The organism is Labrys methylaminiphilus subsp. lupini, assembly GCF_051161885.1.
Lineage (GTDB): Bacteria > Pseudomonadota > Alphaproteobacteria > Rhizobiales > Labraceae > Labrys.
In genome coordinates, this window is sequence record NZ_JBMDIH010000001.1 from 1,629,792 (window position 1) to 1,743,989 (window position 114,198).

Annotated in this window: 100 protein-coding genes (2 of these 100 running past the window's edge); 56 read left to right on the plus strand and 44 right to left on the minus strand. The window is 62.5% G+C overall.

What is annotated here, in order from left to right; genetic code table 11:
• Both ACN6KF_RS07740 and ACN6KF_RS07745 read left to right on the plus strand, forming a co-directional pair.
• A protein-coding gene (locus ACN6KF_RS07740; RefSeq protein WP_434956287.1) for a 5'-nucleotidase, lipoprotein e(P4) family crosses the window boundary here: on the plus strand, window positions 1–697 show its 3' portion. 158 nt of this gene lie to the left of the window's left edge; only the last 697 of its 855 coding nucleotides appear in the window; its start codon lies beyond the left edge, outside the window; the stop codon is at window positions 695–697.
• Window positions 687–1,091 carry a thiol-disulfide oxidoreductase DCC family protein gene (locus tag ACN6KF_RS07745; RefSeq protein WP_434956288.1) on the plus strand — a complete coding sequence of 135 codons (405 nt, stop codon included), beginning with the start codon at window positions 687–689 and terminating at the stop codon, window positions 1,089–1,091. Before ACN6KF_RS07740 ends, ACN6KF_RS07745 begins: the two co-directional genes overlap by 11 nt.
• Window positions 1,092–1,103: 12 nt before the next feature.
• Here the strand turns inward: ACN6KF_RS07745 and ACN6KF_RS07750 are convergent, their stop codons facing one another.
• The 4 genes from ACN6KF_RS07750 to plsY form a co-directional block, all read right to left on the minus strand.
• Complete coding sequence (locus ACN6KF_RS07750) at window positions 1,104–1,862, minus strand: DUF2259 domain-containing protein (protein ID WP_434956289.1); 759 nt, start codon at window positions 1,860–1,862, stop codon at window positions 1,104–1,106.
• Between the two features lie 100 nt (window positions 1,863–1,962).
• Entirely contained in the window at window positions 1,963–4,665 is a 2,703-nt protein-coding gene (topA, locus tag ACN6KF_RS07755) for a type I DNA topoisomerase (RefSeq protein ID WP_434956290.1), read from the minus strand.
• 309 nt (window positions 4,666–4,974) lie between these two features.
• Entirely contained in the window at window positions 4,975–6,132 is a 1,158-nt protein-coding gene (gene dprA / locus ACN6KF_RS07760; RefSeq protein ID WP_434956291.1) for a DNA-processing protein DprA, read from the minus strand.
• On the minus strand, window positions 6,129–6,734 hold the full coding sequence (gene plsY / locus ACN6KF_RS07765; RefSeq protein WP_434956292.1) for a glycerol-3-phosphate 1-O-acyltransferase PlsY: 606 nt from the start codon (window positions 6,732–6,734) through the stop codon (window positions 6,129–6,131). Before plsY ends, dprA begins: the two co-directional genes overlap by 4 nt.
• A 253-nt stretch (window positions 6,735–6,987) precedes the next feature.
• Between plsY and ACN6KF_RS07770 the strand changes: the two genes are divergently transcribed.
• Entirely contained in the window at window positions 6,988–7,425 is a 438-nt protein-coding gene (locus ACN6KF_RS07770) for a hypothetical protein (RefSeq protein ID WP_434956293.1), read from the plus strand.
• A gap of 94 nt (window positions 7,426–7,519) precedes the next feature.
• Here ACN6KF_RS07770 and ACN6KF_RS07775 read toward each other — a convergent pair whose 3' ends face one another.
• Together ACN6KF_RS07775 and ACN6KF_RS07780 are read right to left on the minus strand one after the other, a co-directional pair.
• Complete coding sequence (locus ACN6KF_RS07775; RefSeq protein ID WP_434956294.1) at window positions 7,520–8,833, minus strand: dihydroorotase; 1,314 nt, start codon at window positions 8,831–8,833, stop codon at window positions 7,520–7,522.
• 13 nt (window positions 8,834–8,846) lie between these two features.
• Window positions 8,847–9,794 (minus strand): aspartate carbamoyltransferase catalytic subunit, encoded by a 948-nt coding sequence (locus ACN6KF_RS07780; protein WP_434956295.1) that lies wholly within the window; start codon window positions 9,792–9,794, stop codon window positions 8,847–8,849.
• A 414-nt stretch (window positions 9,795–10,208) separates the two neighbouring features.
• On the opposite strand from ACN6KF_RS07780, the gene ACN6KF_RS07785 reads away from it, so the two are divergent.
• The 3 genes from ACN6KF_RS07785 to ACN6KF_RS07795 all read left to right on the plus strand — a co-directional run bounded on the left by ACN6KF_RS07785 (window position 10,209) and on the right by ACN6KF_RS07795 (window position 14,288).
• Window positions 10,209–11,738 (plus strand): ABC-F family ATP-binding cassette domain-containing protein, encoded by a 1,530-nt coding sequence (locus tag ACN6KF_RS07785; protein WP_434956296.1) that lies wholly within the window; start codon window positions 10,209–10,211, stop codon window positions 11,736–11,738.
• Between the two features lie 158 nt (window positions 11,739–11,896).
• Window positions 11,897–13,192, plus strand: coding sequence for an MFS transporter (gene tcuC, locus ACN6KF_RS07790; protein WP_434956297.1), 1,296 nt, complete (start codon window positions 11,897–11,899; stop codon window positions 13,190–13,192).
• 118 nt (window positions 13,193–13,310) lie between these two features.
• Complete coding sequence (locus tag ACN6KF_RS07795) at window positions 13,311–14,288, plus strand: Ldh family oxidoreductase (protein WP_434956298.1); 978 nt, start codon at window positions 13,311–13,313, stop codon at window positions 14,286–14,288.
• 113 nt (window positions 14,289–14,401) lie between these two features.
• Here ACN6KF_RS07795 and ruvX read toward each other — a convergent pair whose 3' ends face one another.
• Window positions 14,402–14,821: a Holliday junction resolvase RuvX gene (gene ruvX / locus ACN6KF_RS07800; RefSeq protein WP_434959632.1), complete on the minus strand. Its 420-nt coding sequence runs from the start codon at window positions 14,819–14,821 to the stop codon at window positions 14,402–14,404.
• A gap of 189 nt (window positions 14,822–15,010) precedes the next feature.
• Between ruvX and ACN6KF_RS07805 the strand changes: the two genes are divergently transcribed.
• The gene (locus tag ACN6KF_RS07805; RefSeq protein WP_434956299.1) at window positions 15,011–15,712 is read left to right on the plus strand and encodes a metal-dependent hydrolase; all 702 of its coding nucleotides are present in this window, start codon (window positions 15,011–15,013) and stop codon (window positions 15,710–15,712) included.
• Window positions 15,713–15,788: 76 nt separating this feature from the next.
• On the opposite strand, the gene ACN6KF_RS07810 is transcribed toward ACN6KF_RS07805, so the two are convergent.
• Together ACN6KF_RS07810 and ACN6KF_RS07815 are read right to left on the minus strand one after the other, a co-directional pair.
• Window positions 15,789–16,784 (minus strand): tetratricopeptide repeat protein, encoded by a 996-nt coding sequence (locus ACN6KF_RS07810; protein ID WP_434956300.1) that lies wholly within the window; start codon window positions 16,782–16,784, stop codon window positions 15,789–15,791.
• A 54-nt stretch (window positions 16,785–16,838) separates the two neighbouring features.
• Entirely contained in the window at window positions 16,839–18,551 is a 1,713-nt protein-coding gene (locus tag ACN6KF_RS07815; protein ID WP_434956301.1) for a caspase family protein, read from the minus strand.
• 194 nt (window positions 18,552–18,745) lie between these two features.
• Here ACN6KF_RS07815 and gatC point away from each other — a divergent pair, with 194 nt between their 5' ends.
• From gatC to gatB, 4 genes are all read left to right on the plus strand, one after another.
• A complete protein-coding gene (gene gatC, locus ACN6KF_RS07820; RefSeq protein WP_149250944.1) occupies window positions 18,746–19,033 on the plus strand; it encodes an Asp-tRNA(Asn)/Glu-tRNA(Gln) amidotransferase subunit GatC in 288 nt (95 codons plus the stop codon).
• 88 nt (window positions 19,034–19,121) lie between these two features.
• Window positions 19,122–20,660, plus strand: coding sequence for an amidase (locus ACN6KF_RS07825; RefSeq protein ID WP_434956302.1), 1,539 nt, complete (start codon window positions 19,122–19,124; stop codon window positions 20,658–20,660).
• Between the two features lie 2 nt (window positions 20,661–20,662).
• Complete coding sequence (locus ACN6KF_RS07830) at window positions 20,663–20,989, plus strand: chorismate mutase (protein ID WP_434956303.1); 327 nt, start codon at window positions 20,663–20,665, stop codon at window positions 20,987–20,989.
• Between the two features lie 48 nt (window positions 20,990–21,037).
• Complete coding sequence (gene gatB / locus ACN6KF_RS07835) at window positions 21,038–22,504, plus strand: Asp-tRNA(Asn)/Glu-tRNA(Gln) amidotransferase subunit GatB (RefSeq protein ID WP_434956304.1); 1,467 nt, start codon at window positions 21,038–21,040, stop codon at window positions 22,502–22,504.
• A gap of 74 nt (window positions 22,505–22,578) precedes the next feature.
• On the opposite strand, the gene ACN6KF_RS07840 is transcribed toward gatB, so the two are convergent.
• Window positions 22,579–23,607 (minus strand): cupin domain-containing protein, encoded by a 1,029-nt coding sequence (locus tag ACN6KF_RS07840; RefSeq protein ID WP_434956305.1) that lies wholly within the window; start codon window positions 23,605–23,607, stop codon window positions 22,579–22,581.
• A 91-nt stretch (window positions 23,608–23,698) separates the two neighbouring features.
• Window positions 23,699–24,076, minus strand: coding sequence for a DUF2147 domain-containing protein (locus ACN6KF_RS07845; RefSeq protein WP_434956306.1), 378 nt, complete (start codon window positions 24,074–24,076; stop codon window positions 23,699–23,701).
• A gap of 227 nt (window positions 24,077–24,303) precedes the next feature.
• On the opposite strand from ACN6KF_RS07845, the gene dusB reads away from it, so the two are divergent.
• Genes dusB through ntrC form a run of 3 tightly spaced genes read left to right on the plus strand, consistent with a single transcriptional unit; the run spans window position 24,304 to window position 27,892 of the window.
• Window positions 24,304–25,344 carry a tRNA dihydrouridine synthase DusB gene (dusB, locus tag ACN6KF_RS07850; RefSeq protein ID WP_434956307.1) on the plus strand — a complete coding sequence of 347 codons (1,041 nt, stop codon included), beginning with the start codon at window positions 24,304–24,306 and terminating at the stop codon, window positions 25,342–25,344.
• On the plus strand, window positions 25,341–26,441 hold the full coding sequence (locus tag ACN6KF_RS07855) for a two-component system sensor histidine kinase NtrB (RefSeq protein ID WP_434956308.1): 1,101 nt from the start codon (window positions 25,341–25,343) through the stop codon (window positions 26,439–26,441). The genes dusB and ACN6KF_RS07855 overlap by 4 nt, the downstream gene beginning before the upstream one ends.
• Before the next feature lie 11 nt (window positions 26,442–26,452).
• On the plus strand, window positions 26,453–27,892 hold the full coding sequence (gene ntrC, locus ACN6KF_RS07860) for a nitrogen regulation protein NR(I) (protein WP_434956309.1): 1,440 nt from the start codon (window positions 26,453–26,455) through the stop codon (window positions 27,890–27,892).
• Between the two features lie 15 nt (window positions 27,893–27,907).
• Here the strand turns inward: ntrC and ACN6KF_RS07865 are convergent, their stop codons facing one another.
• The gene (locus tag ACN6KF_RS07865) at window positions 27,908–29,620 is read right to left on the minus strand and encodes a phospholipase D-like domain-containing protein (protein ID WP_434956310.1); all 1,713 of its coding nucleotides are present in this window, start codon (window positions 29,618–29,620) and stop codon (window positions 27,908–27,910) included.
• Between the two features lie 156 nt (window positions 29,621–29,776).
• Here ACN6KF_RS07865 and ACN6KF_RS07870 point away from each other — a divergent pair, with 156 nt between their 5' ends.
• The 4 genes from ACN6KF_RS07870 (at window position 29,777) to ACN6KF_RS07885 (ending at window position 37,302) form a co-directional block, all read left to right on the plus strand.
• Complete coding sequence (locus ACN6KF_RS07870; RefSeq protein ID WP_434956311.1) at window positions 29,777–30,838, plus strand: DUF2252 family protein; 1,062 nt, start codon at window positions 29,777–29,779, stop codon at window positions 30,836–30,838.
• 129 nt (window positions 30,839–30,967) lie between these two features.
• Window positions 30,968–33,292, plus strand: a complete 2,325-nt coding sequence (locus ACN6KF_RS07875) for a sensor histidine kinase NtrY-like (RefSeq protein WP_434956312.1) — start codon at window positions 30,968–30,970, stop codon at window positions 33,290–33,292.
• Window positions 33,293–33,561: 269 nt separating this feature from the next.
• Window positions 33,562–34,932 carry a nitrogen assimilation response regulator NtrX gene (gene ntrX / locus ACN6KF_RS07880; RefSeq protein WP_434956313.1) on the plus strand — a complete coding sequence of 457 codons (1,371 nt, stop codon included), beginning with the start codon at window positions 33,562–33,564 and terminating at the stop codon, window positions 34,930–34,932.
• Between the two features lie 507 nt (window positions 34,933–35,439).
• On the plus strand, window positions 35,440–37,302 hold the full coding sequence (locus ACN6KF_RS07885; RefSeq protein ID WP_434956314.1) for a B12-binding domain-containing radical SAM protein: 1,863 nt from the start codon (window positions 35,440–35,442) through the stop codon (window positions 37,300–37,302).
• 198 nt (window positions 37,303–37,500) lie between these two features.
• Here the strand turns inward: ACN6KF_RS07885 and mdoH are convergent, their stop codons facing one another.
• Both mdoH and ACN6KF_RS07895 read right to left on the minus strand, forming a co-directional pair.
• The gene (mdoH, locus tag ACN6KF_RS07890; protein WP_434956315.1) at window positions 37,501–39,702 is read right to left on the minus strand and encodes a glucans biosynthesis glucosyltransferase MdoH; all 2,202 of its coding nucleotides are present in this window, start codon (window positions 39,700–39,702) and stop codon (window positions 37,501–37,503) included.
• Window positions 39,678–41,207 carry an OpgD/OpgG family glucan biosynthesis protein gene (locus ACN6KF_RS07895; protein WP_434956316.1) on the minus strand — a complete coding sequence of 510 codons (1,530 nt, stop codon included), beginning with the start codon at window positions 41,205–41,207 and terminating at the stop codon, window positions 39,678–39,680. Before ACN6KF_RS07895 ends, mdoH begins: the two co-directional genes overlap by 25 nt.
• Window positions 41,208–41,722: 515 nt before the next feature.
• On the opposite strand from ACN6KF_RS07895, the gene ACN6KF_RS07900 reads away from it, so the two are divergent.
• Window positions 41,723–44,494, plus strand: coding sequence for a valine--tRNA ligase (locus ACN6KF_RS07900; protein WP_434956317.1), 2,772 nt, complete (start codon window positions 41,723–41,725; stop codon window positions 44,492–44,494).
• A 61-nt stretch (window positions 44,495–44,555) separates the two neighbouring features.
• Here ACN6KF_RS07900 and ACN6KF_RS07905 read toward each other — a convergent pair whose 3' ends face one another.
• The 3 genes from ACN6KF_RS07905 to ACN6KF_RS07915 are packed head-to-tail and all read right to left on the minus strand — an operon-like array spanning window position 44,556 to window position 46,963.
• Complete coding sequence (locus ACN6KF_RS07905; RefSeq protein WP_434956318.1) at window positions 44,556–45,353, minus strand: amino acid ABC transporter ATP-binding protein; 798 nt, start codon at window positions 45,351–45,353, stop codon at window positions 44,556–44,558.
• Complete coding sequence (locus ACN6KF_RS07910) at window positions 45,350–46,117, minus strand: amino acid ABC transporter permease (RefSeq protein WP_434956319.1); 768 nt, start codon at window positions 46,115–46,117, stop codon at window positions 45,350–45,352. The genes ACN6KF_RS07905 and ACN6KF_RS07910 overlap by 4 nt, the downstream gene beginning before the upstream one ends.
• Window positions 46,118–46,126: 9 nt before the next feature.
• Complete coding sequence (locus tag ACN6KF_RS07915; protein ID WP_434956320.1) at window positions 46,127–46,963, minus strand: ABC transporter substrate-binding protein; 837 nt, start codon at window positions 46,961–46,963, stop codon at window positions 46,127–46,129.
• 164 nt (window positions 46,964–47,127) lie between these two features.
• Here ACN6KF_RS07915 and ACN6KF_RS07920 point away from each other — a divergent pair, with 164 nt between their 5' ends.
• From ACN6KF_RS07920 to ACN6KF_RS07930, 3 genes are all read left to right on the plus strand, one after another.
• Window positions 47,128–47,871, plus strand: a complete 744-nt coding sequence (locus ACN6KF_RS07920; protein WP_434956321.1) for a FadR/GntR family transcriptional regulator — start codon at window positions 47,128–47,130, stop codon at window positions 47,869–47,871.
• Window positions 47,868–49,454, plus strand: a complete 1,587-nt coding sequence (gene ggt / locus ACN6KF_RS07925; RefSeq protein WP_434956322.1) for a gamma-glutamyltransferase — start codon at window positions 47,868–47,870, stop codon at window positions 49,452–49,454. The genes ACN6KF_RS07920 and ggt overlap by 4 nt, the downstream gene beginning before the upstream one ends.
• A gap of 76 nt (window positions 49,455–49,530) precedes the next feature.
• On the plus strand, window positions 49,531–50,142 hold the full coding sequence (locus ACN6KF_RS07930) for a dihydrofolate reductase family protein (RefSeq protein WP_434956323.1): 612 nt from the start codon (window positions 49,531–49,533) through the stop codon (window positions 50,140–50,142).
• A 146-nt stretch (window positions 50,143–50,288) separates the two neighbouring features.
• On the opposite strand, the gene ACN6KF_RS07935 is transcribed toward ACN6KF_RS07930, so the two are convergent.
• Window positions 50,289–50,996, minus strand: a complete 708-nt coding sequence (locus ACN6KF_RS07935; protein ID WP_434956324.1) for an HAD family hydrolase — start codon at window positions 50,994–50,996, stop codon at window positions 50,289–50,291.
• 147 nt (window positions 50,997–51,143) lie between these two features.
• Here ACN6KF_RS07935 and betC point away from each other — a divergent pair, with 147 nt between their 5' ends.
• Together betC and ACN6KF_RS07945 are read left to right on the plus strand one after the other, a co-directional pair.
• Window positions 51,144–52,664 (plus strand): choline-sulfatase, encoded by a 1,521-nt coding sequence (gene betC / locus ACN6KF_RS07940; RefSeq protein WP_434956325.1) that lies wholly within the window; start codon window positions 51,144–51,146, stop codon window positions 52,662–52,664.
• 373 nt (window positions 52,665–53,037) lie between these two features.
• On the plus strand, window positions 53,038–53,937 hold the full coding sequence (locus tag ACN6KF_RS07945; RefSeq protein ID WP_434956326.1) for a tetratricopeptide repeat protein: 900 nt from the start codon (window positions 53,038–53,040) through the stop codon (window positions 53,935–53,937).
• Between the two features lie 170 nt (window positions 53,938–54,107).
• Here the strand turns inward: ACN6KF_RS07945 and ACN6KF_RS07950 are convergent, their stop codons facing one another.
• Complete coding sequence (locus tag ACN6KF_RS07950) at window positions 54,108–56,285, minus strand: CHASE2 domain-containing protein (RefSeq protein WP_434956327.1); 2,178 nt, start codon at window positions 56,283–56,285, stop codon at window positions 54,108–54,110.
• A 270-nt stretch (window positions 56,286–56,555) separates the two neighbouring features.
• Here ACN6KF_RS07950 and ACN6KF_RS07955 point away from each other — a divergent pair, with 270 nt between their 5' ends.
• Window positions 56,556–57,299 (plus strand): FecR family protein, encoded by a 744-nt coding sequence (locus ACN6KF_RS07955; protein WP_434956328.1) that lies wholly within the window; start codon window positions 56,556–56,558, stop codon window positions 57,297–57,299.
• A gap of 38 nt (window positions 57,300–57,337) precedes the next feature.
• On the opposite strand, the gene xth is transcribed toward ACN6KF_RS07955, so the two are convergent.
• On the minus strand, window positions 57,338–58,120 hold the full coding sequence (xth, locus tag ACN6KF_RS07960; RefSeq protein ID WP_434959633.1) for an exodeoxyribonuclease III: 783 nt from the start codon (window positions 58,118–58,120) through the stop codon (window positions 57,338–57,340).
• Window positions 58,121–58,124: 4 nt separating this feature from the next.
• On the minus strand, window positions 58,125–58,454 hold the full coding sequence (erpA, locus tag ACN6KF_RS07965; protein WP_434956329.1) for an iron-sulfur cluster insertion protein ErpA: 330 nt from the start codon (window positions 58,452–58,454) through the stop codon (window positions 58,125–58,127).
• Between the two features lie 661 nt (window positions 58,455–59,115).
• Between erpA and ACN6KF_RS07970 the strand changes: the two genes are divergently transcribed.
• The 14 genes from ACN6KF_RS07970 to ACN6KF_RS08035 all read left to right on the plus strand — a co-directional run bounded on the left by ACN6KF_RS07970 (window position 59,116) and on the right by ACN6KF_RS08035 (window position 74,559).
• Window positions 59,116–60,336, plus strand: a complete 1,221-nt coding sequence (locus tag ACN6KF_RS07970; protein ID WP_434956330.1) for a deoxyguanosinetriphosphate triphosphohydrolase — start codon at window positions 59,116–59,118, stop codon at window positions 60,334–60,336.
• A 7-nt stretch (window positions 60,337–60,343) separates the two neighbouring features.
• The gene (locus tag ACN6KF_RS07975; protein ID WP_434956331.1) at window positions 60,344–61,471 is read left to right on the plus strand and encodes a DALR anticodon-binding domain-containing protein; all 1,128 of its coding nucleotides are present in this window, start codon (window positions 60,344–60,346) and stop codon (window positions 61,469–61,471) included.
• A 65-nt stretch (window positions 61,472–61,536) separates the two neighbouring features.
• Entirely contained in the window at window positions 61,537–63,225 is a 1,689-nt protein-coding gene (locus tag ACN6KF_RS07980; RefSeq protein ID WP_434956332.1) for an SPOR domain-containing protein, read from the plus strand.
• Between the two features lie 243 nt (window positions 63,226–63,468).
• Entirely contained in the window at window positions 63,469–64,491 is a 1,023-nt protein-coding gene (gene nagZ / locus ACN6KF_RS07985) for a beta-N-acetylhexosaminidase (RefSeq protein ID WP_434956333.1), read from the plus strand.
• Window positions 64,492–65,289: a segregation and condensation protein A gene (locus tag ACN6KF_RS07990; RefSeq protein WP_434956334.1), complete on the plus strand. Its 798-nt coding sequence runs from the start codon at window positions 64,492–64,494 to the stop codon at window positions 65,287–65,289.
• A gap of 286 nt (window positions 65,290–65,575) precedes the next feature.
• Window positions 65,576–66,208: an SMC-Scp complex subunit ScpB gene (gene scpB / locus ACN6KF_RS07995; protein ID WP_434959634.1), complete on the plus strand. Its 633-nt coding sequence runs from the start codon at window positions 65,576–65,578 to the stop codon at window positions 66,206–66,208.
• Window positions 66,209–66,331: 123 nt separating this feature from the next.
• The gene (locus tag ACN6KF_RS08000) at window positions 66,332–66,562 is read left to right on the plus strand and encodes a twin-arginine translocase TatA/TatE family subunit (RefSeq protein WP_434956335.1); all 231 of its coding nucleotides are present in this window, start codon (window positions 66,332–66,334) and stop codon (window positions 66,560–66,562) included.
• 100 nt (window positions 66,563–66,662) lie between these two features.
• Window positions 66,663–67,109 carry a Sec-independent protein translocase protein TatB gene (tatB, locus tag ACN6KF_RS08005; protein ID WP_434956336.1) on the plus strand — a complete coding sequence of 149 codons (447 nt, stop codon included), beginning with the start codon at window positions 66,663–66,665 and terminating at the stop codon, window positions 67,107–67,109.
• A 1-nt stretch (window position 67,110) separates the two neighbouring features.
• Entirely contained in the window at window positions 67,111–67,893 is a 783-nt protein-coding gene (gene tatC / locus ACN6KF_RS08010) for a twin-arginine translocase subunit TatC (RefSeq protein WP_434956337.1), read from the plus strand.
• A 38-nt stretch (window positions 67,894–67,931) separates the two neighbouring features.
• The gene (serS, locus tag ACN6KF_RS08015) at window positions 67,932–69,215 is read left to right on the plus strand and encodes a serine--tRNA ligase (RefSeq protein ID WP_434956338.1); all 1,284 of its coding nucleotides are present in this window, start codon (window positions 67,932–67,934) and stop codon (window positions 69,213–69,215) included.
• A 248-nt stretch (window positions 69,216–69,463) separates the two neighbouring features.
• Window positions 69,464–70,246: a 5'/3'-nucleotidase SurE gene (gene surE / locus ACN6KF_RS08020; RefSeq protein ID WP_434956339.1), complete on the plus strand. Its 783-nt coding sequence runs from the start codon at window positions 69,464–69,466 to the stop codon at window positions 70,244–70,246.
• Entirely contained in the window at window positions 70,243–70,929 is a 687-nt protein-coding gene (locus ACN6KF_RS08025) for a protein-L-isoaspartate(D-aspartate) O-methyltransferase (RefSeq protein ID WP_434956340.1), read from the plus strand. Before surE ends, ACN6KF_RS08025 begins: the two co-directional genes overlap by 4 nt.
• 292 nt (window positions 70,930–71,221) lie before the next feature.
• The gene (locus tag ACN6KF_RS08030) at window positions 71,222–72,442 is read left to right on the plus strand and encodes a cytochrome P450 (protein ID WP_434956341.1); all 1,221 of its coding nucleotides are present in this window, start codon (window positions 71,222–71,224) and stop codon (window positions 72,440–72,442) included.
• Between the two features lie 317 nt (window positions 72,443–72,759).
• Complete coding sequence (locus tag ACN6KF_RS08035) at window positions 72,760–74,559, plus strand: peptidoglycan DD-metalloendopeptidase family protein (protein WP_434956342.1); 1,800 nt, start codon at window positions 72,760–72,762, stop codon at window positions 74,557–74,559.
• A 93-nt stretch (window positions 74,560–74,652) separates the two neighbouring features.
• Here ACN6KF_RS08035 and ACN6KF_RS08040 read toward each other — a convergent pair whose 3' ends face one another.
• Window positions 74,653–75,519, minus strand: a complete 867-nt coding sequence (locus ACN6KF_RS08040; protein WP_434956343.1) for an ATP-binding protein — start codon at window positions 75,517–75,519, stop codon at window positions 74,653–74,655.
• A 384-nt stretch (window positions 75,520–75,903) separates the two neighbouring features.
• Between ACN6KF_RS08040 and yajC the strand changes: the two genes are divergently transcribed.
• The 5 genes from yajC (at window position 75,904) to ACN6KF_RS08065 (ending at window position 80,233) form a co-directional block, all read left to right on the plus strand.
• Window positions 75,904–76,254, plus strand: a complete 351-nt coding sequence (gene yajC / locus ACN6KF_RS08045) for a preprotein translocase subunit YajC (protein WP_434956344.1) — start codon at window positions 75,904–75,906, stop codon at window positions 76,252–76,254.
• A 133-nt stretch (window positions 76,255–76,387) separates the two neighbouring features.
• Window positions 76,388–77,986 carry a protein translocase subunit SecD gene (gene secD / locus ACN6KF_RS08050; protein ID WP_434956345.1) on the plus strand — a complete coding sequence of 533 codons (1,599 nt, stop codon included), beginning with the start codon at window positions 76,388–76,390 and terminating at the stop codon, window positions 77,984–77,986.
• A gap of 21 nt (window positions 77,987–78,007) precedes the next feature.
• A complete protein-coding gene (gene secF, locus ACN6KF_RS08055) occupies window positions 78,008–78,949 on the plus strand; it encodes a protein translocase subunit SecF (protein WP_434956346.1) in 942 nt (313 codons plus the stop codon).
• 5 nt (window positions 78,950–78,954) lie between these two features.
• Window positions 78,955–79,335, plus strand: a complete 381-nt coding sequence (locus ACN6KF_RS08060; protein WP_434956347.1) for an Mth938-like domain-containing protein — start codon at window positions 78,955–78,957, stop codon at window positions 79,333–79,335.
• Window positions 79,336–79,345: 10 nt separating this feature from the next.
• The gene (locus ACN6KF_RS08065; RefSeq protein ID WP_434956348.1) at window positions 79,346–80,233 is read left to right on the plus strand and encodes a phytoene/squalene synthase family protein; all 888 of its coding nucleotides are present in this window, start codon (window positions 79,346–79,348) and stop codon (window positions 80,231–80,233) included.
• Window positions 80,234–80,361: 128 nt separating this feature from the next.
• Here the strand turns inward: ACN6KF_RS08065 and ACN6KF_RS08070 are convergent, their stop codons facing one another.
• The 3 genes from ACN6KF_RS08070 to ACN6KF_RS08080 all read right to left on the minus strand — a co-directional run bounded on the left by ACN6KF_RS08070 (window position 80,362) and on the right by ACN6KF_RS08080 (window position 82,962).
• Entirely contained in the window at window positions 80,362–80,823 is a 462-nt protein-coding gene (locus tag ACN6KF_RS08070; RefSeq protein WP_434956349.1) for a tetratricopeptide repeat protein, read from the minus strand.
• A gap of 199 nt (window positions 80,824–81,022) precedes the next feature.
• A complete protein-coding gene (gene trmFO, locus ACN6KF_RS08075) occupies window positions 81,023–82,435 on the minus strand; it encodes a methylenetetrahydrofolate--tRNA-(uracil(54)-C(5))-methyltransferase (FADH(2)-oxidizing) TrmFO (protein WP_434956350.1) in 1,413 nt (470 codons plus the stop codon).
• Between the two features lie 371 nt (window positions 82,436–82,806).
• Window positions 82,807–82,962, minus strand: coding sequence for a YjiS-like domain-containing protein (locus tag ACN6KF_RS08080; protein ID WP_434956351.1), 156 nt, complete (start codon window positions 82,960–82,962; stop codon window positions 82,807–82,809).
• A 646-nt stretch (window positions 82,963–83,608) separates the two neighbouring features.
• Between ACN6KF_RS08080 and ACN6KF_RS08085 the strand changes: the two genes are divergently transcribed.
• Window positions 83,609–84,598: a hypothetical protein gene (locus tag ACN6KF_RS08085; protein ID WP_434956352.1), complete on the plus strand. Its 990-nt coding sequence runs from the start codon at window positions 83,609–83,611 to the stop codon at window positions 84,596–84,598.
• 18 nt (window positions 84,599–84,616) lie between these two features.
• Here the strand turns inward: ACN6KF_RS08085 and ACN6KF_RS08090 are convergent, their stop codons facing one another.
• Both ACN6KF_RS08090 and uvrA read right to left on the minus strand, forming a co-directional pair.
• Window positions 84,617–85,417: an extracellular solute-binding protein gene (locus ACN6KF_RS08090; RefSeq protein WP_434956353.1), complete on the minus strand. Its 801-nt coding sequence runs from the start codon at window positions 85,415–85,417 to the stop codon at window positions 84,617–84,619.
• Between the two features lie 220 nt (window positions 85,418–85,637).
• Window positions 85,638–88,562 carry an excinuclease ABC subunit UvrA gene (uvrA, locus tag ACN6KF_RS08095; protein ID WP_434956354.1) on the minus strand — a complete coding sequence of 975 codons (2,925 nt, stop codon included), beginning with the start codon at window positions 88,560–88,562 and terminating at the stop codon, window positions 85,638–85,640.
• 126 nt (window positions 88,563–88,688) lie between these two features.
• On the opposite strand from uvrA, the gene arfB reads away from it, so the two are divergent.
• Window positions 88,689–89,132 (plus strand): alternative ribosome rescue aminoacyl-tRNA hydrolase ArfB, encoded by a 444-nt coding sequence (gene arfB / locus ACN6KF_RS08100; RefSeq protein ID WP_434956355.1) that lies wholly within the window; start codon window positions 88,689–88,691, stop codon window positions 89,130–89,132.
• 84 nt (window positions 89,133–89,216) lie between these two features.
• On the opposite strand, the gene ACN6KF_RS08105 is transcribed toward arfB, so the two are convergent.
• A complete protein-coding gene (locus tag ACN6KF_RS08105; protein ID WP_434956356.1) occupies window positions 89,217–89,873 on the minus strand; it encodes an HAD family hydrolase in 657 nt (218 codons plus the stop codon).
• A 133-nt stretch (window positions 89,874–90,006) separates the two neighbouring features.
• On the opposite strand from ACN6KF_RS08105, the gene ACN6KF_RS08110 reads away from it, so the two are divergent.
• Together ACN6KF_RS08110 and ACN6KF_RS08115 are read left to right on the plus strand one after the other, a co-directional pair.
• Window positions 90,007–90,537, plus strand: a complete 531-nt coding sequence (locus ACN6KF_RS08110) for a regulatory protein RecX (RefSeq protein WP_434956357.1) — start codon at window positions 90,007–90,009, stop codon at window positions 90,535–90,537.
• Window positions 90,538–90,602: 65 nt separating this feature from the next.
• Window positions 90,603–91,082 carry a DUF2938 domain-containing protein gene (locus tag ACN6KF_RS08115; protein WP_434956358.1) on the plus strand — a complete coding sequence of 160 codons (480 nt, stop codon included), beginning with the start codon at window positions 90,603–90,605 and terminating at the stop codon, window positions 91,080–91,082.
• A gap of 4 nt (window positions 91,083–91,086) precedes the next feature.
• Here the strand turns inward: ACN6KF_RS08115 and ACN6KF_RS08120 are convergent, their stop codons facing one another.
• Complete coding sequence (locus ACN6KF_RS08120) at window positions 91,087–91,578, minus strand: MEKHLA domain-containing protein (protein WP_434959635.1); 492 nt, start codon at window positions 91,576–91,578, stop codon at window positions 91,087–91,089.
• A 208-nt stretch (window positions 91,579–91,786) separates the two neighbouring features.
• Between ACN6KF_RS08120 and ACN6KF_RS08125 the strand changes: the two genes are divergently transcribed.
• The 5 genes from ACN6KF_RS08125 (at window position 91,787) to ACN6KF_RS08145 (ending at window position 96,593) form a co-directional block, all read left to right on the plus strand.
• Window positions 91,787–92,674, plus strand: coding sequence for a dihydrodipicolinate synthase family protein (locus tag ACN6KF_RS08125; protein ID WP_434956359.1), 888 nt, complete (start codon window positions 91,787–91,789; stop codon window positions 92,672–92,674).
• Window positions 92,675–92,751: 77 nt separating this feature from the next.
• The gene (locus tag ACN6KF_RS08130; RefSeq protein WP_434956360.1) at window positions 92,752–93,411 is read left to right on the plus strand and encodes a GntR family transcriptional regulator; all 660 of its coding nucleotides are present in this window, start codon (window positions 92,752–92,754) and stop codon (window positions 93,409–93,411) included.
• Between the two features lie 56 nt (window positions 93,412–93,467).
• A complete protein-coding gene (locus ACN6KF_RS08135) occupies window positions 93,468–94,802 on the plus strand; it encodes an ABC transporter substrate-binding protein (protein ID WP_434956361.1) in 1,335 nt (444 codons plus the stop codon).
• Window positions 94,803–94,837: 35 nt separating this feature from the next.
• Window positions 94,838–95,734 (plus strand): carbohydrate ABC transporter permease, encoded by an 897-nt coding sequence (locus tag ACN6KF_RS08140; protein WP_434959636.1) that lies wholly within the window; start codon window positions 94,838–94,840, stop codon window positions 95,732–95,734.
• Between the two features lie 40 nt (window positions 95,735–95,774).
• Complete coding sequence (locus tag ACN6KF_RS08145) at window positions 95,775–96,593, plus strand: carbohydrate ABC transporter permease (protein ID WP_434956362.1); 819 nt, start codon at window positions 95,775–95,777, stop codon at window positions 96,591–96,593.
• 79 nt (window positions 96,594–96,672) lie between these two features.
• Here ACN6KF_RS08145 and ACN6KF_RS08150 read toward each other — a convergent pair whose 3' ends face one another.
• From ACN6KF_RS08150 to ACN6KF_RS08205, 12 genes are all read right to left on the minus strand, one after another.
• Entirely contained in the window at window positions 96,673–98,316 is a 1,644-nt protein-coding gene (locus tag ACN6KF_RS08150) for a Hint domain-containing protein (RefSeq protein WP_434956363.1), read from the minus strand.
• A gap of 183 nt (window positions 98,317–98,499) precedes the next feature.
• Entirely contained in the window at window positions 98,500–98,973 is a 474-nt protein-coding gene (gene lysM / locus ACN6KF_RS08155) for a peptidoglycan-binding protein LysM (RefSeq protein ID WP_434956364.1), read from the minus strand.
• Between the two features lie 274 nt (window positions 98,974–99,247).
• Entirely contained in the window at window positions 99,248–99,997 is a 750-nt protein-coding gene (locus ACN6KF_RS08160) for a cyclase family protein (protein ID WP_434956365.1), read from the minus strand.
• 1 nt (window position 99,998) lies between these two features.
• Window positions 99,999–101,177: an ABC transporter substrate-binding protein gene (locus ACN6KF_RS08165; protein WP_434956366.1), complete on the minus strand. Its 1,179-nt coding sequence runs from the start codon at window positions 101,175–101,177 to the stop codon at window positions 99,999–100,001.
• Window positions 101,178–101,181: 4 nt separating this feature from the next.
• A complete protein-coding gene (locus tag ACN6KF_RS08170) occupies window positions 101,182–102,222 on the minus strand; it encodes a branched-chain amino acid ABC transporter permease (RefSeq protein ID WP_434956367.1) in 1,041 nt (346 codons plus the stop codon).
• A complete protein-coding gene (locus tag ACN6KF_RS08175; protein ID WP_434956368.1) occupies window positions 102,219–103,121 on the minus strand; it encodes a branched-chain amino acid ABC transporter permease in 903 nt (300 codons plus the stop codon). The genes ACN6KF_RS08170 and ACN6KF_RS08175 overlap by 4 nt, the downstream gene beginning before the upstream one ends.
• Window positions 103,118–103,855, minus strand: a complete 738-nt coding sequence (locus tag ACN6KF_RS08180; protein WP_434956369.1) for an ABC transporter ATP-binding protein — start codon at window positions 103,853–103,855, stop codon at window positions 103,118–103,120. The genes ACN6KF_RS08175 and ACN6KF_RS08180 overlap by 4 nt, the downstream gene beginning before the upstream one ends.
• A complete protein-coding gene (locus tag ACN6KF_RS08185; RefSeq protein ID WP_434956370.1) occupies window positions 103,848–104,624 on the minus strand; it encodes an ABC transporter ATP-binding protein in 777 nt (258 codons plus the stop codon). The genes ACN6KF_RS08180 and ACN6KF_RS08185 overlap by 8 nt, the downstream gene beginning before the upstream one ends.
• Window positions 104,617–105,243: a cysteine hydrolase family protein gene (locus tag ACN6KF_RS08190; RefSeq protein WP_434956371.1), complete on the minus strand. Its 627-nt coding sequence runs from the start codon at window positions 105,241–105,243 to the stop codon at window positions 104,617–104,619. The genes ACN6KF_RS08185 and ACN6KF_RS08190 overlap by 8 nt, the downstream gene beginning before the upstream one ends.
• Entirely contained in the window at window positions 105,240–106,049 is an 810-nt protein-coding gene (locus ACN6KF_RS08195) for an N-formylglutamate amidohydrolase (RefSeq protein ID WP_434956372.1), read from the minus strand. Before ACN6KF_RS08195 ends, ACN6KF_RS08190 begins: the two co-directional genes overlap by 4 nt.
• Complete coding sequence (locus ACN6KF_RS08200; RefSeq protein WP_434956373.1) at window positions 106,049–107,368, minus strand: type I glutamate--ammonia ligase; 1,320 nt, start codon at window positions 107,366–107,368, stop codon at window positions 106,049–106,051. The genes ACN6KF_RS08195 and ACN6KF_RS08200 overlap by 1 nt, the downstream gene beginning before the upstream one ends.
• A gap of 113 nt (window positions 107,369–107,481) precedes the next feature.
• Window positions 107,482–108,348, minus strand: a complete 867-nt coding sequence (locus ACN6KF_RS08205) for a MurR/RpiR family transcriptional regulator (RefSeq protein ID WP_434956374.1) — start codon at window positions 108,346–108,348, stop codon at window positions 107,482–107,484.
• A 129-nt stretch (window positions 108,349–108,477) separates the two neighbouring features.
• On the opposite strand from ACN6KF_RS08205, the gene ACN6KF_RS08210 reads away from it, so the two are divergent.
• Window positions 108,478–109,167: a cysteine hydrolase family protein gene (locus tag ACN6KF_RS08210; protein ID WP_434956375.1), complete on the plus strand. Its 690-nt coding sequence runs from the start codon at window positions 108,478–108,480 to the stop codon at window positions 109,165–109,167.
• Window positions 109,168–109,213: 46 nt separating this feature from the next.
• On the opposite strand, the gene ACN6KF_RS08215 is transcribed toward ACN6KF_RS08210, so the two are convergent.
• From ACN6KF_RS08215 to ACN6KF_RS08225, 3 genes are all read right to left on the minus strand, one after another.
• Window positions 109,214–110,491 (minus strand): S41 family peptidase, encoded by a 1,278-nt coding sequence (locus ACN6KF_RS08215; RefSeq protein ID WP_434956376.1) that lies wholly within the window; start codon window positions 110,489–110,491, stop codon window positions 109,214–109,216.
• A 539-nt stretch (window positions 110,492–111,030) separates the two neighbouring features.
• Window positions 111,031–111,753, minus strand: a complete 723-nt coding sequence (locus ACN6KF_RS08220; protein ID WP_434956377.1) for a tellurite resistance TerB family protein — start codon at window positions 111,751–111,753, stop codon at window positions 111,031–111,033.
• Window positions 111,754–111,995: 242 nt separating this feature from the next.
• Window positions 111,996–112,508: an Lrp/AsnC family transcriptional regulator gene (locus ACN6KF_RS08225; RefSeq protein ID WP_434956378.1), complete on the minus strand. Its 513-nt coding sequence runs from the start codon at window positions 112,506–112,508 to the stop codon at window positions 111,996–111,998.
• Window positions 112,509–112,608: 100 nt separating this feature from the next.
• Between ACN6KF_RS08225 and ACN6KF_RS08230 the strand changes: the two genes are divergently transcribed.
• Complete coding sequence (locus tag ACN6KF_RS08230; RefSeq protein ID WP_434956379.1) at window positions 112,609–113,817, plus strand: diaminopropionate ammonia-lyase; 1,209 nt, start codon at window positions 112,609–112,611, stop codon at window positions 113,815–113,817.
• Window positions 113,814–114,198 carry the 5' portion of a Zn-dependent hydrolase gene (locus tag ACN6KF_RS08235; protein WP_434956380.1) on the plus strand. It continues 857 nt past the right edge of the window, so the window shows 385 of its 1,242 coding nt (coding positions 1–385); the start codon lies at window positions 113,814–113,816; its stop codon lies beyond the right edge, outside the window. Before ACN6KF_RS08230 ends, ACN6KF_RS08235 begins: the two co-directional genes overlap by 4 nt.

A 114,198-nucleotide genomic window follows, 5' to 3' on the forward strand; every position in this document is an offset into this window, starting at 1 on the left:
GGCGTTCGCACTGGCCAGAATCAGGCTCGATCAGGCCTTGGCCGATACCTCCTGGACGGCGGCGCCCGCCGAGCAGACCGGCGACTTCAAGAGTTTTCCGCCGGCCATCGTCCTCGATGTAGACGACACGCTGCTAAACACCTCCAATTATCAGGCCTGGAACGTCAAGGCGGGAACGCGCTTCACGCCGGAGACCTGGACAAAATATGTCAAGGCGCAGGTTGATACCCCCATTCCCGGGGCGGTTGAATTCACCCAGTATGCCGCCTCGAAAGGCGTGAAGGTCTTCTATGTCACCAACCGAACCAAGGAGGAGGAAGAGCCGACGGTGCAGTTGATGACAAAGCTCGGCTTTCCGAATGGCGGCAATGTCGACACCTTCCTCAGTGCCAAGGAACAGCCGGACTGGAAGTCGGCCAAGGGCACCAGACGGGCGGTGATCGCCAAGGATTATCGCATCGTGCTGCTGGTCGGCGACAATCTCGGGGATTTTACCGATGCCTACAAGGGAACGCCGGAGGAGCGCGAGAAGGTTTTCGCAGACAGTGCCGCCCGTTGGGGGCACGATTGGATCGTCATTGCCAACCCGACCTATGGCTCTTTCGAATCTGCCCCCTACAAGAGCAATTACGAGCTTTCCGCCGACGAGCAACGCAAGCTCAAGATCGAGGCGCTGAAGAGTTGGGATGGTCAGTGAGATTGCAAAAGCCAGCGGCGCTCGTCCCCTGACGATCTGGTACAATACCAGATGTCCGGTCTGCGATGCCGGCATCCGCCATCAGCGCAGCCGTCTCCTGCAAGCGGTCAAGGCTGGCCGTATCGAGTTTCTGGACATCAATCTGGAGCCTGATGCCCTGGCGCATTTCGGGGCGGGCCTTGACGACATCAGGCGCCGCCTGCATGCAACCAACGAGGACGGCCGCCTGCTGGTGGGAGCCGATGTCGTCCTGGAAATCTGGCGGCGCACGCCGGGGCAAGCCTGGATCGCCAAATTGCTCGGAGCGCCCGGCGTCATCGTACTGACGCGCTTCGCCTATGATCGCTTCGCCGACCTGTTGTTCGCTTGGAACAAGCGAAGAGGGCGATGGTAACGGCTCGCTGCGTCACGGCAGAGGGACGGGGATGGCGAGATAGCGCCGGTCGGGCTCTTCCCAACTGCGAGGCCAATAGCTCACCAGCGCCACCAGTCTCGGCTTGGCATCGGCCGGCTTGAAGACAAAGAGCGCATTCAGGCCGTTGGACTGCGAGCAACCGCGCTCGTAGCCGGACGCTTCGTCGATATAGACGATTTCGTTGTCCCTATTGTTTTCGGGCAGAGTGCGCACCAGCGAAAAGCTTTTGAGCTCTTCGCGCCCCTGCGCCGAGCAAGTCGTATCCGTGATCGTACGCGGCAGGACATCGACCGTGACGTCCCCACCGGGAACCGCATCCTCGATGCTGAGATTCGTCACTTCGGCGGCCATGGTGGCATAGGCCTGATCGGGTGTCGGCGCATCGAAAAGCCGTGCGCCCTCGTGCACGACCTGCCTGGTCGGCTTCTCGCCGATGCCGAGCTTGGCCAACAGCGGTTGGGCCTTTTTGCGCGCCTCGGTGCGGGGGGCCTCCTCGGGCCCCTCCTTGTCATGGCTCACTGCAAGAGGCGAGCCTGCGACAGCTTTGCCGGTATCGAGATCGATGATGTGGATGGTGCTGTAGGGATGGATGGAGGCATCGAGCGTGCCATATTCCTCGAAGGCGAAATAACGTCCATCCTTGGAAAAGCCGATGATATCGGGCACGGCGGCATCGCCGGCGAAGGCGGATGCGAGCGCGAGGGCGTTGAGAAGAGCGCCGCCGACCAGCCCCGCAACGCGACGAATCATGACACCCACCTCCAGCCTACACGCAAGGGGCAGGCTAGAGGCCTTCATGATCACAAGGAAGTCCCGGCGGGAACAGAGGCTCCGGCCGGAAGTCCAAATATCAATCGGTGTCGAAGGGAACCTCGTCGGAATCGACGATCGCCTTGGTTGCCTTCTTCTTGGCAGCCGGCTTCTTCGCAGCCGTCGTCTTCGCAGCCGTCGTCTTGGCGGCCGTCGTCTTGGCGGCCGCAGCCTTCTTCGCCGGTGTCTTTTTGGCAGCCGGAGCTTTGCCGGTCGTCGGGGCCTTGCCGGCTTTGGCGGCAATGAGTTCGATGGCCTGTTCGAGCGTCACCGCATCCGCTTCCATGCCCTTGGGCAGGGTGGCGTTGACCTTGCCATTGGTGACATAGGCGCCATAGCGTCCCGGCTTGACCTCGACGCTGCCGCCGCCGGGATAGTCGCCGAGGGGACGGCCTGCCGGCGCACCGGCGCCGAAACGGCGGCCAGAACCTCCGCTTTCCTTGGTGAGGATCAGAGCAATGGCCCGGTTGGCGCCGATTGCCAATACGTCATCATCCTTGTCGAGATTGGCGTAGGTCTTCTCGTGCTGGACATAGGGACCATAGCGGCCGATGCCCACCAGGATCGGTTTGCCGCTCTCGGGATGGACTGCGACCTCTTTTGGCAAAGAGAGCAATGCCAGTGCTCGTTCGAGGTCGACATTGGCTGCGCTCATGCCGCGAGGCAGGCTCGAACGCTTGGGCTTGTCGCCTTCGCCGAGCTGGACATAGGGGCCGAAACGCCCATCGCGAAGGGTGACGTCGAGACCGCTCTCGGGATCTGCGCCGAGCTTCCTGGTGCCGGCTTCGCCACCGCCCTCGGCCTCGCCATTCTGGTCGGCGCCAGCCGATAACTGGCGCGTATAGCGGCATTCGGGATAGTTGGAGCAGCCGATGAACGATCCGTATTTGCCGAGCTTGAGCGAGAGCGTGCCGGTGCCGCACACCGTGCACTGGCGCGGACTGGAGCCATCGCCCCGGTCGGGGAAGATATGCGGTCCGAGCAGGTCGTTGAGTGCGTCGAGAACCTGGGTGGTACGCAATTCCTTGGTGCCGTCGATGGCGGCGGAGAAATCGCGCCAGAAATCGCGCAGGACTTCCTTCCAGTCGAGCTCGTGGTTGGAGATGCGGTCGAGCTTCTCCTCCAGGGCCGCGGTGAAGTCATATTCGACATAACGGGCAAAGAAGCTCTCGAGGAAGGCGGTGACGAGACGACCCTTGTCCTCGGCCTTCAGGCGCTTCTTGTCGATCGAGACATATTCGCGGTCGCGCAGGGTGGCGAGCGTGGCCGCATAGGTGGAAGGACGGCCGATGCCGAGCTCCTCCATGCGCTTGATCAGCGTGGCCTCGCTGTAGCGTGGCGGCGGTTCGGTGAAATGCTGGGTAGCGGCGATCGATTTCTTGTCGAGCGCTTCGCCGGCCGACATGGTGGGAAGGCGCTTGCCGTCCTCGTCGTCCCCATCATCGTCCCGGTCTTCATTGTAGAGCGTCAGGAAGCCGTCGAACTTCACGACCTGGCCGGTCGCTCGCAGGTCGAGCTTGCGCCCGCCCGCCTCGACCAGGATGTCGACCGTGGTGCGCTCGAGCTCCGCCGAAGCCATCTGGCTGGCAACCGTGCGCTTCCAGATCAGTTCGTAGAGCCGGGCCTGTTCGTTATCCAGGAAGCGGGTGACGTCCTTGGGCGTGCGGAAGGGATCGGTCGGCCGGATCGCCTCATGGGCTTCCTGAGCGTTCTTCGCCTTGGTGACATAACGGCGCGGCGTCTCCGGCAGGTAGCCGGGCGCATAGCTCTTGCCGATCATGCTGCGCACGGCGGTGATGGCCTCCGGCGCCATATCGACGCCGTCGGTACGCATATAGGTGATCAGGCCGACCTGCTCGCCATTGAGGTTGATGCCCTCATAGAGGCGTTGGGCGATCTGCATGGTGCGATTGGGCGACAGGCCGAGTTTGCGGCTGGCCTCCTGCTGCAGCGTGGAGGTGGTGAAGGGCGGAAAGGGATTGCGCCGGGCAGGCTTGGCCTCGACACTGGCTACGACATAGCGGCCCTGGTCGAGAGCCGCGCGGAAGGCGAGAGCCTCCTTTTCGGTGCCGACATCAAGGCGCTGGATCTTCTGGCCGTCCGCGCCGACGAGGCGTGCTTCGAACAGATCGCCGCGTGGTGTGGCGAGGGTCGCGATCAAAGACCAATATTCGCGGGCGACAAAGCGCTCGATCTCGAGTTCCCGGTCGCAGACCAGACGCAAGGCGACCGATTGAACACGACCGGCGGAGCGGGCGCCCGGCAGCTTGCGCCAAAGTACCGGCGACAGGCGGAAGCCGACGAGATAGTCGAGCGCTCGTCGTGCCAGATAGGCGTCGACCAGGCCCTCGTCGATTTCGCGCGGCGCCTTCATCGCCTTCAGGACTGCGTCCTTGGTGATGGCGTTGAAGGTCACGCGTTCGACCGGAATATCCTTGATGGCACGCTTCTGGCGCAGGATCTCCAGGACATGCCAGGAGATCGCCTCGCCCTCGCGATCAGGGTCGGTTGCAAGAATGAGCTTGTCGCTCTCCTTCACCGCCTTGGCGATATCCGACAGGCGCTTGCTGGCCTTGGCGTCATTCTCCCACACCATGGCGAAATCGGCGTCGGGCTCCACCGAACCGTCCTTGGCCGGCAGGTCGCGCACGTGACCATAGGAGGCGATCACCTGGTAGTTGGAACCGAGATATTTGTTGATCGTCTGTGCTTTGGCAGGCGACTCAACGATGACGACAGGCATGGGCGGGCCGTTCAATACGCGGAAAACGAAATGTCCCCACCATGGCCGCGACTCATTGAAGATCGGCCGGGTAGGGCATGAAAACAAGCTTGCCACCTGCTTCCCGAGCCCAGGCCTGCATCTCGCAAACCTGTGCCTCGGAGCAGTCGACTAGCTGCCAAATAAGGGCAAATCCGAAAATTGCAAACTGGCGCATTTGTCGGATCGGGCGATGTCGTGACCCCAGGCCCTATCGTAGGACATGAGTTGCAATCGGGTCCTACGATAGGGCCGAATGCGGCGGCAAGATGGGCAAAAGGTAGCCTTAAGTCAATTCGGCCGACCGGCGTACAACAGCGAGACCATGCCGTTGCCATGCCGCTCGATTCGCCCGGAGAGATCGAGTTCGAGCAAGGCTAGCTGTACGCGCCGGGCATCGAGGCCGGAGGCGCGCACCAACTCGTCCATCGCCACGGGCGAAGGCCCGAGCACGGCGATCAGGCGGTCCTGGTCGGGATCACCCGTCGACGCGGAAGGAGGGGCGGGGGCGGTTTCCGGCTCCCTGGTCTCGAATTCGAAGCGGGGCTGAACGGGCCGTGGCGGTGGTGCGGGGCGCTCGACCAACGGCGTCAGAGCTTCCAGCACGTCGCCGGCATGCCGGACCAGGATAGCTCCCTCGCGCAGCAATTTGTTGCTGCCGTCATTGCGCGGATCGAGCGGCGACCCGGGTGCGGCCATCAGTTCGCGGCCTTGCTCCAAAGCAAGGCGGGCTGTGATGAGGGAGCCGGAGCGTGCAGCGGCTTCGATGATGACCACACCGAGCGAGAGGCCCGACACGATGCGGTTGCGTTTGGGGAAATCGCGTGCCGTTGCCACCCACTCGAACGGCATCTCGGAAATGACGCAGCCTGTGGCAGTGATATCCTTTGCGAGTTGTTCGTGCTGTGACGGGTAGATATGGCCGAGACCACCCCCGACCACGGCGACGGTGCCGTTGCTCACGGTGGCGCTATGCGCGGCTTCATCGATACCCCGCGCCAAGCCGGAGACCACGGTGAAACCGGCATTGGCGAGTTCGCTCGCCATGACAGCCGCGAATCGGCGCCCAAGCGCAGAGGCATTGCGGGCACCCACGATGGCGACCATCGGCCGGGACAAGGGAGCGAGCGATCCCCAGACGGCGAGGAGAGGCGGGGCCGATTCAATGGCGGCCAGAGAGAGGGGGTAGTCGGCTTCGCCCACGGCCACGAAGCGGGCACTAAGAGCGGCCATGGCCTGCAATTCTCGCCGAAGGCCGGCCTCGGAGGGCAGCTTGAGGGCACGGCCGCTGCGCCTGGCGATCTCGGGCAGAGCCTCGATCACGGCTCTGGCGGAACCGTGGCTTTCCAGCAAGCCCTTGAAGCTGATGGGGCCAATGCCGTCGCAGCGGATCAGGCGCAGCCAATCCAGCTTTTCTTCATCCGAGAGGGCAGAACCTGGCGACGTCACGCCTTCTTTCCAATGCGGCTCTCCGTACCATTGAGGAGACGGCCGATATTGGTGCGATGCATCACCCACAGGACCACGGTGAGGATGGCAAAGAGCAGGGCTTCACGCTGATAGCCCATGAGCAGGAGCCCGATCGGGCTCAGCAGGCTGGCCGTCAGGGCCGAGGCCGACGAATAGCGGGTAATGAAGGCAACCGAGACCCAGACCAGCGCGAAAAAGATGGCGATAGGCCAGGCGAAGGCGGCCAGCAGGCCGAGATAGGTGGCGACGCCCTTGCCGCCCTTGAATTTCAGCCAGATCGGGAAGAGGTGACCGACAAAAGCGGCGAGTCCGGCGAAGACTGCGGCCCCATCTCCCCAGAAGTGGCGCGCGAGCAGCACGGCGGCCGTGCCCTTGAGGGCGTCGAGGATCAGGGTGGCAGCCGCCAGATCCTTGCGGCCGGTGCGCAGGACATTCGTGGTGCCGATATTGCCAGAGCCGATGGCGCGGATATCCCCCAGTCCGGCCAGGCGAGTGAGAACCAGGCCGAAAGGAATCGACCCGAGCAGGTAGCCGAGCAGCAGCGCCGCCAGCGTCGTCGTCAGGGTCAGGTCGGCAAACATCGGCAGCTCGCTTTAGGAAGAAAAAGTGCGTGCCGCACACTATCGTCACTCGCCGAGGGCCGGCCACGAAAATCTTTGCCTTGAGACGGAGCGGAGCATCGACGATGGAGTTTTCCTCAACCTTTGTTGGGTCGACCGGTTGCGATGACCCGGGAGCGCGCTAAGGCTTTCCCGATGTGCTGAGCTGGTTCAATGCTGTAGGACGCATGGGCGCACCGCATTTGTGGGAGCCGGCCGACTGAAGGAGATTTGGATGCGTGTCATCGTGGCTTCGGCTTTGTTTCTTGGTCTGGCCGGCGCGGCCCTCGCGCAGCAGCCGACCTACAACGAACAGGTCGAAAAGGAGTTTCCTGCCCTGGACCGGCTGGTGAAGGCGCAGCCCTACAAGGGAGCCTACGGTGCCCTGTTGAAGGAATTGTCGCCCGTTCCCGACTATTTGTCCGACGTGCTCAGGCGCAAGGGCGACTATATGACTTTCGGCTCCAAGCAGGTGAGCATCGACGGTTCGCCCTACCGCGTCGCCATGGTCTGCCCGACCAACGTGACCTGTGCCGAATATGGCAGCGTCTTCCTGTTCACGGCCGATGGCCGTCAGGCCTGGGCCGAGATCCGCGACGGCGACAAGCCGGTCTATCTGGGTGGCCCCAGCGCGGGACAGAAACAGGCCCTGGATAAGGCATTCGACGAATAGAACGATCCGCGCCTGGAAATGGAATGCTTTGACGATGGGAGAGAGCGGACGGGGAGGTCCGGCTCCCGGGACTCCGTATCCTTGAGGCAGGCCTTCAGCCCCGCTCGAACACCTGGCGGCCGGCAACGAAGGTGCGGGAAACCAGGCCGCTGAGGCGCGCGCCGTCAAAGGGCGAGTTCTTGCAGCGAGACCGTAGCTTGGCGGCGTCGAGCACAAAGGGCACGTCAGGATCGAAGACGATGACGTCCGCGCTTGCACCCTTGGCCAGCGTGCCGCCAGGCAGGCGCAGGATTTGCGCCGGTCGCGTCGAAAGAGCCCGCAAGAGGCCGATCAGGTCCAGCGAGCCGTCATGCACCAGTCGCAGGCCGGCCGAGAGCATGGTTTCCAGGCCGATGGCGCCGTCGGCCGCCTCGGCGAAAGGCTGGCGCTTGGTCTCGACGTCCTGGGGATTGTGATCGGAGACGATCGCATCGACCAGCCCATCCTTGACCGCCTGGACCAGGGCCATGCGGTCGTCCTCATGCCGCAGCGGCGGCGATACCTTGCAGAAGGTACGGAAACCGTCGATGTCGTTCTCGTTGAGGGTGACGTGGTTGATCGAGGTGGAGGCGGTGACGTCGAGCCCGTCCTGCCTGGCCCGGCGCAGCACCTCGATCGAGGCGCGGCAGGTGACGGTTGCGGCGTGATAACGCCCACCGGTCAGGGCGACCAGGCGCATGTCCCGTTCCAGCAGGATGGCTTCCGCTTCGGCGGGAATGCCTGGCAGGCCGAGCCGGCTGGCAAATTCGCCCTCGTTCATCACGCCGTCACCGGCCAGATCGCTATCCTGGGTATGATGGATAATGAGAGCGTCGAAATCGCGCGCATAGGTCAGTGTCCGACGCATCACCCGGGCATTCATCACGCTGTGGGCGCCATCGGTGAAGGCGACGGCACCCGCTTCGCCGAGCAGGCCGATCTCGGTCATCTCCTGGCCGGCAAGGCCCTTGGTCAGCGCCGCCATGGCATGGACATGCACGATGGCGGTATCGCGGGCGCGGCGCAGTACAAAATCGACCACGGCGGGATCGTCGATCGGCGGATGGGTTTCCGGCGTGCAGACGATGGTGGTGACGCCACCGGCAGCCGCCGCCTGAGAGGCGGTGGCGAGGGTTTCGCGGTGCTCGGCGCCCGGCTCGCCCGTCACGGCCCGCATGTCGACCAGGCCGGGAGCGACGACCTGGCCATCGCAATCGATGATGGCGGTGTCCGAGCCCACGGTGCCGGAGGTGAGATGGCTCCCGATATCGGCGATGACGCCGTCGCGAATCAGTAGGCCGCCACGCTGCTGCGATCCGGCGGCGGGATCGGTCAGCAGTGCATTGACCAGAAGGGCATTGGCCGGGGCCAGAGGGCGAGCGTTATCCAACTTCCAGTTCCCCTCAGACATTCGGCAGGTTGCGGGCAAGAGCCTCGAGCACGGCCATGCGGACGGCGACGCCCGCCTCGACTTGCTCGCGGATGAGCGACTGGGCGCCGTCGGCGACGGCGGTATCGATCTCCACCCCGCGATTCATCGGGCCGGGATGCATCACCAGGGCATCCGGCTTGGCAAAGCCGAGCTTTTCCTCGTCCAGGCCGAAATAGCGGAAATATTCCTTGGTCGAGGGGATGAAAGCGCCTGCCATGCGCTCGCGCTGGAGGCGCAGCATCATCACGATGTCGGCGTCGCGGAGACCTTCCCGAATGTCCTTGAAGATCTCGACACCGAAGCGATCGATGCCGGCGGGGAGCAAGGTGGTGGGCGCGATCAGGCGGACGCGGGCCCCCAGCGTGCCGAGCAGCAGGATATTGGAGCGGGCAACGCGTGAATGCAGGATGTCGCCGCAGATGGCCACCGTCAGCCCGGCGATGCGCCCCTTGTTGCGGCGGATGGTGAGGGCATCCAGCAAAGCCTGGGTCGGGTGCTCGTGGGCGCCGTCGCCGGCGTTTACCACGGCGCAATCGACCTTGCGGGCCAGGAGATGTACGGCGCCGGCCTGGTTGTGCCTGACCACGATCACGTCTGGCCGCATGGCGTTGAGGGTGATGGCGGTATCGATCAGCGTCTCGCCCTTCTTCACCGAGGACGAGCCGACCGACATGTTCATCACATCGGCGCCGAGCCGCTTGCCCGCCAACTCGAAGGAGGACTGGGTGCGAGTCGAGGGCTCGAAGAACAGATTGATCTGGGTGCGCCCGCGCAGGGCGGACGATTTCTTCTCGACCTGCCTGTTGAAGGCGATGTGCTCGTCGGCTTCGTCGAGTAGGCTGAGGATATCGCTCTCCGTCAGGCCTTCTATGCCGAGGAGGTGGCGGTGCGGATAAGTCGCTTGAGCTGGCTTTGTCATCAAAGCCGACTTCATAGGCCGCACTAGTGACGGCAGCAAGGCCGGAGATAGGCCTTGCGTGTTTTTCCACCTGAGACTTTTGGGTGAGGGCTTCCAGGGAGAGTGCGGACATGACTTGCCTATCCCTCGGACCAATGCTATCGGCGAGGTGATACTCGAACCGGGAAAGGAGGGCTGCGCGTGATTATTCGTTGCGATCATCATCGCCAGCGTGGCCCAGTTCAGGCCCTGCAGATGCGTTTGCAGGGCTGACCAGAGGTCGTATCTCCCCCTTGCTGGTCTGCCCTTCGTGGCCCGCGCAGAACGAGAACATGCTCGTGATTGCGCATCGTCAAACGCCGTTCCTTCGCCTGCATTCCTTGATGGCTGCGTGCCCGGGATGCCGCGATCGCCGGTCCGGACCAGAGAATTCCCATGAGCCTGACTACCCTGCGCAACCTCGGCGTGACGCTGAGCACACCGCTTTTCTCGCAACTCAACCTCACGATCAATGCCGGCGATCGTATCGGCTTGGTGGCGGCCAATGGCCGTGGCAAATCCACCCTCCTGCGCTGCATCGCCGGCACGATGGATCCGGGGGAGGGGGATATCGTCAAGTCGCGCGGGCTGACGATCGGCCACGTCGAGCAGCATGTACCGACAGCCTTGCTCGACATGCCCTTTTACGAGGCTGTCCTCTCGGCCCTGTCGGCGGAGGCGCAGGTAAGCGAGGGCTGGCGCGTAGACGTCACCCTCGATTCGCTGCAGGTACCTGAAATCTTGCGGCAGAGGTCACTCGGGCAGTTGAGCGGCGGTTGGCTCAGGTTGGCCATGCTTGCGCGGGTCTGGGTCAGGGAGCCCGATCTCCTGCTGCTCGACGAGCCGACCAATCACCTCGACCTCGCCAAGATTGCCCTGCTGGAGGATTGGCTCAACGCTTTGCCGCGCGACGTGCCCGTGGTGGTGGCAAGCCATGACCGGGCCTTTCTCGACGCCACCACCAATCGCACCCTGTTCCTGCGGCCGGAGCAGCCGCAATTGTTCCCCTTGGCCTATTCGCGGGCCCGGATCGCACTCGATGAGGCCGACGCCGCGGACGAACGACGCTATCAGCGAGATATCAAGACAGCCCAGCAACTGCGCAAGCAGGCGGCGAAGCTGAACAATATCGGCATCAATTCCGGCAGCGATCTCCTGGTCGTCAAGACCAAGCAATTGAAGGAGCGCGCCGAACGCCTGGAGGGCGCGGCAAAGCCCGCCCATCAAGAGCGTTCCGCCGGCGCCGTCCGGCTTGCCAGCCAGGGCACGCATGCCAAGGTACTGGTCAGCTTCGATGACGCGGCTGTGACCACCCCCAACGGCACGCTGCTGTTTCGGACTGGCAAGCGCTTCATCTGCCAGGGCGACCGCATCGTTCTGCTCGGCGCCAATGGCGCGGGCAAGACGCGGCTCGTCAGCTTGCTGCGCCGTGCGATCGAGCAGCCGCAGACCGATGCGGAAGGCGTTAAGGCCACCCCCGCGCTGGTCCTCGGCTATAGCGACCAGGCTCTGGCTGACCTCGACGACGCCGAGACGCCGCACCATGCCCTGATCCACCGCTTCGAAGTCGGCGACCAGCGGGCGCGCTCGTTACTGGCCGGGGTCGGTGTGGCGATCGAGAAGCAGACCCGTCCGATCGGCCAGCTCTCCGGGGGCCAGAAGGCACGTCTGGGTCTGCTGATGCTGAGGCTGGCCGAACCGAACTTCTATCTCCTCGATGAGCCGACCAACCATCTCGACATCGACGGGCAGGAAGCCTTGGAGACAGAGTTGCTGCGCCCCAATGTCAGCTGCCTGCTGGTCTCGCATGACAGGAGCTTCGTACGTGCAGTTGGCAATCGCTTCTGGTTGATCGAAGGCAGGAAGTTGATCGAGGCGGACGGACCAGAGGCGTTCTTCGCCGCCGTAAGCGGGACGGAGAACTGATTGTTCCTCTCCCGGCCGCGGCCCTTCCGGATGGTTTCGGAAGGACCGAGCCCTCCGTTGGCTGGCCGAATATTTCCCTTGTCGGGGCGCGTGGGCTGGCTCTTAATGCTCGTGCCGGGGGGCGAACGAACAAACAAGAACAGACAGGAAGAACGCTCATGGCAGGCGCGGCGACAGGTCAGTCGAAAGCGGGGACCGTACTCAGGGTCACCAGCGGCAATTTCCTCGAAATGTTCGATTTCTTTTTGTTCGGGTTCTATGCCACCCAGATATCCCAGGCCTTCTTTCCCTCACAGAATGAAACGACGTCTCTTCTGCAGGCCTTCATGACTTTCGGGGCCGGCTTCCTGATGCGGCCGCTCGGTGCCTTGTTTCTTGGCTCCTACATCGATCGTATCGGCCGCCGGCGGGGACTGATCGTTACGCTCGGCATCATGGCGATGGGCACCGTGCTGATCGCTTTCGTGCCGGGCTATGCCACCATAGGCTTGCTGGCGCCGATCCTGGTACTGATCGGGCGCTTGCTGCAGGGCTTTTCGGCCGGCGTGGAACTGGGCGGCGTCTCCGTCTATCTCGCCGAGATGGCGACCCCGGGCAACAAGGGCTTTTATGTCTCCTGGCAGTCGGCCAGCCAGCAGGTCGCCATCGTGGTATCGGCCTTGATCGGCTACGCGCTCAATCACCTCCTGATGCCTGAGACCATCACCGATTGGGCCTGGCGCATTCCTTTCTTCATCGGCTGCATGATCGTGCCGCTGCTGTTCTTCCTGCGCCGGAGCCTGGAGGAGACGGCCGAATTCGAAGCGCGTCATGTCCGACCGACCCTGCAGCAGGCGGTGTCTTCGCTGCTGCAAAACTGGCAGGTCGTGTTGCTCGGCGTGATGCTGGTGTTGATGACCACCGTCTCCTTCTATCTGATCACCGTCTACACGCCGACCTTCGGCAAGAGCGTACTCAAATTGTCGGAGTCCGATGCCCTGGTGGTCACTTTGTGCGTCGGCATTTCCAATTTCATCTGGCTGCCGGTGATGGGGGCGTTGTCGGACCGCATCGGACGCTTCCCCATCCTTGCGATCTTCTCCTTCCTGATGCTGGTGACCGCCTATCCCGCCCTGTCCTGGTTGGTCAGCGCTCCCAGCTTTGCACACATGCTGGAGGTCGAGCTGTGGTTTTCCTTCCTCTATGGCGGCTATAACGGTGCCATGGTGGTGGCCCTCACCGAGATCGTGCCGGCCCACGTCCGTACCACTGGATTCTCCCTGGCCTATAGCCTCGCCACCGCGCTCGGCGGCTTTTCACTGGCGGTCTCCACCTGGCTGATTTCCCTGTTGCAGAACAAGGCGGCACCGGGGCTGTGGCTGTCGGCAGCGGCGGCTTGCGGATTGATCGCAGCCCTGCTCATCTACCGCACGAAACTGGCGAGCAGCCGACCGGATCCGGCATCGGCATTCTAGGACAAACGAACGCTCCTGGCCGAGCGCTCGTTCGTGCTTGGTCTTTGTTTGAATACGTCGTTGCGATTCCTGTCGATTTCGGCAGATCGCAGGGCACTTTGGGAGTTGGTTGTCGCAGATGTCGGATGTCGTAAGATTGGGGCGGGAGGCGACCTGGACTCTCGCCTACGGTGCTTGCCGGGGGGCGGGCGCCGATGAGGCGATTGCGCGGTCGCTTGCCGATGCCATCGTTTCCGCCGAATGGGTTGGGCGCTCCTCGGTGGGGCTTGCCCATCTGCGTGATTATCTGGTCGGTTTTATCTCGGGGCGGATCGCCACAGGGGTAGAGCCGGAACTCGACGATCCGGCCTTGGCTATTATCCGCTCCGATGCGAAGGGCGGTATCGCCCAGCTCGGTTTCGACAGGGCGTTCGACGCGTTGTGTAGCAGGGCCGGTCTCTACGGGCTGGCGGTCTTCGTCCAGCACAACAGCTATACCACCGGCGAGCTGGGTTACTATGTGCGCCGCCTGGCCGAAAACGGACTGGTCGCCATTGCCGCTTCCAACGGGCCGGCCCTGATGGCGGCCGCATTGGGCAGCGAGGCAGTCTATTGCACCAATCCTCTGGCATTCGCGGCTCCCGTCGCCGGTGAACTGCCCTTGTTGATCGACCAGGCTTCCAGCGCCACCGCCTTCGTGAATGTCCGGCGGGCCGCCGAGAAGGGCGAGACCATTCCAGAAGGCTGGGCGATCGATGCGCAGGGACGCCCGACGACCGACGCGCGCGAGGCAGTCAAGGGAGCGCTCCTGGCCTTCGGTGGCGCCCGCGGCGGCAATATCGCCCTGATGGTGGAGGTGCTGGCCGCCGGCATCAGCGGAGCGAACTGGTCGCTTGATGCCCCGCGTTTCATGACTGGGGAGAAAAGCCCGGGAGCGGGCCTGTTCGTGCTCGCCCTGAAGCCCGATCTCCTGGAACCGGGCTTTGCCGATCGCCTGAAGGAGCAGTTGAACAGGCTGTCCGGCAAGGGAGTGCATATTCCCGGCCGCAAGCGCGCCGGCGAAACCATCGAGGTTCCCAAGGCGGTGATAGAGGCGTTGGAACGGGACGGGCGCTGAGGCATTTCGTCGTCCCGGTTCTGTCCAACAACGACGCAGAGCACGTCAAATTGCGCATGGCGGCGAGCGTCAGCAGCTTAGCGACTTTGCAGTCCAATAAGGCTTCGATGCGGTTATCGCCCGTAGCCCAGGCGATCCAGTGCGCCTTGCAGGATGAAGGATGCGGCCATTTTGTCGACGACCTCCGCGCGCCTGCGCCGCGAGGCATCGGCTTCGAGCAAGGTTCTCGTCACCGCGACCGTGGACAGGCGCTCGTCCCAAAGGGCGACCGGTAAGTCGCTCAGGCGTTGCAGATTGCGGGCAAAACTTTCGGAGGCCTGGGCACGGGGGCCCTTGCTGCCATCCATGTTGAGGGGGTACCCGAGTACCAGGCCGCCGACATCGTGCCGGGCGGCGAGGGCGAGCAATTGTTCGGCATCGGCGGTGAACTTGGTGCGCCGGATCGTCTCCAGCGGCGAGGCGATGGTCAGCATCACGTCGGAAAGCGCCAGCCCGATCGTCTTGGTGCCGAGATCAAGGCCAAACAGGCGCATTTCGGCAGGCAGGTTTTCGGCGAGGTCGAAAAGATCAACGATCAAGGAAATATCCCTGGGAGCATGTCGCTGAGACGTCCGCGGTCCCAGGATTGGCGTCTGGTTGGAAAGCCGATAGCATTTCACGGGGGTGGGGCGTTATGGTTTTCTGTCGCTAACACCAACCTCATTGTTCAAGGGATTATCCAAATGCGTATTACCTGGCTCGGCCATGCCGCCTTTCGTGTCGAATTCGACGGCAAGGCCGTGCTGTTCGACCCCTTTTTGAGCGGGAACCCCTCCTTCAAGGGGGACCGCGCGGCCGTCAGCGCCGGCATCAGCCACATCTTGCTCACCCATGGCCATGCCGATCATGTCGGCGATACCATCGAACTGGCGCGGGAAACCGGAGCGACGGTGGTCTCCAATGCTGATCTGGTGACCTTTCTGGCGGGCAAGGGCGTAGAGAAGGTCGAGCCGATGAACACGGGCGGCACCGTCGACCTTGGCGGTTTCACCGCGACGATGGTGAGGGCGGATCATTCGGCCAGTCTGATCGACAATGGCGTCAGCGTCGCCGTGGGCAATTCGAACGGCCTCATCCTCAAGGCGCCGGGACAGCCGACGCTCTATCACCTGGGCGATACCGACATCTTCTCCGACATGGCGCTGATCGCCGAACTGCATCAGCCCAAGATCGGCCTGGTGCCGATCGGGGACCGCTACACCATGGGCCCGCAGACTGCGGCGCTCGCCGTGAAGCGCTATCTCAATCTGGAGGTCGCGATTCCCTGCCATTACGCGACCTTCCCAGGCCTGGTGAGCAATGCCGACGCCTTCACCGCGGGCATCGCCGGCAGCAAGACCAGGGTGCTTGCCCCCAAACCCGGCGAAAGCGTGGAGCTGGGATAAGGACGCATATACGAAAGGTCACAGGCAACTTGCCTGCGACCTCCCGCCTGACGTGGCAGGTATTTGTGTCGCCGCCTTAGCGATACCGGCAGTACCGTTTGCTGTAGTCGGCGGCGTTGATATCCCCGAGGCTGGAGCTCTTCTGCCAGAGATCGCAGGCCTTGTTGCGGTTTCTCGGCACGCCAGTGCCGTCATAGGTCATGATGGCGAGGCCGACATAGCCTTGTGAATCACCGGCTGCGATGGCCTGATTGTAGTAGTCGATCGCTTTCGGGTAATTACGGCGACCACCGACGCCCAGGCGGTAATAGTCGCCTAGCCCGGAGAGGGCGAACATCACTTTCTCATCCACCGCCCTCTCCATCAGCGCCAATGCCGCGGCGGGGTCCTTCTTGACGCCGCGCCGGGTCTTCATCAGGCCGGTTGCCACGTTGTAGATCGCCCGTTTGTGCCCCTTTTCCATTGCCGCCTTGTAGGCCACCATGGCTTCTTTGAAATTCTCTGCCTTGTCATAGCTGCGGCCAAGCTGGAAGAACTCCCGCGATGGCGCATCGGCGATCTTCGTCGCCTTCAGACAGGCGGTGATTGCTGCCGAGGTGTCGAGCTTGTCGAAGGTGACGCCGGGCAGATTTGCGGGCTTCTGTTCGTCCATTGCGTGGGCGGCCGCACGATCGCAGGCCTCGATATCAGGCGATGATGCGGCATCCTGCGCGGTCTGGGCGGGTGGAGATGAAGGTGCCGGTTCCGCCGCCGGCGCTGGTGTGCCCCGGTCCTGGGTGGTCGCCTCCGAGGTTGGCGTGGCCGGTGCGGCAGCCTTGCCCAATGCTCGCAACTTGATCTCGGCCAGGGGCTTGTAGACGCCCTTGAAGGTGCCACTGGCAACCTGGTCGAGATAGGCCTGGAACATGGCGGGATCGGTGCTGTTTTGCACCGATTGCCAGAAGATGTCCTCGGCCGACTGGCTCGCCTGGGCGAGCAGCAGGGGACGGGCCGGATCAGCCAGCCCCGGCGCGCTCCACGACAGCGCCAGCGCCGTGGCGATCAGCGACCCTGCCAGCAATTTCATCGACATCTATACTCTCCGCTCATTTCCAACCGTCTGACTGAACCTGCCTGCGCCTATCGCTCAGCCCGGCGGGCATTTGGCATTGAGATTGCCCGCCGCGTCGGCATCCCCCGCGGCCGCGCCCTGCCTGAAGAGGTCGCAGGCCTTGCCGGCATCCTTGGTCACGCCCTGGCCTTTGAGGTAGAGCAGGCCAAGGCCGGAAAAGGCCGTCGGCTCCTTGGCCTGGACCCCGAGTTCATAGATCGCTGCGGCCTTGCGATAGTCGCGGCTGGCACCAAAGCCATTGGCATACATCCATGCGATGCGGCTGATGGCCGGCGCGTAATTGCCATCGGTGGCCTTGTAGTAGAGGCTGAGGGCCTTGACGGCATCCTTTGGAACACCCCGCCCGGCCAGATGGCGCCCGGCCAGCTCATACAGCGCAATGCCGTGGCCGAGAGCCGCGGCTTTCTGCAACTGCACCAAAGCCAGGGCATCCTGGCTGCTCTGACCATAGGCGCGGGCGAGCTGGTAATAGAGGCGGCGCGGCGCGCCCGGCGAAGCAATGGCCTTGCTGCAGGCCGCGACGGCAGCGTCCGCCCCCGCAAGGGTCACATTCACGCCCCCTACGTCCTTCGGCCTGTCGGGGTCGCGCGGATCGGCGGCGGCCTGATCGCAGGCCTTGACGTCGTCGTTCCGCGCTTCGGTTTTTGGAGCGGCTGGAGCCGGCAGGGCGGCCTGCTGGCTGGATGGCGGCGGGGAGGCGGGCTTGGGCGCGGTTTGCGGCTCGGATTTGGGCTGCAGAGCGGCAAGCTTGATCTGTGCCAGTGCCCTGTAGGTACCCGTGAAAGTCCCGCTCTGGACTTGTTCGAGATAGGCCTGGAACATGGCGGGATCGGAACTGGCCTGGATCGACTGCCAGAACAGATTTTCAGACTGGCTGTCGCCGGATAGGGAGGCTGTCGGTGCGGCGGGCAACGCCTGGACCGCGGGGCGAGCCGCAGGCAAGTCACCCGTCAGCGTCACCCGGCCTACGATACCGTCATAATAAGCCGGCACCTGTTCACGGCCGGCGCTGCGGGCAAGGGCGCGCACCTTCTCCTGCGTTTCCTTGGCCATGTCGATCAGCGTCAAGTCCTGGCGCCCCAGCAACGGCAGGAAGGAGCGCACGAAGACGGAAGTTTTTTCGGGGTCGCCCGACGAAAGGCGGTCCAGCGCCTCCTGCTTGCTGCCGGCCGAAAACATGATGAAGACGCCGCCATCCGCCTCCATGCGGGCAAGGCCCCGGGTCGCGGGCAGGGCACGCGTGCCGCTCTGCGCGAAGGGATTGTTGCGACAGGCATCGAGAATTGCCACCACCTGCCGGGCGCCCTTGGAGCGGAAGCGCTCGATGATGTCGGCGGCGTTGAAGGATTCGTCCTTGATGAGGCCGGCTTCTCCCTCGGTCGCGGCGGGAATGTCGACCGGAAGCAGCCAGTTCTGCCCGTCGATCTCGACGCCATGGCCGGAATAATGGAACAGCACGGTGTCGCCAGGGCTTATCGCGCCCTCCACCGTCGCCATGGCCCGGCTGATCTGGCGCTTGGTGCCGTTCTCGACCAGCGTGACCGTAAAGCCCGCCCGCTGCAACGCCTCACGCATCGCCTGGGCGTCGTTCACGGCCGTCTGCAGTGGCGGCACTTCCTGATAGGTATTGTTGCCGACGATGAGGGCAAGCAGCTTGGCGGAGGCCGGCGCCACGCCGTTCCCGAAGGCCAGGAGGGCGAGTAGGAGCAGGACGAAGCGCGCTCTCATGGAGATTCCCCAATCGCACAGGCAGAATAGCTTACGCAACGACCTCTTACGAGAGCCATCGCGCAGGCGGCGTCGAACAAGCGTGACTCGTTCCCCTGACTTGCGGCATCATGGAGGACAAGATCGGTTGCGCCTGCAAAGCTACGCGTGATAGACCGCGCCGTTCCGTGATTTTGCGCACAATCGAGGGTTTCATGTCTGTCGATGCCGCCACGGTGAAGCGTATCGCGCGTCTTGCGCGCATTGCCGTCACCGAAGAAGACGTTCCGCATTTGCAGGGCGAGCTGAATGCCATCCTCGATTTCGTGGCCCAACTCGATGAAGTCGATGTCGACGGTGTCGAGCCGATGACGTCTGTGACACCGATGGTGATGAAGAAGCGCCAGGACGTGGTGACGGACGGCAATATCGCCGAAAAGATCGTCGCGAATGCGCCGGCCTCCGAGGACAACTACTTCCTCGTTCCCAAGGTCGTCGACTGAGTTACGCCGTTTCCAGGCCAGGCGTGCCCGAGCCGCTGCATTCCCCGCCGCTTCGAGCCCTGGCCATATCCGTTCAGGACATCTTTCCGTGAGCCATATCACCGATCTCACCCTTGCCGAAATCCGCGATGGCCTGAAGGCCAAGGCCTTCACCGCGACCGAGGCGGCCAAGGCCTATCTCGACGCGATGGAGAAGGCACGTGGCCTCAATGCCTATGTGCTGGAAACACCGGAGCAGGCCCTCGCCATGGCTGCCCGAGCCGACGACAAGCTCGCCCGGGGCGAAGGCGGCGCGCTTGAGGGCGTGCCGCTCGGCGTCAAGGATCTGTTCGCCACCGAGGGCGTGCGCACCACCGCCTGCTCGCGCATCCTCGACAATTTCGTGCCGCCCTATGAGTCGACGGTGACGAGCCAGCTCTGGCGCGACGGCGCCGTGATGCTCGGCAAGACCAATAATGATGAATTCGCCATGGGTTCGTCGAACGAGACCTCAGCCTTCGGGGCGGCTGTCTCGCCCTGGCTGCCGCCGACCTGGAGCGCCGAGGAAGGCAAGCGCAAGCTCGAAGAAGCCCGCGCTGCCGGCAAGACGCCGAACGGCTTCCTGGTTCCCGGCGGCTCCTCCGGCGGCTCCGCCGCCGCCGTGGCTGCGCGACTGTGCCCCGGTGCGGCGGGTACCGACACCGGCGGCTCCATCCGCCAGCCCGCCGCCATCACCGGCATCACCGGCATCAAGCCGACCTATGGCCGTTGCTCGCGCTGGGGGATCATTGCCTACGCCTCCTCGCTCGATCAGGCTGGTGCCTTCGGCCATACCGTTCGCGATTGTGCCATCATGCTCAACTCGATGGCCGGCCACGATCCCAAGGACACCACTTCCATGGATATCGCCGTGCCCGATTACGAGGCGGCGATCGGCGGCAGCGTCAAGGGCAAGGTCATCGGCATTCCCAAGGAATATCGGGTCGAGGGTCTGTCGGCGGAGATTGATGCGCTCTGGCAGAAGGGCATCGACTGGCTGCGCGATGCCGGCGCCGAGATTCGCGAGATCAGCCTGCCGCACACCAAATATGCGCTGCCGGCCTATTATATCGTGGCCCCGGCCGAGTGCTCTTCCAATCTCGCCCGCTATGACGGCGTGCGCTATGGCGAGCGGGTTGCCGGCCGCGAGATCACCGAGCTCTACGAGAATAGCCGCGCCGCCGGTTTCGGCGCCGAGGTAAAGCGTCGTATCCTGATCGGCACCTACGTGCTCTCGGCCGGCTATTACGACGCCTATTACGTCCGGGCCCAAAAGATCCGCACGCTGATCAAGCGCGATTTCGAACAGGCCTATGCCAGCGGCGTCGATGCCATCCTCACCCCGGCCACCCCGTCGCCCGCCTTCGGCATCGGTGAAAAGGGCGGTACCGATCCGGTGGAGATGTATCTCTACGACGTCTTCACGGTCACGGTGAACCTGGCCGGCCTGCCGGGCCTGTCCGTTCCGGCTGGGCTGTCCTCGGGCGGCCTGCCACTCGGCCTGCAGCTCATCGGGCGCCCCTTCGACGAGGAGACGCTGTTCACCCTGGGCCATGCCGTCGAACAGGCGGCCGGCTCGCTCGGCCGCCCCGAGCGCTGGTGGGCCTGAGCATGAGCGGCGCCGAGAACACCCGCGAAACATTGGGCACGAGCGAGACATTGGCGGACCTGCGCCGGGAGATCGATGCCATCGATGAAAAGCTGGTGCATCTCCTGGCCAACCGCATCAAGGTCGTGCAGCGGGTGGTCAAGGTGAAGAACCGCGACGGCCTGCCCGCCAACATCCCCGAACGCGTCGAGGAAGTGGTGGCATCGGCCTGCAAGCGGGCGCAAGCCGAAGGATTGCCGCCCGAGCTTGCCGAACTCATCTGGCGCGACATGGTGGCCTGGATCATCGATTACGAGAACCGCCACCTAGCCGCCGACAAACCAGGCTGAATCCAGCCTGCGACACTATCGAACCGTTCTTTGAACCGGAGCCTAGACATGAACGCCACGGTTGACCCCAAGAAGCTGATCAAGGGCGCCACGGGCGACTGGGAAGTGGTTGTGGGCATGGAAATCCATGCCCAGGTCACTTCCGAGGCCAAGCTCTTTTCGGGTGCTTCCACCAAGTTTGGCGGCGAGCCCAACAGCCACGTCTCGCTCGTTGACGCCGCCATGCCCGGCATGCTGCCCGTGATCAACGAGGAATGCGTGCGCCAGGCCATCCGCACGGGGCTCGGCCTCAAGGCGCAGGTCAACCTGAAGTCGGTGTTCGACCGCAAGAATTATTTCTATCCCGACCTGCCGCAGGGCTACCAGATCTCGCAGTACAAGCAGCCGATCATCGGCGAGGGCACCGTCATCGTCGAGGTACCGGAGACCGGCGAGACGCTGAGCGTGGGCATTGAGCGCCTGCATCTGGAGCAGGATGCCGGCAAGTCCATGCATGTGGGCGATGTCTCGCTGGTCGATCTCAACCGGTCGGGTGTGGCCTTGATGGAGATCGTCTCCAGGCCGGATCTGCGGTCGGCCGACGAGGCGCGCGCCTATGTCACCAAGCTGCGTACGATCCTGCGTTATCTCGGCACCTGCGACGGCGACATGGACAAGGGCAATCTGCGTGCCGACGTCAACGTCTCCGTGCGCAAGCCCGGCGATCCCCTTGGCACGCGCTGCGAGATCAAGAACGTCAACTCGATCCGCTTCATCGGCCAGGCCGTCGAGATCGAAGCCCGTCGCCAGATCGGCATCCTGGAGGATGGTGGCTCCATCGACCAGGAGACGCGTCTCTATGATCCGAACAAGGGCGAGACGCGGTCCATGCGTTCGAAGGAAGAAGCACACGATTATCGCTACTTCCCCGACCCGGACCTGCTGCCGCTCGAATTCGATCAGGCCTATGTCGACGATCTCGCCGGCCATCTTCCGGAACTGCCCGATCCCAAGAAGGCGCGCTTCATCAGCCAGTACGGCCTGTCGGCTTATGATGCCGGCGTGCTGACGGCCGAGCGCGAATCCGCGGACTTCTTCGAGGCGGTTGCCACGGGGCGCGACGGCAAGATCGCGGCAAACTGGGTGATCAACGAATTGTTCGGGCGCCTCAACAAGGAAGGGCTCGACATCACCTCTTCGCCCGTCTCGGCCCAGCAGCTCGGCAGCATCGTCGATCTTATCGGCGAGAACGTCATCTCGGGCAAGATTGCCAAGGATCTGTTCGAGATCGTCTGGACCGAGGGCGGCGACCCGCGCGCCGTCGTCGAGGCGCGCGGCATGAAGCAGGTTACCGATACCGGGGCCATCGAGGCCGCCATCGATGCGGTGATCGCAGCCAATCCCGACAAGGTCGAGCAGGTCAAGGCCAAGCCGACCATGCTGGGCTGGTTCGTCGGCCAGGTGATGAAGCAGAGCGGCGGCAAGGCCAATCCGCAGGCCGTGAACGATATCCTGAAGGCCAAGCTCGGCCTGTGAGGGCGAGGTAGCGATGTGCCGATCGCGCTCCGTCGAACGATGGAGCGCGATAGGCACATCGTGGCTGAACCTGCTCAGGCGGTCTTCTCGCCATCCCAATAATTCCTGGTCGCCGACATGTCGAAAACCCCTGGCTCCACGCGGAGGGCGTCGACGGCCATCTTGTTCGAGTCGGGATAGACGCAGACCTCGTTCGGATTGCGCTCGCCGATCATCAGATACCGACAGGGACCCGTGCCGCTATTGACGAAGGAATGGCCGATCTTCCGCCCGGCGGGAAAACAGACATAGTCGCCGGGTTTCATGGGGAGGCGCTCCTCGCCGAGGATGAGCGTCAGCTCTCCTTCGAGGACCAGTGCATGCTCTTCTTCCAGCATGTGGTAATGGGTCGGGCAGAGCCGCATGCCCGGAGCCGGGGACTCGATCAGCACGCCGACGCGATAGGCCCTGCCGGCCACCGCGTGGGTCAAATGCTTGGATGAACCGCCAAATTGCGGGCCGGCGCCATCGCCGTTCCAGGGGATGTCGTCCGCCGAGATGGGGAGGAGAGGCTTGGCCGGCTGAGACAGCGTGGCGATGACGTCGGGCCTGGGAAAAGCAGGATTGTCGGGGCCGGTCACTTCTCCATCCCAGTAGCTGCGGGCCGCCGCGAGGTCGAAGATGGCATCCCGTCCCAGGGCTCGCACCAGCACCTTGTTCGAGTCGGTGTAGACGACGACCTCATTGGGGTTGCGCTCGCCGATGATCACGTAGCGGGCCGTTGCGGTGCCGGTGTTGAGGAGGCAATGCCCGGCCCTTTGTCCGGCGGGAAAGCAGATATAGTCGCCCGCCTTCATCACATGCGTCTCGACGCCGACCCGCGCGGTGAGTTCTCCGTCGAGGACGAAGACGTGCTCTTCCTCGAAAATATGAAAATGTGCGGGCGAACTCTGCCTGCCGGGCTCGAGCTCCTCGATGGCGACGCCGACATGATAGGGCTCACCCATGGCAGCCAAGGTGAGATGACGATAGCGTACGCCGAAACGAGGCACGTCGGACCATTCCGTCCAAGCCACGTCATGCGACGAAATCGGGCGTACCGCAGGCTCGTTGTCTGCCGTCATCGCTCGATACCCTTTCGTGCTTCCGGCCGAGCAAGACTTCCCGGCGAGGTGAAAAGGCGCACCGGCATCGGGGACGGCGCGCCTGCCATCTTTACTGGCGGTTCCAGGTGACGGACCGACAAATCAGTCCGCCGAGCACGCAGCCGGCTGTGGTGAGGCGGTTGCCCGAAAGGGTCATGGTGCCGGTATAGGTCTTGCCGTCCTCAGGATTGAAGGCCTTGCCTTTCCATTTATCGTCGCCCGACGGCGCCATGTCGTAGAAAACGCGCTTGCCGACATTGTCTTGATGCTTGGGATCCTTGACCCAGGTGACGGAGCCGCACAGAGCTTCGCCGCAGGGAGCGATCTTCACCTTCGATTCGCCGTTCTCCCTCAGCCAGGTCCCGGAGGCATCGCCGGCGTGGGCGGCGCCTGCCAACAAAGTACTTGAGACAGCGGCTATAACAACTTGTGATAGCTTGATCTTCATCGATTTCACTCCAGGGCGTGGCTGTAAGAGGCAGCATGAGGTGCCCCTGCGCGACCGCATCATTTGCCAAACTCAGGCAATGTGCAAATCGCAGCGATGGAGGTTGTGGGCGAGATGAATCTGCCCTGCGCTGCCCGTTTTGCAGGCATGCTTGTTTAGGAGGCGAATTCCGCTTGCTGCCATCCCTGTGACTGGCTAGATTGTGAGCATAAAGGAGCCCTGCATTCATGGTAGGCAAGGAAATCGCGACTGAGGTCCAGTCCGCGCCGCCGGAGCGGCTGCGGATCGGGGCAGTCGAGTTGGCAAACCCGGTAGTCCTGGCGCCGATGTCCGGCGTGACCGATGCCGTTCTGCGTGGCATTGCGCAGCGCCAGGGCGCAGGTCTGGTGATTTCCGAGATGGTAGCGAGCGATCGTCTCGCCACGGGCGACGAAGAGGCGCGCTTGCGGGCCGAAGCCCCCGGCGGCGGGCCGCACGTCGTGCAACTCGCCGGTTGCGAAGCGCGCTGGATGGGCGAGGCGGCCCGGGTGGCCGTCGACGCTGGTGCGGATGTCATTGACATCAATATGGGCTGCCCGGCCAAGCGCGTTACTGGCGGCTGGTCCGGCTCGGCCTTGATGCGCGACCTCGATCACGCGCTTACCCTGATCGAGGCGACGGTATCGGCCGTGAAGGTTCCGGTGACGGTGAAGATGCGCCTGGGCTGGGACCATGCCAGCCTCAACGCCCCGGAGCTTGCCCGCCGCGCCGAGCGGGCAGGCGCCGCCATGATCACCGTGCATGGGCGTACGCGCATGCAGTTCTACAAGGGCACCGCCGATTGGCAGGCCATTCGGGCCGTCAAGCAGGCGGTCGGCATCCCCGTGGTCGCCAATGGTGATTGTCGCAGCCTCAGTGATGCGCTGGCCATGCTGCAGCAATCGGGTTGCGATGCCGTCATGGTCGGCCGGGCCGCCCAGGGACGGGCCTGGCTGCCTGGACACATAGCCCGCGAGCTCGCAGCCGGCGAGGTGCTGCCGGTGCCCGATGCGGCGGTGCAGCGTGATCTCACCCTCGAGCATTATCACGGCCTGCTGGATCTTTACGGACCTGCGCACGGCATCCGCCACGCCCGCAAGCATCTGGCCTCGGCGATGGAGGCTGCCCAGGGCTATTTCGGCGGCGGCAATGCCGAACTTCGCCAGTCGGTGCTGACGGGTGACAAACCGAGTGATGTGGCGGCCGCCTTCAACGCCTTTTTTGCCAGTCTCGATCGGGTGGCGGCATGACAGCACTGCCACGCCACATGCCCAATCACGAGGCCGTCCTGAATGCCTTGCCTCACGCCATTCTCTCGGTGGATGGGCAGGGCAGGGTGCTCGATGCCAATATGGCCGCCGAGGCTTTCTTCGACGTCAGTGCGCCGATGATGCGGCGCAACCTGATCAAGGATCTGCTGCCTTTCGGCTCGCCCCTGCTGGCCCTGATCGACCAGGTCCGCGAGCGCAATGCGCCCGTGAACGAATATCGCGTCGATCTCGGCTCGCCGCGGATCGGGGTAGAGCGGCATGTCGACATCCAGGTCGCGCCGATGCAGGACCAGTCCGGCGGCGTGGTGATCATGCTGCAGGAACGCACCATCGCCGACAAGATGGATCGCCAGCTCACCCACCGCGGTGCAGCCCGTTCGGTGACGGCACTGGCGGCCATGCTGGCCCACGAGATCAAGAATCCGCTTTCCGGCATCCGTGGCGCCGCCCAGCTCCTGGAGCAGTCGGTCGAGGATGCCGACCGCGAGTTGACGCAGCTGATCTGCGAGGAGGCCGACCGTATCGTCAAGCTGGTCGACCGCATGGAGGTGTTTTCGGACGAGCGCCCGGTGGCGCGCAGCCCGGTCAACATCCACGTCGTGCTGGAGCATGTGAAGAAGCTGGCCCAGTCCGGCTTTGCCCGCAAGATCAAGTTCATCGAGGATTATGATCCCTCGCTGCCGCCGGTGCATGCCAACAAGGACCAGCTCGTTCAGGTCGTCCTCAACCTGGTCAAGAATGCCGCCGAGGCGATCGACGGCGACACGGATGGCGAGATCACCATGACCACCGGCTTCAAGCCAGGCGTGCGCCTGTCGGTGCCGGGATCGTCCTCACGGGTCAGTCTGCCCATCGAGGTCTGCATCAAGGATAGCGGCCCGGGGGTGGCGCCTGATCTTCTGCCCTACCTGTTCGATCCCTTCGTCACCACCAAGACCAGTGGCACCGGGCTGGGGCTGGCCCTGGTCGCCAAGATCGTCGGTGATCACGGCGGCATCGTCGAATGCGAGAGCCAGAACAAGCGTACGGTCTTTCGCATCCTTCTCCCCATGTATCGTTCCGACCGTAGCGCATAGGAAAACCGAGTATGCAGGCAGGCAGTATTCTCGTCGCCGATGACGACGCCGCCATCCGGACCGTGCTCAACCAGGCCCTTTCGCGCGCCGGTTATGAGGTACGCTCGACCGGGAACGCCACCACGTTGTGGCGATGGGTCAGCCAGGGCGAGGGGGATCTGGTCATCACCGATGTGGTGATGCCGGACGAGAATGCCTTCGACATGCTGCCGCGCATCAAGAAGGTGCGGCCGGAACTGCCCGTCGTGGTGATGTCAGCCCAGAACACCCTGATGACGGCGATCCGAGCCTCCGAGAAGGGTGCCTATGACTATCTGCCCAAACCCTTCGACCTGAAGGAGCTGATCGCCATCGTCGGCCGCGCCCTGAGCGAGCCTCGCGGCAAGCCGGCGCCGCGCTCGGGCGAGGAAGCCGAGAGCATGCCGCTGGTCGGCCGTTCGGCGGCAATGCAGGAGATCTATCGCGTCCTTGCCCGCCTGATGCAGACCGACCTGACCGTGATGATCTCGGGTGAATCAGGCACCGGCAAGGAGTTGGTGGCCCGCGCTTTGCACGATTACGGCAAGCGGCGCAGCGGCGCCTTCGTTGCCATCAACATGGCGGCGATCCCGCGCGATCTGATCGAATCCGAGCTGTTCGGCCATGAGAAGGGAGCCTTCACCGGCGCCAATGCCCGTTCCGTGGGGCGGTTCGAGCAGGCCGAGGGAGGCACGCTGTTCCTCGATGAAATCGGCGACATGCCGATGGAGGCACAAACGCGCCTGCTGCGCGTCCTGCAGCAGGGCGAATATACCACCGTGGGCGGGCGGACCCCGATCAAGACCGATGTGCGCATCGTTGCCGCCACCAACAAGGATCTTCGCATCCTGATCCAGCAGGGCCTGTTCCGCGAGGATCTGTTCTTCCGCCTCAATGTCGTGCCGCTGCGCCTGCCGCCCCTGCGCGAGCGGGCTGAGGACGTGCCGGACCTTGCCCGCCATTTCTTCAAGCTGGTGGAGCGCGAGGGCCTGCCGCCCAAGCACCTGGACGTTTCGGCCGTCGAGCGTCTCAAGCGCCATCGCTGGCCCGGCAATGTGCGCGAACTCGAAAATTTGGTGCGCCGGCTCAGCGCGCTCTATCCGCAGGAAACGTTGACGGCTGCGATCATCGAGCAGGAACTGGCGACCTCCGAAACCATGCCGCTGGAGGCGGAGAACTCGGCCGATGAAACCCTGTCGGCCTCGGTCGAACGCCACATGACGCGCTATTTCAGCAAGTTCGGCGACGATCTGCCGCCGCCCGGCCTCTATCACCGGGTGCTGCGCGATATCGAGGAGCCGTTGATCGGCGCGGCGCTCGCGGCGACACGCGGAAACCAGATCAAGGCGGCCGAACTCCTCGGCGTCAACCGCAACACGCTGCGCAAGAAGATCCGCGATCTCGATATCCAGGTCATCCGCGCCATCCGGTGAGGCGCGGAGCAGGATTCAATTCGGCGATTGCGGGAAGAAGAGCTTGCGCCGTTTTGATTTCATCCGGTCGGGATCGAAGTTCTCGGCAACCCATGCGTCGGTCGGGTCGAGGAAGATCGCCTGCGTTCCCTCGCTTCCTTTGAGCGCGAGCTGGTTGGCGACATTGCGGAAATAGAAATGGCGGAAGATGCGGTCGAACTCCGTCATGTAGATGTCGGCGACGCGCGTATCGCCGCGGATGAGGAGCATGTTCTCGTCATTGTTGACGAGGGAGTTCTTTGAAAAATTCGCCGAGCCGCTGATGACCAGAGGATCGTCCGACAGCGGATCGATCAAAAGGATCTTGGTGTGAATGTAGAAGACATTCCCTTCATAGCGGTAATGGCCTTCCTCCAGGAACCATCTGTCGAGCTTCCAGCCGGGAACCTTGGCGCGCAGCGTCATCTTGCCGAGAGCGGCGCCATTGGCGATCTGTAGGTCGGGATCGCCGACCAGCGCCTTCTCCGCCTTGGTGTCGAGCGGCTTTTCGAGCAGGATGTAGCGCAGGAAATCGACGTCCTCGGCAAAGACCTTGGCCAGGGTGGCGTTCACGCCGAAGGCCGCCGTGAACATCACGGTTTGCCGGGCCGTATGGATGCGATCGGCATACCAGGCGAGCAGGCTGTCATCGGGGCGTGGACTGAACAGCGGGGTGATCGTGCCTGGCGCAACCTCGTTTCGGGGCGCGGCATTCTCGCTTCCCACCCATTGACGCAGGGGCTTCCATTCGGTGTCCGCCGCAAGCTTTTCCCAGTAAGCGAGATAGTGGGCGGCGAGCGCTGGATCCCGCACGAGATGGCCGACATTGCTCTGCCCGAGAAAGCCGGACGCCGTGAAATTGGTCGAACCGGTCCACACAGCCACGCGCGCCGGATCGTCTGACAGGCGCAGGATGAACTTGTTGTGGGGAATGTCGTTGCGGTGGATGCGCGGCAGCAGGATCGCCTTCGGCAGGCCGGATGCCTTGATGGCTGCGGCATTGGCCTTGGTGGCCTCGGTATCCTTGCGCTCGCCTTTCACGGTTTCCTGGCCAGCCTCATAGACGACGGCGACATCGACCTTGCGCTCGTGAGCGGCGGCCAGGGCTTTCAGGATTGGCGGATAGCTGAATTCATAGGCGGCGACACGCAGGCTTTCCCCCGGGCGAGTGTCGTCAATGAAGCCGAGAGCGGCCTCGAGCAGGCCGCGCGAAAGCCATTGGGTGATGCGGTCATGGCTGTCATTGGGATCGGTCGGTCCCCGATTGCCGAATTTCTCGGCGAAGGCCTGGCTCGCTATGGCGCCGCGATTGAAATAGACGGCGTGCTTGCCGCCATCCTCACTCTCGGTCGTGACCTCGATTTCAAGATCCTTGCCATAGCGCAGGTTCTTCGGCGTACCGTAAACGGGACGGATCAGGAAGCCATAGGGACGGCCGGGCTTGGCGGTGTAGTCGCTCCACAAGAAGCTCTGAATCGGCTGTTCGAGCGTGGAGTATTTCTGCCCCGGACGCGGTTCGGGAACCACGTCGCGAAAGAGCTTGGTGCCGCTCAGCCAATAGGACTGGTCCTCGGTGACGTCACTGCGTTTGATGGCAAAGCCGAGCAAGCCCCGGCGGGCCTCGGCGGTGGCATCGATCGCCAGGAGCACCACATTGCTGCCGGCGATGGCGCGAAGCGCAAAATCACCGTTCGTTGCTTCCGCCCGCATGCCCGGTTCCCCCGCATTGTGCGTCGATCGCTGGAAAGTACTGGTAAACTAGAGCACAGGAGCTCGACCATTGCGTGACAGGAGAGGGTGGCAAATTCGCTACCGTTCGCCTTGGGCAGGCCCTAAACTCGGTTCACCCGGATGTGGGAAGCAGGCATGAACGCAATCAGGGCGTCGGTACACGCCTATGAGGACTGGCTGAGAGGAGAGATCGGGACCGATTTCGTCGAGGCAGACCTGGAGGAAAAGCACCGCAAGATGCGCAGCGGTGCCTTCGCCTTTCTGCGCGCGACCTATTGGCGTTGGGCCGAGACGATCCTGGAGATCTGCCCGGAGCTTGCGAATGCGCCAGAGGTTCTGGCGATCGGCGACACCCATCTGGAGAATTTCGGCACCTGGCGCGATGACGAGGGACGGCTGATCTGGGGCGCCAATGATTTCGACGATGCCGCCGTCATGCCCTATGTGCTCGATCTCGTGCGGCTTGCCACCAGCGCGCTGCTGGCCCGAGGTAGCAGGGGTCTGCCGGCGGAGGAGATTTGCCGGGCGATCGCAACCGGCTATGGCGCGGGGCTCGCCAACCCGTCGCCCGTGGTGCTCGAACGTGACTATAAATGGTTGCGCAAGGCGGTGCTGCTGCCGGAAGCCGCACGCAAGGCATTCTGGAGCAAGTTCGACATCAAGACGCGAAAGCCTATCAAGCTCGATTACGAGGAGAGGCTGCGAGCCTCGATGCCCGATCCGCAGGGTAAATATCGTTTCGCGCCCCGGCAGGCGGGAACCGGCAGTCTTGGCCGGGCACGTTTCGTCGCCTGCGGCGAGTGGCGGGGCGGACCGGTGCTGCGGGAGGCCAAGAGGTTGACCATCTCGGCCTGGTCTTATCGCTTCGATCCTCGGGCCAAGGCGATCCTGGTCGAGAAGATTGCAACCGGCCGCTGCCGCGCACCCGACCCGTATTATGGCGTGAAGGATGCCATTTTGGTGCGGCGCTTGTCGCCCAACAGCCGCAAGCTGGAAGTGAAAACCTCTGTCGACGAGTTCCTGTCGCCTCGCATGCTCACATTGATGGGGCAGGAAATCGCCAATTGCCATGCCGATGACCCGCATAGATTGCCTGTGCTGCAGAAGGATTTGCGCAAGCGCGGTAAGGACTGGCTCTGCAATGCCGCCGAGGCGGCGGCCGAGGCAGTGATCGGCGAACAAGAAGAGTTCGCTTGAACCCTGATTATTCTGCCCCGTTAGTTTCGCCTTGATTCTGTTACAATTCGGCAACACTGTTGCAGGAATCACTCAGCCTGGAATTGCCCAGGCTGATCGGTCGATAACAGGGGCGGGGACGGCGTTCGAATGGCAGTTGCAGACAACGCGCAGCAAACGGGGGCAGATGCTGCCAGCATGCCGGCGCGGCGCCTCGGCCTGCTCGGATTCGGCCTGGTCATTCTTTCGGTTGCTTCGGCGATCGGAACATTCTTCGTCTTGGTCGACGTCGAGCCGATCTCGGTGCTGCTCAAGAGCACGGTCGCCCGTCTGCGCTTCCAGCTGGGCATCGACGCCGCCGTCCAGGCGCCGAATACCGATGCCGCCTATAGCAATGCCATCGATGCGCTGTTCATCGTCAATGCCTCCTTCATTGTGGCTTTGCTGGTGCTGCTTGCGGTCGAGGCAGGTAATCTGATCGTCGCAAGGCGTCGCGGGCAAGCCGGTGCCGCGCTGCATATGCGGGTGATCGGGCTGTTCTCCATCGTCTCCGCCGTGCCGGTCCTGCTGTTGGCGACGGTGGCGATCATCTCGCTCGACCGCGGCCTCGACAATCTGTTCTCGACACGCGTCAGCAACATCGTCAACACCTCGGTCGCGGTCGCCAATTCCTATCAGGACGAGCAGGCCCAGCAATTGCGGTTCGCCGGCCTGTCGATGGCGGCCGACCTCAACAAATATTCGCCGCTCTACGCGGCGGACCGGTCGCAGTTTCAACGCCTGTTCGACATGCTCGCCGTGAATTACGGCCTGTCGAGCGCCATGATCCTGACCCGAGAGGGGGCGGTAACCGACCAGTCCTATGTGCCCGGCAGCTTGCCGTTCTTCCTGCCGGCCAAACTGTTTCCGGCCCTTGCCGCCGCCGACCAGCAACCGGCCGTTCGCATCGATCCTGGTACGCAGAACGTCACCGGCCAGATCATCAAGCTGGCTGCCTACACCGATCGCTATCTCTTCATTGTCCGGCCCTTCGACCCCAAGATCGCAGAATATATCCGCCAGACCGGCGAGGACTCGGCTCGCTTCGAGAATCTGAAGGCGTCCCGCTTCCCGACCCAGGTCAATTTCGCGCTGCTCTACGCCATCATCGCCCTCAACATGCTGTTGGCGGCGATCTGGATCGGCCTTTCCTTTGCCAATCGCCTGGTGGATCCGATCCGCCGCCTGATCAGCGCGGCGGACCAGGTCGGCAGCGGCAATCTCAATGTGCATGTGCCGGTGGAGCCGCGTTCCGGCGATCTCGGCAAGCTTGGCGACACCTTCAACAATATGACGGACACGCTGCGCACCCAGCGCAACGACCTGCTCGGCGCCAATGATCTGCTCGACAGCCGCCGGCGCTTCATCGAGGCGGTGCTGTCGGGCGTTTCGACCGGCGTGATCGGCATCGACGACGAGGGCAAGATCACCGTGGTCAATCCGCTCGCCAGCACCTGGATCAAATCGCGCCAGTCCCCCGTCGGGCGTCCCCTGGCCGAGGTGATGCCTGAGTTGTCGACCTATCTCGCCGACGCGCTCGGCACCAGGTCGCGGCTGGTGCAGGGCCAGATCACCATCAATCGCGACGGACGCGAGCGCAACGTCACCGTGCGCGTCACGTCCGAGCAGTCGACCATGCGCGAGCATGGCTATGTGGTGACGCTGGACGACATTACCGAACTCGTGCTGGCGCAGCGCAGCTCCGCCTGGGCCGATGTAGCCCGCCGCATTGCCCATGAGATCAAGAATCCGCTGACGCCGATCCAGCTTTCGGCCGAACGCATCCGGCGCAAATACGGCAAGGTCATCGTGGAGGACCGCGAGGTCTTCGACCAGTGCACCGACACCATCGTGCGCCAGGTCGACGACATCAAGCGCATGGTCGACGAATTTTCCTCCTTCGCCCGTATGCCCAAGCCCTCGATCGAGAGCGAGGATTTCGGCGAGATGGTGAAGCAGGTCGTGTTCATGATGCGGATCGGCTATCCCGACATCAGCTTCAACTACCAGCCACCGCCCGAGCCCATCATCGCCCGGTTCGACCGCCGCCTGCTCTCGCAGGCCGTCACCAACATCGTGAAAAATGCCACGGAGGCCATCGCGGGCCGGCCTGACGATCGCGAGGGCACGGGGACCGTCGAGGTGCGTGTGGTGCGCAGGGAAGCGGATATCGCCGTGGAGGTGATCGACAACGGCATCGGTCTGCCCAAGGAAAACCGCCAGAAGCTGCTGGAGCCCTATGTCACCACGCGCGAGAAAGGCACGGGCCTCGGCCTCGCCATCGTCGGCAAGATCATGGAGGAGCATGGCGGCGGCATCGAGCTGCTCGACGCCCCGGCGGTGGCCGATGGCGGCCACGGCGCCATGATGCGTCTGTGGTTCCCGGTGGAAGCAACGGGCAAGTCCGATGCGGCCAGCAACGAGGCCGCACAATGATGGTTCTACCCTACCTTCCGCGCCAAGATGTAATACCAAGAGACATTGTCGATGGATCTTGGTTCCGTCTGACAATTTTCGCCAAATCTTTGATTTGGTTTCGCAAATTGGCGGGTGTTCAAGCCGAGAATGCGTCAGAATCTTCGAGGCTTGGCATTGGATGGGACACCTTGATCCGATACGCGATTGCAAAGCGTTTGCGGGCGACGTGCCTGACCTCATGCGAGGCGGGCGCGCTGGATTCACCTCATGCAAGCAGGAACTAGACGATGGCGACCGACATTCTGATCGTTGACGATGAGGCCGATATCCGAGAGCTCGTTGCCGGCATCCTCGAGGATGAAGGCCATGGTACCCGAACCGCAAAGGACGCCGACGATGCCCTGGCCACGGTCGCCCAGCGCCGGCCGCATCTCATCTTCCTGGATATCTGGATGCAGGGATCGCGTCTCGATGGGCTCCAGCTCCTGGAAGTGCTGAAGGCCGAACACCCCGAAGTTCCGGTGGTGATGATCTCCGGACACGGCAATATCGAGACCGCCGTCGCGGCGATCAAGATCGGTGCCTATGATTTCATCGAAAAGCCGTTCAAGGCGGACAGGCTGGTGCTAGTCGCCGAGCGCGCCCTGGAAACGTCGCGCCTGCGCCGCGAGGTCAACCAGCTACGCCAGATCTCGGGCAGCGCTTCCAAGATGATGGGGCGCTCCTCGGCCATGAACCAGCTCCGGCAGGTGATCGAGAAGACCGCGCCGACCAATAGCCGCATCCTGATTGCCGGCCCGCCCGGATCGGGCAAGGAATTGGCCGCCCGCACCATCCATCAGGCCTCGCAGCGGGCCGAGGGGCCTTTCGTGGTGCTCAATTCGGCCTCGATCCTGCCCGAGACCATGGAAACCGAGTTGTTCGGCGTGGAAGGCGGTGAGGGCCGTACCCGCAAGGTCGGTGCCTTCGAGGAGGCCCATGGCGGCACACTGTTCTTCGACGAGGTGGCCGATCTGCCCCGCGAAACGCAGGGAAAGATCCTGCGGGTGCTGATCGATCAGAATTTTTCCCGCGTCGGCGGGGCGACCAAGGTGCATGTCGACGTGCGCATCATCACCTCGACCTCGCGCGACCTCACCGAGGAAGTGGCCGATGGACGCTTCCGCGAGGATCTGCTGCATCGTCTTTCCGTGGTGCCGATCCGTGTCCCCGGCCTGTCGGAACGCCGCGAGGACATTCCGGAACTCGTGGATTATTTCCAGGGACAGATCGCCCAGGCGACCGGCCTGCCACGGCGCGTGGTCGGCCCCGACGCCATGGCGGTGCTGCAGTCGCATGAATGGCCCGGCAATGTTCGCCAGCTTCGCAACAATATCGAGCGGCTGATGATCCTGGTGGGCGGCGATCCCGATGCCATCATCTCCGCCGAAATGCTACCGCCGGAAATCGGGGCGCTGATGCCAACCCGCCCGAACGGGCAGGGGGGCGAGCAGTTGATGGGCTTGCAATTGCGCGATGCGCGCGAATTGTTCGAGCGCGAATATCTGATCGCACAGATCAATCGTTTCGGCGGCAACATCTCCCGCACGGCTGAGTTCGTCGGCATGGAGCGTTCGGCCCTGCATCGCAAGCTGAAATCGCTCGGCGTCGGGGCGTAGGCGGGCAGCAGCCCGTGAGGAAACGACGGAGCAGAGCCGGCGCAAGGCAACGCGGCCGGCTTTGCGGGGCAGTACGGCCAGAAAAGCCGGCCAGGGCACGGTTCGTTTCCCGTGTGGGCGCATGCCCGGGGAGGCTGAGGCGGCGCGGCTGTTTCTCCGCAATGTCAGCAACCTCCTGCGATCATGGTTCTGGCCGGCACGACACGGCTGTGCGGCTTCGCCGGGCCATCGTGTCAATTGGTTCCGGCCTGCCAAGACATCGTGGCGAGGAGGGGGTGCCTGCCCGCCAGTCTTTGGAGGTACTCCACTATCGCAGATATGCAGAGGTTCGACGTCTTACTATTTGTTGATCGGTGTCCGCGGGCCGGTTCTTACGATCCTGCGAACCCGCATTCATGTAAAACGCTGCCAAAACGCAGCGCCTAGCGCGGCACTACGCAAAAATCATCTTGCTCTGGGAATAGAAACCTCTACAAAAAAGTAATAATATACCTTGAGGCATATGGCATGCGGGGGCAGGCATTTGCAGGGGCGGGTAGACTAGGCGTCCGGCCGGGGGACCGGGCGCGTCATGTCGATATCTGGCTGATCAAGGCCACGCGATATGACGATGACGGCTATCCCATTCGCTGGATACGCTCGGCCATTCCATCCAATTCTCTCGCCTGTGTCTGGGCCCTGGTGGAAGATGCGATATCCCGTCAGGTCTTCGGCCCTGATGTCGTGGCCCGGGTCCACGCCATTGACGAGACCAACACGCGTGTCGACATTCCAGCCATTCTGAGAAGCCATCAGACTGACGGAGCGCAGGCCATCGTCATGCTGGTCGGCGTGCAGACCAACCAATATCCGCGGGCGATGGATATTGCGCGGCCGTTGCGAGCCGCCGGCGTGCCGGTCTGCCTTGGTGGCTTTCATGTGTCGGGTTGCATCGCCATGCTCGGCGAGGATGCTGAGGAACTGACCCTGGCGCGGGAGCTCGGCGTCAGCCAGTTCGCGGGAGAGGCCGAGCCCGATCGCCTCGACGCCGTTCTGCGCGATGCCTTGGCCGGCACACTGAAGCCGCTCTACAATCATCTGAAGGACCAACCTGGCCTGCAAAACGTGCCGGTGCCGCTGTTGCCCGGGCCGATCGTACGGCGTTCCTTCACCCATTGGTCGAGCTTCGATCTTGGCCGAGGCTGCCCGTTCGAATGCTCCTTCTGCACCATCATCAACGTCCAGGGGCGCAAGAGCCGTTTCCGTACGGCGGACGAGCTGGAGGCCATCATCCGGCTGAATGCCAGGGAGGGTGTCAGCAAGTTTTTCGTGACCGACGACAATTTTGCCCGCAACCGCAATTGGGAGGCCTATTGCGACCGGCTGATCGAATTGCGCGAGCGCGAGGGGGTGGAAGCTCGGCTGTTGATCCAGGTCGACACCATGGCCCATCGCATTCCCGGTTTTATCGACAAGGTGGTGCGGGCCGGCGTTCGGCTGATCTTCATCGGGCTCGAAAACATCAACCCGGACAATCTCGAAGCGGCCAAGAAACGCCAGAACCGCATCGAGGAATATCGCGAGATGGTGCTGGCGTGGAAGCGCCATCCCGTGGTGATCAGTTGCGGCTACATCATCGGCTTTCCCGCCGATACCCGGGAATCGATCCTGCGTGACGTCGATCTGATCAAGCGGGAATTGGCCATCGACGTGCTCTACTTCAACATCCTGACGCCTCTGCCCGGCAGCGAGGATCACAAGCGCATGAAGGACGCCGGGATATGGATGGATCCGGACTTCAACAAATACGACCTGAACCATCGCGTCACCCATCATCCCAAGATGAGCGACGCCGAACTCGATGCCGTCTTCCACGAAGCCAGCCGGCGCTATTATGATTTCGAGCACATGGAGCGGGTGTTCAAGCGCAGGGTGCAGCTCAAGAACGGCATGCGGCTGACCACGCTCTATAATTTGATCGCCTATCGCGAAGGCCCGCGGCGGGAAGGTGTTGCCTTCGCCGAGTTCGGCCTCGGGCGCATCATCGACCGCCACGAACGGCGTCATGGGCTGCCGCTCGAAAACCCGCTGCGCTTCTATGCCCGCTATGCTTGGCGCTTTGCGCGCACGATGGCAGCTTATGCCTATACCTATGGCCGGCTGCGTCTGAGCGTGGCCAAGGCCTGGCGGGCCTGGGGACGCCAGGATCTGTTTCCCTATACCGATGACGCCATCGCCGTCATCGATGAGCGCAACGACCCGCTGGTGCAGGGAACGGCGGACCGCAGCACGCCCTATGCGAAGAAGCGCCAGGAGAACCGACTGAAATCGCGTCTCCAGGAGGACCTGCAGCCTGAACCCGGCTTAAGTGGCGAAGCCGTCGGTCCTTAACGTTGCCTCTTTTGTGGCGCGAGCCTTAAGCCCGATGTCGCTCACCCGAGCGGGAAACGCGCCAATTTGTCGTAGCCGGCCTTGATGCGGCTATCCCAGAAGTAGCTCCCGCCGGCGGAGCCGGATTGCCGAGCAGGCCCGGCAATGACAAAGGTCACGCAAACTCCGGCGACGAACCTTAAGCGAACGGCACGATCCTTAGGCTGGTTCGACCCTGGCCGGCTCGTGCAGGCGGGACAGGTTGGCGATCAGGCTGCGGTCATGGAGTGCCACGAAGCGTTCCTTCGAATTCAGCCATTTGGCCGCTTCCTCGATCGAGGCGGCCTCGGCGATCTTGGCCTGCGCCATCACGCGATCCTGCTCGAAGCGCCCGCGCTCGCGGGAGCCCATGGTCGGCAACATGGTCTCGTGCAGCGCCCGGAAACCCGCATCCCGATAGACGACCTCGATGGCATCGCTGTCGTCCTCGCCGACGGCGGCAAGTTCGGTGCTCAGCTCGTTGGCACGGGTCGCCACCTCCGGCGGATGCGTCTCCTCCGGCGTCGCCAGGAAGCCGTGGCGACGCAGCCACAGGCCGAGTGCGAGTTGGCCCGAGGCCCACGAAAGCGGGATGGCGAGCAGCAGACCGATGATGGTCGGCGACATCCAGGTGAACAGATAGGGCGAGATCACATAAGCGGCAACACCGGCAAAGGCACCCAGAACCGTATGCGAGCGGTGGCGCTTGACGATGTCACGGAAGGGGATCGAGCCGTCGTCGCGGCGCTGCGGCTTCCAGCCCGAATCGCGCCCGACCAGGATTTCGAATACGGCACCCGACTGGATCAGCATCATGACCGGGGCGAGCAAAGCGGAAAGAATGATCTCGAGCAGCACCGAGAGGGTCAGCCTGATGCCGCCCCCGCTCGCCCGGCGGTTGGGGCCGTCGAGCAGCATGATGATCAGGCCGAAGATCTTTGGCGCGAGCAGGATGCCCATGGTGCCGCCGAACAACGCCAGAGCGAGTTCGGCGTTGAACACCGGCCAGGTCGGGAAGAGCGAGAACTCGTCGGTGAAATATTCGCGCCGGATGAAATGGGCCTGCAGTGCGATGGTCAGGCCGACCAGCAGCTGGAGCAGCCAAAGCGGGCTTGCCAGATAGGAGAAGATGCCATTGGCGAAGTGCTGGCGCGTACAGGGGTGGAAACCCTTGGAGCCGATCACACGTGCATGCTGCAGGTTGCCCTGGCACCAGCGGCGGTCGCGCGCCGACAGGTCGATCAGCGAGGGTGGGCTTTCTTCGTAGGATCCCGTGATGTCGTTGAGCATGTAGACGGCATAGCCGGCCCGGCGGATCAGCGCCGCTTCGACGAAATCATGGCTGAGGATATGGCCGCCGAAGGGCGGACGGCCAGACAGATCCGGCATGCCGCAATGCGCCGCGAAGGCCTTGGTGCGGATGATGGCATTATGGCCCCAATAATTGCCGTCATGCCCCATCCAGAGCGACAGGCCTTCGGCGATCACCGGGCCATAGGTACGGGCGGCAAACTGCTGGATGCGCGCGAACAGGGTGTTGCGGTTGATGATCAGCGGCAGCGTCTGGATGATACCGGCATCCGGGTCACGCTCCATGGCAGCCGCCAGTTGCACGACGGAGGAACCCGTCATCAGGCTGTCGGCGTCGAGCACCAGCATATGCTCATAGGAGCCGCCCCAGCGCGTGACCCAATTGGCGATATTGCCCGCCTTGCGGTTCGTGTTGCGCTGGCGATGGTGGTACCAGAGCTGGATATCGGGCCCCAGCCGCTTGCGCATCGCCAGGAAGGCACGCTCCTCGGCGATCCACACATTCGGATCGGTGGTGTCGGAGACGAAGAAATAGTCGAAGGCGCGGCCGAGGCCGGTCTGTTCCACCGATTCGATGATGGCCTGCATCGCGCCGAAAACGCGGCTCGGCGCCTCGTTGTAGATCGGCATCAGCACGGCGGTGCGCGTGCTCAACTGCTGGGGCAGGGGCTGGGTGGTGCGCCGGTGGAAGAGCAGATAGACGAAGCCCGCAACGCCCGCGGTGAAGGCGAGGGCGATCCAGGAGAAGTTGAGCACGAACAGGCAGACCAAGGCCCATTCGAGGAAGGTGACCCCGCCGACTTCGACGACCTTGTACATTTCGAAGGCGCCGAAAGCGGTGAGCGCCAACATGCCGCCGAAGACGAACAGGCGGATGAGCCAGGAGCCGTGATGCAGGGCCGGATGGATCCAGGAGCGGCGTTCCGAGCGCGACCACTTGGTCAGCGACTGCACCGGCATCTCCAGCCGATTCTCGTCCGGCATGGCGGAGCGCTGAAAAACCCACTCCTGCGACGAGGTCGGGTGGGTGCCGCCGGTGTGTTCCTCTACGGTGTCCATCGATACAGCCATGTCTCACTTACAGGCTTGCCGTCCTTAACCAGCACGGCACGCATTTCCGAATAGGTTTCGCTGCTCGGGTCGAGGCCGAAACTCAGGCGACCGATGCGCCGCTCCGTTTCCAGAGTCAAACTGACATCGCTCAGCTTACCGGGATTGACGGTGACCTCGGGCGTGACGCCGTTGAGGTTGTCGGCATTGGCGAACAGATCACCCTGGAAGTCGATCACGAACAGACGCCGCTTGGAACCCAGGGCTCCTATCCGCGTCGCGCGTACCAGGGTCATCGGCGGCCGATCGGGCGGAATCTGGCACCAATTGGTGCGATAAGCGAAGGAATAGTCCTTGCCCGCCTCGAGGGCATCCTTCGGCCGCCAATAGGTGATGATGTTGTCGTGGATTTCCTGGTCGGTCGGGATTTCCACCAGTTGGATCGATCCTTCCCCCCAATCGCCCTTGGGGGTGATCCATACGCTCGGCTGCATTTCGAAATGATGCCGGCTGTCTTCGTAATCGGCCGGATCGCGACCCCGCTGCAGCAGGCCAAAGCCACGAGGGGTCTTGTCAACGAAAGCCGAGATCTGCAGCGTCTCCGGGTTCTGCAGCGGGCGCCAGATCCATTCCCCGCCACCCGACAACATCTGCAGCCCGGAGGAAGCGTGGACGGCAACGCGCACGTCGTCGGCGCCCTTGCGGTCGTTGGAGCCGAACAGAAACATCGAATTCAGCGGCGCGATGCCGACATGCTCGATCTTGGCGCGCGGGAAAATCGTCGTCTCGACATCGATGGTGGTGATCTCGCCCGGATGAAGCGTCAGATGGAACGCGCCCGTTGCCGCTTCCGAATCAAGCAGGGCATGCACCACCAGATTCTCTGCGTTCTGGGGCGGACGTTCGATCCAGAAAGCCCGGAAGAAGGGAAACTCCTCGCCGCTGGATTCGCCGGTATTGATTGCCAGTCCGCGCGCCGCTGCGCCATAGACCTGGTTCTTGGCGATGGCGCGGAAATAGCTCGCCCCCTGGAAGATGGCGAAATCGTCGAGCCGACTGGGCATGTCGATCGGCGCCTTCAGCCGAAAGCCCGAAAAGCCGAGTTTGGAATCGGGCGGAGGCGGCGTGATCTTGCCGAAGTCGAACATCGCCGGCTCATAGGGCACGATCAGGACGCGGCCGTCCTCGACGGTGAACAGGTCGACCGGGGCGGCATAGATGAAGCCCCGATGCAGGGGCTCGATCACGAAGCCGCGGCGATCCTGACTCCAGATGCCCCGATCAGGCCGGAATCGGATCGAGACATATTGCTCGTAATCCAGATTTTGCAGGGAGGAGGGCAGCGTGGCGTCCGGTGCCTGATAGGGAGCCTTCGCAAGATTGCGGGCATAGTCCAGGAGCTTGTCCCGAGAGAAGACCTCGCCTTCCTTCAGACCGGGGGCGTCGATCGCAGCCCGAGCCCCCTGGGGGGCAGCCAGCACACCGGCGGCAATGGAAGCAAATTTCAAGAAGTCGCGTCTGTTCATGGTCTTCTTAACGCGCTTTCGGCAGGCGCAATAGGTGTGGCTGGGCAAGGAACGGCACCACGTCCCTTGGGAGGAAGCGTCTAGTCTTCATCGGGGCACCATAGGTTATACGGTCGCCGGCAACAACTGGCGGGTGTATTCGCGACGTCGTTCCCCGACCATCCCACACCCGAGCCGTCGGCCTTCAACCGAAGAATTGTGACGACTTCATGATGTAGAAGGAGAGGCTTTCCATTTTGTTGTCACAAGTCGGCCAAACCCCAGGCATGAGGGCCCGTATCAGGGCGGAGCGCGACGGGGGCCTTGAGGAGCGCATTGCGTGGGGAAATGCCGGAATGTACCCGCGCGTAGTGGTTTAAGCGCTTGTTTCGTTGACTTTAAGGGTTCGTTTCTGCCACTACCGGCCGTGAATTGCGTGGGTTGCTTGCTCATCGGCGTGCCGGCAGGCCGAATCACGGAGATGCCGGCGCCTGTGCCCGCTGCCCACGCTAGCTGACCTGCCTTGAAAGAAGATCATGATCGAGACCACCTTTGACCCCGCCAGCGTCGAGCCGCGCGTGTCCGCGGCCTGGGAAGAGGCACAGGCTTTCCGTGCAGGCCGGCCCGATCGGGCCGGCGCCGCACCCTATTCGATCGTGATTCCGCCGCCGAATGTCACCGGCTCGCTCCATATGGGCCATGCGCTCAACAATACGTTGCAGGATATCCTCTGCCGCTTCGAGCGCATGCGCGGCAAGGACGTGCTCTGGCAGCCCGGCACCGACCATGCCGGCATCGCCACCCAGATGGTGGTCGAACGCCAGCTCCAGGAGCGCCAGATTCATCGGCGCGAGATCGGACGCGAGAAATTTCTTGAGCGTGTCTGGGCCTGGAAGGAAGAATCGGGCGGAACCATCGTCAAGCAGCTCAAGCGCCTGGGCGCTTCCTGCGACTGGTCGCGCGAGCGCTTCACCATGGACGAAGGCCTGTCCAAGGCGGTGATCGAGATCTTCGTGCGGATGAACGAAGCCGGTCTGATCTATAAGGACAAGCGCCTGGTCAGCTGGGATCCCAAGCTGCTCACCGCGATCTCCGACATCGAAGTCGAGCAGATCGAGGTGAATGGCAGTCTGTGGCACTTCGCCTATCCGGTGGTGGATGAGGCGGGCCAGGAAACGGGCGAGACCATCACCGTCGCCACCACCCGCCCCGAAACCATGCTCGGCGATACCGCCGTGGCGGTGCATCCCACCGATGAACGCTACACCCATCTGGTTGGCAAGATGGTGCGGCTGCCGCTGGTCGGCCGGTTGATTCCGATCGTCGCCGACGAATATTCCGATCCCGAGAAGGGTACCGGCGCGGTGAAGATCACGCCCGCGCACGACTTCAACGATTTCGAAGTCGGCAGGCGGCACAACCTCGAGGTGATCAACATCCTCACGGCCGAGGCGCATATCAACGACAACACGCCGGAAGCCTATCGCGGCCTGGAGCGTTTCGAGGCGCGCAAGCGCATCGTCGCGGACATGGAAGCGGCCGGCCGCCTGGTCGAGATCGAGAAACACAAGCACCAGGTGCCGCATGGCGACCGCTCGGGCGTGCCGATCGAGCCCTGGCTTACCGACCAGTGGTATCTGAACGTGCGTCCGCTCGCCGAGGAAGCCCTGGCGGCGGTGCGTCGCGGCCAGACGCGCTTCGTACCGCAGAACTGGGAAAAGACCTTCTTCGACTGGCTGGAGAACATCCAGCCCTGGTGCGTGTCGCGCCAGCTCTGGTGGGGCCACCAGATCCCGGCCTGGTACGGGCCTGATGGAGGTTACGTCATCGCCCGCGACGAAAAAGAAGCGCGCGCCAAGGCCGATGCCAAATGGGGTGCCGGCGCGGCGATCACCCGCGACGAGGATGTGCTCGACACCTGGTTTTCCTCGGCGCTGTGGCCCTATTCGACCTTCGGTTGGCCGGACAAGACGGCGGATCTCGCCAGATATTACCCGACCTCCGTGGTGGTGACCGGCTTCGACATCATCTTCTTCTGGGTTGCCCGCATGATGATGACGGGCCTGTTCACCCAGAACGACGTGCCCTTCAAGGATGTCTATCTCCACGCCCTCGTGCGTGACGAGAAGGGCGCCAAGATGTCGAAATCCAAGGGGAACGTCATGGACCCTCTGGATATCATCGACGGTGTCGAACTCGATGCCCTCATCGCCAAGCGTACTGCGGCGCTCGCCAACAAGGCCGATGTCGCTCACGTTACTTCGGAGACCCGCAAGGCCTATCCGAATGGCATCGAGCGCTATGGTGCCGACGCCTTGCGCTTCTTCCTGGCCGCGATGGCAGCACCCGGCCGTGACATCAAGCTGTCGATCGACCGCGTCAAGGGCTATCGCAATTTCGGCACCAAGCTGTGGAACGCCACACGCTTTGCCGAGATGAAGGGCTGCGTGCGCGATCCGTCCTTCGATCCGAAATCGGCGAAGATCGCCCTCAATCGCTGGATTGCCGGCGAAGCGGAGAAGGCCGTCGGTGAAATCCAGCGTGCCATCGAGGCCTATCGTTTCAACGATGCTGCCAGTGCGGTTTATCGCTTCATCTGGAACGTGGTGTGCGACTGGTATGTCGAGCTTGCCAAGCCGATCATCGAGGGCGAGGACGAGGCGGCGCGGGCCGAAACGCGCGCCATGGTCGCCTTCATCCTCGACCAGTCCACGCTCCTGCTGCATCCCTTCATGCCCTTCATGACCGAGGAGCTCTGGTCGGTGACGACGGGACCGGTTCCGCGTGAGCAGATGGCGGCCCTGACCGCGTGGCCTGACCTTGGCGGCCTGCTCGATGCAGCGGCGGATGAGGAAATCGGCTGGCTGGTCGATCTCGTTACCGAGATCCGCTCGATCCGTACCGAGGTCGGCGTGCCCGGCGGCGCCCAGGTGCCCCTGGTCATGGTGAACGCCTCCAAGGCCATCGAGGCACGCGTCGCCGCCCATGGCGAGACGCTCAAGCGCCTGGCCCGGATCAGCGAGATCGGCTTTGCGCCATCGGCTCCGAAGGGCTCGGTGCAGATCATCGCCCGCGGCGCCGTGGCGGCCCTGGCCCTGGAAGGCGTGGTCGACATCGAGGCCGAGAAGGCGCGCCTGAAGAAGGAAACCGACAAGATCGACGGCGAGATCACCAAGATTAACGCCAAGCTCGGCAATCCCGACTTCATCGCCCGGGCCAAGGAAGAGGTGATCGAGGAAAATCGCGAGCGTCTCGAGGAAGCCACGGCCCGCCGCGCCAAGCTGCAGGACGCTCTGGCCGGCCTGTAATCGATACGGCGTGCCGATCTCCGGATCGGTACGCCGTAGCACCACTACGCCTATCGGCCGGTCAGGGCGATCGGCCGCCGGCCCCCGACACGCGGGCCAGGAAGGCCTTCGAACGCTCCGATCGTGGTGCCGTGAAGAAGGTTTCGGGCGTTGCCTCCTCCACGACGAGGCCGTCATCCATCATCACCACGCGGTCGGCGACCTCGCGGGCAAAGCCCATTTCATGGGTAACGACGATCATGGTCATGCCGTCGCGGGCGAGCTCCTTCATGACTTCCAGCACTTCGCCGACCATTTCGGGATCGAGTGCGCTGGTCGGTTCGTCGAACAGCATCAATGTCGGCTTCATCGCCAGCGCCCGTGCGATAGCCACGCGCTGCTGTTGGCCGCCCGAGAGCTGGGCAGGATAGGCATCCGCCTTGTCCTTGAGGCCCACACGGGCCAGCAGCGCCTCCGCTTCGCGGCGGGCCGTCGCCGGGTCGATGCCCAGCACCTGCGTCGGTGCTTCGATGATGTTGCCCAGTGCACTCAGATGCGGGAACAGGTTGAAGCGCTGGAAGACCATGCCGATGTCGCGGCGTTGCCGGGCGATGTTGCGCTCGCTGTCTTCGACGAGGCGTCCTTTCTTTTCGCGGTAGCCGATGAGATGGCCGTTCACACGGATGCGGCCGTTCTGGATCTTCTCCAAATGGTTGATGCAGCGCACGAAAGTGGTCTTGCCCGACCCGGAGGCGCCGACGATGACGACGACCTCTCCGCGCCTGACGTTGAGCGAGACGCCCTTGAGCACCTGCATCGGGCCGAACCATTTCTCGACGCCCTCGGCCTCGACCGTCCATTGGATGTCTGTATCGCTCATGGGTTGGCTCCGAACAGGCCGGTCAGAAGCCGTCGGCGCGGCGCCCTGCTGCGCGTCTCGGCAAAGGGCGTGCTGAAACGAGCCTCGATATAGCGTTGGAGGAGGCCCCAGAGGGTGGTGAGCGAGAGGTAATAGAGCGCGACCACCGAATAGAGTTCGAAGACACGGAAGGTTGCCGACGTCACCATCTGGGTTGCCAGCAGCAGTTCGGGCACGCCGATGACGCTGAGCAGCGTCGTGCTCTTCAGCATGCCGTTGAAATTGTTGCCGAGCGGCGGAATGATGACCCGCGCGGCCTGTGGCAGGATGATGCGCCGCAGGAGCTTGGCCGGCGTCATGCCGAGCGATTTGGCCGCCTCCGTCTGCCCGCGATCGATCGAGGTGATGCCGGCGCGAATGATCTCGCCCATATAGGCCGCTTCGTTCAGGCTGAGGGCGATGATACCCGCCTGAACATTGCCCGGCAGGATCATGAAGCCGAGATCGATGTCGTGAAAGCGCAGTACGCCGGCGGCGGCAAGGGCGGTGTAGATGAACACGATCTGCACCAGCAGCGGCGTGCCGCGCATCACCCAGACATAGAAGGAGGTGATCGCCTGCAGGACCCGCCAGGACGACAGCCGCCCCAGGGCCACGAACAGGCCGAGGGTGGTGCCGACGATTTGCGCGACGATGCTGATGCTGAGCGTCAGCCAGAGGCCGTGCAGATAGATGCTGGAGGGTTCGAGCAGATAGTGAAAGAAGAAGGCCCAGTTGAAGTTCATGGCAGGACCTCACAAGGCGTCGCGTTCGATACCCCAGCTTTGCAGGATCTTCAGGTAAGTGCCGTCCTTGCGCACGGCCTCGAGCCCCAGGGTGAAAGCCTTCTGCAGATCGGTGTCGTCCTTCCTGAAAGCAGCGCCGATGATGGCCTGGGCGAAGGGCTTGCCCCCCAGTTCGAAAAGATCGGGTGCCTGCTGGAAGTAGTAGCCGGCCGTCTTGATCGTGGTGCCATAGGCATCGACCTGGCCGATGCGCAGGGCCTGGAAAGCATCGGTATCCTTGGGAAAGACGACGACCTGTGCCTGTGCCCTGCCTTCGCCGGCGAGCTTCTTGTTTTCCTCATCGACCAGGGACTGGATCGTGGTGCCGTTCTCGACCGCAACTTTCTTGCCGGAGAGATCGGCGAGCCCGGTGATATGGCTCGAATTGCCTTTCAGCACCACAAGCGACTGGCTGGAGGCGAGATAGTCGACGAAATCGACGACTTCGCGGCGCTTGGGCTTGTCATAGAGCTCGGACATGATCACGTCGCACTGCTTGGCGATCAAAGCGGGGATGATGCCGTCGAACTGCACCTGCTTCCATTCAGCGCTGACGCCCAATTGCTTGGCGATGGCATTGCCGAGTTCGATCTCCGCTCCCGTCAGCGACCCGTCGTCCTTGTAGAAGGATAGGGGCGGCGATCCGATATCGGCACAGATCACCATCTTCTTGGCTTCGGCGATGGCTGCCGGCGGTTCGATGGGCTGCGCCAGGGTTGGGGTGGCGATGCTCGCCGCCGCGAGGGCAACCGACAGGAAAGCAAGGTCAGGGCGAAGACGAGGCAGTACGGCACGGAATGCGCGCATGGTGGTGCTCCGGGGTGACTTGTTCCTGGTCCCGATATGGAACCAATTTTATTATTGATACCGATATTGGGACATAACATTGGCATGCCAGCAAGAAAAATCGCATAGACATTTCGAGAAAATCGATACTAAGCTATGGAACCAATATTTGAATTGGTTTCAAAATGAACAGCAAACAACAAGCCGCCCAGAGCCTCCGCAGCCTGCTGAACGGGGGTGTCTATCCTCCTGGAAGCCGCTTGCCGCCAGAGCGTGACCTGTTGCATCAGCTCGGCCTGAGCCGCCGGGCGCTCCGCTATGGTCTTGAGCAATTGGAGGCCGAGGGACGCCTGTGGCGACATGTCGGCAAGGGCACCTTCGTGGGCACCCGGCCGCCCGAGCGGGAACTGGGCATGTCGCTGATCACCGCCAGCACCAGCCCGGCCGAACTTATGGATCTCTGCCTGTGGACGGAGCCTACCTATGCCAGGGTTGCCGCCACGCGGGCGAGCCGCATGGATATCGACAATCTGCGTTATCTCCTCGATAAGAGCGCCGCCGCCCGCGATGCCGCGACCTGGGACATCTGGGATGTCCGCCTGCATCGGGCCATTGCGGAGGCCACGCACAATGCCCTTGCCCTCGCCGTGTTCGACAGCCTGAACGCCGTGCGGGAGGAGGGAGCGTGGCGACGCTTGCGCAACGATCCCACCACGGCGGAGCGTTTCGAGGAACTCACGCTTCATCATCGCCAGATCGTCGATGCCATCGCTCGGCATGATCCACCAGCCGCCGAAGCGGCCATGCGGCGGCATCTGCGTTCGGTCCAGCATGCCTTGCTGCTGGAACACGCCGACGCAGACGCCGGCGATGGCGACGACCTGTCGACCGATCTTGTGCGCAACGCATTTCAGGAAGAAGCACCATGAGGGATTTTCAGCTTCCGGGCCGCTCACCCGTCCGTGCCATGGACGCAATGGTCGCGACGTCCCATCCGTTGGCCAGCGCAGCCGCTCTGACCTTGCTGCAGGAAGGGGGCAATGCCATCGACGCGGCAATCTGCGCGTCTGCCGTCCTGGCGGTGGTGGAGCCGCAGTCGACGGGAATTGGGGGTGACTGTTTTTGCCTCTACGTGCCCGGCGGAGAGGGGCCGGTGCTTGCTTATAATGGGGCCGGCCAGGCGCCCGAGGCCGCAACCATTGACTGGTACGAGGGCCGAGGTTTCACGGAGATACCGGCCGACAGCCCGCATGCCGTCACCATTCCTGGCTCGATCGATGCCTGGTGCCGTCTTTCGGCCGATCACGGCCGCACTCCGCTCGCGCGCGTGCTCGCTTCTGCCATCCACTATGCCGAGGCCGGCTATGTGATTCACGACCGTGTCGAGGCCGATTGGCAAGAGGCCAAGGACCTGTTGGCGCAAGATACTACGGCGGCCCGCATCTTTCTGCCTGGCGGTTTCGTCCCAAGGGCCGGCGATGTCCATCGCCAACCCGAGCTTGCCCGGAGCCTGCGCCTCATCGCAACCAGGGGGCGGGAAGTTTTCTACGAGGGAGAGCTCGCCGAGGATCTGGTTGCCCATCTGCGCAGCAAGGGAGGGCTGCACACGCTCGACGACTTCGCTGCCGCCGGGGGCGGTTACGTCGAGCCTGTCAGAACCACCTATCGCGGTGTCGATATCTGGCAGATGCCGCCGAGCAATCAGGGGCTGACAGCCCTGGTGATGCTCAACCTGCTGTCTGGTTTCGATCTGGCCGGGCTCGATCCGCTGGGGCCTGAGCGGCTGCATCTGGAGGTCGAAGCCGGGCGCCTCGCCTACCGGATCCGGGACGAGTTGATCGCCGATCCCGATCATGCTGACGTCCCCGTCGACGCCTTGCTGGCGCCAACCTATGCCGATGCTTTGAGACGCAGGATCGATTCGGATCTTGCCAACCGCGAACTGCCGGCAGCGGTGATGGAACCGTCGGATACCGTCTATCTCTCGGTCGTGGATCGCGATCGGAATGCGGTCAGCTTCATCAACTCGACCTATCACTCCTTCGGCAGCGGTCTGGTCGGCCCGAAATCGGGTATTGTCCTGCAGAACCGTGGCAAGGGATTTCGTGTCGATCGCAGCCATCCAAACTGCATCGCGCCACGCAAGCGCCCCCTCCACACCATCATGCCCGGCATGGCGACACGCAATGGCCGTGTGATCGCGCCCTTTGGTGTCATGGGAGGCGACTACCAGCCCTTCGGCAATGTCCATGTGCTAAGCAATCTGCTCGATTACGGCATGGATCCCCAGGCCGCGATCGACCTGCCGCGGGTTTTCTACCAGAAGGGCGAGCTCGTTGCCGAGCGCGGCGTTCCGGTAGCCACGCTCCGCGCGCTGGAGGCGCGCGGTCACAAGGTCGGCCCGGCCGAGGAGCCACTCGGTGGCGGGCAGATGGTTCTCATCGATTGGGACAGGGGAACGCTGACAGGTGGCTCCGATCCGAGAAAGGATGGGCTTGCCATCGGCTACTGAGCCCCAAATCGGCGCTCCTTGTCGGAACCGCTTGATCTCGCACGTCCTTGGGACGGATTGGCGCGAGGAGAACGCGATGAGAGAATTGATCCTGACGATGACCATGTCGCTCGATGGCTTTGTCTGCGGCCCTGAGGGCGAACTCGAATGGATATTCGACGGCGATCAGGAGGCCATCGCCTGGAAGTTGGAGAATGTCAGGAACGCCAGCCTGCACATCATGGGCAGCCGTACCTTTCAGACCATGGCGGCCTATTGGCCGACGTCCACCAGCGTGTTCGCACCGCCGATGAATCAGATTCCCAAGGCCGTCTTCTCAGGCCAGGGGCCGGCAATCCTGAAGGTGGTTGAAACCCAATCCAACGTAGGCGGCACTCATTCGGAACGGCTGCAGTCTGGTGCGGAAAGTTGGGGTGAGGCTTATGTGGCCGGCGGCGATCTGGCTGACGAGATCGCCAGGATGAAGGCCGGCGACGGCAAGCCGATCATCGCCCATGGCGGTGCCGCCTTGGCGCGCAGTCTCATCGCCCAGGATTTGGTCGATCAATACGCCCTGGTGGTGCATCCGCTGGTTCTCGGCAAGGGCTTGCCGATCTTTTCCGACGTCGTCCCGCCAAGGCGCCTCAAACCGATCAGCTCGACAGCCTTTCCGGGCGGCTCGGTGGTGCAGATCTATCGGCCGGCGTGACTACGTCTCATACCGATAGGCATTTTCAATGACTCTCGGTTCCTTCTGATGATTTTTGCCAGATCTTTGATTTGGTGTCGAAAATCGTCTGCTGTTCAAGCTGAGAATGCCTCAGCATTTTCGAGGCTTGGCATTATGCGCGACTTCTAATCCCTGAGTGCCTGGATCAGGTCGATCGTCTGCGTCAGCGTTTCGATCTCGCGAAAACGCGGCTCGTGCAGCGGCGCTTCCGCATGTTCGAAGGCCCAGGTCAGGGGATGGGGGACATAGACGCCCCAACTCCCGACCCGAAGCGCTGGAATCACGTCGGACTTCAGCGAATTGCCGATCATCATGCTGGCCTGGGGGCCTTCGCCATGCCGGGCGAAGGCCTGCGCATAGGTGTCGGCGCTCTTCTCGCTGACGATCTCGACGGCCTCGAACAACCCCCTCAGCCCCGATTGCGCGATCTTGTTCTCCTGGTGGAACAGATCGCCCTTGGTGATGAGGACCAGCCGGTAGGTGCCCGCCAGGCTTTCCAGCGTGTCGGCGACCCCCGGCAACAGCTCGACCGGATGGTTGAGGATTTCCTTGCCGAGCGCCAGGATTCGCCCGATCACCGGCGCCGGCACGCGGCCGCCGCTGACGTCGATGGCGGTGTCGATCATCGAGAAGGTGAAAGTCTTCATGCCGAAGCCATGGCTGACGACATTACGCTTGCTGACTTCCAGAAGATGCGCCAGCAGCGTGTCCTTGTCGGCATAGTCGGCCAGGAGGGTGATCACTTCCGCTTCGGCCGTCCGGAAATATTGCTCGTTCTGCCAGAGCGTGTCGTCGGCATCGAAAGCCAGGGTGGTGAGGCGGGCAGGGGACATGACGGTCTTCCGAAGTGAGGCCGTCCCTATAAGCCCAAAAGCGCCACCGAGGCCAGCCCGTGTCGGATGCAAGCAAGGTCTTCTCGCGATGTGTTCCGACAATTGTTATTCCCCTTTGCGAATCCAGCCCAGCGCGTCAGGCCCGTCATGTCCCAGTCCAAACCCAATATTCTCATCATCATGGTGGACCAGCTCGCACCGGCCTTCCTGCCGGTGCACGGCTTCGATCTCGTCAAGGCGCCCAACATCATGGGGCTGGCCGAGCGCGGCGTGGTGTTCGACAGCGCCTATTGCAATTCGCCCTTGTGTTCGCCCTCCCGCGCCGTGTTCATGAGCGGGCAATTGCCGTCACGCTCGGGTGTCTACGACAATGCCGCCGAGTTCCGCGCCGACATCCCGACCTGGGCGCATTATCTCAGGCGTGCGGGCTACCGCACGGTGCTGTCCGGCAAGATGCATTTCTGCGGGCCCGACCAGCTTCACGGTTTCGAGGAGCGGCTGACCACCGACATCTATCCGGCTGATTATGGCTGGACGCCAGACTGGGATCATCCGCAGGAGCGCCCGAGCTGGTATCACAACATGTCCTCGGTTACCGATGCCGGCCTTTGCGTGCGCACCAACCAGCTCGATTTCGACGATGAGGTGGTGTTCGCGGCCGAGCGCGCCCTCTATGAGCATGTACGCAGCCCCGACAAGCGCCCCTTCTGCATGGTGGCCTCGCTCACCCATCCGCATGATCCCTATGCGATCACGCAGGACTATTGGGATCTCTATCGCAACGAGGAGATTCCCTTACCTCGCCATGCGGTGCCGGTCGAAGAGCTCGATCCGCACTCCCGGCGGCTGCGCCATGTCTGCGACATGGACAAGGCGGAGATCACCGACCAGCACATCCGCAATGCCCGACACGCCTATTTCGGCGCGATTTCCTATGTCGATGCCAATGTCGGCAAGTTGCTCAAGGCCTTGGAAGTGACGGGCCTCGACAAGGAAACGATCATTCTGTTTACCGGCGATCACGGCGAAATGCTGGGCGAGCGTGGTCTCTGGTACAAGATGAGCTGGTTCGAAGGCTCGGCCCGGGTGCCACTGATCATCAGCGCGCCTCAACATTATCGGCCGCACCGGGTTGCTGCCAGCGTGTCGCTGGTCGACATCCTGCCGACCCTGGTGGATATGGCCGAGCCCGGCTCGGCTGCGGGGCTTAGCGGCATCGATGGGGCCAGCCTGGTGCCGCATTGCCTCGGAGAAGGCGGGCATGACGAAGTCCGTGGCGAATATCTTGCCGAAGGCGCCATCGCGCCCTTGCTGATGCTTCGTCGCGGCAGCTTCAAATTCGTGCACTCGCCCGCCGATCCCGATCAGCTTTATGATCTTGCCGTCGACCCTGATGAATTGACGAATCTCGCAGCGGCGCCGGCTCATGCCGAAATCGTCGCGGGATTCCGTAAGGAAATAGAAACGCGTTGGAACCTCGCTGCTATTGATGCCGATGTGCGTGCCAGCCAGCGGCGCCGGCGTGTGGTCGATGATGCCTTGAACTCGGGGAAAGCGACTTCGTGGGACTTTCAACCTTTCAGGGATGCTTCCAGGCAGTATATGCGCAACACCATAGACCTCGATGATCTGGAAGCGATGGCCCGCTATCCTCGCGTGCGTCCGTAAATGCTATGGTTAATGCTTCACTGTCCGGTGTGGCAATAGAGCAACACGGATTCGAAGTCTTGCGTTGACGGCTCCCACTCGTCGACTTGGCCGCGTTCCTGCCACAAAGTGACCGCTGAATTCAGCCCGCACCTTGGAGCATCCAGAGATCTCCAGCGTGCTGGACATAGTTGAGTTGCTTAAGTGGCGGTCGAACTTGGATAGAGCTTTTCGCGAACACGCATTGGACAGCGCCGGACCTGCCAGTGGTCGTGTCCACGTGCCCGGGGGATTCCGCTGGCCGGTCGGCACCGTCGCGAAAAAGCCATCAACTTTGCGGCTTTGGCATAAGAGCTGCCGTGAATCGGTCAAAGAATCGGCAGAAGTGTCGGCTATGTCCTTCACGATGAACCAGATTTCTCTCTTGGCCGACTGGCAGGACGCTGGCGGATCCGCAGGCCGGGTCCAGGCGCGTCATGGCCAATCCTTGACCTGGCTGCGCTGCCTTCTCGGCGCCGGTGGTCTCGGCCTTTTCCTGTCCCTGGGTTGCGTGGGGGCACAGGCTTTCGATGGCACCAAGACGCCGGCGGATGATCCTTCTCCGATGCAGGCCTTTCGCAACGGTACCAAGGCCTATAAAGCCGGTGACCTCGCCGGAGCGTCCCAGGCACTGGAATTCGCCGCCAGCAAGGGCCATGCTTTGGCCCAGTGGAAGCTCGCCCGCATGTATTCGGAAGGGGATGGCGTTCCTCGCGACGACAAGAAGGCATTCGACTATTATCAGGCCATCGTCGATGCCCATGGCGAGGACAGCCCGGATACCGCCCAGGCCCGCTTCGTCTCCAGCGCGATCGTCGCGCTCGGCTCCTATTATGTTTCCGGCATCCCCAATGAGGTGAAGCCCAACCCCAGGCACGCGACCGAGCTGTTCCAATATGCCGCCACCTATTTCGGTGACAGCGACGCGCAATATAATCTCGGCCGCATCTATCTCGACGGCAATACCGTGCAAAAGCGCGATGCCATCACGGCCGGCCGCTGGTTGCGCTTGGCCGCCGACAAAGGCCATCGCCAGGCCCAAGCCGTGCTCGGCCATCTCCTGCTGTCGGCAAGCGACATGCCTCGCCAAGGCGCTCGTGGCCTGATGTATCTGACTCTGGCGCGCGACGGCGCCAATGGCGAGCGTGATCAGTGGATCATCGATCTGTATGACGATGCCTTCGCCAAGGCTACGCCGGACGAGCGCGAGATGTGCCTGACCTATCTGGCGCAGTTCCTCAAGGATCATTCCTGATCCGATGCGTCGGCTCGGGGAGGCGTGAGACGCGACCTCGGGCGTTATGTGGCGCCGCGGATTATATCAATCCGCATTGAGATCCGCTCTTCATCGGATCGCAGCCCTATCCTCAGGATGTCAGTATTTTCGAGGCTAAGTAGAACCGGGCAGCGTTGAACGTGCAGCGATCAAAGCTGGGTCACGCCCTGCCAATTGGGTTTCGGATTTTCTATCAACTTTTTGAAATGGTTTGAGTAATAGTCATAGAGGCGCTGATACCGTCCCTGATAGGTCGAGGCATTCTTCTCCAATAGGCTGAGGGCTTCAACGAAATCGCCGGCCCGATAGGGCGGCAGGATTTCCGCCTGGGCGCCTTGCAGCCGGAGGAAGGCGGTGTCCGCCTCGCCGGTATGGAGGGCGAAGAGGCCGATGGCGCCCTGGCGGCCACGCACCATGGCACGATCGAGTTCCAGGAAAGGCATGTCGGCGGCAGCGCGGCTGGTGGCCTCGGTGACGAGAATCTCCACGCCATAGAGCTTCGTGAGGGCTTCCAGGCGCGAGGCGAGGTTGACCGCGTCGCCGAGGGCCGAATATTCGAGCCGCTGCTCCGAACCGAGATTGCCGACGCAGGCTTCGCCCGTATGCAACCCGATGCCCATTTGGATCGGCGGATCACGGAAAGCGCGCGCCATGATGGCGATATCCAACGCGGCCTTGCAGGCAAGAGACGCATGGTTCGGCATGTCGAGCGGCGCATTCCAGAACGCCATCATGCCGTCGCCGATGAACTTGTCGATAGTGCCGCTATGGCGAAGAACGGCCTCCGTCGCCGGCGTATGGATGCGCCGGATCAGCGACACCACGCCTTCCGGCGACTGCGTCTCGGCGATGCCGGTGAAATTGCGCACGTCGGAAAACATGATGGTGAGTTCGCGGATCTCGCCGCCGAGCACGATGCGATCCGGCGCCTCGACCAGCCGCTCCACCACCGCCGGCGTCACGAAGCGGCCGAACATGCTGCGCACCTCCGCACGCCGATGCTCGGCCTCCTGGTAATGATAGACCGTGGCGGCGAGGAAAATGATGAGAATGCCCGTGCCCGGCATCACCGCATCGAACAGCACGCCCTGCCGCACATAGAGAATCCAGCTCCAGCAGGCGATCATGATCGGGATGGAGAGGCCTGCAACGGTCGAAACCAGCGGCATGTTGCGGGTGCGCCGCAAGATCCAGGCGAGCAGGACGCCGAGCACGATGATGAGGAAGGCTTCAACACCCCGCATCCAGTCTGGCCGCACCAGGCTGGCGCCGGCGAGAATCTGCTCGACGATCTGTGCGTGTACCTCGACACCGGGGAGCGCCAGTTCGACAGAGGTCGTCCTCTGGTCGCGCAGGCCGATGGCGACGGCCCCCACGAAGATGATGTGATCCTTGACGTCCTCAGGATTGAAGGTGCCGTCCAGCACGGAAGCAGCCGAGATCCAGGACGAGGGCTCCGAGCGGCGGGCAACCAGGCGGACTTCGCCGTTGCTGTCGGTGTCGATGAAGATGGCCCTATCGCCGTCACCGATCTTGACGGTGTTGATGCCACTTTGAACGCCGAAGGCCGGCGCGCCGCTGGCATTGGACGAGCGCACCATGAAAGTGTCGGCCCCGATGGCGACGCGAATTGTTTCCATCGACAGGGATGGCGCCATCTTGCCGCCGATGGCGACGAAAGTCGGCACCTTGCGAATGACGCTGTCGCCATCTGGGAGCCAGTTGATGGTGCCGGCGCCCCTGGCAGCATCGTACAGCACGGGAATCGGCATCTTGGCAGCGGGGAAGGCCTGAACGAAATTGATCGGATCGTCCCCCAATTGCCCGTATCCGCTCTTGATTTTGACGGGGTCCCCCACATCGGTTCCAAGCACGCCGAGCACGACCGGTGTCTGTTCCATGGTCTGGGCGAACATGACATCATAGGAGGCAGTGGACGGAGACATTGCCTTTTCCAACGCTTCTCGTTCGGCGCTGGTTGGCAATTTCTTGACGAGCAATCCAGGCGAGGTCTGATCCGCTTCGCTGAACAGGATATCATACGCGATAACGACGGCTCCGGCATCGGCGAGCTTGCGCGTGAGTTCGGCAATCACGTTGCGCGGCCAGGGAAACTGGCCGATCTCGGCGAGGGATTTCTCGTCGATCACCACGATACGCACGGGCGAATCGGGGTCCCTGCCTTTCGCGTGCCAGCGCTGGTAGGTATCGAAGACGATGTCCTGCAGCCGAGGCAGCGGGGCCGGGCTCAGCAAGGTCAGCAGACTGAAGATCAGCAGGGGTATGGCTACCACCAGCGGATATCCCAGGAAGCGCTTCAGCCGCATATCGATGTCACGCTCACACTCCGCCCCGAAGCTTACTACTGGAGTAATTCGGCACGGTCTGCCAGTGATTTATCCCAATCTCGATGTTTTCGGGCGGGCCATTCGGTTGCAGATTCGAAAACCCTCGCCTCTTGATCGTGGAAGCGAATGCGTCATGATGAAGATTGCATCGGCACCTGCAAATCGGTGCGCTTGGCGAAGGTGCCGGAGAATGGGTGCCGCTTCCCGGCAAGAACGATACGACCACAGTCTCTCCAACGGGTTACCGGCATGCCCTCATCGCGCTTCCTGACCTTCCGTCTCCTGGGACTAGGCGCCCTCTGCGCGGTTGCAGCCATGCCCGCTTCGGCAGCGGAGACCGTGGGCAATACGGTCGGCGTCACCCCCGCCGCCATCGGCACGGTTTCGGGGGAACTCGGCGTCGATATTGCGGTCTATCGCGACGAGACCGTGCGCACTGGCCCTTCCGGCGCGCTTGAAATCAAATTCCTCGACCAGACGCGTCTGGCGCTGGGCTCCTCGTCATCGGCCAAGCTCGATCGTTTCGTCTATTCGGGCGGGCAGGCCAGGGATGTGGTGATCGGCCTGTCGAAGGGGGTGTTTCGCTTTGCCAGCGGTCTCTCCGCCAAGAAGGCTTATTGGATCCAGACGCCGCTCGCCGGCATCGGCGTGAGAGGGACCAATTTCACCGCTGAAATCAGCGACAATTATGAGCGATTCACCATCTGGGAAGGTGTCATCGAAGTCTGTCCGCGTCAGAAAGGGCTCTCGATCGACGAGGAGCGCAAGCGGCGTTGTCCCCTTCTAAAACGGCGGGGAGATACCATCACCATTTTCCCCGGAAGCAGATCGCGCCGGGGCGGGCCGCCGGTGGTGTTCTCGCCCCATTGTGCCGAGACCGGCGCCGGAGCTCAGCTCTGCGGACGCTATGGCGGCGAGGGCGGCAAGAATTGTGGCCAGAGGCGGCCAGGCTTCAACTTCCCCACTTTCAACCCGCCGCAGCAGCGAGGCTGACGCCCCGGTCGTCGACTGGACGACGAGCTCTTCGACCGTCAGAGGGCCAGATCGCAGCGAATCGGCACGTGGTCGGAAGCCTTTTCCCGCCCGCGCATCGCCTTATCGATGGCGCAGCCCTGGAGGCGCGATGCGGCTTGCGGCGACAGCAGCAGATGATCGATGCGAATGCCGTTGTCCTTTTGCCAGCCGCCGGCCTGATAGTCCCAGAAGGTGTAGTGTCCTGACGCATCCTCGCAGGCCCGGAAGGCATCAGTCAGGCCCAAGGCCAGTAATTCGCGGAACTTGGAGCGGCTCTGCAGCAGGAACAGGGCATCGTTCACCCATTCGGCCGGATTCTTGGCGTCGGCCGCCTGCGGAATGATGTTGTAGTCGCCCGCCATCACGAAGGGTTCTTCCAGCGCGAGCAGACCGCCGATATGCAGCCTGAGGCGCTCCATCCAGCCGAGCTTGTAAGGGTATTTCTCTGTGCCGACCGGATTGCCGTTGGGCAGGTAGATCGAAGCGACGCGCAGCGCTCCCGAGGCGGTCGAGATTACGGCCTCGATATAGCGGGCCTGTTCGTCACCCTCGTCGCCCGGCAGGCGCGTTTTCACTTCGTCGAACGGGTGTTTGGAGAGAATTGCCACGCCATTGAAGGTCTTCTGGCCGTGGACGGCGACATTGTAGCCCAGCGCCTCGATGTCGGCGGCAGGAAAGGCCTCGTCGACGCATTTGATCTCCTGGAGGCAGACGACGTCCGGTTGGGCGTCCTTCAACCAACCCAGCAGATGGGGAAGCCTTTGGCGGATGGAGTTCACGTTCCAACTGGCAATACGCACCATGTTACACCGAGAAGCTCGTGCCGCAGCCGCAAGCAGCAGTGGCCTGCGGGTTGTTGATCTTGAAGGCGGAACCGATCAGATCCTCGACATAATCGAGCTCGGCGCCTTCCATATAGTGCTGCGACATCTCGTCGATCAGTACCGTGGCGCCTTCCTTGGCGATCGCCAAATCATCGTGATGACGTTGGGTGTCGAACACGAATTTGTATTGGAAGCCGGAGCAGCCGCCCCCCTCCACGCTGATGCGCAGCATCGAGCCGGAAGGTTCATTCTCAAGGATCTTGGCGATCCGGCGCGCAGCGCGGTCGCTTACGGAAACGGGGCTGGTCATGGCATCCTGCAAACTTGCTTGCGTCCTGTTCCGAAAATATGTGCGAAGGGCCGAAGGTTCAATGCTCGATCGTGTAGCGTGAAGAGCGAAGCCGAACTGGGTACGGATGGGCAGCATCCAGAAAAACGACGTTTCCTAATGCGTTTTGCGATGAGATGGAATTCCCAAAAATCGCAAAGACGCGCTGAAACAAAGAGTTAAAGCAAATCGGCGTTCAATTGTGCACGCACTTTGCTCTAGGATTGCAGGGGAACAAGGCTTGTCCGCCGGATTCCAAACGCTCTTCGATCTCGAAAAGAATTGGCATGCGCTCCGCAGTGTTGTCGATGACATTATAGCGCCAGCGGCCTTGCGCCTGCCATAGGCCGCGTTCCTCGTTGCCAGTGAAGGCTATGCGGCGACCCGGCCTGCGTATCGGTGAGCGATAAGCCGGGGATGTCACTGCCCTGGGCGCTGGCGTTCCACCAGCGAGAGTGCCGGGCGGCGGCCGGCTTCCCGGCGTGTGGGTGTCCCGTCCGTTTCGGACATGGCGCGCATATCGAGAGCAGGTCGCCGATACCGGGCACGCCTGTGGGCTGCTGCGACGTCCGCCACTTCGGAAAGAAGCTTTGCCATGACCCGTGGCAGTCTCTATGCAGGCGCAAGCAAGGCGTGAGGCGCGATGGCCGAACTCGACATACCCGATTGCGTGATCCGCCCTCGTGGCCCGTGGGCGGTGGCGCCTCGATCGCGCGGACGGCTGTTCGCCGAGCCGCAGTCACCGACGCGGACCGATTTCCAGCGAGACCGCGACCGCATCATCCACTCCACCGCCTTCCGCCGCCTCAAGCACAAGACCCAGGTTTTCGTCGCGCATGAGGGCGATCATTACCGCACCCGGCTGACCCACACGATCGAGGTTGCCCAGATCGCCCGTTCGATCGCCCGTTCACTGGCGCTCGACGAGGATCTCGCCGAGGCACTGGCACTGGCTCATGATCTCGGCCACACGCCGTTCGGCCATACCGGCGAGGACGCGCTGGACGAGGCGATGCGTTCCTATGGCGGCTTCGACCACAATGCCCAGTCTCTGCGCATCGTCACCCGCCTCGAGCGGCGCTATGCCGAGTTCGACGGGCTCAATCTTGCCTGGGAAACCCTGGAAGGGCTGGTGAAGCATAATGGGCCCCTGTTGCGGGCAGATGGCAGCCCCGTCGCCCGCTATCGCGAACGGGGCATCCCCGTCGCCATCCTGGAATATCAGGCTCAGCAGAATCTCGAACTCGAGAGTTTCGCCAGCGCCGAAGCGCAAGCCGCCGCCATCGCCGACGACATCGCCTACAACGCACATGACATCGATGATGGGCTGCGCGCCGGCCTGTTCGAACTTGCGGACATGCAGCAGGTAGCGCTGGCGGGGGAACTGCTCGCCGAGATTGCAGAGCAACATCCCGGGCTCGACCGTGGGCGCACCACCCACGAATTGATGCGCCGCGTGATCACCCGGCTGGTGGAGGACGTGATCGGCGTGGGCAAGGCTGCCTTTACATCCGGGCTCTACCGGTCGAGCGAGGACGTGCGGGCCGCCGGCAAGATGCTCATCACCTTTTCGCCGTCCGTCGCGCAGGCCGACAAGGGTATCAAGGGCTTTCTCTATCCCAACATGTACCGACACGAACGGGTCATGCGCGTCCGCTCGCATGCCGCACAAGTGGTGACCCGCCTGTTCGATGGCTTGTTTGCGGATATCAGCCTGATGCCGGCCGAATGGTGCGAAGGGCTGGAAAACACTCGGGAGGACAAACGTGCGCGCCGTGTCGCCGACTATATTGCCGGCATGACCGATACTTTCGCTCTCAACGAGCATCGGCGCCTGTTCGGAACGGCGCCGGATCTGCGCTGACGCCGCCATGGACCTGATCGAATGGCTCAGGCGCGGTGTAGAGGGAGCCGTCGCCTCGTTGCAGGCTGCGGGTCGTCTGCCGGCTGGTCTCGACCTGGCCTCGATCGAGATCGAAGCGCCAGGCGGGTCGGGGCGGGGAGATTTCACCTGCAACGCTGCGCTCGTACTGAGCCGGCCGGCGGCACTGCCATCCCGGACCCTGGCTGGTCTCCTCGCCGAAACGCTGGATGGGACCGATGGCGTCGGCGCCATCGACATTGCCGGACCCGGTTTTTTGAACTTGACGCTGACGCCGGCCATCTGGGCACGGATGCTTGCCGCTGTGCTGGAGGCCGGTAGCGGCTATGGCGCCAGCGAGCGCGGCGGGGCAGTTTTCTCCACGATCGCCTTTCACGCCACGGATCCGCAGAGCACTAGGCCCTTGTCGCCGGCGCGCTGCGAGGCTGTCGGCACTGCCTTGGCCAACATGATCGAGCATCTCGGTTTTCGTGCAGACAGGCGCCTTCGGACGCGCTCTGAGAAGGCCGATGTCGTTGTCAGGCTCGGACCGTTCCTTGGCGTGAAAGGGCGGGAAGCTGCCACCGTGGCGGGCCGCTTTGCAGACGATCTCGATCTTTCGGTGGTCGCCGGCGTCGTCGGTCGCGATGCCGCTTGCCTGGGCATGCTGATGCAGCCCGCCGGCGCTCCGCTCGTGCTCGATCTCGACCATTTGGCCGACCATAGCCATGCCAATGCCGTCTTTCACCTGCATTATGCCCATGCTCGTTGCTGCGCTCTGCGCCAGCGGGACGAAGGGATGGGGCATGTCGATTTCGACCACAGTCGCTGGGATGTCCGCGCTTTCGAGGATGAGGGAGCACGGTTGATTCTACGCCTGCTCGCCCTATATCCAAGCCAGATCGATCTCGCCGTCAGGCAGTGCGAGCCCTACAGGCTGGTCCAGCACCTGTGTGGCCTCGCCGACGGGCTGCACCAGCAATATTATCGCAGCCTTGGTGCTCCGCATTTACGCTTCATTAGGGATGATGATCGATTGTTAACAGGCGCCCGCTTGGCGTTGGTGCGCGGGGTCGAGACGGTTCTTAAGTCTGGACTCGCCTTGCTCGGCAGTTCTGCGCCGGACGAGATGCGCTGAAACGAGATCGGCCGCTTTGGCCGCAGATCGCCCCGGTGGTCGACCAGCCTGGTCAGGAACGAGTCATGATTGAAACCGAACATCGCCGTGCACAAGCCAGCAACAGCGATCAATGGCTGGCAGATCTGGCAACCACAGGCGCCGATCACGATGTTTATGCTGAAAGGCGCGACACAAAGGCCTATGGTGCGGCCGGCGTTTTGCGTTCGCGGGAGGCGGGCATGACGGATCGCTATGATCGCAACGGGCACGAGGTTCGCGACGGCCATCCCGAAACCGTGACCAAACACGCGCAATCAGAGCAGGCGCAGGCCTATCAGGACGAATATTACGACGACCGAGATGTCGCCACGCGCTCGTCGAAGGCCTATGTCTTCGACGATGAACGTGAAGAGCAAGGGCCCGAATGGGTCTATGACGAACAACGTGGCGTTTGGGTCGACCACGACGGCAATCCCTATGTCGAGGCCTATCCCGAGGGCGAGGAAGATCGCTATGCTCCGGCCGCCGATGACGAGTATCTGGCGCCGCGTGCCGAGGCCCGGGTACCACGCCGCAAGTCACGCGGCAGTGCCGTCAGCCTTGCCGCTCTCGTTCTTGTCGCCAGCATCGGCGGCGGTATGGCCTATGTCTGGAAGAAGGGCGGCTTCGTCGGCAGCGACATTCCGGGCATCGGCAGCGCGCCGCCGGTGATCAAGGCGAGCACCGATCCGGTCAAGATCAAGCCGGCCGAGAACGCAGCGGCCGCCAGCCAGCCGACCCACGAGATCTTCAATCGCAGCAACCAGACCGCTTCCGTCGCCAACGAACGGCTGGTGCGTCATGAGGAGCAGCCGGTTGCGGTGGTGCCGACGCGTCCGGAAGGGACGGCAGCGCCGGCTCAGGCGGCGCCCGACGCCAATGCGACGCGTCCGGTGACCACCAGTAACATCGTGCTCCCCAATCCCGAGGGGGCTACGACGCCCGACCAGACGGCCAGCAACACTGCGGAAACCCGGGTTGCGCAGGCACCCGACGAGCCGCGGCGCGTGAAGACCATCAAGATCATGCCGGATAGTTCGGTGGTGACCGGTGAAGCGCCGATTACCAATGCCGAGCCGCCTGCCCAGCAGACCCGTTCTCTCGATGTCTCGGCCCTGGCGCCGACGCCTCCGGCCGGCCAGCCGTCGTCCGAGACGGCGCCGGCCGCTCCCGCGGCCCCCGATGCCGGTCCGCTTGTGCAGGGCGGCTCGGGTCAACCGGCTGCCCCGGTCGCAACCGTGCCTGCCGGCACGGCTGCTGCCCTGCCGGATGACCAGGCACCCGCGCAGGCGCTGCCGGGCGAGGAGGATGGCGGCGCCACCACGGTGGTCGAACCGACGCAGACCCCGGCGGCACCGCCAGCGGTGCCGCCGGTCCGTCCCCGCCATATGCCTCCGGCGCCAAAGCCGGCACAGGTGGCGTCGGCCGAGCCAGCCGCTGGGGCTGCCCCGGCGCCGGCTCCGACCGCTGCCCCGGTCGCCAATGGCAGCTATGTCGTCCAGGTTTCGTCGCAGCGCACGCCGGCCGACGCCCAGAACGCCTTTCAGTCGCTGCAGCGCCGCTTCGGAGGCGTGCTGAACGGTATGAAGCCTTCGATCCGCAAGGTCGATCTGCCTGACCGCGGCACCTATTACCGAGTGCGTGTCGGAGGCTGGTCCACCCCGGCCGAGGCTACGGCCTTCTGCGGCAAGCTCAAGGCCGCCGGCGGTGACTGCGTAATCGCCCGCAACTGATTGCGGGCCGCTCCGAGACTGCAGATTTGAGAGTTTTCGACTAGCCAAACTGGATCGGGGCGACCGGAGCCGAGTTCCGATCGCCCCGATCCAGTTTGGCTTGATCGGCCTTCGCAGATTTTTCTGAAAGCCAAAGCGTTTTGCGATTTGACGGAATCACCTGGAATCGCAAAGACGCGCCAGAACAATGAGTTAGAGCAAAGAGCGTTCAGCCATGAACGCTCTTTGCACGAGGAGACTGCCATGCCCCAATCGGCGCTGATCCTGGGTTGTTCCGGTCTGTCGCTCACGTCCGACGAGCGCGCCTTCTACCGGGATGCAAATCCGTGGGGCTTCATCCTGTTCCGGCGCAATGTCGGCACGCCGGAGGAAGTGCGGGCCTTGACGGCTTCCTTGCGCGACGCAGTGGGGCGTGACGCTCCGATCCTGGTGGACCAGGAGGGGGGGCGGGTCCAGCGCCTGACCACACCCCATTGGCCCAAATATCCGGCAGCGCGGCGCTATGGCCAGATCCACACCAATGATCCGGTGACGCGCCGCGAGATCACCCGATTGGCGGCGAGGCTGATCGCGCACGATCTCCTGGCAGTCGGCATCAATGTCGACTGTCTGCCCGTGCTCGATATTCCCGTACCAGGCGCTCATGACGTGATCGGTGACCGGGCCTATGGCCTCGACGCGACTACGGTGGGCACGCTGGGCCGGGCCGCCGCCGAGGGCATGATCGCTGGCGGTGTGCTGCCCGTCATGAAGCATATGCCGGGGCATGGCCGGGCCGGCGTCGACAGCCATCTCTCGCTGCCGATCGTGACGGCGAGCAAAGCCGAACTCGAATCACTCGACTTCCTGCCCTTCCGCATGCTCGCCGACATGCCCGCTGCGATGACCGCGCATGTGGTTTACAACGCTTTGGACCCGTCATCCCCAGCTACGACGTCCAGAAAGGTGATCCAGAATGTGATCAGGAAGGCGATCGGCTATGATGGTCTCCTGATGAGTGACGATCTTTCCATGCAGGCTCTCGAAGGAACATTGGAGCAACGGGGGGCGGCCGCCTTTTCGGCCGGCTGCGATCTCGGCCTGCATTGCAATGGCAAGATGGATGAAATGATCGGGGTGGCGCGTGCCGCTCCAAGCTTGGCAGGCAAGGCGCGGCGCCGCGCCGATGCCGCCTTGGCCCGCATCCGGCATTTGCCGGAGCCGCTCGACATTGACGAGGCGCGTGAACGGCTGGCTGGGGCGCTCGCCGGCGGAGAGACGGTCTGAATGAGCGATGAATTCGAGGAGGAGGTGAGGGCGGATAAGGCGGTCAGCGATCCCATGCTCGTCGTGGATGTCGATGGCTTCGAAGGACCGCTCGATCTGCTGCTCGAATTGGCGCGTCGCCAGAAGGTCGATCTCACGCGGATTTCCATCCTCGCCCTTGCCGAGCAATATCTCGTCTTCGTCGAGGAGGCCCGCCGCGTCCGCCTCGAACTGGCGGCCGACTATCTGGTGATGGCGGCCTGGCTGGCCTATCTCAAGTCGCGCCTGCTGCTGCCGGAATCGCCAAGGGGCGAGGAGCCTCCAGCAGCGGAATTGGCCGCGGCCCTTGCCTTCCGCCTGCAGCGCCTGGAAGCCATGCGCAATGCCGCCGCCCAGTTGCTGGAGCGGGCCGTGCTTGGCCGCGACGTGTTCAAGCGAGGCATGCCCGAGGGCATCCGGCTCAACAATCACGGGCGATTCGAGGCGACGCTGCACGATCTGCTCTGCGCCTATGCCCAGCAGCGCCAGCGGGCGATGGTCGGCTATGTCAAATTGCCCGAGCGCAATGTCTGGACGCTGTCCGAAGCACGCGAATTGCTGGAATCGTTGATCGGCCCGGCGGCGGACTGGCTCAGTCTCGACGAATTTTTGGTGGACTATCTGGCCGAGCCCTCGACAAGGGCTACGGTTCGGGCCTCTAGCTTCTCTGCAAGTCTCGAACTCGTGAAGGAAGGCAAGCTCGATCTGCGCCAGGCTACTCCCTTCTCGCCGATCTATCTGCGCTCGCGTGGTGATGCTGGCCAAGCAGATTCCTCCTGATCGAACCATGGCTCGATCAGGAGGAATCTGCAGAATTTCAAGCGCTTGCGGGGTTTCCTGATATTGCCGTTCACAGGCGATATCGGGAAACCCCGCTCGGGGTCAGTTTCTGGCCTTGGAGGCAGGGCGGGTGACGGCCACTCCGTCGGGGGCAGACTGGTATTGGCAGGCCATGCAGGTAAGCGCTCAATTTCGTGGCGCGGCCCGCATAGGGAAGGATTAGACCTTGGGCGAGATTGCATCGTTCCAGCCGGAAGGCACGGAGCAGACCGATCTGCAGCAGCATATGCGCTTGATCGAAGCCTTGCTGTTTGCGGCGACGGAACCATTGGACGAGGCGACGCTGGCGTCGCGGCTGCCCGAGGGGGCCGATATCGGCGCTGCCATCGGCACCCTGCAGGCCGACTATGCCACGCGTGGTGTCAATCTGGTCAGGCTGGGGGGGCGTTGGGCTTTCCGCACCGCCGACGACCTCGCCTGGATCCTGTCGCGTGATGCCTATGAGACGCGCAAATTGTCGCGGGTGGCGATGGAGACCTTGGCGATCATCGCCTATCACCAGCCGGTAACCCGTGCCGAGATCGAGGATATCCGCTCGGTCTCGATCTCCAAGGGCACCCTTGACGTGTTGCTGGAAACCGGCTGGGTGCGCCTGCGCGGGCGCCGGCGTGCCCCGGGACGGCCGGTGACTTATGGCACCACGCCCGCATTTCTGGAGCATTTCGGCCTGGACGGCGTCGGTGATCTGCCGGGGCTCGATGAACTCAAGGGCGCGGGCTTGCTCGATGGCCGCCTGCCACCCGGCTTCAGCGTGCCCATGCCCAATGATGACAGTGCATTGACGCCGGACGAGGAGCCTCTGGAGACTGCCGACCTCTCTTTCGCATTTCCGGAACCGGAACCCGAACATGAAGGTTGAGTAAGAACGGCGAACGTTCTTGTTTTTGCCGTTAAGCCCGCCTAGATTCCACTGGGATCATCGGGTCGCGTGCGGCGCCGTTGTTGTGTTGTTGCGATCGGCTTTGCCGCGTTGGAGGGTGTCATGGGTACATGGGGTATTACGCACTGGATCATTCTGGCTGTCGTCGTACTCGTCCTGTTTGGTGGACGTGGCAAGATTTCGGACTTGATGGGTGACGTTGCCAAGGGCATCAAATCCTTCAAGAAGGGTATGGCCGACGACGAACCGGCTGCTGCCCAGCAGCCGGTGAAGACGATCGACACCCAGGCCGGCACGACCGTCAATCCGACCGAGCAGACCAAGGTAGGCTGAGCCGGCGCGGTTTGCGCCGGTGAGGTCGACCTGAAAACTGGGTCTTTTTAGGCTCCGCGTATGTGCGCGGAGCGTTTCGTTTCGCCAGACCGAGCGTTGCATGTTTGATATCAGCTGGAGCCATATCCTGATCGTGGGCGCGGTGGCTGTCGTGGTCATTGGCCCCAAGGAACTGCCCAGCACGATGCGCTCCCTCGGTCGAGGCGTGAACAAGTTGCGACGGATGGCTGGCGAGTTTCAAGGCCAGTTCAACGAAGCCCTCAAGGAAGCCAATCTCGAGGATGTCAAAAAGGAATTCGACACGCTGCGCCAATCGGCGGCAACCTTGAGTAGCATTGGCAGTCCTGCGGGCCTTGCTCGCAATGCCTTGAAGTCCTCCGTCTTCGATTCGGAGCCGCCTCTCAGCCCGGCTGCGATTGCGCCCGTCCTGGATGCCACAGCGAGCGAGCCTTCCATCGCCGGCCCCAGCTCTTCGCCTTTGGCCTCCAAACTCGTCGGCGTCGAAATCCCTTCCGCCTTCGCCCCTCTCGCAGCGTTCAAATCCTAAGATGACCGAAGACGAAATCGACGCCTCCAAGGCGCCGCTGCTCGATCACTTGATCGAACTGCGCACGCGCCTGATGAAATCGGGCATTGCCTTCATCGTTCTGTTCATCGGCGCCTTCGCGGTTTCCAAATCGATCTATCTCTTCTTGCTGTGGCCCTACGAGTGGGCGGCGGCCGGCAATCCGGTCAAGCTGATCTACAACGGTCCTCTCGACTTTCTTTTTACTCAGATCCGGGTGGCTTTTTTTACGGCCGCTTTCATCGGCTTCCCCTTTTTCGCCATCCAGATCTATCGCTTCATCGCCCCCGGTCTCTACCGGCACGAGCGAAACATTTTCGTGCCCTATCTGATCGCCACGCCTCTGTTCTTCTTCCTGGGCGGGTTGCTGGTCTACTTCATCGCAATGCCGGCGGTGATGCATTTTGCGCTGGGCATGCAGCAGCTCGGCGGCAGCGGCATCGCCACGATCGAATTGCTGGCGACGGTGGAGGGGTATCTGTCCCTGTTGATGAACCTGATTTTTGCCTTCGGCGTCGTCTTTCAGCTGCCGGTGGTGCTGACCCTGTTGGGGCGGATCGGTATCGTGGATTCGACCTTCCTGAAGGAGAAGCGGCGCTATGCCATCGTCATCGTCACTGCGATTTCGGCCGTGCTGGCGCCGCCCGACCCGTGGAGCATGATCGCGCTTGCCGTGCCGGGCGTGCTCCTTTACGAACTCTCGATCTATTCGGTCCGGTGGGTTGAGAAGAAGCGCGCGGAAAGCGATACGCAGACTTCAGAATAGCCCGTCGGTGTCCTGACGTCCGTTCTGGAGTTGATCTCATGTATGATGTGAAGTGGATCCGCGAGAATTCGGGTCTCTTCGACCAGGGCCGGGTTCGCAGAGGGCTTGAGCCGCTGGCCGCCACCATACTCGAGCTCGACGAGAGCCGCCGGGCGCTCGTTGCCCGGCTGCAGGCTTCCCAGGAGCGCCGCAACGCTGCTTCCAAGGAGATCGGCGCGGCCAAGCAATCCAAGGACGAAGCCAAGGCACAGGCCTTGATGGCGGAGGTCAACGCACTCAAGGCCTCGATGCCGGCTGACGAGGAGGCGCTGCGCGGCGCCGACAAGGCTCTCTACGACCAGCTCATCTCGATCCCGAATCTGCCGCTCGACGAGGTTCCTTTCGGCGCGGACGAGCATGGCAATGTCGAACGCCACCGCCACGGCGTGGCGCGCGCCTATACTTTTGCCCCTAAAGAGCATTTCGAATTGGGCGAAGCTCTCGGCCTGATGGATTTCGAGATCGCCGCCAAGCTCTCCGGCTCCCGCTTCGTGGTGCTGCAGAAGGGCCTGGCTCGGCTTGAGCGGGCGCTAGGCCAGTATTTCATCGACAAGCACACCGGCGAGCACGGCTATATCGAGGTCGTCGCGCCCTTGCTGGTGCGTGACGATGCCATGATTGGCACCGCTCAGCTGCCGAAATTCGCGGAGGATCAGTTCCGCGTGCAGCCCGGCGATTTCTGGCTGATTCCGACGGCCGAGGTTTCGCTGACCAATCTTGTGCGCGATGCCATCACCGCCGAGGAAGAGCTGCCGTTGCGCTATACTGCGCTGACCCACTGCTTCCGTGCGGAAGCTGGCGCTGCGGGGCGGGATACCCGTGGCATGATCCGCCAGCACCAATTCCAGAAGGTCGAACTCGTCTCGATCACGGCTCCTGAAAAGAGCCGAGACGAGCACGAGCGCATGCTCGCTTGCGCCGAGGCCGTGTTGAAGGGCCTGGACCTGCATTACCGCGTGATGACGCTGTGCACCGGCGACATGGGTTTTGCCTCGCAGAAGACCTATGACATCGAGGTCTGGCTACCGGGGCAGGGGCTGTTTCGTGAAATCTCCTCCTGCTCGGTCTGTGGCGATTTCCAGGCGCGTCGCATGAACGCCCGAACTCGGCCGAAATCTGGAGGCGCCCCGCGTTTCGTGCATACGCTGAACGGTTCGGGCGTTGCGGTCGGCCGTGCTCTCGTGGCGGTGATGGAGAATTATCAGAACGAGGACGGTTCCATCACGGTTCCGGAGGTTCTCGTCCCCTATATGGGCGGCCTGCGCCGGATCGAGAGACAATAAGCCTCGATCTTGCCGTACCTTGTCACACCCTCCTTGATTCCAGAATCAAGGAGGGTGAAGTAATCATTTGTTTCTGCAGGGATTTCTGCAACAGCAGGGGATTGCGTATGACAAACTCTCGCCGGAGCTCCTTTTCCTGTGGCACACTGAAGCAAAGCGCGTTTCGACGCGTCTTTGCGATTCGAGATGATTTCATCTCATCGCAAAACGCTTTGGTGTCGATTTAGTGAAACAAGGACGGGCGGTGGATGCGAGTTCTGATTACCAATGATGACGGCATCCATGCGCCCGGCCTGGTTTCCCTCGAAAGGATCGCCCGCAGCCTGAGCGACGACGTGATCGTCGTGGCGCCAGAGACAGATCAGTCCGGCGTGTCCCATTCCCTGTCGCTCAGCATGCCGCTGCGTCTGCGGCGGATCGAGGAAAAGCGCTATGCCGTCAGCGGCACGCCGACCGATTGCGTGCTGATGGGTGTGCAGCATCTGCTCAAGGCCCAGCAGCCCGACCTCGTGCTGTCCGGCGTCAATCGGGGCCAGAACGTCGCCGAAGACGTTACCTATTCCGGCACCGTGGCGGCGGCGATGGAGGGCACCGTTCTTGGGGTTCCGTCGATCGCGCTCAGCCAGGCCTATGGCATCGGGGGCAGGGACGGCATGCGCTGGCATTGCGCCGAGCAGCATGCGCCCGGCGTGATCCGCAAACTGCTGGCCCATGGTTTCGCCAAGGGAACCTTGTTCAACGTCAATTTTCCCGATTGCGAGCCCGAGGAGGTCGCTGGCGTTGCCGTCACCATCCAGGGGCAGCGCGATGTCGCCCTGGTCGATGTGGTCGAGCGGGAGGATTTTCGTGGCGGCCCCTATTATTGGCTGGCGCCGCGCCGGGAAACGCCGCCCCGGCTCGAGGGCACGGATCTTGCCGCTCTCTTCAACAAGCGTATTTCTGTGACGCCCCTTCATCTCAATCTGACCGACGTGCCTGCTCTGCAACGCCTTTCGGATACCTTTGAAACGGTGCCAAGACCGACATCATGACGGACAATATGACGGACTATCAGTCTTTTGTGAATCCTGACGACGAGCATGCCCAGGAGATGATGGCCTTCATCCTGCGCCTGCGCCGCCACGGGTTGACGGACCAGAAGGTGCTGAATGCCGTTTCCACCCTGCCACGCCCGGTTTTCGTGCTGCCTGAATTCGCCGAATACGCCTGGCGCGATCTCAGCCTTCCCATCCAGTGCGGCCAGACCATCACGCCGCCGGTGCTCGCTGCGACCATTGCCGAGCGCTTGGACGTCGAACCGCTGCATCGCGTGCTGGAGATCGGCACGGGCTCTGGCTATCTGACCGCGGTGCTCGGCCGTCTGGCCAAGCGCGTCCTGACCCTCGATCGTTGGCGCACCCTGGTCACCGAGGCAGAGGAGAGGCTGCGGGCCGTTACCATCCTCAACGTCACCATGATGGTCGCCGATGGCAGTTCCGGCTGGCGCCAACAGGCTCCCTTCGATCGTATCGTCACCACGGCGGCGATGAGCGAGGTGCCCGAGGACTTGCTGGATCAACTGGCGCTGGGCGGTCGGATGATCGCACCAATCGGCCCGCCCGGCGAAGAGCAGCAATTGACCATGATCGCGCGCGATGCCGATGGCTTTCACTATACACCGCTGATGGATATCCGTGCCGCGTCCATCATCTTGGGCGTGGCCGACCGGCTTTGAACCACCCTTGAACTTGAGCTGGGTTTGGTTTTCGGGCGCTTCATCGCAGGTGCTGCGAGACAATCCAGTTCTTCTTGCCGGGCTAAGCCACGATCGCCCGATTGCAGTCGCAGCGGCGAAGTCCCGGCGCTGGTGGATCGCAGCAAATTCAGATCGCAGAGGTATGGCGGGATACCTCCATCCCGTGCAGTATACGGCGGTTTCCGACGGCGCTGGACTGGCAACTCAGGTCTGATTTCAAGATCGCCCCTGGCCGGTCAGTCAGAGCAGCACGTTGGTTGGGGGATTTGAGATGACCGAACAAGCAGCACAACAAATCAATTCAGATATACCTATATTCACTATTGCCGAACTGGATCAGGACACCCACGCCCTGTTCAGAAAGTTTCGACCGGAAACCCCTTTCATCCAACGGGACGATGGGCCGCTCTTCATTCTGCGTGCCAAGGATGTCGTCAGCCTCACGACCGATGAGCGCACCCGGCAGATCGAGACCGAACTCCTGCAATTGAGGGGCGTCACCTCGGGCCCACTATTCGATTTTTACGACAAATGCATGCTGCTTTCGAACGGGGCCGCCCACAGGAGGCGGCGCGGCCCGATGGCGCGGACCTTCGCCTTCAAGATGGTCGCCGAGGTCCGCCCCAAGGTACGGGCCATGGCGGAGAAACTGATCGACCAGCATTACGAGGCTGGCGGGTTGGATCTGTTCGAGGATTATTCGGCGATCATTCCCGCCCATACCGTCGCTGCGATTCTGGGGATGCCCGAGGCCGACATCCCAAAATTCGCGCAGTGGATCTATGTCATCGCTCGCAGCCTGGGTACCTCCTGGACGGAAAAGGACATTCCCGACCTCGAGGATGCCTGCCGTCAGATGACAGACTACATGTATGAACTGGTGGCAGAGCGCCGTCAGAACCCTCGCGGCGATTTCCTTTCCGATTATATCACCGCCATCGACGAGAACCCCGAGATGACGCCGCTCGAGGCAATCATGCAGATCATCATCGTGGTGCTGGGCGGCAGTGATACCACGCGGGCCTCGATGGCGATCCAGGCCGCGCTTCTGCTCGAACACCCCGAACAATGGCAGTCGGTGTGCGCCGATCCCAGCCTCATCCCCGGTGCGGTCTCCGAAGCGCTGCGATTCGAACCCTCGGTCGCGTCGCTGCCACGGCTTGTGCTCGAGGAGATCGAGATAGGCGGTCAAAAATTGGCACCGGGATCGTTGCTGATGCTTTCCACCATGTCGGCCCTGCGGGATCCGGAGGTGTTCGGCGAGCCGGATCAATTCGACATCAGGCGAACGGATCATACGCGCTGGCATTATGTTTTCGGTGGCGGTGCGCATCGTTGTCTCGGCGAGGCCCTGGCAAAGGCCGAACTGGAAGAAGGACTGGCGGCGCTCGTCAACCGGATTCCGCAGGCCAAGCTCGTCGGCAAATTGAAGGTCGAGGGCCATGGCGGTATTCGCCGCGCTGAGGATTTGCGCCTGGAATGGACGCGCTGAGGCTGCTTGCGAGTCGCGCTGGCCATGCTGATTCCCTGCGAAAACCGACGTGGCACGACTTTAACGCATGGGGCGGGGGCGATCCCCGCTCTTAATCATCCCCGCCCAGTCGGGGACCGGTCGGCAGACCGGCTGATCGACTGGAAAACGCAGTGGACTCAAGGGCATGAGGAGCGGACGATCTGAGTTTCTCAGCCCGCCGCAATCGGAGCCGTTTCCGGATTTTGTCCAAATTGAGTCCAGCTCTTAAGGCGTTGTTTACCCCAATAGAGGCTTAATTACCCCGTGTTCTTCTCAAGCGTGGGTGTGAACGTCCTATGCGTTTTCCGATCGAATTGATCCGTTCGCGCCACTTGTCGCGCGTCGCCGTGATCGCCCTGGTGGCTGGCCTCGCAGCAAGCTGCAGCGACACTTCGAGGTTCGCCCAGAACCCCTTCTCGAACCCGTTCAACTCGGGTGACAATCAGTTGGCCTATGCCCAGGCACAGCCTACCAAGGCCGCGCCGCGCTATGGCAATTCCAACTATGCCGTCAACACGGTGCCGGCGGCGGGCGTGGTCGCTTCGCAGCCGCTGCCGCCGGTCGGCGCCGTCGCACAGCGTAGCGCGCCGTCGACGCAATATCGACTGGCTCGTGGCGAGCAGCCCATCGTGACGGGGGCGATCTCGACGCCCGCTCCGCAGATCGGCGGTTTCAAGGCCGGTGGCTGGACTGCCACGGGCGGCACGCCGGTTACCGCCGCGGCGGGTGAGACCATCAATACGCTCTCCAACCGCTATGGTGTGCCTTCCGACGCGATCATGAAGGTCAACGGCCTGACCTCTCGCTCGCTGACGCCCGGCCAGCAGGTGATCATTCCCGTGTACAACGCGGCTCAGAACGGCAACACCGCGGTGACGACGGTGGCCGCGACCGCTGAGCAGCCCTATCCGGGAGACGTGCCAGAAACTTCTCGGGGCAGCGTCGGCGAAGTCAAGGTCCGGCCGGTCGCCACTACGCCGGCTGCGGGAGCCAAGCCGAAGCCGGTGCCTGCCGCCGCCGCTTCCGGCGTCCATGTTGTCAAGCCGGGCGAGACGCTGACGTCGATCGCCAAAGCCTACGGCACGACGCGCCCGCGTCTGGCCAAGGAGAATGGCATCGATGAATGGATGAGCGTCAAGATCGGCCAGAAGCTGGTCGTGCGCGGAACGGCCCACGCTGCTGCGCCGGCTCCGGCTGCAGAGACCGTGGTCGACAACCGCCCGCCGCGTGACGTGCCGGTGGCGGCCGCCGTGCAGCCCAGGCCCGTGGCGGCTCCCAAGCCGGTACAGGCCGCGCGGGCGGCCAATCCGGCGCCGGTGAGGACGGCCAAGACCCAGGCGAAGTCGATTGCCGCCGAAGCGATGCAGGTTGCTGCGCCGCATGCCCAGCCCGTCAGGACTGCGACCGTCAAGCCAGTAACGGTCAAACCCGTTCAGACCGCAAGGGTCGCCCCCGTCGATGTCAAGGCCAAGCCCGCCCAGGTGGCGGCGGCCAAGCCGGTCGATGCGGCCAAGGCGAACAAGCTCAAGGCGGAGAAGCTTGCTGCCGCCAAGCAGAAGGCGCTGGCCAACAAACCTGCGCAGGTGGCTGTCGCCAAGCCGGCCAAGCCCGCCGAGGCCAGCCAGCCCGCGCCGGTTGCAACCGGGACGATCTCGCCTGCCGCGAGTGCATCTCAGCCGGCAGCTCCGGCCGCCGAACTGCCGAAGGATGCCAATGCCGCCACCCCGGGCAATCCGGAGTTCCGCTGGCCGGTGAAGGGGCGGATCATCCAGAATTTCGGCCGCAACAGCGACGGTATCAATATCTCGGTGCCCGAAGGAACCGAAGTGAAGGCTGCCGAGGATGGTGTGGTCGCCTATGCCGGCAGTGAGCTGAAAGGCTATGGCAACCTGATCCTCATCCGCCATGCCAACGGCTATGTCACGGCTTATGGCCATGCCAAGCAGCTCGACGTCAAGAAGGGTGAAAGTGTCAGGCGTGGCCAGACCATTGCGACCGCAGGTCAGACCGGCAACGTGACCTCGCCGCAAGTGTTGTTCGAAGTACGCAAGGGTGCCGCGCCGGTCGATCCGACCCGCTATCTTTCCGGCACCTGATAACAGAATCTGCTTCTCCGCGAGACCCCGAAGCAGCTCGAGTGGCCCGGCAGCGATGTCCGGGCCACTTTTTATTGAACACGCGGACCTGGCTCAGTTCAGCGTCTTGCCCAGCCGGCCTGCGAGATCCTGCACATATTGCCAGGCCGTGCGGCCTGACCGGGCACCACGGGTCGTCGCCCATTCCAGGGCCTCGGCCCGCATGGTGTCTCGATCGTGATCGAGGCCGAAATGATCGGCATAACCATAGACCATGTCGAGGAAATCGTCCTGGCTGCAGCGATGGAAACCGAGCCACAGGCCGAAACGGTCGGAGAGCGACACCTTTTCCTCCACCGCCTCGCCTGGATTGATCGCGGTGGAGCGCTCATTGTCGATCATGTCGCGCGGCATCAGATGACGCCGGTTCGAGGTCGCATAGAAGATGAGATTGTCCGGCCGCCCCTCGACACCGCCTTCCAGCGCCGCCTTGAGCGATTTGTAGGAGGTGTCGTCGCTGTCGAAGGAGAGATCGTCGCAAAAGACGATGAAGCGATAGGGGGCCTTGCGGGTGAGGTTCATCAACTCGGGCAGACTATCGATATCCTCGCGATGGATCTCGATCAGCTTCAGGGTGCCACCGATCTTGGCGTTGATGTCGGCATGCGCGGCCTTCACCAGCGACGACTTGCCCATGCCGCGCGCGCCCCAGAGCAAAGCGTTGTTGGCGGGCAGCCCGTTTGCGAAGCGCTCGGTGTTGTCGACCAGGAGGTCGCGCACCAGATCGATGCCCTTGAGCAACGGCATCGCGACCCTGTTCACCTTCGGTACAGGTTGCAGATATTTTTCGCCGGCCTGCCAGATGAAGGCTTCTGCAGCATCGAAGTCGGCCTTGATGGCGGCCGGTGGAGCCAGCCGCTCCAGGGCGTCGGCGATACGGGCGAGCAATTGCGGCAATTCGCTGGATGAAAAGTCAGTCATGGCAACCAGATGAGATGAACCTGTGGGTAAGCCCTTCGTCTCTAACGCGCCTGAGAGGCGCTGAAAAGCGGCGGCATGCCGCGCCTGCCTTCCGTTTTGCATGTGCGCCCAGTGCCGGTGGGTCACCCAAGGGGGCCACGGGCAAGCCGAGGCGTGCGTGGAGCCGACTTGTGAGGAGACAGGCGATTCCCTGTCGCTATCCGTAGTCCTCCCGACAGCCCATCATGTTGGCCCGATTGGTGGTTTCCCACATCGGAAGGCATGAATTTTTCGTCATGTGCTGGGCAAAAGCGGCGTTCTGTTTGCTTTCGGTGGCTGGTTCACTATATTCCGCGCGAATTCGCGGCTGGGCTGTCCCGGCCGCTTCTCTTGAGAGGCGATCCAATGTTCACGACTTCAGCCTTTGCCCAGGCAGCCCAGGGCGGCGGCGATCTGTTCTCCAGTCTCGGTGGCACGTTGCTGTTGCCGATCGCGATGTTCGTGATCTTCTATTTCCTGCTGATCCGCCCGCAGCAGCGCAAGGCGAAAGAACAGGCCGCTCTGCTCAAGGCAATCCGTCGTGGCGATACCATTGTGATGTCGGGCGGCATGGTCGGCAAGGTGACCAAGGCTGTCGAGGGCGAATCCGAGATCGAGGCGGAGATCGCCGAGGGCGTTCGCGTGAAGGTCATCCGCGAGATGGTGGTCACCGTCCGCTCCAAGACCGAGCCGGTGAAGAAGGCCGAGGCAGCCTGAGGTCTACGCGGGGCAACGCCCCTCTTTGGTCTCGATCACAAGACACGATAAGAGACTCAGGATAGGGTCGGGGCGAATCTACATCTCCCGATCGTCCTGAGAATAGCCTGTCAAGGCTCGGAATCGCTCCGCTATGCTGCATTTTTCTCCCGTCAAGACGGCTTCGGTTCTCCTGACTTTGCTGATCGGCCTGTGGCTGGCCGTACCCAATCTGATGCCGGAGAGCTGGGTGAAGGCGATGCCGTCCTGGCTGCCGCACAAGACGCTGACGCTGGGCCTCGATCTCCAGGGCGGATCATACTTCCTGCTCGAGATCGACAAGAATGCCGTGGTCAAGGAACAGGTCGCCAGCCTGCGTTCGCAGGCGCGCCAGATCCTGAACGACAACAAGATCCGTAGCCAGGCTGCTTTGCAGGGGCGCGGCATTGTGGTGACGCTGCCCAATCCGGCCGATACCGAGAAGGCCGTGCAACTCCTGCAAGTGCTGGGCAATCCCGCCGACGGCAACCTTTTCGGCACCGGCAACCGGACGGCCACGATTGCCTCGACCACCCCAGGCCAGATCGGCGCCACGCTGACCGATGAAGGCCTGCGTGACCGCATGAACCGCATCATGGTGCGGGCGGTGGAGATTATCGGCAACCGTATCAACGGCTCCGGCGTGGTCGAGCCCGTCATTCAGCGCCAGGGCGAAGATCGCATCGTGGTGCAATTGCCCGGCCTGGAGAATCCCGACCGTTTCAAGGACCTTCTCGGCCAAACAGCCAAGCTCGAATTTCGCCTGGTGGATCTGAGCATGCCGGTCGATCAGGCCATGCGTTCTCGCCCGCCGGTCGGTTCCACGGTTCTGCCATCGTCGGATGGCGGCCAGAATTATCTGATCGAAGACCAGGTGATGGTCGCCGGCGACGAACTGACCGACGCCCAAGCAAGCTTCGACCAGAACACGCGCGAGCCGGTGGTCTCCTTCCGCTTCAACACCAATGGCGCGCGCCAGTTCGGCCGCGTCACCACGGAGAATGTCAACAAGCCCTTCGCCATCGTGCTCGACGGCAAGGTCTTGTCGGCACCGGTCATTCGCGAGCCGATCACTGGTGGTTCGGGCCAGATCTCCGGCAATTTCACCACGCAGCAGGCCCAGGATCTGGCGCTGCTTCTGCGTTCGGGTGCCTTGCCCGCGCCCATGACGGTGATTCAGGAGCAGACGGTCGGTCCGGGCCTCGGCCAGGCCGCCATTCGCGCCGGTGAGATGGCTGCCCTAGTCGGCTCAATCCTGGTCGTCGGCTTCATGATCGCCAGCTACGGCCTGTTCGGTATCATCGCGTCCATCGCCGTGGCGCTCAATGTCGGCATGATCTTCGGCATCCTGTCCCTGCTCGGGGCGACGCTGACCTTGCCGGGTATCGCCGGCATCGTGCTGACAGTCGGCATCGCAGTCGACTCCAACGTGCTGATCTATGAGCGCATACGCGAGGAGGTGCGTGCCGGACGAACCGTTTTGATGTCGCTCGACGCCGGCTTTGCCCGCGCGCTGGCGACCATCCTTGATTCCAACATCACCACCTTCATTGCCGCCGCCGTGCTGTATTTTGTCGGTACCGGCGCCGTGAAAGGGTTCGCGGTGACGCTGGGGATCGGCATCATCACGACGGTGTTCACCGCCTTCACGGTCACGCGCCTGTTGGTTTCCTGGTGGTATCGCGGGGTCAAGCCTCGCTCCATCCCGATTTGATAGATTGATGGAGTGAGCGCGGTGCGCCATCTTCGCATTGTTCCCGACAACACCAGCTTCGGCTTCATTCGGTTCCGGCGTATCAGCTTTCCGATTTCGGCGGTGTTGTCGATCTTGGCTCTGGTGCTCTTCTTCACCCATGGCCTGAATTACGGTATCGATTTCAAGGGCGGCATCGCCCTCGGCGTCACGGCTCAATCCGGGCAGGCCGACGTGCAGGCCATTCGCGACAAGCTGGCGCCGCTCGGATTGGGTGAGGTCCAGATTCAGAGTTTCGGCGACAAGGGACAGGTGCTGATGCGCATCGCCCTGCAGCCGGGCGGCGACGCGGCACAGAATGCCGTTGCGGAGAAGGTCAAGCAGACGCTGGCTCCCGACTATGTTCCCGGCAAGGACGATCAGACACAGATCATCGGGCCGAGCGTTTCGCAGGAACTGGTGACGGTCGGCATCGTCGGCATCTTCGTCGCCATTCTGGGCATTCTGATCTATCTATGGTTCCGCTTCGATTGGCAGTTTGCCGTCGGCGCCATGATCGCCAACATGCACGACATCGTGCTGACCATCGGCTTCATGTCGGTGACGCAGATCGACTTCGACCTCACCAGTGTCGCCGCCTTGCTGACCATCCTTGGCTATTCACTCAACGACACCGTGGTGATCTACGACCGCATCCGCGAGCTCTTGCGCAAGTACAAGAAGAAGCCGATGGATGAACTGCTGGACGAGTCTATCAACGCCACGCTGTCGCGCTCGGTGATCACCCACGTCACCGTGGCACTGGCGTTGCTGGCCCTGCTCCTGTTCGGGGGGCACGCCATTCACAGCTTCACCGCCACCATGCTGTTCGGCGTCGTGCTGGTCGGCACTTACACCTCGATCTTCATTGCCTCGCCCGTCCTGATCTATCTGGGCCTGCGTCCGGGCAGCCATGAGACGGCGGGCGGCAACAAGCCGGAGTAAGCTGCATGACCGCAGGCGAACGGCGCTTCCTGCCACGCGTGGCGCCGATCGACGCCTATGGCGCCGGCGGGTTCCGTTTTGCGGAGATGTCGCATCGCGGTTCGCTTCTTTGCCTGCCCTCGGGCATGCATGCGTGGTCGGTGACAAGTGTTGCTCAATTCTCGGCTGAAGCATTCGAGCCGGTTTTTGCGGAAGCCGATGCCATCGAGATCCTGCTCGTCGGCACCGGCCCTGATGTGGCTTTTTTCCCCGAGGCGCTGCGCTGGCGTTTTCGCGATCTCAAGATCGTCGTCGACGCCATGCCGACCGGCGCAGCGATCCGCACCTGGAACGTTCTGCTGGCCGAGGACCGGCGCATCGCCGCCGCCCTGATCGCCGTGCCATGAGCATCTTGTCATGAGCGCCGCTCGCCAAACCGGTTCCCTGGCCAATTCCAATATCAGCATGAGCAACCAGGCTTATTGCGAGAGTCTGCTGCGCGAGCACGATCGCAATCGCTGGCTCGCCAACCTGTTTGCGCCCGCCGAGCACCGACGCGCCCTGAATGCGCTCTATGCCTTCAACAGCGAGATCGAACGCGTGAGGGACATGGTGTCGGAGCCGCTCCCCGGCGAAGTCCGCCTGCAATGGTGGCGGGACCTGCTGGAGGGGCAGGCGAGGGGGCAGATATCGGGGCATCCCGTTGCCTCCGAACTGATGGCCGCGATTGATCGCTACCACCTGCCGGTTTCCGCTCTTGTGACCCTGATCGACGCCCACACGCATGATCTCTATGACGATCTGCTGCAGAGCATCACCGATTTGGAAGGCTATTGCGGCGAGACCTATTCAAGTCTGTTTCGCCTGGCCAGTCTCATTCTTGCCGATGGCGGCGATGCCGGCAGTGCCGATCTCGCCGGGCACGCCGGCGTGGCCTATGGCATAGCCTGCCTGATGAAACAGGCTGCCCGGCACGCGGCCCGGGGGCAGATCTTCGTGCCGGCCGATCTTGCCCTCAAGCACGGCACAGCTCGCGAAGATCTGTTGAATGGACGCAGCACCGGCGAGATGCGCGCGATGTTCGGTGAGCTCGCTGGGGCAGCGCTGCATCATCTGGACGCAGCGGAGCAATTGCTGCCTGCCGTGCCCAGTGCGGCGGCACCCGCCTATATCGGCCTTGCGCTGGTCAGGCCCTTGCTCAAGCGGATGACCCGCCCGGGTTTTGACTGGTTCCGCCATGAAGCCGAATTACCGCAATGGCGCAGTCAATGGCATCTGTGGCGTTTCTCACGCCGGCTGCGCTAGAGCGTTTTCCAGAAAAGTTGATGGACTTTTCGATTAAGAAAATACGTCAGAACAAAGACATGGAGAGAAGTGCGGTTCGAAGAAATCGCACTTTCTCCAGTCGAAAACAGTCGTAACGCTGCGGCGAGTTATTTCGGCTTGGCAGCCTGTGTCAGCGCCTTTTCGAGGTCTTCACGCTCCTCGCAGCCATTGGGGCAGAGCTTGACCAGCGCCGCGAGATTTTGCTGGGCCTTCGGAATGTCGCCGTTCTCGACGAAGAGCTCGCCCTGATATTCCAGGGTTCCCTTGTGGTTGGGATCGATGGCAAGCGCCTTCTCATAGAAGGTCTGCGCGGTCTTGCGGTCGCCGCTTTTGCGCAGGCTGAAGCCAAGCAGATTGTAGACGTCAGGGTCCTTCGAACCCTGGTCCGCCAGAGGCTGGAGGGCTGCGATGGCGGATTTGTAGTCCGCCGCCTTGATCTGGGCCCGGATGGGCGCGAGGTCGGTCGCGGTCGCGGCAGCAGGCGCATCGGACGAGGTGTCGGCGGCCCAGACCGGGCCTGCAACGAGGACGAGGGCCAGGGCGGAGGCGAGGCCATGGAGGCGGAGCATGGCAGGATCCTGTTTGTAAATGACGAGGCGGGGTGGTGAACGTCGTCGGTCGGATCTTCGGTTCTCGCCACGACGTGGGCCGGGCAGGAACGGATAGCAAGCTACATCGTTCTGGAGCCCGCGCCCATCCTGCCTCATGTCCCGGGACGGAAGTCACCCAGGTAGAGCTTCCCGTCGCAAGGGCACCATACGATCACGCTCAGGCTGGGAGATGTTCGCCGGCCGCCGCCTTCTTCCAGCCCTCCAGGGCTTCCAAGGCTCTGGCGCTCATCGCCCTTTTCTTGGCGTGAGTCTTTTCGCTGCCGCGCAGGCGCTTTCCATCTTCCCCTTTGGGCGAGACCTCAAGAGGAGGGAACAGGCCGAAATTGACATTCATCGGCTGGAAGGAGCGCGGCCCCGCATCCTCGCTGACGAGGTGACCGCCAGTGATGTGGTTGAGCAGCGCTCCGAGGGCCGTGGTGGCCGGGGGCGTGGCCATCGGTCGACCCAGGCGCTCGGCGGCGGCAAAGCGGCCCGTCATCAGGCCGACACTCGCGCTCTCGATATAGCCTTCGCATCCGGTGATCTGGCCGGCAAAACGCAGGCGTGGCTGCGTTTTCAGGCGAAGCGTTTCGTCCAGCAGCACGGGTGAGTTCAGATAGGTGTTGCGATGTAGCCCGCCAAGGCGAGCGAATTCGGCATTTTCGAGCCCGGGAATCATGCGGAACACCTGCACCTGTTCAGCATATTTCAGCTTCGTCTGGAACCCGACCATGTTGTAAAGCGTGCCGAGCGCATTGTCCTGGCGCAGTTGCACGATGGCGTGGGGCTTGACGCTGGGGTTGCGCGGGTTGGTAAGGCCAACCGGCTTCAGTGGTCCGAAGCGCAGGGTTTCACGGCCACGCTCCGCCATGATTTCGATCGGCAGGCAGCCATCGAAATAGGGCGTGCCTTCGAACTCCTTGAAACCGGTCTTGCCGCCGGCGAGAACGGCATCGAGAAAGACCTCGTATTCCTCCTTGCTGAGGGGGCAGTTGATATAGTCGGCACCGGTGCCGCCCGGACCCGGCTTGTCGTAGCGCGACTGATACCAGGCGATGTCCATGTTGATGGATTCGCGATGCACGATCGGCGCGATCGCATCGAAGAAAGCAAGGGAGGTTTCGCCGGTCAGGGCTGCGATTGCATCGGCAAGGGGCTTGGAGGTGAGGGGACCGGTGGCGACGATGACGTTGTCCCAGTCCGCCGGCGGCAGGCCGTCGACATGTTCGCGCCGGATCTCGATTAGGGGATGGGATGCCAAGCGTTCCGTCACCGCAGCCGAGAAACCATCTCGGTCCACCGCCAGGGCACCGCCTGCCGGAACCTTGTGGTCGTCGGCGCAGGCCATGATCACGGAATCCAGCCGGCGCATCTCCTCGTGAAGCAAGCCGACGGCATTGGTCTGCGCATCGTCGGAGCGGAAGGAGTTGGAGCAGACGAGCTCGGCGAAGTCCGTGGTCTTATGGACCTCGGTCGGCTGAACGGGGCGCATCTCGTGCAGGATGACGGGCACGCCTGCCTGGGCGATCTGCCATGCGGCTTCGGAACCGGCGAGGCCGCCGCCGATGATATGAACGGGGGTGATTGTCATGCCCGGCTTTTAGACCATCGGGCCTCATGATTGAAGCACCAGCATAACAAAAAGCCGCCCTGAGGGGGCGGCTATGTGGCGCTTGGCCCTGTTCCAGCAAGGCGGGCACCCACTACTTCCCGTTTAGGTGCGATGAAATCGCTGCCCGATTGTCGGCCGACATAGCTAGAGCAAAGCGTGTTTAGACGGAAACGCTTGTTTGCTCTCACTCATTTCGACGCGTCCTTGCGATTCTTGGCGGGACTACCAAATCGCAAAACGCTTCAGCCGACAGAAACGATACGACTTTCCACTGCAAAAGATGGACGCGCTGGTGGATCGTCGAAACTGTACCAATGAGCTGAACAGCCCATTGGTCATCACCTGCGTGATTAGGCGCGGGCAGCCTGACGCGCGATAGCGCGAACGTCGGCAGGGTTGATACCGATGTCGGCCAAATCGCGTACGTTCAAGCGCCTGAGCTCGGCCAGCGTCTCGCGCTCACGGCGCCAGATACGGACACGTTCGATCAAAGCTGCGAACAACATGATAAGGTTCCTCTTCTGCGAACCTGCGTTGAAGCGAATTCCTCAACGCCGTTCACATTCTCTATATGCAGCCTTTTCGTCGAATGAGGTAGATGCTGCACCGCACAACGATCATGCAATTTTTGCATGTCGCAAAGTTGCCATTGTTAAAAAATCGTCAAAATTGACCTAACGGGTGGCCACTGGATGCATATGGTGCATGCCTCTTCCGCCCGCAAGGCGTGATGGCTTCAGAACGGAGCAGTCGGGGGAACGCATGATTGTATCCATTCGAATGCTCCCACGAGCGTCTGAACCCGCGGCCAGGGCCAAATGGCAGGGGGCATGCCTAATCTGGGTCCCTGGAGCTCATGCCGAGACCTAGTGCGCGCTGCCATCAGTAGTACCGCCATATACCAAAGTTGGACTTGGCTTCCCAAGGTGTCGGTATGCTATAGGGAGCATGAAAACTAGGCATATTCCGGAGCGAAGAGGGCGTTAAATTATGCGCTCTTCGGGTTTTGTTGAAATATAAAACCAATATTAATTGCAGGTATATCTTCTATATCCCTCTTAATGGAAGGATATATTGATTAAATCTGGCCTTTTAACTTGCGTGGTTCCGAAGTTCACCGAACTTTTGGAAGCTTAGCGGGAGACTGGAGCAATGACGAGGAACGGTACAGAGGACGGCCTGGAGAAGAGACCTCGTAAATATCTCTTGGTTGCTCGGATAGGGCCGAAAAGTCTTCACGCGCAGTGGCTGGCTGCGAGTGCGGATAGAAATTACGATGTCTTTTTAAGCAGCTACGATACCAGCTTGCCCGCTATCGCGGGCGATGGCGTCTATTTCGAGTATCGATCCGGTAGCAAGGTCGCCGGCTACGATGGGCTTTTGCGTGAACACGCGGAGTTTCTTGGTCGATATAAATACATCTGCTTCTTTGATGATGATATCAGCGCGACTCCTTCCTCCATAAGTGGAATTTTTTCGCGCTGTGATCAGTATAATCTCAAGATCGCGCAACCGGCGCTGACATGGGATAGTCATTTCACCTATGCCTGCCTGCTACAGCAGAAGCGATATGCCCTGCGGTATCTCAACTTCGTGGAGATGATGTGTCCGGTTTTCCGGCATGACATTCTCGAGCGGATCGCACCGCTCTACGCCTTAGGATACGAAAGCGGCATCGACCTCGTCTGGTGCAATCTCGTCGCCGAAGGGCCGGGCGATTTTGCCGTGATCGATGAATTTCCGGTTCGGCATACCGAACCCGTCGGCGGCAACAAGGTTGCCAATGGCTTCGTCGACGGGCGTCTGTATGAGGACGACATCCACGCCATTCTTGCGCTGTTTCGCTTGCCCTGGCTCCGGGCGACACCAATCTCCGCCGTCAGCCGGTCGGGCCGCGAGATCAACGGCCGAATGAGCCTGCTGCTATCGGCACTCGTTCTGCTGGCGGCGGTGCCGCTACGCCGGCCCGTGGCCGGGCGTTTTCGCGCCATTCTGGTTCATTGGCGTCATCTGTGGCTGGGGGCTGCAGGCAATGTCCACACCGAGTTTCCGGCAGGAAACGCGGATAGCTCCCCTGGCTATGGCGTTCTTCCATCATGCAAACCAAGGGAGAGTGCAGGGCAGTCGATGCCAATGGCGTGATCGGATTCCTCGTTTCGCTCAGGGCTGAGCCGGCAAGCCGACCGGTGCAAAACCGTATCTGCCGAAGGCGGCCTGACCTTCCGGGGAGAGGATCGCTAGCATCAGCGCCACGGCGGCGGCATTGTCGGTCCGTGCCAGAGCCAGGCCATATTCCGGGCCGGTCTCATAGGCTTCGGGCACCTGGATAACCTCGAGGTTCGGCGTGACGGCCTTGCGTTGTGCCGCGCCACTGCAATAACCCATCATCACATTGATCTGACCGCTCTTGAAACCATCGGCAATCGGATCTTGCCCGGCGGGAGTGGAGGCGGTCGAGCCACCGACGATCTTCTGGGCCTTGGCATCGAGCTTGGCGAAAGCACCCGGATTTCGCTTGTCGATCAGCTGGAACATGGCCCAGGTGTAGTCGCCGCCGGGGTCGGCCTTGGGCGTGGACGTGCCGAGCTTCACGGCGGGATCGAGCAGGCGTTCGGCAAAGTTGACAACGGCGAGCCTGGCTTCCGGCAGGGCAAAGGCGCAAAGCCGGTTGCGGGTGAACATGACGACGGCACTCGCCCGGCCATCCCTTTGCAACTGGCGGGGACTGGCCATGTCCGCCGAAGCCAGGATGTCGACCTTGTCGCCTTGCTCGATCTTTTCCCGCATCAACCCTGAGGGGCCGAAGGCGGTACGCACCTTGATGCCACTCTTCTTGCTGAAATCCTGGGCGATATCGGTCAGCACGGCGCGCAGGCTTCCCGCGCCGTAGAGTACTACCTCGTCGGCCCGGGCCGCGACACTTCCAAGGGCCAGGCAAGAGGCGAGCACGATCCTGAGCATTTGTTTTTCCCGGAAACGGAGTGGCGTGGCGATTCGCTATATATGAATGGCTATAGCGATAGCTGCGAGAGCCTCCACTTGGCAATGGCCTTGCCGGGGGACAAGCAAGGATGCCCGGCAAGATGCATTGTCTGGGACCCGGGGCGACCACCTGCATCTGCCTTGTCGCCGGGGCGGCTTTGCCAGGAACAGGCGGGGACGCCTACGGTCCCAAGGATTTCTATTCCGCCGCTTCGCCCTGGCGCCGCTGGGGGCGACGCTCCATGACTTCCCGCAGGAAGCGCCCGGTATGGGAGCGAGGCTCGCGAATGATCGCCTCCGGCGTGCCTTCGGCGACCACTTCGCCGCCAGCGTCGCCCCCTCCGGGACCCATGTCGATGACCCAGTCGGCCGTCTTGATGACTTCGAGGTTGTGTTCGATCACCACCACGGTGTTGCCCTGCTCGACCAGTTCATGCAGCACTTCCAGCAGCTTGGCGACATCGTGGAAATGCAGGCCCGTGGTCGGCTCGTCGAGGATGTAGAGTGTGCGTCCGGTCGAGCGGCGCGACAATTCCTTGGAGAGCTTCACGCGCTGGGCCTCGCCGCCCGACAGGGTGGTCGCCTGCTGGCCCACCTTGACATAGCCGAGGCCCACTCGTGCCAGCGTTTCCATGGTGTTGCGGATGGTCGGCACCGCCTTGAAGAATTCAGCTCCCTCGTCGACGGTCATGTCGAGCACGTCGGCGATGGACTTATTCTTGAAGCGAACGTCCAGCGTCTCACGGTCGTAGCGCTTGCCCTTGCAGACGTCGCAGGTGACATAGACGTCGGGCAGGAAGTGCATCTCGATCTTGATGACGCCGTCGCCCTGGCACGCCTCGCAGCGGCCCCCCTTGACGTTGAAGGAGAAGCGCCCCGGCAGATAGCCGCGCGCCTTCGCCTCCGGCAGGCCGGCGAACCATTCGCGGATGGGCGTGAAGGCACCTGTATAGGTGGCCGGATTGGACCGCGGCGTACGGCCGATCGGCGACTGGTCGATGTCGATGACCTTGTCGATCAGTTCCAGGCCGTCGAGCTTGTCGAAGGGAGCGGGATGTTCGAGCGCGCCGTTCAGCTTGCGGGCGACCGCCTTGTAGATGGTGTCGATCAGGAGCGTCGACTTGCCGCCGCCCGATACGCCGGTGACGCAGGTAAACAGGCCGAGCGGAATCTCGACCGAGACATCCTTGAGATTGTTGCCGCGGGCGCCGGTGAGCTTCAGCGCCTTGCCCTTCTGGCGCCGGCGCCGTTCGGCCGGCATGGGTACCGCCAGCTCTCCGGTAAGATATTTGCCGGTGAGAGACGCCGGATTGGCCATCACCTCGGCAGGCGTGCCGTGGGCCACCACGCGCCCACCATGCACGCCGGCGCCGGGGCCGACATCGACCACATAGTCGGCCTGCAGAATGGCATCCTCGTCATGCTCGACCACGATCACCGTATTGCCGAGTTCGCGCAGCCGCCGCAATGTTTCGAGCAGGCGTTCATTGTCGCGCTGATGCAGGCCGATGGAAGGTTCGTCCAGCACATAAAGCACGCCGCTGAGGCCGGAGCCGATCTGGGAGGCCAAGCGGATACGCTGGCTCTCGCCACCCGACAGGGTCCCGGAGTTACGGGCCAGCGTCAGATAATCGAGACCGACATCGACGAGGAAGCGCAGGCGTTCGCGAATCTCCTTGAGAATACGGACGGCGATCTCGGTCTGCTTGGCGTTGAGTTCGGCCGGCAAGGCCTCGAACCAATGCTGGGCCTGGCGCACCGACATTGCCGAGATCTCGCCGATATGGCGGTGCGTGACCTTTACCGCCAAGGATTCCGGTTTCAGGCGGAAACCGGCGCAAGCCTTGCACGGCGTATTGGCCATGAAGCGCGAAATATCCTCGCGGGCCTGTTCTGAATCGGTCTCCTTCCAGCGTCGCTCCAGATTGGTCACCACGCCCTCGAAGGCCTTGCGTGTCTCATAGGAGCGCAGGCCGTCATCGAAGGAAAAGACGATTTGCTCCTCGCCCGAGCCATAGAGGAACACCTGCTGCACCTTCTCCGGCAGGTCCTTCCAGGGCGTGGTCACGCCGAACTTGTAATGCTTGGCGAGGGCGTCGACGGTCTGGCTGTAATAGGGACTGGTGGATTTCGCCCAAGGCGCCAGCGCGCCCTTGCGCAGCGACAGGGTCTCGTCGGGCACCACCAGGACGGGATCGACCGTCATCTCGGTGCCGATGCCGTCGCAGGACGGGCAGGCACCGAAGGGGTTGTTGAAGGAGAACAGCCTGGGCTCGATCTCCGGAATGGTGAAGCCGGAAACCGGGCAGGCGAATTTCTGGCTGAACATCACGCGCTTGGATGAGCCGTCGGCCTCCTTCTGATCGGCCAGTTCGACCACGGCGATGCCGTCGGCCAACTCCAAGGCCGTCTCGAAGGAATCAGCCAGGCGGCTGGCGATATCGGCGCGCACCACGATGCGGTCCACCACCACGTCGAGATCGTGCTTGAGCTTCTTGTCGAGGGCGGGGGCGTCGGCGATCTCGTAGAAGGTACCGTCGATCTTGACACGCTGGAAGCCGCGCTTGAGGAAGTCGGCGAGTTCCTTGCGATATTCGCCCTTGCGCCCGCGCACCACCGGCGCGAGCAGGAACAGCCTGGTGCCCTCTGGCATGGCCATGACGCGATCGACCATCTGGCTGACGGTCTGACTTTCGATCGGCAGCCCGGTCGCCGGCGAATAGGGAATGCCGATACGAGCCCAGAGCAGGCGCATATAGTCGTAGATCTCGGTGACTGTCGCCACCGTCGAGCGGGGATTGCGCGAGGTTGTCTTCTGTTCGATCGAAATGGCGGGCGACAGGCCGTCGATCTGGTCGACGTCCGGCTTCTGCATCATTTCGAGGAATTGGCGCGCATAGGCCGAAAGGCTCTCGACATAGCGGCGCTGTCCCTCGGCATAGATGGTGTCGAAAGCGAGCGAGGACTTGCCCGAGCCGGACAGGCCGGTGAACACCACGAGCTTGTCACGCGGGATTTCCAGATCGACATTCTTGAGATTGTGCTCGCGCGCGCCGCGCACGGTGATGAAGCGGCGGTCGGCAGGCGACGGAACAGCGCTGCCGGAGATGGGGCGGCCAGACATACGGACGATCCTGTGGGCTTTTGTCGAGAGATAGGCGCTTTGGCTCGCAAATTGAAGGAGGGCTGGTGAAAAAACAAGAACAATTCGTGAACTTATCCGCAAAATTTTGCGGCACCCCGAGTTCCGATGGGTTATGCACGCGCCATGATCGAGATTAACCCCACCTTGTTCATCGACGAGCGCGAGATCGATGAGGACTTCGTGCGCTCCTCGGGGCCCGGCGGACAGAATGTCAACAAGCTGTCGACGGCGGTGCAGTTGCGCTTCAATATCCGCAGGTCGCCCTCGCTCCCGAACGACGTCGCCATCCGAGCCCAGAAGCTGGCGGGCAGGAAGCTGACGCAGGAGGGCGTGCTGGTGATTGTTGCCCAGCGCTTCCGCACCCAGGAGCGTAATCGCGAGGACGCGCGCGAGCGGTTGGTCGCTCTCCTGCGGGAGGCCGCCACGCCGCCGCCGCCGCCCCGCAAGGTGACGAAGCCCTCCAAGGCCGCCAAGGCGCGGCGGCTGGAATCGAAATCGCGCCGCTCAAACGTGAAATCGCTGCGTGGCGGCAAGTTCTCCGTGGATTGAGGTCCGGCCGAGGACGAAGCCCGGGCACGGCAAATCGGAGCTTTTGAGATTTCGCCGTTTGCTTTTCGGGGCAGACTGCCGGGATCAGGCCAGGATGCGCGCCTTCACTTCGTCCATCGTCTCGGCGATGTAGTCGGCACCGGCTGCCACCAGGGTTTCCTCGCTGGGGGGCATATGATGCAGTCCGCCGACAAAGCCGATCACCGTCATGCCGGCGGCCTTGGCTGCCTTGATGCCGACCACGCTGTCCTCGACCACCACGGTCTTGGCGGGATCCACACCGAGAGCCCTCGCGGCATGCAAAAACAGGTCCGGGGCCGGTTTTCCCTGTGCCACCAGATTTGCGCTGAAGATGTTGGGATAGACGAGCTCGAACAGGTTGGTGATGCTGAGGCCGAGACCGAGCTTGGCCGGCGGGCTGTTGGAAGCCACGCAAAAGGGCATCGGCAGGGTTTGGAGCACTTCGCGCACGCCCGGAATCGGTTCCAGACGCGCCACATAGGCGGCCCGAAGCATGCGGCGCGTAGTCTCGGCATGGTCCGGTGGCAGCTTGAGCCCGAAATCCTGCTCGAAACGCTCTTCCAAGGCTTCCTGGGTCAGACCGAGAAAGCGCTGCATCACGTCATGCGGGGTGACTTTTACGCCGAGGGCCGACAGGGCCTCGGCTTCGACTTCCGCCGACAGGATCTCGCTGTCGACGAGAACGCCATCGCAATCGAAAATCACTAGAGAGAAGGGCATGGGAACCGCCTGATCCGAGAAGACGTGCAGAGGCCGGCGTGTCGCAATTCTTGTCAAGGTGAGCCCGAGCCAGGGACATGATGGCGCGCTGCCATGCGTTCCGGCAAGTTCTTTCCAACAATTCGAGGCTGCCATGTCCATCATCCCGTCCCTGAGCCGCGAAGAAAGCTGGATGCGCAAGTCCGCGCTCCATTATCTCGGCCAGCGATCGACCAGCGTCGCCAATCTCCGCCAGGTCTTGCTGCGGCGGGCGCGTCGCAAATTGGACCCGGAAATCGAAGTCGCCGAAATGATCGAGCGCACCATCGATTATTGCAGGCAGCTCGGTTTCATCGACGATGCCAGTTTCGTGGAGGCCCGCCTTCATGCCGGGCGCAGCCGCGGCTTTTCCGCCCGCAGGATCGGTGCCGCCCTGGCGGCCAAGGGGGTTGATCGCACCTTGGTGGCCCAGGCCCTTGCGGGGGAGGACCGCGATGAAGCTGAAGAAAGAGCCGCTGCCCGGCTGGCGCAGCGCCGGCGCATTGGCCCCTGGCGGCGGACCGACCGCGATGCCGAGCTCGAGCGGGAGATTGCGATATTGGCACGCGGAGGCTTTGCTGTCTGGCTGGCCCGCCGCATCGTTACCGCGGATCCCGACGAAATCCGTGCTCTTCTCGAGGTTTGAAATCTTGCATCGGCCGGGTGCGGCGTGTTTTGTATGATGAATACAGTCCTCTTGGTGGAATCGGCATGTTCGAACTTTTCTGGCGCGGCGTTGCGATCGGCGTTGGCGCAACGGTCCTCATGGATCTGTGGGCGATCCTGCTGCACAAATTCTTCGGTGAGAACCTGCCCAACTGGGCGCCTGTGGGCCGCTGGTTCTGGCATCTGAAAGAGGGCCGTGTCTTCCATGACGATATCGGCAAGGCCGCACCCTACGCCCATGAATTGGCACTGGGCTGGATCGGCCATTACGTGGTCGGCATTCTCTACGGCGTGATCCTGGTGATCTTCGCTGGTGCGGCCTGGCTGTCCGACCCGACATTCCTGCCGGCCTGGATCCTCGGCATCGTCACGGTGGGGGCCGGCTGGTTCTTGCTGCAGCCCGGGCTTGGCATCGGCTGGGCTGCGTCGAAAACGCCCAATCCCACCAAGGTGCGCCTACTCAATCTGGTCGCGCACACGGTATTTGCGGTTGGCCTGTGGGGGACGGCGCTGATCATCCGCTGATGGGTCAGGGCAGGTCGCGCCACGAAGCGAACAGGGCGGCCTGGCCGTGGCGGTTGCCCGCTTCGTCGATCACTTCCCAGACTGTGGCATTTTCGATGAAGAAGCGTCGGCCGGATTTGGCAATGCGCACGCCGTGATAGTCGGCGATGAATCCCTGCTTCTTGACGGTGTCGAGCAGGCGCTGGCGTTCGTCACGATTCGGAAACTCCGCCGACAGGCGGGAGGGCAACTGCGTCAATTCCTCCCAGCTGTATTCAAAACAATCCTGTACGACCTTGTTTCCATAGATAAAAACAGGATCGGCCCTGGTGTCGTGGGCCAGAAGACAGAAGGGCGCCTCGGCGTAGAGCCACGCGGCGTCTGCCCGGTCGGCCGGAGGAGCTGGGAAAAGGCCGCGCCCTGTCAGGCGACGGAGGCTATGATCGAGCAAAGCGGCGAAATCGGTATTGCCGGCAAGATCCGGCCAGGTCTCGGCGAGCTCAGGGCTTAATGTCATGATCGTATGGCGGTTGTGAGGATGAGGCCGCGCAGCGGGCGCATCGAAGCGGGAGCTGCCGGTTACACGCAACAAATCTCGTTGCCTGATGACAGCAGGTCAAGTCCGACGGTTGAAATTGATCAGACAAAACTTCCGGCCTGACTTGCGGCTGACATGTCAGTCTGTTATCGAAGATTGTATATTGAAAATTCGATGGATGACAGGGATGACGCACCAATTTTTTGGCCTTTCGGTGGCATTGGCCACACCCTTCGATGGCGATGGGCAGGTCGACGTCGCCCGTGCCATCCCGCATGCACGCTGGTGCCTCGCCAATGGTTGCGGCAGCGTCACGCTGTTCGGCACGACCGGGGAGGGGGCGTCGATCGCTTCCGCCGAGCGTGAAGCCTTGCTGTCGTCCTTCCTGGCTGATGGCATCGAGGCGCGGCAGATCGTGGTTGGCGTGATGGCAAATGCCGTTGCCGATGCTGCGGCGCAAGCTCGGCAGGCGCTGGATGCCGGTTGCCGCGGCGTGCTGCTGGCGCCGCCTTCCTATTTCAAGGGGCTGAGGGATGACGGCCTGTTTGCCTGGTTCGCTGCCGTGTTTGCGGCGATCGGGCCGAAGGCAAGGGATGTCTATCTCTACAACATACCCTCGGTCACCGCCGTGGAGCTTTCAGTGGCCCTGATTGGGCAACTGAAGCAGGCGTTTCCGGCAGTTGTGGCCGGCGTCAAGGATTCCTCGGGCAATTGGCCGTTCACCCAGGCCCTCCTCGAAGCCCATCGCGATCTCGCCATCCTGATCGGCGACGAGCGAGGCCTGGCGGCCGGCGTGCGCTTGGGCGGGCAGGGGGCGATCTCCGGCATGGCGAATATCTGTCCCGGGCGCATGCTGCCGATGGTTCACGAAGGACGGGACGATGCGGGACTGATCGCCCTCGTCGACGAACTCGTCCACTATCCGGTCATCCCGGCGGTCAAGGCCCTGGTTGCCCATCGCACCGGTGATGCAGCATGGTCGACCACAAGGGCGCCTCTGGTGGCGTTGCCGGAGCAGGATGCCAAGAGGCTGGCCGGCTTGTTCGACCGCATCGAGCAGACGAAGGCGGCCTAGAGACGCACTAAAACAAGGAGCTGGAGCAAATTGCGATTGGGAAAAATCGCATTTTTCTCCGGGCCAGGGAGGGACGGATGGAGGAGGGCGGCGAACCGCTGCGATTGCGGGAAAAGGCTTATGCCAGTTTCACCCGCCATTTGTTGGCGCGCGATGTTCGTCCCGGCCAGTTCGTATCCCAACGCGAGTTGGTGGCGCTGACTGGCCTGCCGCTCGGGGCCATCCGCGAACTCGTGCCGCGCCTGGAGGCGGAGGGCCTGCTCTCCACCATCCCCCAACGTGGCATCCAGATCGCCCATATCGATCTCAGCCTGATCAAGGATGCCTTTCAGTTCCGGCTATTCCTGGAAAAGGAAGCCATCGCGCTCTTCACCGTTTCGGCTTCCGATGGCTTGCTGGCGAAGCTGCGCCATGAACATGAGGACATGCTGGCCAGGGGACTGTCGGAAGAGTTGGCGCCCGAGATGGTGGAGCAGGCGCAGGCGATCGACTGGAACCTGCACGACACCATCATCGACTCAACCGGTAACGAGATCATCGCCAAGGCCTACCGCGTCAATTCGATCAAGATGCGCCTGATCAACCAGGAGCGTTTTCGCATCGATGGCCGGGTGGTGCCGGTGATGCGCGAGCATCTGGCCATTCTCGCTGCCATCGAGAGCCGCGAGCCGCAAAAGGCGGTGGACGCCATCGCCGAACACATCAACAACGCCCGTGCCCTGGCGCTGAAGGTTTAGCGCCAGGACGATCCACAAGACAGACGATCCAAAAGAAGCTTTGGGAGAAGGAACCTATGAGTTTTGATTTGTTGAAGCCGTCGCGCCGGCAATTCCTGGCCGGTTCCGCCGCACTCGGCGCTGCCGGTCTGGCGGGTATCCGGCCGGCCTTCGCGGCTGTCGACTGGAAGAAATATGCCGGCACCACGCTCGAAGTGAACCTGATCAAGAGCCCGCGCGGCGATACGCTGCAGAAATACCAGAAGGAATTCGAGGAACTAACCGGCATCAAGGTCAATGCCGAGCAGACTCCCGAGCAGCAGCAACGCCAGAAGGCCGTCATCGAGCTGACTTCGGGCAAGCCGAGCTTCGATGTCATCCATGTCAGCTACCACGTGCAGAAGCGCCAGTTCGAAAAGGCCGGTTGGCTGGCCGATCTCGGACCGTTCCTCAAGAACCCGGAACTGACGGATCCTTCTTTGGTCGAGAGCGATTTCGCCGCCGCGGGCCTCGCCTTCGCCAAGGACAAGAATGGTCGCTTCGGTGCACTGCCCTTCTCGGTGGATTACTGGATCGTCTATTGGAACAAGGATCTGTTCGCCGCTAAGGGGCTGGAATATCCCAAGACCTTCGAGGAGATGGTCAAGGCGGCAGAAGCCATCACCGATGCCAGCAACAACATTGCCGGCTTCGTGGCGCGCGGCGCCAAGAATGCCAATGTGCCGGTGTGGACCAGCTTCCTGCTCGGCCATGGCAAGAACCCCGTCGGCGCAGACGGCGCGCTGCAGACCGATTCCGCCGAGGCCATCGAGGCGGCCGCGCTCTATCAGCGCCTGATGACCAAGTCGGCTCCGCGCGGCGTCACCGGCTTCAACTGGGCCGAATGCCAGTCCGCCTTCCTGCAGGGCAAGGTCGGCATGTGGCTCGACGGCGTCGGCTTTGCCCCGCCGCTGGAGAATCCGCAGAAGTCTCGCGTCGTCGGCAAGGTCGGCTATGGCGTGATGCCCAAAGGGCCGGTGACACAGGCCTCCGCCACCTTCGGCGATGGCATCGGCGTTACCGAGGCCTCGGCAAAGAAGGAAGCCGCCTATCTCTATTGCCAGTGGGCGATTTCCAAGGAGATGGGTGCGCGCTTGTTGCAGGCTGGCGCGGGCGTGCCGTTCCGCAGTTCGATCCTGAACGACGCCAAGGTCCGTGAAGGCGTCACCATGCCCGGAAGCTGGGTCGACTGTGTCGCGCAGTCGGCGCCGATCAGCCAGCTCGGGCTTCCCGTGATCATTCCGGTGACCGAGTTCCGCGATATCATCGGCGTGGGCCTGACCAATCTGCTCGGCGGCGCCGATCCGGCGGCGGAGATGAAGAAGGCGACGGAGGCCTTCAAGCCCGTGCTCGCCCGCAGCGAGGCGCAATGAGCGTCGAAAGCCCAGCCAGATCTTCTGCTCAGGCGATGGCTCCTGCCCAGGCGGCTGACAGTGGTTCCGGCCCCCTGCGGCCGGGCTACTGGCCCTTTATTCTGCCGGCACTGGTGCTCGTATCGGCTGTGATCGTCTTTCCCTGGCTGTTCACCATCGGCATGAGCGCCAATGCCTGGCAGGTCGGATCAGCGCCGCGCTTCGTCGGGCTCGAGAACTATATCCGCCTGGCCGGCGACATGCGGTTCTGGGAGTCGATGTGGCACACGCTCACCTACACCGTGCTCTCAGTGGTGGCGCCCCTGATCCTGGGCACGCTGGCGGCCCTGGTCTTCGATTCGAAGATGCCGCTACGCGGCGTGCTGCGCGGCATCTTCGTGATGCCGATGATGGCCACGCCCGTCGCGGTCGCCCTGGTCTGGACCATGATGTTCCATCCCCAACTCGGCGTCCTGAACTACCTCTTGTCGCTGGTGGGCATTCCGCCCCAGGCTTGGATCTTCGAGCAGGGCACGGTAATTCCCTCCCTGGTGCTGGTAGAAACCTGGCAGTGGACGCCGCTCATCATGCTCATCGTGCTCGGCGGACTGGCCTCGATGCCGCGTGAACCCTTCGAAGGCGCTGAGATCGACGGTGCAAATGCCTGGCAGAAATTCCGCTACATCACGCTGCCGATGATCCTGCCCTTCATGATGATTGCGGTGATCATTCGTTCGATCGACGCCCTCAAGAGCTTCGACATCATCTATGCAATGACACAGGGAGGCCCGGGCACGGCCTCGGAGACCATCAACCTCTATCTCTACAATGTGGCCTTCTCCTATTACGACATCGGCTACGGCTCGGCGATTGCCGTGGTGTTCTTCGTCATCATCATCCTGATGTCACTGGTGCTGCTGCATCTGCGCCAGCGCGCGAAATGGAACACCTGAGGACAAGAAGATGAAGGCTTGGATGATGAAGTTTCGGACGATGACCTTTCGAAGTCTCCTGCGTCTCGCCGGCACGCTGTTCCTGGGCTTCGTCGTGGTGTCGCCGGCGCTGCTCTTTTTCATCTGGATGCTGTCGCTCTCACTAAAATACGAGATCGACAACGGCGCCTATCCGCCGATCCTGATTCCCGAACAGTTCGCCTGGTCGAACTACACCGAGATCTTCGCCACCAACGATTTCCTGCGCTATTTCTGGAACAGTGTGGTCGTCACAGGCGCGGCTACGGCGCTGGCGCTGATCGTCGGCGTACCGGCGGGCTACGGCATTGCCCGCATCAAGGCCGACAAGGCGGCGATGGTGATCATGATCGCCCGCATGACGCCGGGCCTGTCCTTCCTGATCCCGATGTTCCTCTTGTTCCAGTCGCTCGGCCTGCTCGGCACGCTGTGGCCGCAGATCATCATCCATCTGGTGGTGACGATTCCGATCGTGATCTGGATCATGATCGGCTATTTCGAGACGACACCGCTGGAGCTGGAGGAAGCGGCCATGATCGACGGCGCTTCGCGCTGGCAGATCTTCTACAAAGTGGCACTGCCGATCGCCAAGCCCGGCATCGTGGTCTCGCTGATCCTGGCCGTGATCTTCTCCTGGAACAATTTCGTCTTCGGCATCGTGCTGGCCAGCCGCGAGACGCGCACGCTGCCTGTCGCCGTCTACAACATGCTGTCCTTCGAGCAGGTGAGTTGGGGGCCGCTCGCCGCCGCAGCGCTGGTTGTGACGCTGCCGGTGCTGTTGCTGACTTTGTTCGCCCAGCGCCAGATCGTCGCGGGCCTAACGGCCGGGGCGGTGAAATAGGGGCTGTCTCCTGCCACTTCCACGTGGCAGAACCGTACTTGATGACAGCCTCCGCTGTCACGCCCATGCCAGTCAGGAATTATGCAGCGTTTTCTGAGTTGTATGCATTGTCGTGAGGGAGGCTGTCGTCGGTTGGCTCAAGCCAGGCACGTGTTCGGCCTCGATCGCGTGCCAGTTCGATCTCGAGGGTGACCAAACCGACGGCGTCTGCCCACAGGCTGGAAGCGATGGTGCCCCGCCCATTCGTCCAGCGCCAGCGATCGCCCTGCCATTGCTGGATGGCGTGGAACCCTTCCGAAAGACCTGGATCGTCGAGAGCAATCTTACGAAATCCGTTCGAATCATGCACGTCCAACCGATGTAGAGGCACGCCTAAACGGCGATCATCATAGGTCTCCACATCCGTATGGCGGGGCACGAAAGTGGAGGAAGATAATGCGATAGCTTTGACATGAGCTGGGAAAATCAAGCGATAGAATGTATCGGACAAGGCGTGGACACCCAGGTCGTCTTCTCCCCCTTCCGTCTCAAAGCGCAAAGCTGCCAGGTTGGAAAGTGTCCAACCGAGTTGCTTGGCCCGATCCAGCAACTGAACGCGTATGGCCGCCACGATCGGGCCCTCGGTCACCAGTGGCAGGCAAGCATCTGAATTCCAGTTTCTGCGACGCGGTAACTGAGCATGGGGCTGCCTACTGCGTGTGGGAAAACTCACCTGTCCCTCTCCGAGTTCAACTACTCTGAAGAAACTCTTGCCCCTGGTGTCGAGGAAGCTCTCCGTCGGTAGATTCTCAGCCAGAAGCACGTCATGCTGTTCCAATTCGACATGCCAATAGACCACCCTGTCGAGCGGCACTTGCGAAATGGTCGCTCCATTGTCGAGATGCTTGATCGGAATGAGCACATCTGACAGGCAGGGTACTGCCACCGCGTGATCCGGCGATAACCACAGATCGCGAGAGGGACGATGATCGCCGAAAGCGTGGGCGCGGATTCTAAAGGGGTAGGTCTCCTCCGGTTGGGAATGGCGGATTGGTTCCACCTCATTACACCCCAGCCATACAATCTTGCGACGACTGCTATTCGCAGTGATGACTACGTCGCCAATCCTCAAATGCTCAACCGCAATATTGCCCCGGGTCGTATGGATCATCGTCCCGGCTACGAAGCAGGGAGCATCGCCGAATGTTGCCTTGGGCAGTGGGGCGTCAGTTGTAAGCGGGACTGTCTCAAGCTGCGTACCGGTCCAATAAATGTTCTCGCCCGACGCAGAAACGACATTGCCAAATTTGTCAATAAAAATTGTAACAATTTTTTCGCTTCCTTTGGAGTTGTAAACGCTGCCAACAAGCTTATAGCCTTCGAAACTCTGGCCGTTGACTGGAGAATTGTATTCTTCGATAGAGGTTCCGCCACCAAGACTTCCGATAGACGCGCCGTCTATTATAACTTTTGGCCCCGGATCAAATAGATCTTCCTCTACATACTCCACTTTAACCTTAACGGGGTATGGATGGTTCACGTCGCCATTTGGGTACAATAGAAATTCAGGTACGGTAATATTCCCTGGAACGCTCATCCTCTTACGACTCCGTATAAAGGCCATAATTGGCAGAGAGGTAGGATTGTGGCTGAAATTTAAATTAAAGGATTTTCCATCTGGAAAAATGACATATCTATAGAATTTATATCTGAAGGTAGTGTTTATGCCTTCTTTTGCAATCAATCAACGGCCAATTTGTTGCGCCGAATTCTTTTCAGCGACGCCATTGGCGACCTGCATGATTAGCATCGAAGGTATTCCGTTGTGAGGTTCTATTGGCCCGCAGCTTTTATAGGGCGACACCAAAGAAAAACCCGGCGAGATGTCTCGCCGGGTTCGAAGTTACTGCGTGAGGAGGTAGAAGGCTCAGGCCTGCCCGATCGGCGGAATGCGCAGGACCCAGCCGGGGAGGATGTGGTCGGGGTCCTTGACCGGCGGCGTATTGGCCTTGACGATCTCCTTGTAGAGATTGCCCTTGCCCTTGCCATAATGCTTCTCGGCGATGGCCCAGAGCGTGTCACCCTTTACGACCGTATACATGGTCGAGGGCGTTCCGGGGGCGTTGACGCCGAGCTGGCTGTCGACCTGCGCCACGCCATTGTTGTTGCCAGCGGTGAGAATGATCTTCTCGGCGACTTCCTGGGAGGGAGCTACGCCGCCCAGGACGACCTTGTCTCCATCCACCGAAACCTGCAGGCCATCGGCCTTGAGGCCGGCTTCCTCGATCTGCTTTTTCACCAGCGCGGCAACATCGGTCGAAGCTGCCGCCGGCGCTGCCTCGGCCTTGCTCGAACCGAACATCTTATGGCCGGCGTCCTTGATGAAATTGAACAGTCCCATGTTCACTCCAGGCGTATCAGGCAAAATTACCTAAAGATAGGCTAGCATGGAACGGTTGTGCGGTCACACAAATTCGAGGCAAACGGGCCCGGCAAGTGCAGCGTCTGTCGAAGCGGTCGCCTGCGCAGTCAAGCACAACGTCAAACGCCTGTCTTCGTGGTGAAGCGACAGCGGGCGGGCCGATCTCCCACGCGAATACTGGCTCGGCAGGAGTTGAGCGACGAGTTCCGGGATGATCATGGCATTCCCGGTACGATGCCGAAACAGTCCGAAATCAGCGATGGATGGCGATAGCGCGAGCCGGAAAGCCAGAACCTCCTTTCGCCTTCGGCCAACTTGCCATGATCAGGGCGCCGACCTCCGGCACATCATCGAGATTGGCGAGCAATTCGACCTGCCAGCGGTCGCGTGACAGCACATAATGTTCGAGGCCGAAATCGCCCTTCGATGTCGCCACGCCGGGATCGGTGTCGATCTGCTCGTGGCCGATGGCGGCGATTTCCCGCCTTTCGAACAGCTCTTCGAGCACCGCCCGCGACCAGCCAGGGCAATGGGAAACGCCGTCTGCCGAGCGGTTGTAGAAGCGTTCGCTGTCCGGCCAGCGGCTTGACCACCCCGTACGCAGGGCAACGAAGCAGCCTGCGGGGATACGCCCGTTACGCTCTTCCCAGGCCGCGATGTCGCTCAGCTCCGGTGTCGCGTCGGGGCTGGCGGCAACTCTGTGCCGGATATCCAGCACCACCAGAGGCAGCAGCATTTCGGAGACCGGCAGATCGTCCACGGCGCGCCCGCCCTCGATGAAATGCACGGGCGGATCGACATGCGTGCCCCATTGCCCGACGAAGGCGTAGCGATGCACCTGGAAGGCATCGCCCTTGGGGTAGTCGAATACGACCAGGCGCTCCTCGTCCGGAAAGGCCGAGAAGCGTGGCTGCCCAGGGTGGAAGGCGTGGCTCAGATCGGTGAAGATCGCGCCGGCGAAGGCGGCGCGATAGACCTCCCAGAGGGGAAGGGGCGTGGCCATGTCAGGGCTCCGCGACGAAGGATGGCGCGGCTTCGCCAGCGAGCGTGAGCTTGCCGCCCTTGACGCCGATGACCGAGACCGACTTGTCCGGCACCGAGATATTCGGGCGGTAGGTGATCGTACCCGTCACGCCGTCGAGACCGGAGGTGGCCGCAAGGGCATCGCGGATCTTAGCAGGTTCGGGCGCGCCGGCTCGCTTGACGGCATCGGCCATCAGTTTCACCGCATCGTAGCCGAGTGCGGCGAAGGCATTTTCCGGTACGGTGTTGTAGGCCTTCTGGTACGCATCCATGAAGGCTTTCACCTTCGCGCTGGCGCCATCGCCGATGAAGGCGTGGGTGGTGAAATAGGTATCGTTGGCCGCCTCGCCGCCGACTTGCAGCAGCAAGGGCGTGTCATAGCCATCGCCGCCGACCACCGGCAGGGTGATGCCGGCCTGGCGTAACTGCTTGAGGATGAGGCCGATCTCCTCGGCATTGGCGGCCGCATAGATGAAGGCCGGCTTCTCGGAAAGCGCCTTGATCTTGGCGATCTGGGCGGTGAAGGTCTTGTCGCCGATCTTGTAGCTGTCCTTGCCGACGATCTTGCCGCCGCCATGCTCGTAAGCCTTGACGAAATAGTCGGAGAGCAGGGTGGTGTATTCGGTGCCGATATCCGTCAGCAGATAGCAGGTCTTGGCGTTCAGCGTCTTGAGTGCGAATTCCGCTCCCACGGCGGCCTGGACATTGTCGCCGAAGGCGGCGAGGAAGACCTGGTTGCCGAGCTGGGCCGGCAGCTTGGGCGAGGTGGCGCCGGGGGTGACGAACGGAATTTCCGCCTTCTGCACCTGGGGCCCGATGGCCAGCACCGAATCCGAATCCGCAAAGCCGATGATGCCGACGACCTTGTCGCTGTCGATCATCTGGCTGGCGACGGTGGAGATCACGGTGGCGTCGGATTTGGAATCATAGATCACCAGTTCGATCGGCCGCCCCAGCACGCCGCCGGCGGCGTTGATCTCCTGCGCTGCCAGCTTGGCGCCGTTCAGCATGGGGCCGTCGAGCGAGGCCTGCACACCGGTGAGATTGGCCGAATAGCCGATCTTGATCGGATCGGCCGCGAGGGCCGGGCCGGGGATCGCCAGTATGGCGGCGGCCGACAGGCCGAGGGCGAGGGTTCTGCGTCTGCTCAACGTCAACATCTGGTCACCTCTCAATTGATGGATTGTTCGCCGATGTTTTGGTCGCCCCGAACGTCAATTCGCGGTCGCCCATGATCCCCTTCGGCCGGAAGATCATGATCAGGATGAAGAGGATGCCGAGCACGATCTGGCTCGCCCCGAACAAAGGCGGCACCGCTATGCCGAGCAGGCTGAAGCCACGCTCGGCCGAGCGCAGCATTTCCGAAAGAAGGGAGACGCAGACAACGCCGATCAATGCACCCGAAAGGGAACCCATGCCGCCCAGGACGAGCATGGCGATCAGGTTCAGCGTCATGGCGAAATAGAAGGTAATCGGCGAGAAGGAGCCGAGATAATGGGCATAGAGCGAACCGCCCACGCCAGCGAAAAAGGCTCCGATCACGAAGGCGATCAGGCGCGTGCGCAGCACGCCGATGCCGATGGCGCCAGCGGCGATGGTGTCGTCCCGCACCGCCATCATCGAGCGGCCAAAGGGGGAATAGACGAGGCGCGCCAGCAAGAGCAGCGTCACCACCAGCCAGGCCATCACCCAGGGCAGATTGGTCTGCAGCGGCACGCCGGTGAAGGTGCGCGAGCCGCGGGTGAAGTCCGCTGCGTTGATCAGGACGACATTGACGATGATGAGAAAGCCCATGGTCGCCACAGAAACGAAGTAGCCCGACAGGCGCATCAGGGGATAGCCGACGATCACCGCGAGCAGGCCCGTGAACAGGCCGGCGGCCAGGGTTGCCGGCAGGAAGGGCAGGCTGAAGCCCGACAGCAGGGCCGGCAAATGCGGCAGCAAGGCAGCCTTTTGCTGCACCGTCAGCGACAGGATGCCCGAGGCATAGGCCCCCGCGCCGACGAAGCCGACATGGCCCAGCGAGAACACGCCGGTAAAGCCGTTGCTGAGCGAGAGCGAGAGTACCAGCACCGAATTGAGTGCGATCAGGATGAGTATGCGGGTGAAATAGTCGCTCAGGACAAGGGGGGCGCTGATGGCGACCACGGTGGCGAGAGCGATGCCGATCGCAGCGGTGAGCGGAAGGCGCAGGCCTGCTTTCATAGCTTGATCTCGCGATTGGGCTGCAGCAGGCCGCCGGGACGGAACAGCAGGAAGGCTATCAGCAGGCTGAAGACGATGGCGTCGCGATAGGGTGTCACCGCATCGGGCAGGAAGGCGACGATGAAGATCTCGAGGGCGCCGAGCATGTAGCCGCCGACGAGGGCGCCGGCGATCGACCCGAAGCCGCCGATGATCGCCGCGACGAAGGCCTTCAGCAAGGGCGTGAAGCCCATCTGGGGCTGGACGACGCCGGCCTGCGCCGCCCAGAGCACGCCGGCGAGCCCGGCATAGGCGGAGGCCACCACGAAGGCGATCACGATGACGCGGTTGACGTCGAGGCCGACGAGATGGGCGGCCGACATGTCCTCGGCCGCCGCCCGCATGCCGAGCCCGACGGTGGTGCGGGTGATGAACCACCCCAGCCCCAGCAGCGAGAGGAAGGAGAGGGCGATGGTCAGGATGTTGATGTTGGTGAAGGTGATGGCACCATCGGCCAGTTGCCAGGAACCGTTGAGCAAATCGGGCAGGGGAAAATTGCGCGGCGAAGAGGTGAAAGCCAGGATGCCGAGATTTTCAAGGATGTAGGTGACGGCAAGGCTGGTCAGCAACCGGGTGACGTCGGGTGCGTTGCGGATGGGCCGATAGGCGACGCGCTCGATCACGAAGCCCGCCAGGGCCGCAGCGAGGATGCCGCAGAGCATGGCGAGGGCGAAAGGCATGCCGGTCGCGCCGAGGATCACGGTGGTGAAGGCACCCACCATCATCACGTCGCCATGGGCGAAATTGGTCAGCCGCAGCACGCCGAAGACGATGGACAGGCCCACGGCGACCAGGGCGTAGAGGCTGCCGAGGCTGATGGCATTGATGACCTGCTGGAGGACATATTCGAACCCGTTCATTCGTCCGCCCCCAGATAGGCCTGCGCGACGCGGTCATTGGCCGTCAGCTCGGCCGAACTGCCCGACAGCACCACGCGGCCGGTGCGCAGCACATAGGCCCGGTCGGCCAGTTCCAGGGCGATGGCGATGTTCTGCTCGACCAGGAGCATGGTCATGCCCTGACGCTTGAGCTCGGCCAGCGCATCGAAGATGTGGCGGACCAGCAGGGGAGCGACGCCGAGCGAGGGTTCGTCGAGCAGAAGGAGGCGAGGGGCCGCCATCATGGCGCGGGCGAGGGCAAGCTGCTGCTGCTCGCCGCCCGAAAGCGTGCCTGCCAATTGCGTCAGGCGCTGCTTGAGAATGGGGAACAGGGCGAACATGCGTTCCAGGTCACGGACGATGCCGTCGCGATCATGCCGCGTGCAGGCGCCGAGGCGCAGATTATCGGCCACCGTCAGGCCGCCGAACAGGCGCCTACCCTCCGGACTATGCGAGATGCCGATCCGCACGATCTCGGCCGGAGGAAGGGTTGCGATGGCCCGGCCCGCGAAGGTGATGCTGCCGGCCCTCGGACGATTCAGGCCGGAGACCGTGCGTAGCGTCGTGCTCTTGCCGGCGCCGTTGGCGCCGACCAGGGCGACGACTTCACCCTGGCCGACATCGAGGGACACGCCCTTGAGCGCGCGTACCGCGCCAAATTTGACTTCGAGCCCGTCGATCCGGAGCAAAGGGGAGGAGAAGCGGGCGTCAGGCATGGCCGAGATAGGCCTCCCGGACCCTGCTATTGCTGCGCACTTCCGCCGGCGTGCCCGTGCAGATGACCTCGCCGGTGGCCAGGACCTGGATGCGCTCACACAGATTCATGATCAGATCCATGTCGTGCTCGACGACCACGACCGCGATGCCGTAGCGATCTCGGATGGTGCGGATCAACCCGGCCAGCACCCGGGTCTCGTTGGAATCGAGGCCGGCGGCGGGCTCATCGAGCAGCAGCAGCCGTGGCTGCGTCGCCAAAGCGCGGGCGATTTCGAGACGACGCTGGTCGCCGTAGGGCAGGGCGGACGCCGGCTGCAGCGCCTGCGGCTTGAGCGCCATCAAATCGAGCAATTCATCGGTGGCGTGTTGGGCGGCGGCGAGGCGCGCCCGAAAGCGTGCGCCGCGCAGGATCGCAGCAAACGGGCCGATGGGGTGACGAAGCTGGGCTGCGGCCAGTACATTGTCCCGCACGCTCAGCGAGCCGAACAGGCGCGATCCCTGAAAGGTGCGGGCGATGCCCCGTTCGACGATGGCAGCGGTCGACAGCCCGGCGATCGACTGGCCCTGGAACTCGATCGTGCCGGCATTGGGCCGCGAGAAGCCGGTTACCAGATTGAAGAAGGTGCTCTTGCCCGATCCGTTCGGGCCGATGATGCCGACGATCTCGCCGGCCCGTACGCTGATGGCCTGATTGCGCAGGGCGACCAGGCCCCGGAAGGCCTTGGTGAGATCGGCCGTGCGCAGCAGGGGCGCTGATGGTTCAGCCATCGCCGCGTCTCCGTGAGCTAGTCAGTTCCCTCACCAACTCGTCGGTACCAGCCTGCCGGCAATAGCCCTTGAAGGCACTCAAGGCCCGCTCGTGGCGCTCGGGCGTGTCGGTCGTGCAGGCGTCGACGGGGCAGACCATGCGAAAGCCGCGATCGGCGCCGTCGCGCACCGTATGGTCGATGCATTGATCGGTCAGGAAACCCGTTACCACGATGGTATCGAGCCCGATATTGCGGATGAGATATTCGAAATTGGTGGAGTTGAAGAGGCTGGACGAGGTTTTCGGCAGCACCATCTCGTCCCGACCGGGCGCGAGTTCGGCGATGACTCGCGTCTGAGGGGCACCAGGCGGGAAGTGAAAGCCGGTCTGCTTGTAGTCGAGGCTGCGGTCGCGCCCGTCCTCGGTCAGGCTGGCGATGACGGTATAGATGATCTCGGCGCCCGCTGCCCGGCCGGCAGCCAGCAGGCGCGCGATGTTGGGAATGGCGACGTCGCGGGCCGAGCGATAGAAATGGGGGCGTGCCGCCTCCGCTTGTGCGTTGAAGATGCCATCCTGGGTGTCGATCACCAGGATCGCAGTGCGGGTGGGATCGAGAGCTGCCTTGCGATCGGGGATCATCGGCCGGTCTCCACGCCGAAGCGCGCATAGGCTGCCGTCAGAATGGGAGCGAGGCGCTCCGCCCAGGCGGCTTGGCCGGATGCCTCGGCGATGAGGTCCTGGCGGATCTCGAATTCGACATAGGGCAGCCGCCGTTCCTCGCCATGAACAGGCACGGAATAATCCTCAGCCATGTTGACGCCGTAGGGTTGGTTGCGCCCGATCACGAGATCGCTCTGATCGGCCAGTTCGGCGAGGACCAGGTCCGAGAATTGCCTGTTGTCGTGATAGCAAAGGCCGACATGCCAGGGGCGCGGTGCGGGAGCGGCCCGGAGCGAGGGCGTGAAGCTGTGCATCGACACCAGGATCAGGGGCAGGCCGGCCACCAACTTGTGGTCGATGTGGGCGGATATCTCGGCATGATAGGGATCGACGATCTCGCGGATGCGGGCCCGGCGGTCATCGGCCGTCGGATCCTGGTTGGCCGGCACCAGCGTTCCATCGGAAATAGGCGCGATGAAGCTGGGCGAACCGAGCCGGCGGTTGCACTCGGCGACCAGACGCGAATAGCGCTGGAATATCAGCGGCGCCTGCAGACGATCGGACAGGCCTATGCTCACGCCCAGGATGCCGATGTCGATGCCGATATGGCGCTCGAGTTCCGATTGCGGCAAGCCCAGCCCAGCCAACGCGGCGGGAACTGCATTGCCGGCATGGTCGCAAATGATCAAGAAGGGGGAGGATGCCTCACCATTATGCAAGCCGACCGGCGGCGGATCGCCAGCGGCGAGCAGGCCTGTTGGGGCAGGGCGCTGGGGCGAAGTCATCAATAGGCCCTCGCATAAAGGGCGCAGAGTTCTTCCAGGCCCGTATCGCCGGCCATTTCGATCTCGCCGCGCTTATGCATGAGATAGGCCTTGGTCAGGACTGGCCCCAGCCAAGCGACGGCGGCGGTGTCGGCTTCCAAGGCGTCCAGGGCTTCGCCGAGGCTGCGCGGCAGGTCGTCGATGCCGCGCTCGGCACGCTCCTCGGCACTCCAGCGCCCGGGATCGCCGCTGGAGATGAAGGGGGCGGGCAGGGCTCCGCGTATGCCAGAAAGTCCTGCAAAGACCAGCATAGCCAGTTGCAGATAGGGGCTCGCAGTGGCATCGGCGCCGCGATATTCGATGTTGTAGCGCTTGGCGACGTCGACGCCCTCGATCTCGGGATAGGGGCAGATTCTCAGGAGCGCCTCGCGGTCCCGATCGGCGAGATTGGCGTAATAGGCCGACCAGGAATGCGGCTTCAGCCGCTCATAGGAAATCACGCTGGGCGCGGTGATGGCGCACAGGGCCCGGGCGTGCCTGAGGATGCCGGCACAGAAGGAAGCAGCGATCTCGCTCAATCCGGACGGGCATCCGGTGCCGTGGCAGACCGGCTTGCCGGCAAGATCGGTCAGGCTGAAATGGATGTGAACGCCATTGCCGACGATGCCCGGCGTCACCACCGGCGAGAAACTGGCATGGCTGCCGTGGCGGCGGGCCAGCGAGCGGCAGATCTCGCGGAGCTTCACCGCCTGGTCGGCCGCCTTCAGGCCTTCTGCCGGGTCGATGGTGATCTCATACTGCCGTGGGCCGTATTCAGGCAGGAAGGTATCGGGGGCAATATCGTTGGCGCGCAAAGCCGCCAGGAAGGAGCCGATGAAGCCCTCCATGCCCCTGATGCTGCTGGCGGCGTAGGAATCGCCCGGACGCTCTTCACCGGCGCCGTACCAGAATTCATGCTCGAAGCTGGCGATGAGGCGCAGGCCCGCTTCCGCCTCGAGCGCGGCGAGGGCGCGCTTGAGCAGGCCGCGCAGGCAGCAATCCCAAGGTTCGCCCGCCATGGTCTGAATGTCGCCGAGGATGATGTGCTCGGTGGGCGTGCCGTCGTCATAGGGCAGGCGGATATCCCCGCCCGGCTGTGGCACCAGCATGAGGTCGCCTTCCGCACCGAAGGGGGTGGCGGGGATGCGGCCGAAGCAATTGATCATGATGTTGGTCGGGGTCCAGCCGACACCGAAACGGCGGCGGTTCTCCAGATCGGTGGCTGGAAATCCTTTGCCTCGGACCTGACCGGCAATGTCGCTGCAGCAGACCGTGATGACGCTTTCAGGCATTGTCGCCATTGGCGTGTCGTTCCCCTGTTTTTATTGGGACGAACGCTAGCACGCGAGAATTATTTCTTACAAGATGATGTTGATAGCGGTGATGCCGTAATTTTTAGCAAAATGAGAAAACGTCACGGGAGCAGCTTCTGCCGTACGCCTTCGATGGTTTCGAAGCGAGCCCTGGCAATCGACCATTGCCGGGAATTGATTGCAAGCGCGACCGCTTCCACCAGGGCGATCACGCCGATCAGGCTGTCCCAAGGCGAGGGGACGTCGACGCGCGCCCTCAGCACGATGTCGGCGACCTGGGCGGCATCCGACATCCACTGGTCCGTGAAGAGGGCGACCACGGCTTCACGGCTCTTGGCCACCTCCGCCGTACGCACTGTGTCGGCCTGATAGCGGCGAATGTCGAACAGGATAACGACGTCCTTGCGCCGAAGTTCGGCAAGCTCGTCGGCGCGTCGCATCAGCGCCGTGGAGAACAGCCTTACCTTGCCGCGAAGCTTGCGCAGGTGGAATTCGAGATGCCGCGCAGCCGGTTCGGTGAAATCGCCGCCGAGCAGGAAAACCTGACGCCTTTCATCGATGAGAATGTCCACCAGGCGTGCCAGTTCCGCCTCGTCGATCATGGCAATCGAACCCTGCACCGTTTCGGCCAGGGCGCCGCTGAATTCGATGAGCGCCGATGTCGAGGCATCGGCATGCGGACGCGTCAGCGGGAATTCGGCCTGGGCTTCCATTTCCTCGCGCAGCGCCCGCCGGAAGTCGGCATAGCCTGGAAATCCGAGCTTGGCCACGAAGCGCAGAATGGTGGGAGAACTCACCTTGGCTCTTTCGGCAAACAGAGCCACCGTCTCCATGCCGGTGGTGGGATAGCGGGCGAGGAGGGCGCGCGCCGCCCGCTTTTCAGCATCGCTCAGGGACGGCATGGTCGCTGCGACACGATCGGCAAGCGTCGTGCCGGTCTGGGGCAGGGCGGCTTTCGGGGGCTCCATGGCGATACCTCTTCTCGACGTCCATGCGGAGGCCATTGTCTTTCACAATGCCTCGGTACAGGATAGGCCAATTACGAGCAAAGCCGTAATTTGAATTACAACGAAACAACCCCTTCCCGCGAGGACTTCATGGCAGGCCTTCCAGCCATTGACGCGCCGGGCGGTGCCTACCGGGAGCGTGAAATCGTTCCGGCCCGAACGGCACTGCTCAATGTCGACATGCAGAATGGCGAGTTCAACGAGCAGATCCTGGCTCGGGCACGCATGCCCGATACGCCGGAAGCGGCAAAGCAGGCCTTTTACGAGCGTATCGACAGCGTGGTGATCCCTAACCAGGCTCGCCTCCAGGAAGCGGCGAGGGCCGCCGGCATCGAAGTGATCTTCACCGTGCTTGAAAGCCTGACCCAGGATGGGCGCGACCGCAGCCTGGACCACAAGATTTCGGGCTTGAATTTCCCGAAGGGTTGCTGGGAAGCGCAAGTGATCGAGGCTGTCGGCCCCAGGGGCGATGAAATCATCATCCCCAAGACTGCGTCCGGCATCTTCAATGCCACCAATATCGACTATGTGCTGCGCAATCTCGGCGTGGAATTTCTGGTCATCTATGGGGTTGTCACCGACCAGTGCGTCGAGTCCGCCATACGGGACGCCGCCGACCGCGGCTTCCTCGTGACCCAGGTCGAGGATTGCTGCGCGGCCGAGACACCCGAGAACCATCTTGCATCGATCGAGAGCATGGGCGGTCATTATTGCCGTACGCGCAGCACCGACGAGATGATTGCCGAAATCAGGCGCTTGGCGAGTCGTAATGTCGCATAAATCCATTATCTATCAATACTTAGATATTGATAGATGAAGTGATTCATCAATTTCTAGGGGAGTTGGGCGTACGACCCGGCCGGGTCGTTTCGGCGATAGCGCGTGCCGCGGCTTCAAGAGCCGGGTCGCGTTCGGCATCGAGATCGGAGTCTGTGAACAGAGCGACCAACTTGTCGGGCGGAACACCCGTGATATCATAGGCTTGCCCATTTTCATTCAAGTAGATCTCATTGGGGACACCGAAGCGCCAGCCATTCGGCAAATGGCGGATCAGCACGTCGGAGAAGACGCCCTGCGTGTTCTCGCCGATGAAAACGGGTTTGTTCGTGCGTCCCTGAAGAGACATGGCGAAGGCTTCGGCCGCACTGACGCTGTCATGGCCCATTAACAGCGCCATTGGCCCGTAAAAGCCGGGCCGCGATGACGGCATGACCATGATCGGCTGTGGCTTGCTGAATTTCGTCGGGTCGCTGGGGTCTATGCGAAAGATCTTGCTGGAGGCAAGGTAGGGCTTGGTGGTCAGACGGGCGGCAATCGCCAGGCCCAGCATTTCGGTGCCACCACCATTGGGCCGGATGTCGACAATGAGCCCCCGCAAGCCCGGTGCCTTGCCGAAAATATCGTCCAGCGCCGCATCGAGCGCCGCTGTCTGAGCCGTGCTTTCGGCATTCTTGTCGTAGTTTTCGAAACTGACGATCAGCAAATAGCCAACACCGTCAGGCAGCATGCCGAAAGCGAGCTGGCGGTTGCAGTACCAGGCGAGGGGTGTCGTCAGGAAGCGTTTTTCGACGATGGCCAGCGCCCGCTGGTGAATTGCCTCACTCCTGGCCGCGGGAGGACGCCAGCCGCTGAATTCCAGATGGCGGGCCGGTGCCTCGATCCAGACATGAGCATCCTCGAGCGGCGCCAGCATCTCACGAAAATGCGCAAAGAGCGTTTGTTCGTCGGTGGCAGAGCTGATCGTTGCACGATGCGCGGCTGTCATGGCAACCCAGTCCACGCGGTGCGGGGTAAAGAAGGGATAATGTTCGGCGAAAGTCCGAACGAAAACGTCGAAATTGGTCACGGGATCGATGGAGGAGGTTTGCGTGCAGGCCGCAGGCAGCGCGTCGATACGGGTGAGTTGGGTCTGAGTGGCGACACCGTCGACGTTCAGCACGAGCTGGTTCGGCTGTTGTCCTGGCCGGAAAACGAAGGCATCGGTCACGCCGGTGTCGTTATTGACACTGGAACCGGCAAACCGCACGGCGCTCCCGGAAGCCGCGACGCGCTCGGCCGAGGCGGATTTCTGACAGCTGATCGCCGTGATCTCGAAGCGCTGCAAATGTTCGCCGTCAATCGCATAGGCGTGGCCATAACCAGTCGTCAGCCATACGCCATCCGTCAAGTCCGATGCGGCCTGGGCCGGCGACGCCAGCAAGAGCGGGCAGAAAAGCAGTATGCGGCGCATCAGGCGACCTCCAAGCAAACGGCGGTCCTACTGGCTGAAATTGGCATGCATATGAACGGCCGTCGACCAGGCGGTAACATGAATGCGTTGCGCGGCTCACCGCGGCCTTGTCGAGGTTCTAGCCGGACGCATGACCGTTACGTGGCTCATGAGCGGTACGACAGCCTGGAAGAGCCTTGATCAGCGGGCTGCGATTTCCGGCGGTGCCGCTGGCTCAAGGTCGCCGTACATGCCGACCGAAACTGGTTCGGGAGTGGGGTGCCGCCCCACATCCTCTAATTCGCATAAGATATATTATGGAACATAATCCCATGCCTCCGGCTGGGCCAAGCGCTTGATAAACCGGGCTTCCTCAAAAAGCCCGGTCTCGGTCGGTGTACAAGACCGATGCGATCCGGTGTCCGGTCGGTCGTCTATCGGCCGACGGCCGCCAGGCCGCTGTCGATCTGGCCCGTGACGGCTTGTGGCAGCTTCAGGCGGCCGGCCAGTACATGCAGGTAGGAATTCTCGGCCGGTGATGCGGCGCCGACAGCGATGCGCGAAACGGCGTAGACTTCGGCGGCCAGTTCCGGCGTGCTTACGCCGCGTACGATCGGTTCCATGTCGAACGGCTTGCTCAACTCCTGGAACAGGAAGTTGCGCTCCTCGTCGGAGAGATCGAGCTTGTCGGCATGTCCGAGGATCAGGCTCTGCTCCTCGGCATCGACATTGCCGTCGGCCTTGGCCGCGTTGATCATGGCCCCCAGCAAGAGCTTGGCATGGCTTTCAGCCGCGGCCGGGGTTTCCACCGGCAGTGCCTCCACTGCACGCGCCTCGATAACGGGCGGCAGCGGCTGTGGGGTCGATAATTGCGGTGGCAGGAAGCCGCCGGGCGCGCTGTTCGCTGCGGCCGTGCCGTTGTCAGCCGCTGCCGGAGCGCCGACCTGCCCAGCCTGGCTACGCTGCCAGGCATGCAGCGCCAGCGCGCCGATAGCGGCAATACCGCCATATTTGACAGCCGCGCCAGCCAGGTCCCGTCCGGTCTCTGTAAACAGGATGCCCGCCGCTGCGCCACCAGCCGCCAGTTTCTTGCCTGGCGTGTTGAGAACTTGACCGCCGGCACCCAGCACTTTTCCAAGCAGATTGTTCAGATCCATTATTCGTCTTGCTCCTCTACGATCGCCCAGCCCGAGCTCGCCACGAACTTTCGGACGTCTCCATCTTGGGATTCGACCGGATCGATCAGCACGGCCGGATGTGGTGCCAAGAACCCGGCCGCTTCAAGGCCGCCAATATGAAATCTTGGTCATGAAGGCAATGCGAATTCGCCATATAATTACATATTTATTGTTATAATTCAATATGTTACAATATGATTCAAATCTACTAGATTGAGACTTCATTGCGCTGCCGAGACGCCCGGAACCTTGTCCAGGGACAAGGCGGTGCCGGTTTTGACCCGGTCCATTACCACGAAAGTCCGGAAGCGTTTGATGTTGCTGTTGGCGAAGAACAGCCGGCGTGTCAGCGCTTCATAATCGCCCATCGACGGCACGTTCAGGATCAGCACGAAATCCGTTTCTCCGGCGACATAATAGCATTGCTGCACGCCGCTCTCGGCCAGAAATGCCTTCTTGGCCTCGTCGATCAAGGCGCTTCGCTCACGCTCCAGGTCGACATTGACTACGATGGTCAGGTGCTGGCCAACTTTTGCCGGATCGAGCAAGGCGACATTGGCGGTGATGATGCCGCCCGCTTCCAAGCGGTGGATGCGGCGTTGCACGGCCGGTGCCGACAGATGAATGGCCTCGGCAATCCTGCGCTGCGGTGTCCGGTTGTCGCGCTGCAGGATCGCCAGGATGGCGACGTCGAACGCGTCGAGTTCGAGAGATGAGCCGGAAATGCGCGACATACGGACCTGACGATACAAAATTGCGTCAATACCGCTCAATCAGAGCGCATTCATCGCCCGATGCGCAATAGGATTGCGCCTGGAAATTGGAGATCCAACGATGTTTCTCGCCAATGCCGGTCCTCATCATCGCTCCCCGCTCCTCGTCGGCGACAGTGCCATATTGGGGGACGACGGGGCTGACGAAGTCGAGCGTTTCCTGGCCGTCCGTGCCGATCATCGCCCGACTCCCCTGCTCTCTTTGTCCGCGCTTGCGGCGCGGCTCGGCATCGGCGAACTCCTTGTGAAAGATGAGGCGCATCGTCTAGGTCTTTGTAGTTTCAAGGCTCTTGGCGGAGCTTATGCCGTGGTGCGGCTAGTGATCGAGAGGGCCTGCCTGCTATTGGGGCGGCAGATCGACTACTCCGAACTCGGCCAGGCCGACGTCAGGTCGGTTGCCGCCGGGATGATCTTCGCCTGCGCGACCGATGGCAATCATGGCCGCTCCGTGGCGCAAGGAGCCCGCTTCGTCGGGGCGAAGGCCGTGATTTTCGTGCATGGCGGCGTTAGCCCGGGGCGCGTGGCGGCGATCGCCGCTTTCGGGGCGGAAATCATGCGCGTGGACGGTACCTATGATGAATCCGTAACCGAGGCCGCCCGTGTCAGTGAAACCAAGGGCTGGACTGTCGTCTCGGATACCTCCTGGGAGGGCTATGAGCGTATCCCGGGTCTGGTGATGCAGGGCTATACCACCATCTTGCGCGAGGCCTTGCGACAGATGCGCGAGCCGCCAACCCATTTGTTCGTTCAGGCCGGTGTCGGCGGCATTGCGGCGGCGCTCGGTGGCCATGCCGCACTCGTCCTCGGAACACACAGACCGAAACTGGTGGTGGTCGAGCCCACTCTCTCGGCCTGTATCTTCGCCAGTGCTAAGGCCGGCCGTCCCGTAAAGGTCAGCCATGGCGCTCCCACGGTGATGGCGATGCTGGAATGCTACGAACCCTCCCAGGTCGCGTGGCGGATCCTGGCCCGCGTGGCGGATGCCTTCATGACGGTGGAGGACGAGGAGGCGATTGCGGCGATGAACAGCCTGGCGCGGCCTTTGCCGGGCGATCCGGCCATTGTCGCCGGCGAGAGCGGAGCAGCCGGTCTTGCTGGCTTGCTCCAGGCCGCTGGAGACGAAGCCATGCGTCGGACGTTCGGCCTGGATAGCGATGCTCGCATCCTGATGATCAACAGTGAAGGCGCCACCGATCCCGCGCGTTACCGTGAATTGGTCGGCCTCGGGCCGGAGGATGTGCAGATGGCAGGCGCGGAGCATCGGGTATGAGCGAGAACTCCATCCAAGCCGAGCGTCTGCTCGAGCGATTGCGCAGCCTTGGGACGATCGGCCGGGGCGAAAACGGTCAATTGGTCCGATTGGCAGCGTCCGATGCCGACAAGGCGGGACGCGACAGCCTGATGGGGTGGCTCGACGAAGCGGGCCTCGATGTTGGGATCGACAGGATCGGCAATATCTTCGGCATCTGGCGGCCGGAGAGCGTGCCGGACGAGGCACCGCTTCTGCTCGGCTCCCACATCGACACCGTCATCGATGCGGGGATCTATGATGGCTGCTACGGCGTATTGGCGGGTCTCGAAGTGATCGAGACGCTGAAATCATCGGGCTGGCGCCCAAGTCGACCGATCGCCGTAGCCGCCTTCACCAATG

Bases quoted from the DNA above. Each gene is read 5' to 3' on its own strand.
- ACN6KF_RS07745 (WP_434956288.1), top strand. From the start codon at position 687: ATGGTCAGTGAGATTGCAAAAGCCAGCGGCGCTCGTCCCCTGACGATC.
- ACN6KF_RS07750 (WP_434956289.1), bottom strand. From the start codon at position 1,862: ATGATTCGTCGCGTTGCGGGGCTGGTCGGCGGCGCTCTTCTCAACGCC.
- topA (WP_434956290.1), bottom strand. From the start codon at position 4,665: ATGCCTGTCGTCATCGTTGAGTCGCCTGCCAAAGCACAGACGATCAAC.
- plsY (WP_434956292.1), bottom strand. From the start codon at position 6,734: ATGTTTGCCGACCTGACCCTGACGACGACGCTGGCGGCGCTGCTGCTC.
- ACN6KF_RS07770 (WP_434956293.1), top strand. From the start codon at position 6,988: ATGCGTGTCATCGTGGCTTCGGCTTTGTTTCTTGGTCTGGCCGGCGCG.
- ACN6KF_RS07780 (WP_434956295.1), bottom strand. From the start codon at position 9,794: ATGACAAAGCCAGCTCAAGCGACTTATCCGCACCGCCACCTCCTCGGC.
- ACN6KF_RS07785 (WP_434956296.1), top strand. From the start codon at position 10,209: ATGAGCCTGACTACCCTGCGCAACCTCGGCGTGACGCTGAGCACACCG.
- tcuC (WP_434956297.1), top strand. From the start codon at position 11,897: ATGGCAGGCGCGGCGACAGGTCAGTCGAAAGCGGGGACCGTACTCAGG.
- ACN6KF_RS07795 (WP_434956298.1), top strand. From the start codon at position 13,311: ATGTCGGATGTCGTAAGATTGGGGCGGGAGGCGACCTGGACTCTCGCC.
- ruvX (WP_434959632.1), bottom strand. From the start codon at position 14,821: ATGCGCCTGTTTGGCCTTGATCTCGGCACCAAGACGATCGGGCTGGCG.
- ACN6KF_RS07805 (WP_434956299.1), top strand. From the start codon at position 15,011: ATGCGTATTACCTGGCTCGGCCATGCCGCCTTTCGTGTCGAATTCGAC.
- ACN6KF_RS07810 (WP_434956300.1), bottom strand. From the start codon at position 16,784: ATGTCGATGAAATTGCTGGCAGGGTCGCTGATCGCCACGGCGCTGGCG.
- ACN6KF_RS07815 (WP_434956301.1), bottom strand. From the start codon at position 18,551: ATGAGAGCGCGCTTCGTCCTGCTCCTACTCGCCCTCCTGGCCTTCGGG.
- gatC (WP_149250944.1), top strand. From the start codon at position 18,746: ATGTCTGTCGATGCCGCCACGGTGAAGCGTATCGCGCGTCTTGCGCGC.
- ACN6KF_RS07830 (WP_434956303.1), top strand. From the start codon at position 20,663: ATGAGCGGCGCCGAGAACACCCGCGAAACATTGGGCACGAGCGAGACA.
- gatB (WP_434956304.1), top strand. From the start codon at position 21,038: ATGAACGCCACGGTTGACCCCAAGAAGCTGATCAAGGGCGCCACGGGC.
- ACN6KF_RS07840 (WP_434956305.1), bottom strand. From the start codon at position 23,607: ATGACGGCAGACAACGAGCCTGCGGTACGCCCGATTTCGTCGCATGAC.
- ACN6KF_RS07845 (WP_434956306.1), bottom strand. From the start codon at position 24,076: ATGAAGATCAAGCTATCACAAGTTGTTATAGCCGCTGTCTCAAGTACT.
- dusB (WP_434956307.1), top strand. From the start codon at position 24,304: ATGGTAGGCAAGGAAATCGCGACTGAGGTCCAGTCCGCGCCGCCGGAG.
- ACN6KF_RS07855 (WP_434956308.1), top strand. From the start codon at position 25,341: ATGACAGCACTGCCACGCCACATGCCCAATCACGAGGCCGTCCTGAAT.
- ntrC (WP_434956309.1), top strand. From the start codon at position 26,453: ATGCAGGCAGGCAGTATTCTCGTCGCCGATGACGACGCCGCCATCCGG.
- ACN6KF_RS07865 (WP_434956310.1), bottom strand. From the start codon at position 29,620: ATGCGGGCGGAAGCAACGAACGGTGATTTTGCGCTTCGCGCCATCGCC.
- ACN6KF_RS07870 (WP_434956311.1), top strand. From the start codon at position 29,777: ATGAACGCAATCAGGGCGTCGGTACACGCCTATGAGGACTGGCTGAGA.
- ACN6KF_RS07875 (WP_434956312.1), top strand. From the start codon at position 30,968: ATGGCAGTTGCAGACAACGCGCAGCAAACGGGGGCAGATGCTGCCAGC.
- ntrX (WP_434956313.1), top strand. From the start codon at position 33,562: ATGGCGACCGACATTCTGATCGTTGACGATGAGGCCGATATCCGAGAG.
- ACN6KF_RS07885 (WP_434956314.1), top strand. From the start codon at position 35,440: ATGCGGGGGCAGGCATTTGCAGGGGCGGGTAGACTAGGCGTCCGGCCG.
- mdoH (WP_434956315.1), bottom strand. From the start codon at position 39,702: ATGGCTGTATCGATGGACACCGTAGAGGAACACACCGGCGGCACCCAC.
- ACN6KF_RS07895 (WP_434956316.1), bottom strand. From the start codon at position 41,207: ATGAACAGACGCGACTTCTTGAAATTTGCTTCCATTGCCGCCGGTGTG.
- ACN6KF_RS07900 (WP_434956317.1), top strand. From the start codon at position 41,723: ATGATCGAGACCACCTTTGACCCCGCCAGCGTCGAGCCGCGCGTGTCC.
- ACN6KF_RS07905 (WP_434956318.1), bottom strand. From the start codon at position 45,353: ATGAGCGATACAGACATCCAATGGACGGTCGAGGCCGAGGGCGTCGAG.
- ACN6KF_RS07910 (WP_434956319.1), bottom strand. From the start codon at position 46,117: ATGAACTTCAACTGGGCCTTCTTCTTTCACTATCTGCTCGAACCCTCC.
- ACN6KF_RS07915 (WP_434956320.1), bottom strand. From the start codon at position 46,963: ATGCGCGCATTCCGTGCCGTACTGCCTCGTCTTCGCCCTGACCTTGCT.
- ACN6KF_RS07920 (WP_434956321.1), top strand. From the start codon at position 47,128: ATGAACAGCAAACAACAAGCCGCCCAGAGCCTCCGCAGCCTGCTGAAC.
- ggt (WP_434956322.1), top strand. From the start codon at position 47,868: ATGAGGGATTTTCAGCTTCCGGGCCGCTCACCCGTCCGTGCCATGGAC.
- ACN6KF_RS07930 (WP_434956323.1), top strand. From the start codon at position 49,531: ATGAGAGAATTGATCCTGACGATGACCATGTCGCTCGATGGCTTTGTC.
- ACN6KF_RS07935 (WP_434956324.1), bottom strand. From the start codon at position 50,996: ATGTCCCCTGCCCGCCTCACCACCCTGGCTTTCGATGCCGACGACACG.
- betC (WP_434956325.1), top strand. From the start codon at position 51,144: ATGTCCCAGTCCAAACCCAATATTCTCATCATCATGGTGGACCAGCTC.
- ACN6KF_RS07945 (WP_434956326.1), top strand. From the start codon at position 53,038: ATGTCCTTCACGATGAACCAGATTTCTCTCTTGGCCGACTGGCAGGAC.
- ACN6KF_RS07950 (WP_434956327.1), bottom strand. From the start codon at position 56,285: ATGCGGCTGAAGCGCTTCCTGGGATATCCGCTGGTGGTAGCCATACCC.
- ACN6KF_RS07955 (WP_434956328.1), top strand. From the start codon at position 56,556: ATGCCCTCATCGCGCTTCCTGACCTTCCGTCTCCTGGGACTAGGCGCC.
- erpA (WP_434956329.1), bottom strand. From the start codon at position 58,454: ATGACCAGCCCCGTTTCCGTAAGCGACCGCGCTGCGCGCCGGATCGCC.
- ACN6KF_RS07970 (WP_434956330.1), top strand. From the start codon at position 59,116: ATGGCCGAACTCGACATACCCGATTGCGTGATCCGCCCTCGTGGCCCG.
- ACN6KF_RS07975 (WP_434956331.1), top strand. From the start codon at position 60,344: ATGGACCTGATCGAATGGCTCAGGCGCGGTGTAGAGGGAGCCGTCGCC.
- ACN6KF_RS07980 (WP_434956332.1), top strand. From the start codon at position 61,537: ATGATTGAAACCGAACATCGCCGTGCACAAGCCAGCAACAGCGATCAA.
- nagZ (WP_434956333.1), top strand. From the start codon at position 63,469: ATGCCCCAATCGGCGCTGATCCTGGGTTGTTCCGGTCTGTCGCTCACG.
- ACN6KF_RS07990 (WP_434956334.1), top strand. From the start codon at position 64,492: ATGAGCGATGAATTCGAGGAGGAGGTGAGGGCGGATAAGGCGGTCAGC.
- scpB (WP_434959634.1), top strand. From the start codon at position 65,576: ATGCGCTTGATCGAAGCCTTGCTGTTTGCGGCGACGGAACCATTGGAC.
- ACN6KF_RS08000 (WP_434956335.1), top strand. From the start codon at position 66,332: ATGGGTACATGGGGTATTACGCACTGGATCATTCTGGCTGTCGTCGTA.
- tatB (WP_434956336.1), top strand. From the start codon at position 66,663: ATGTTTGATATCAGCTGGAGCCATATCCTGATCGTGGGCGCGGTGGCT.
- tatC (WP_434956337.1), top strand. From the start codon at position 67,111: ATGACCGAAGACGAAATCGACGCCTCCAAGGCGCCGCTGCTCGATCAC.
- serS (WP_434956338.1), top strand. From the start codon at position 67,932: ATGTATGATGTGAAGTGGATCCGCGAGAATTCGGGTCTCTTCGACCAG.
- surE (WP_434956339.1), top strand. From the start codon at position 69,464: ATGCGAGTTCTGATTACCAATGATGACGGCATCCATGCGCCCGGCCTG.
- ACN6KF_RS08025 (WP_434956340.1), top strand. From the start codon at position 70,243: ATGACGGACAATATGACGGACTATCAGTCTTTTGTGAATCCTGACGAC.
- ACN6KF_RS08030 (WP_434956341.1), top strand. From the start codon at position 71,222: ATGACCGAACAAGCAGCACAACAAATCAATTCAGATATACCTATATTC.
- ACN6KF_RS08035 (WP_434956342.1), top strand. From the start codon at position 72,760: ATGCGTTTTCCGATCGAATTGATCCGTTCGCGCCACTTGTCGCGCGTC.
- ACN6KF_RS08040 (WP_434956343.1), bottom strand. From the start codon at position 75,519: ATGACTGACTTTTCATCCAGCGAATTGCCGCAATTGCTCGCCCGTATC.
- yajC (WP_434956344.1), top strand. From the start codon at position 75,904: ATGTTCACGACTTCAGCCTTTGCCCAGGCAGCCCAGGGCGGCGGCGAT.
- secD (WP_434956345.1), top strand. From the start codon at position 76,388: ATGCTGCATTTTTCTCCCGTCAAGACGGCTTCGGTTCTCCTGACTTTG.
- ACN6KF_RS08060 (WP_434956347.1), top strand. From the start codon at position 78,955: ATGACCGCAGGCGAACGGCGCTTCCTGCCACGCGTGGCGCCGATCGAC.
- ACN6KF_RS08065 (WP_434956348.1), top strand. From the start codon at position 79,346: ATGAGCGCCGCTCGCCAAACCGGTTCCCTGGCCAATTCCAATATCAGC.
- ACN6KF_RS08070 (WP_434956349.1), bottom strand. From the start codon at position 80,823: ATGCTCCGCCTCCATGGCCTCGCCTCCGCCCTGGCCCTCGTCCTCGTT.
- trmFO (WP_434956350.1), bottom strand. From the start codon at position 82,435: ATGACAATCACCCCCGTTCATATCATCGGCGGCGGCCTCGCCGGTTCC.
- ACN6KF_RS08080 (WP_434956351.1), bottom strand. From the start codon at position 82,962: ATGTTGTTCGCAGCTTTGATCGAACGTGTCCGTATCTGGCGCCGTGAG.
- ACN6KF_RS08085 (WP_434956352.1), top strand. From the start codon at position 83,609: ATGACGAGGAACGGTACAGAGGACGGCCTGGAGAAGAGACCTCGTAAA.
- ACN6KF_RS08090 (WP_434956353.1), bottom strand. From the start codon at position 85,417: ATGCTCAGGATCGTGCTCGCCTCTTGCCTGGCCCTTGGAAGTGTCGCG.
- uvrA (WP_434956354.1), bottom strand. From the start codon at position 88,562: ATGTCTGGCCGCCCCATCTCCGGCAGCGCTGTTCCGTCGCCTGCCGAC.
- arfB (WP_434956355.1), top strand. From the start codon at position 88,689: ATGGGTTATGCACGCGCCATGATCGAGATTAACCCCACCTTGTTCATC.
- ACN6KF_RS08105 (WP_434956356.1), bottom strand. From the start codon at position 89,873: ATGCCCTTCTCTCTAGTGATTTTCGATTGCGATGGCGTTCTCGTCGAC.
- ACN6KF_RS08110 (WP_434956357.1), top strand. From the start codon at position 90,007: ATGTCCATCATCCCGTCCCTGAGCCGCGAAGAAAGCTGGATGCGCAAG.
- ACN6KF_RS08115 (WP_434956358.1), top strand. From the start codon at position 90,603: ATGTTCGAACTTTTCTGGCGCGGCGTTGCGATCGGCGTTGGCGCAACG.
- ACN6KF_RS08120 (WP_434959635.1), bottom strand. From the start codon at position 91,578: ATGACATTAAGCCCTGAGCTCGCCGAGACCTGGCCGGATCTTGCCGGC.
- ACN6KF_RS08125 (WP_434956359.1), top strand. From the start codon at position 91,787: ATGACGCACCAATTTTTTGGCCTTTCGGTGGCATTGGCCACACCCTTC.
- ACN6KF_RS08130 (WP_434956360.1), top strand. From the start codon at position 92,752: ATGGAGGAGGGCGGCGAACCGCTGCGATTGCGGGAAAAGGCTTATGCC.
- ACN6KF_RS08135 (WP_434956361.1), top strand. From the start codon at position 93,468: ATGAGTTTTGATTTGTTGAAGCCGTCGCGCCGGCAATTCCTGGCCGGT.
- ACN6KF_RS08140 (WP_434959636.1), top strand. From the start codon at position 94,838: ATGGCTCCTGCCCAGGCGGCTGACAGTGGTTCCGGCCCCCTGCGGCCG.
- ACN6KF_RS08145 (WP_434956362.1), top strand. From the start codon at position 95,775: ATGACCTTTCGAAGTCTCCTGCGTCTCGCCGGCACGCTGTTCCTGGGC.
- lysM (WP_434956364.1), bottom strand. From the start codon at position 98,973: ATGGGACTGTTCAATTTCATCAAGGACGCCGGCCATAAGATGTTCGGT.
- ACN6KF_RS08160 (WP_434956365.1), bottom strand. From the start codon at position 99,997: ATGGCCACGCCCCTTCCCCTCTGGGAGGTCTATCGCGCCGCCTTCGCC.
- ACN6KF_RS08165 (WP_434956366.1), bottom strand. From the start codon at position 101,177: ATGTTGACGTTGAGCAGACGCAGAACCCTCGCCCTCGGCCTGTCGGCC.
- ACN6KF_RS08170 (WP_434956367.1), bottom strand. From the start codon at position 102,222: ATGAAAGCAGGCCTGCGCCTTCCGCTCACCGCTGCGATCGGCATCGCT.
- ACN6KF_RS08175 (WP_434956368.1), bottom strand. From the start codon at position 103,121: ATGAACGGGTTCGAATATGTCCTCCAGCAGGTCATCAATGCCATCAGC.
- ACN6KF_RS08180 (WP_434956369.1), bottom strand. From the start codon at position 103,855: ATGCCTGACGCCCGCTTCTCCTCCCCTTTGCTCCGGATCGACGGGCTC.
- ACN6KF_RS08185 (WP_434956370.1), bottom strand. From the start codon at position 104,624: ATGGCTGAACCATCAGCGCCCCTGCTGCGCACGGCCGATCTCACCAAG.
- ACN6KF_RS08190 (WP_434956371.1), bottom strand. From the start codon at position 105,243: ATGATCCCCGATCGCAAGGCAGCTCTCGATCCCACCCGCACTGCGATC.
- ACN6KF_RS08195 (WP_434956372.1), bottom strand. From the start codon at position 106,049: ATGACTTCGCCCCAGCGCCCTGCCCCAACAGGCCTGCTCGCCGCTGGC.
- ACN6KF_RS08200 (WP_434956373.1), bottom strand. From the start codon at position 107,368: ATGGCGACAATGCCTGAAAGCGTCATCACGGTCTGCTGCAGCGACATT.
- ACN6KF_RS08205 (WP_434956374.1), bottom strand. From the start codon at position 108,348: ATGGAGCCCCCGAAAGCCGCCCTGCCCCAGACCGGCACGACGCTTGCC.
- ACN6KF_RS08210 (WP_434956375.1), top strand. From the start codon at position 108,478: ATGGCAGGCCTTCCAGCCATTGACGCGCCGGGCGGTGCCTACCGGGAG.
- ACN6KF_RS08220 (WP_434956377.1), bottom strand. From the start codon at position 111,753: ATGGATCTGAACAATCTGCTTGGAAAAGTGCTGGGTGCCGGCGGTCAA.
- ACN6KF_RS08225 (WP_434956378.1), bottom strand. From the start codon at position 112,508: ATGTCGCGCATTTCCGGCTCATCTCTCGAACTCGACGCGTTCGACGTC.
- ACN6KF_RS08230 (WP_434956379.1), top strand. From the start codon at position 112,609: ATGTTTCTCGCCAATGCCGGTCCTCATCATCGCTCCCCGCTCCTCGTC.